Source organism: Nocardia sp. NPDC057668 (assembly GCF_042799795.1).
Lineage (GTDB): Bacteria > Actinomycetota > Actinomycetes > Mycobacteriales > Mycobacteriaceae > Nocardia.
The window spans coordinates 673047-788389 of sequence record NZ_JBHVIC010000001.1 but is presented as its reverse complement, the minus strand read 5'-3'; the positions used below and the strand labels follow the sequence as shown (position 1 = coordinate 788389).

At 69.2% G+C, this 115343-nt stretch carries 103 protein-coding genes and 1 pseudogene (2 of these 104 cut by a window edge); 68 read left to right on the top strand and 36 right to left on the bottom strand.

The annotated features are described in order from the left end of the window. Positions 1 to 1183, top strand: a pseudogene (locus ACFVBH_RS03740) (type I polyketide synthase); its annotated part reaches 325 nt to the left of the window's first position; the annotation flags it as partial. Positions 1184 to 1330: 147 nt separating this feature from the next. Continuing rightward, complete coding sequence (locus ACFVBH_RS03735; RefSeq protein WP_379001573.1) at positions 1331 to 6346, top strand: SDR family NAD(P)-dependent oxidoreductase; 5016 nt, start codon at positions 1331 to 1333, stop codon at positions 6344 to 6346. 57 nt (positions 6347 to 6403) lie between these two features. Here ACFVBH_RS03735 and ACFVBH_RS03730 read toward each other — a convergent pair whose 3' ends face one another. The 7 genes from ACFVBH_RS03730 to ACFVBH_RS03700 all read right to left on the bottom strand — a co-directional run bounded on the left by ACFVBH_RS03730 (position 6404) and on the right by ACFVBH_RS03700 (position 13714). Then, the gene (locus ACFVBH_RS03730) at positions 6404 to 6829 is read right to left on the bottom strand and encodes an ester cyclase (protein WP_378999516.1); all 426 of its coding nucleotides are present in this window, start codon (positions 6827 to 6829) and stop codon (positions 6404 to 6406) included. Positions 6830 to 6878: 49 nt separating this feature from the next. Then, the gene (locus tag ACFVBH_RS03725) at positions 6879 to 7646 is read right to left on the bottom strand and encodes an SDR family NAD(P)-dependent oxidoreductase (RefSeq protein WP_378999514.1); all 768 of its coding nucleotides are present in this window, start codon (positions 7644 to 7646) and stop codon (positions 6879 to 6881) included. Beyond that, positions 7643 to 9469, bottom strand: a complete 1827-nt coding sequence (locus ACFVBH_RS03720) for a dipeptide ABC transporter ATP-binding protein (protein WP_378999512.1) — start codon at positions 9467 to 9469, stop codon at positions 7643 to 7645. Before ACFVBH_RS03720 ends, ACFVBH_RS03725 begins: the two co-directional genes overlap by 4 nt. Then, entirely contained in the window at positions 9466 to 10326 is an 861-nt protein-coding gene (locus tag ACFVBH_RS03715; RefSeq protein ID WP_378999510.1) for an ABC transporter permease, read from the bottom strand. Before ACFVBH_RS03715 ends, ACFVBH_RS03720 begins: the two co-directional genes overlap by 4 nt. 55 nt (positions 10327 to 10381) lie before the next feature. Further along, complete coding sequence (locus tag ACFVBH_RS03710) at positions 10382 to 11371, bottom strand: ABC transporter permease (protein ID WP_378999508.1); 990 nt, start codon at positions 11369 to 11371, stop codon at positions 10382 to 10384. Next, positions 11368 to 13050 (bottom strand): ABC transporter substrate-binding protein, encoded by a 1683-nt coding sequence (locus ACFVBH_RS03705; protein WP_378999506.1) that lies wholly within the window; start codon positions 13048 to 13050, stop codon positions 11368 to 11370. The genes ACFVBH_RS03710 and ACFVBH_RS03705 overlap by 4 nt, the downstream gene beginning before the upstream one ends. 169 nt (positions 13051 to 13219) lie before the next feature. Next, positions 13220 to 13714 carry a cupin domain-containing protein gene (locus ACFVBH_RS03700; RefSeq protein ID WP_378999504.1) on the bottom strand — a complete coding sequence of 165 codons (495 nt, stop codon included), beginning with the start codon at positions 13712 to 13714 and terminating at the stop codon, positions 13220 to 13222. Between the two features lie 145 nt (positions 13715 to 13859). Between ACFVBH_RS03700 and ACFVBH_RS03695 the strand changes: the two genes are divergently transcribed. From ACFVBH_RS03695 to ACFVBH_RS03650, 10 genes are all read left to right on the top strand, one after another. Then, positions 13860 to 15203: an FAD-binding oxidoreductase gene (locus tag ACFVBH_RS03695; protein ID WP_378999501.1), complete on the top strand. Its 1344-nt coding sequence runs from the start codon at positions 13860 to 13862 to the stop codon at positions 15201 to 15203. Positions 15204 to 15441: 238 nt separating this feature from the next. Continuing rightward, a complete protein-coding gene (locus ACFVBH_RS03690) occupies positions 15442 to 16629 on the top strand; it encodes an LLM class flavin-dependent oxidoreductase (RefSeq protein ID WP_378999499.1) in 1188 nt (395 codons plus the stop codon). After that, on the top strand, positions 16626 to 17798 hold the full coding sequence (locus ACFVBH_RS03685; protein WP_378999497.1) for an acyl-CoA dehydrogenase family protein: 1173 nt from the start codon (positions 16626 to 16628) through the stop codon (positions 17796 to 17798). Before ACFVBH_RS03690 ends, ACFVBH_RS03685 begins: the two co-directional genes overlap by 4 nt. 73 nt (positions 17799 to 17871) lie before the next feature. Further along, entirely contained in the window at positions 17872 to 19563 is a 1692-nt protein-coding gene (locus ACFVBH_RS03680) for an ABC transporter substrate-binding protein (RefSeq protein WP_378999495.1), read from the top strand. After that, a complete protein-coding gene (locus tag ACFVBH_RS03675; protein ID WP_378999493.1) occupies positions 19560 to 20516 on the top strand; it encodes an ABC transporter permease in 957 nt (318 codons plus the stop codon). The genes ACFVBH_RS03680 and ACFVBH_RS03675 overlap by 4 nt, the downstream gene beginning before the upstream one ends. A 1-nt stretch (position 20517) precedes the next feature. Continuing rightward, positions 20518 to 21414, top strand: a complete 897-nt coding sequence (locus tag ACFVBH_RS03670) for an ABC transporter permease (RefSeq protein ID WP_378999491.1) — start codon at positions 20518 to 20520, stop codon at positions 21412 to 21414. Beyond that, positions 21411 to 23090: a dipeptide ABC transporter ATP-binding protein gene (locus ACFVBH_RS03665; protein WP_378999489.1), complete on the top strand. Its 1680-nt coding sequence runs from the start codon at positions 21411 to 21413 to the stop codon at positions 23088 to 23090. Before ACFVBH_RS03670 ends, ACFVBH_RS03665 begins: the two co-directional genes overlap by 4 nt. Beyond that, on the top strand, positions 23087 to 23824 hold the full coding sequence (locus tag ACFVBH_RS03660; RefSeq protein WP_378999487.1) for a DUF1684 domain-containing protein: 738 nt from the start codon (positions 23087 to 23089) through the stop codon (positions 23822 to 23824). Before ACFVBH_RS03665 ends, ACFVBH_RS03660 begins: the two co-directional genes overlap by 4 nt. Next, positions 23821 to 24858 (top strand): ketopantoate reductase family protein, encoded by a 1038-nt coding sequence (locus ACFVBH_RS03655; protein ID WP_378999485.1) that lies wholly within the window; start codon positions 23821 to 23823, stop codon positions 24856 to 24858. The genes ACFVBH_RS03660 and ACFVBH_RS03655 overlap by 4 nt, the downstream gene beginning before the upstream one ends. Positions 24859 to 25082: 224 nt before the next feature. Continuing rightward, positions 25083 to 25856 carry an RCC1 domain-containing protein gene (locus ACFVBH_RS03650; protein WP_378999482.1) on the top strand — a complete coding sequence of 258 codons (774 nt, stop codon included), beginning with the start codon at positions 25083 to 25085 and terminating at the stop codon, positions 25854 to 25856. A 110-nt stretch (positions 25857 to 25966) separates the two neighbouring features. Here ACFVBH_RS03650 and fmdA read toward each other — a convergent pair whose 3' ends face one another. The 3 genes from fmdA to ACFVBH_RS03635 form a co-directional block, all read right to left on the bottom strand. Continuing rightward, the gene (fmdA, locus tag ACFVBH_RS03645; RefSeq protein ID WP_354988070.1) at positions 25967 to 27220 is read right to left on the bottom strand and encodes a formamidase; all 1254 of its coding nucleotides are present in this window, start codon (positions 27218 to 27220) and stop codon (positions 25967 to 25969) included. A 33-nt stretch (positions 27221 to 27253) separates the two neighbouring features. Then, on the bottom strand, positions 27254 to 27532 hold the full coding sequence (locus ACFVBH_RS03640; RefSeq protein WP_378999479.1) for a zinc ribbon domain-containing protein: 279 nt from the start codon (positions 27530 to 27532) through the stop codon (positions 27254 to 27256). 150 nt (positions 27533 to 27682) lie between these two features. Then, a complete protein-coding gene (locus ACFVBH_RS03635; protein WP_378999477.1) occupies positions 27683 to 28774 on the bottom strand; it encodes a substrate-binding domain-containing protein in 1092 nt (363 codons plus the stop codon). Positions 28775 to 28825: 51 nt separating this feature from the next. Here ACFVBH_RS03635 and ACFVBH_RS03630 point away from each other — a divergent pair, with 51 nt between their 5' ends. The 7 genes from ACFVBH_RS03630 (at position 28826) to ACFVBH_RS03600 (ending at position 36120) form a co-directional block, all read left to right on the top strand. Then, positions 28826 to 29290: a MarR family winged helix-turn-helix transcriptional regulator gene (locus ACFVBH_RS03630; RefSeq protein WP_378999475.1), complete on the top strand. Its 465-nt coding sequence runs from the start codon at positions 28826 to 28828 to the stop codon at positions 29288 to 29290. A gap of 151 nt (positions 29291 to 29441) precedes the next feature. Beyond that, entirely contained in the window at positions 29442 to 29909 is a 468-nt protein-coding gene (locus tag ACFVBH_RS03625) for a hypothetical protein (protein ID WP_378999472.1), read from the top strand. A 271-nt stretch (positions 29910 to 30180) separates the two neighbouring features. Further along, complete coding sequence (locus ACFVBH_RS03620; RefSeq protein WP_378999470.1) at positions 30181 to 31581, top strand: PucR family transcriptional regulator; 1401 nt, start codon at positions 30181 to 30183, stop codon at positions 31579 to 31581. Positions 31582 to 31674: 93 nt separating this feature from the next. Continuing rightward, positions 31675 to 32226, top strand: a complete 552-nt coding sequence (locus tag ACFVBH_RS03615; protein ID WP_378999467.1) for a nuclear transport factor 2 family protein — start codon at positions 31675 to 31677, stop codon at positions 32224 to 32226. Between the two features lie 37 nt (positions 32227 to 32263). Next, complete coding sequence (locus tag ACFVBH_RS03610; RefSeq protein WP_378999465.1) at positions 32264 to 33943, top strand: AMP-binding protein; 1680 nt, start codon at positions 32264 to 32266, stop codon at positions 33941 to 33943. A 148-nt stretch (positions 33944 to 34091) separates the two neighbouring features. Continuing rightward, on the top strand, positions 34092 to 34463 hold the full coding sequence (locus tag ACFVBH_RS03605) for an STAS domain-containing protein (RefSeq protein ID WP_378999463.1): 372 nt from the start codon (positions 34092 to 34094) through the stop codon (positions 34461 to 34463). Positions 34464 to 34599: 136 nt separating this feature from the next. After that, positions 34600 to 36120, top strand: coding sequence for a catalase (locus ACFVBH_RS03600; RefSeq protein WP_378999460.1), 1521 nt, complete (start codon positions 34600 to 34602; stop codon positions 36118 to 36120). Positions 36121 to 36292: 172 nt separating this feature from the next. Here ACFVBH_RS03600 and ACFVBH_RS03595 read toward each other — a convergent pair whose 3' ends face one another. Together ACFVBH_RS03595 and ACFVBH_RS03590 are read right to left on the bottom strand one after the other, a co-directional pair. Next, the gene (locus tag ACFVBH_RS03595) at positions 36293 to 38125 is read right to left on the bottom strand and encodes an oleate hydratase (protein WP_378999458.1); all 1833 of its coding nucleotides are present in this window, start codon (positions 38123 to 38125) and stop codon (positions 36293 to 36295) included. Positions 38126 to 38495: 370 nt separating this feature from the next. Beyond that, on the bottom strand, positions 38496 to 39323 hold the full coding sequence (locus tag ACFVBH_RS03590; protein ID WP_379001571.1) for a helix-turn-helix transcriptional regulator: 828 nt from the start codon (positions 39321 to 39323) through the stop codon (positions 38496 to 38498). Positions 39324 to 39434: 111 nt separating this feature from the next. On the opposite strand from ACFVBH_RS03590, the gene ACFVBH_RS03585 reads away from it, so the two are divergent. Next, a complete protein-coding gene (locus tag ACFVBH_RS03585) occupies positions 39435 to 40148 on the top strand; it encodes an SDR family oxidoreductase (RefSeq protein ID WP_378999456.1) in 714 nt (237 codons plus the stop codon). A 17-nt stretch (positions 40149 to 40165) separates the two neighbouring features. Here ACFVBH_RS03585 and ACFVBH_RS03580 read toward each other — a convergent pair whose 3' ends face one another. Beyond that, complete coding sequence (locus ACFVBH_RS03580) at positions 40166 to 40684, bottom strand: winged helix-turn-helix transcriptional regulator (protein ID WP_378999453.1); 519 nt, start codon at positions 40682 to 40684, stop codon at positions 40166 to 40168. 57 nt (positions 40685 to 40741) lie between these two features. Between ACFVBH_RS03580 and ACFVBH_RS03575 the strand changes: the two genes are divergently transcribed. Beyond that, positions 40742 to 41389, top strand: coding sequence for a dihydrofolate reductase family protein (locus ACFVBH_RS03575; RefSeq protein WP_378999451.1), 648 nt, complete (start codon positions 40742 to 40744; stop codon positions 41387 to 41389). Positions 41390 to 41461: 72 nt separating this feature from the next. Here the strand turns inward: ACFVBH_RS03575 and ACFVBH_RS03570 are convergent, their stop codons facing one another. Further along, positions 41462 to 42646, bottom strand: a complete 1185-nt coding sequence (locus ACFVBH_RS03570) for an MFS transporter (protein WP_378999448.1) — start codon at positions 42644 to 42646, stop codon at positions 41462 to 41464. 389 nt (positions 42647 to 43035) lie between these two features. Between ACFVBH_RS03570 and ACFVBH_RS03565 the strand changes: the two genes are divergently transcribed. Further along, positions 43036 to 44004 carry a DUF1152 domain-containing protein gene (locus ACFVBH_RS03565; RefSeq protein ID WP_378999446.1) on the top strand — a complete coding sequence of 323 codons (969 nt, stop codon included), beginning with the start codon at positions 43036 to 43038 and terminating at the stop codon, positions 44002 to 44004. 47 nt (positions 44005 to 44051) lie between these two features. On the opposite strand, the gene ACFVBH_RS03560 is transcribed toward ACFVBH_RS03565, so the two are convergent. After that, positions 44052 to 44699: a TetR/AcrR family transcriptional regulator gene (locus tag ACFVBH_RS03560; RefSeq protein WP_378999443.1), complete on the bottom strand. Its 648-nt coding sequence runs from the start codon at positions 44697 to 44699 to the stop codon at positions 44052 to 44054. A 163-nt stretch (positions 44700 to 44862) separates the two neighbouring features. Between ACFVBH_RS03560 and ACFVBH_RS03555 the strand changes: the two genes are divergently transcribed. The 3 genes from ACFVBH_RS03555 to ACFVBH_RS03545 are packed head-to-tail and all read left to right on the top strand — an operon-like array spanning position 44863 to position 47157. Beyond that, positions 44863 to 45717 (top strand): sterol desaturase family protein, encoded by an 855-nt coding sequence (locus tag ACFVBH_RS03555; protein ID WP_378999441.1) that lies wholly within the window; start codon positions 44863 to 44865, stop codon positions 45715 to 45717. Continuing rightward, on the top strand, positions 45714 to 46412 hold the full coding sequence (locus ACFVBH_RS03550) for a hypothetical protein (RefSeq protein WP_378999439.1): 699 nt from the start codon (positions 45714 to 45716) through the stop codon (positions 46410 to 46412). The genes ACFVBH_RS03555 and ACFVBH_RS03550 overlap by 4 nt, the downstream gene beginning before the upstream one ends. Before the next feature lie 19 nt (positions 46413 to 46431). After that, positions 46432 to 47157: a hypothetical protein gene (locus tag ACFVBH_RS03545; RefSeq protein ID WP_378999437.1), complete on the top strand. Its 726-nt coding sequence runs from the start codon at positions 46432 to 46434 to the stop codon at positions 47155 to 47157. A gap of 88 nt (positions 47158 to 47245) precedes the next feature. Here the strand turns inward: ACFVBH_RS03545 and ACFVBH_RS03540 are convergent, their stop codons facing one another. After that, positions 47246 to 47848: a TetR/AcrR family transcriptional regulator gene (locus ACFVBH_RS03540; RefSeq protein ID WP_354988049.1), complete on the bottom strand. Its 603-nt coding sequence runs from the start codon at positions 47846 to 47848 to the stop codon at positions 47246 to 47248. 185 nt (positions 47849 to 48033) lie between these two features. Between ACFVBH_RS03540 and ACFVBH_RS03535 the strand changes: the two genes are divergently transcribed. The 3 genes from ACFVBH_RS03535 to ACFVBH_RS03525 all read left to right on the top strand — a co-directional run bounded on the left by ACFVBH_RS03535 (position 48034) and on the right by ACFVBH_RS03525 (position 49867). Continuing rightward, positions 48034 to 48912, top strand: a complete 879-nt coding sequence (locus ACFVBH_RS03535) for an SDR family NAD(P)-dependent oxidoreductase (RefSeq protein WP_378999434.1) — start codon at positions 48034 to 48036, stop codon at positions 48910 to 48912. 48 nt (positions 48913 to 48960) lie between these two features. Continuing rightward, positions 48961 to 49107 (top strand): hypothetical protein, encoded by a 147-nt coding sequence (locus ACFVBH_RS03530; protein WP_378999432.1) that lies wholly within the window; start codon positions 48961 to 48963, stop codon positions 49105 to 49107. Between the two features lie 184 nt (positions 49108 to 49291). After that, positions 49292 to 49867 (top strand): dihydrofolate reductase family protein, encoded by a 576-nt coding sequence (locus ACFVBH_RS03525; RefSeq protein WP_378999430.1) that lies wholly within the window; start codon positions 49292 to 49294, stop codon positions 49865 to 49867. On the opposite strand, the gene ACFVBH_RS03520 is transcribed toward ACFVBH_RS03525, so the two are convergent. Continuing rightward, positions 49849 to 50271, bottom strand: coding sequence for a Dabb family protein (locus tag ACFVBH_RS03520; RefSeq protein WP_354988045.1), 423 nt, complete (start codon positions 50269 to 50271; stop codon positions 49849 to 49851). The genes ACFVBH_RS03525 and ACFVBH_RS03520 overlap by 19 nt on opposite strands. Before the next feature lie 72 nt (positions 50272 to 50343). Between ACFVBH_RS03520 and ACFVBH_RS03515 the strand changes: the two genes are divergently transcribed. After that, on the top strand, positions 50344 to 50982 hold the full coding sequence (locus ACFVBH_RS03515; protein ID WP_378999427.1) for a TetR/AcrR family transcriptional regulator: 639 nt from the start codon (positions 50344 to 50346) through the stop codon (positions 50980 to 50982). A 55-nt stretch (positions 50983 to 51037) separates the two neighbouring features. Here ACFVBH_RS03515 and ACFVBH_RS03510 read toward each other — a convergent pair whose 3' ends face one another. After that, positions 51038 to 52504, bottom strand: coding sequence for an MFS transporter (locus ACFVBH_RS03510; protein WP_378999425.1), 1467 nt, complete (start codon positions 52502 to 52504; stop codon positions 51038 to 51040). Positions 52505 to 52626: 122 nt separating this feature from the next. Between ACFVBH_RS03510 and ACFVBH_RS03505 the strand changes: the two genes are divergently transcribed. Continuing rightward, positions 52627 to 53079 (top strand): MarR family winged helix-turn-helix transcriptional regulator, encoded by a 453-nt coding sequence (locus tag ACFVBH_RS03505; RefSeq protein WP_378999423.1) that lies wholly within the window; start codon positions 52627 to 52629, stop codon positions 53077 to 53079. A 3-nt stretch (positions 53080 to 53082) separates the two neighbouring features. Here the strand turns inward: ACFVBH_RS03505 and ACFVBH_RS03500 are convergent, their stop codons facing one another. Continuing rightward, complete coding sequence (locus tag ACFVBH_RS03500; protein ID WP_378999421.1) at positions 53083 to 54036, bottom strand: helix-turn-helix transcriptional regulator; 954 nt, start codon at positions 54034 to 54036, stop codon at positions 53083 to 53085. 63 nt (positions 54037 to 54099) lie between these two features. On the opposite strand from ACFVBH_RS03500, the gene ACFVBH_RS03495 reads away from it, so the two are divergent. Further along, positions 54100 to 55266 (top strand): epoxide hydrolase family protein, encoded by a 1167-nt coding sequence (locus ACFVBH_RS03495; RefSeq protein ID WP_378999418.1) that lies wholly within the window; start codon positions 54100 to 54102, stop codon positions 55264 to 55266. 90 nt (positions 55267 to 55356) lie between these two features. Here ACFVBH_RS03495 and ACFVBH_RS03490 read toward each other — a convergent pair whose 3' ends face one another. Continuing rightward, entirely contained in the window at positions 55357 to 56067 is a 711-nt protein-coding gene (locus tag ACFVBH_RS03490; RefSeq protein WP_354988039.1) for an SRPBCC domain-containing protein, read from the bottom strand. 368 nt (positions 56068 to 56435) lie between these two features. Here ACFVBH_RS03490 and ACFVBH_RS03485 point away from each other — a divergent pair, with 368 nt between their 5' ends. After that, positions 56436 to 58406, top strand: coding sequence for a DUF5615 family PIN-like protein (locus tag ACFVBH_RS03485; protein WP_378999415.1), 1971 nt, complete (start codon positions 56436 to 56438; stop codon positions 58404 to 58406). 248 nt (positions 58407 to 58654) lie between these two features. Then, positions 58655 to 59353 carry a hypothetical protein gene (locus ACFVBH_RS03480; RefSeq protein WP_378999413.1) on the top strand — a complete coding sequence of 233 codons (699 nt, stop codon included), beginning with the start codon at positions 58655 to 58657 and terminating at the stop codon, positions 59351 to 59353. Positions 59354 to 59446: 93 nt separating this feature from the next. Here the strand turns inward: ACFVBH_RS03480 and ACFVBH_RS03475 are convergent, their stop codons facing one another. Further along, entirely contained in the window at positions 59447 to 59944 is a 498-nt protein-coding gene (locus ACFVBH_RS03475) for a MarR family transcriptional regulator (protein WP_354986240.1), read from the bottom strand. 67 nt (positions 59945 to 60011) lie between these two features. Between ACFVBH_RS03475 and ACFVBH_RS03470 the strand changes: the two genes are divergently transcribed. Together ACFVBH_RS03470 and ACFVBH_RS03465 are read left to right on the top strand one after the other, a co-directional pair. Beyond that, positions 60012 to 62120 carry an MMPL family transporter gene (locus ACFVBH_RS03470; protein ID WP_378999411.1) on the top strand — a complete coding sequence of 703 codons (2109 nt, stop codon included), beginning with the start codon at positions 60012 to 60014 and terminating at the stop codon, positions 62118 to 62120. A 163-nt stretch (positions 62121 to 62283) separates the two neighbouring features. Beyond that, on the top strand, positions 62284 to 63396 hold the full coding sequence (locus tag ACFVBH_RS03465) for an NAD(P)/FAD-dependent oxidoreductase (RefSeq protein WP_378999408.1): 1113 nt from the start codon (positions 62284 to 62286) through the stop codon (positions 63394 to 63396). On the opposite strand, the gene ACFVBH_RS03460 is transcribed toward ACFVBH_RS03465, so the two are convergent. The 5 genes from ACFVBH_RS03460 to ACFVBH_RS03440 form a co-directional block, all read right to left on the bottom strand. Then, positions 63384 to 63752, bottom strand: a complete 369-nt coding sequence (locus ACFVBH_RS03460; RefSeq protein WP_378999406.1) for a hypothetical protein — start codon at positions 63750 to 63752, stop codon at positions 63384 to 63386. The two genes, ACFVBH_RS03465 and ACFVBH_RS03460, sit on opposite strands and share 13 nt — an antisense overlap. Positions 63753 to 64087: 335 nt before the next feature. Next, positions 64088 to 65686 carry a GMC family oxidoreductase gene (locus tag ACFVBH_RS03455; RefSeq protein WP_378999404.1) on the bottom strand — a complete coding sequence of 533 codons (1599 nt, stop codon included), beginning with the start codon at positions 65684 to 65686 and terminating at the stop codon, positions 64088 to 64090. 132 nt (positions 65687 to 65818) lie between these two features. Further along, positions 65819 to 67150, bottom strand: a complete 1332-nt coding sequence (locus ACFVBH_RS03450) for a flavin monoamine oxidase family protein (protein ID WP_378999403.1) — start codon at positions 67148 to 67150, stop codon at positions 65819 to 65821. Positions 67151 to 67295: 145 nt separating this feature from the next. After that, positions 67296 to 67919: a TetR/AcrR family transcriptional regulator gene (locus ACFVBH_RS03445; RefSeq protein ID WP_378999401.1), complete on the bottom strand. Its 624-nt coding sequence runs from the start codon at positions 67917 to 67919 to the stop codon at positions 67296 to 67298. Positions 67920 to 68101: 182 nt separating this feature from the next. Beyond that, complete coding sequence (locus ACFVBH_RS03440) at positions 68102 to 69343, bottom strand: heparan-alpha-glucosaminide N-acetyltransferase domain-containing protein (RefSeq protein ID WP_378999399.1); 1242 nt, start codon at positions 69341 to 69343, stop codon at positions 68102 to 68104. 390 nt (positions 69344 to 69733) lie between these two features. On the opposite strand from ACFVBH_RS03440, the gene ACFVBH_RS03435 reads away from it, so the two are divergent. From ACFVBH_RS03435 to ACFVBH_RS03420, 4 genes are all read left to right on the top strand, one after another. Beyond that, positions 69734 to 70309, top strand: coding sequence for a TerD family protein (locus ACFVBH_RS03435; protein WP_354986147.1), 576 nt, complete (start codon positions 69734 to 69736; stop codon positions 70307 to 70309). A 255-nt stretch (positions 70310 to 70564) separates the two neighbouring features. Beyond that, positions 70565 to 71926, top strand: a complete 1362-nt coding sequence (locus ACFVBH_RS03430; protein ID WP_378999396.1) for a hemolysin family protein — start codon at positions 70565 to 70567, stop codon at positions 71924 to 71926. Continuing rightward, positions 71919 to 72926, top strand: coding sequence for a CNNM domain-containing protein (locus ACFVBH_RS03425; protein ID WP_378999394.1), 1008 nt, complete (start codon positions 71919 to 71921; stop codon positions 72924 to 72926). Before ACFVBH_RS03430 ends, ACFVBH_RS03425 begins: the two co-directional genes overlap by 8 nt. Positions 72927 to 72994: 68 nt before the next feature. Continuing rightward, positions 72995 to 73576 carry a TerD family protein gene (locus ACFVBH_RS03420; RefSeq protein WP_354986150.1) on the top strand — a complete coding sequence of 194 codons (582 nt, stop codon included), beginning with the start codon at positions 72995 to 72997 and terminating at the stop codon, positions 73574 to 73576. A gap of 88 nt (positions 73577 to 73664) precedes the next feature. On the opposite strand, the gene ACFVBH_RS03415 is transcribed toward ACFVBH_RS03420, so the two are convergent. Further along, positions 73665 to 74375 (bottom strand): VTT domain-containing protein, encoded by a 711-nt coding sequence (locus ACFVBH_RS03415; protein WP_354986151.1) that lies wholly within the window; start codon positions 74373 to 74375, stop codon positions 73665 to 73667. 294 nt (positions 74376 to 74669) lie between these two features. Here ACFVBH_RS03415 and ACFVBH_RS03410 point away from each other — a divergent pair, with 294 nt between their 5' ends. Continuing rightward, a complete protein-coding gene (locus tag ACFVBH_RS03410) occupies positions 74670 to 75080 on the top strand; it encodes a MerR family transcriptional regulator (protein WP_354986152.1) in 411 nt (136 codons plus the stop codon). A gap of 123 nt (positions 75081 to 75203) precedes the next feature. On the opposite strand, the gene ACFVBH_RS03405 is transcribed toward ACFVBH_RS03410, so the two are convergent. Beyond that, positions 75204 to 75473 (bottom strand): metal-sensitive transcriptional regulator, encoded by a 270-nt coding sequence (locus tag ACFVBH_RS03405; protein WP_354986153.1) that lies wholly within the window; start codon positions 75471 to 75473, stop codon positions 75204 to 75206. A 233-nt stretch (positions 75474 to 75706) separates the two neighbouring features. Here ACFVBH_RS03405 and ACFVBH_RS03400 point away from each other — a divergent pair, with 233 nt between their 5' ends. Next, positions 75707 to 77326, top strand: a complete 1620-nt coding sequence (locus ACFVBH_RS03400; RefSeq protein ID WP_378999390.1) for an FAD-dependent oxidoreductase — start codon at positions 75707 to 75709, stop codon at positions 77324 to 77326. 300 nt (positions 77327 to 77626) lie between these two features. Beyond that, positions 77627 to 78367 (top strand): SDR family oxidoreductase, encoded by a 741-nt coding sequence (locus ACFVBH_RS03395; protein ID WP_378999388.1) that lies wholly within the window; start codon positions 77627 to 77629, stop codon positions 78365 to 78367. 157 nt (positions 78368 to 78524) lie between these two features. Here ACFVBH_RS03395 and ACFVBH_RS03390 read toward each other — a convergent pair whose 3' ends face one another. Beyond that, positions 78525 to 80015, bottom strand: a complete 1491-nt coding sequence (locus ACFVBH_RS03390; RefSeq protein WP_378999386.1) for a flavin monoamine oxidase family protein — start codon at positions 80013 to 80015, stop codon at positions 78525 to 78527. On the opposite strand from ACFVBH_RS03390, the gene ACFVBH_RS03385 reads away from it, so the two are divergent. The 14 genes from ACFVBH_RS03385 (at position 79972) to ACFVBH_RS03320 (ending at position 95167) form a co-directional block, all read left to right on the top strand. After that, entirely contained in the window at positions 79972 to 80568 is a 597-nt protein-coding gene (locus ACFVBH_RS03385; RefSeq protein WP_378999384.1) for a TetR/AcrR family transcriptional regulator, read from the top strand. The two genes, ACFVBH_RS03390 and ACFVBH_RS03385, sit on opposite strands and share 44 nt — an antisense overlap. A 169-nt stretch (positions 80569 to 80737) precedes the next feature. Further along, a complete protein-coding gene (locus ACFVBH_RS03380; RefSeq protein ID WP_354986158.1) occupies positions 80738 to 81271 on the top strand; it encodes a dihydrofolate reductase family protein in 534 nt (177 codons plus the stop codon). A gap of 168 nt (positions 81272 to 81439) precedes the next feature. Next, positions 81440 to 83077 carry an ABC transporter substrate-binding protein gene (locus ACFVBH_RS03375; protein WP_378999380.1) on the top strand — a complete coding sequence of 546 codons (1638 nt, stop codon included), beginning with the start codon at positions 81440 to 81442 and terminating at the stop codon, positions 83075 to 83077. A 14-nt stretch (positions 83078 to 83091) separates the two neighbouring features. Then, positions 83092 to 84126: an ABC transporter permease gene (locus ACFVBH_RS03370; protein ID WP_378999378.1), complete on the top strand. Its 1035-nt coding sequence runs from the start codon at positions 83092 to 83094 to the stop codon at positions 84124 to 84126. Then, positions 84123 to 84917, top strand: a complete 795-nt coding sequence (locus ACFVBH_RS03365) for an ABC transporter permease (RefSeq protein ID WP_354986161.1) — start codon at positions 84123 to 84125, stop codon at positions 84915 to 84917. The genes ACFVBH_RS03370 and ACFVBH_RS03365 overlap by 4 nt, the downstream gene beginning before the upstream one ends. Then, the gene (locus tag ACFVBH_RS03360; RefSeq protein ID WP_378999375.1) at positions 84914 to 86572 is read left to right on the top strand and encodes a dipeptide ABC transporter ATP-binding protein; all 1659 of its coding nucleotides are present in this window, start codon (positions 84914 to 84916) and stop codon (positions 86570 to 86572) included. Before ACFVBH_RS03365 ends, ACFVBH_RS03360 begins: the two co-directional genes overlap by 4 nt. Beyond that, on the top strand, positions 86569 to 87828 hold the full coding sequence (locus ACFVBH_RS03355) for an acyl-CoA dehydrogenase family protein (RefSeq protein WP_378999373.1): 1260 nt from the start codon (positions 86569 to 86571) through the stop codon (positions 87826 to 87828). The genes ACFVBH_RS03360 and ACFVBH_RS03355 overlap by 4 nt, the downstream gene beginning before the upstream one ends. Then, positions 87825 to 89069 (top strand): LLM class flavin-dependent oxidoreductase, encoded by a 1245-nt coding sequence (locus ACFVBH_RS03350; RefSeq protein WP_378999371.1) that lies wholly within the window; start codon positions 87825 to 87827, stop codon positions 89067 to 89069. Before ACFVBH_RS03355 ends, ACFVBH_RS03350 begins: the two co-directional genes overlap by 4 nt. A 22-nt stretch (positions 89070 to 89091) precedes the next feature. Further along, positions 89092 to 90018 (top strand): LLM class flavin-dependent oxidoreductase, encoded by a 927-nt coding sequence (locus ACFVBH_RS03345; protein ID WP_378999369.1) that lies wholly within the window; start codon positions 89092 to 89094, stop codon positions 90016 to 90018. Beyond that, positions 90015 to 91229, top strand: a complete 1215-nt coding sequence (locus ACFVBH_RS03340) for an acyl-CoA dehydrogenase family protein (RefSeq protein WP_378999367.1) — start codon at positions 90015 to 90017, stop codon at positions 91227 to 91229. Before ACFVBH_RS03345 ends, ACFVBH_RS03340 begins: the two co-directional genes overlap by 4 nt. A 44-nt stretch (positions 91230 to 91273) precedes the next feature. Beyond that, positions 91274 to 92305 carry an aldo/keto reductase gene (locus ACFVBH_RS03335; RefSeq protein WP_378999365.1) on the top strand — a complete coding sequence of 344 codons (1032 nt, stop codon included), beginning with the start codon at positions 91274 to 91276 and terminating at the stop codon, positions 92303 to 92305. Positions 92306 to 92332: 27 nt separating this feature from the next. Beyond that, a complete protein-coding gene (locus ACFVBH_RS03330; RefSeq protein WP_378999363.1) occupies positions 92333 to 93397 on the top strand; it encodes an LLM class flavin-dependent oxidoreductase in 1065 nt (354 codons plus the stop codon). 28 nt (positions 93398 to 93425) lie between these two features. Beyond that, positions 93426 to 94760 (top strand): NtaA/DmoA family FMN-dependent monooxygenase, encoded by a 1335-nt coding sequence (locus tag ACFVBH_RS03325; RefSeq protein WP_378999360.1) that lies wholly within the window; start codon positions 93426 to 93428, stop codon positions 94758 to 94760. Between the two features lie 41 nt (positions 94761 to 94801). Next, a complete protein-coding gene (locus tag ACFVBH_RS03320; RefSeq protein ID WP_378999357.1) occupies positions 94802 to 95167 on the top strand; it encodes a VOC family protein in 366 nt (121 codons plus the stop codon). Between the two features lie 14 nt (positions 95168 to 95181). Here the strand turns inward: ACFVBH_RS03320 and ACFVBH_RS03315 are convergent, their stop codons facing one another. Next, entirely contained in the window at positions 95182 to 96036 is an 855-nt protein-coding gene (locus tag ACFVBH_RS03315; protein WP_378999355.1) for a hypothetical protein, read from the bottom strand. Positions 96037 to 96336: 300 nt separating this feature from the next. Here ACFVBH_RS03315 and ACFVBH_RS03310 point away from each other — a divergent pair, with 300 nt between their 5' ends. The 4 genes from ACFVBH_RS03310 (at position 96337) to ACFVBH_RS03295 (ending at position 100292) form a co-directional block, all read left to right on the top strand. Further along, positions 96337 to 97446: a metallophosphoesterase gene (locus tag ACFVBH_RS03310; RefSeq protein ID WP_379001568.1), complete on the top strand. Its 1110-nt coding sequence runs from the start codon at positions 96337 to 96339 to the stop codon at positions 97444 to 97446. 381 nt (positions 97447 to 97827) lie between these two features. Then, on the top strand, positions 97828 to 98439 hold the full coding sequence (locus tag ACFVBH_RS03305) for a hypothetical protein (RefSeq protein WP_378999353.1): 612 nt from the start codon (positions 97828 to 97830) through the stop codon (positions 98437 to 98439). 2 nt (positions 98440 to 98441) lie between these two features. Continuing rightward, complete coding sequence (locus tag ACFVBH_RS03300; protein ID WP_378999351.1) at positions 98442 to 99038, top strand: hypothetical protein; 597 nt, start codon at positions 98442 to 98444, stop codon at positions 99036 to 99038. Positions 99039 to 99086: 48 nt separating this feature from the next. After that, positions 99087 to 100292, top strand: coding sequence for an FAD-dependent monooxygenase (locus tag ACFVBH_RS03295; protein ID WP_378999349.1), 1206 nt, complete (start codon positions 99087 to 99089; stop codon positions 100290 to 100292). Positions 100293 to 100344: 52 nt separating this feature from the next. Here the strand turns inward: ACFVBH_RS03295 and ACFVBH_RS03290 are convergent, their stop codons facing one another. Genes ACFVBH_RS03290 through ACFVBH_RS03280 form a run of 3 tightly spaced genes read right to left on the bottom strand, consistent with a single transcriptional unit; the run spans position 100345 to position 103895 of the window. Beyond that, entirely contained in the window at positions 100345 to 101688 is a 1344-nt protein-coding gene (locus ACFVBH_RS03290; protein ID WP_378999347.1) for an MFS transporter, read from the bottom strand. Further along, positions 101685 to 102749, bottom strand: coding sequence for an LLM class flavin-dependent oxidoreductase (locus tag ACFVBH_RS03285; protein ID WP_354986176.1), 1065 nt, complete (start codon positions 102747 to 102749; stop codon positions 101685 to 101687). Before ACFVBH_RS03285 ends, ACFVBH_RS03290 begins: the two co-directional genes overlap by 4 nt. Positions 102750 to 102791: 42 nt before the next feature. After that, positions 102792 to 103895, bottom strand: a complete 1104-nt coding sequence (locus tag ACFVBH_RS03280; protein ID WP_378999344.1) for an acyl-CoA dehydrogenase family protein — start codon at positions 103893 to 103895, stop codon at positions 102792 to 102794. 361 nt (positions 103896 to 104256) lie between these two features. Between ACFVBH_RS03280 and ACFVBH_RS03275 the strand changes: the two genes are divergently transcribed. The 7 genes from ACFVBH_RS03275 to ACFVBH_RS03245 are packed head-to-tail and all read left to right on the top strand — an operon-like array spanning position 104257 to position 112618. Further along, positions 104257 to 105915 carry an ABC transporter substrate-binding protein gene (locus tag ACFVBH_RS03275; protein ID WP_378999342.1) on the top strand — a complete coding sequence of 553 codons (1659 nt, stop codon included), beginning with the start codon at positions 104257 to 104259 and terminating at the stop codon, positions 105913 to 105915. A 4-nt stretch (positions 105916 to 105919) separates the two neighbouring features. After that, positions 105920 to 106873, top strand: coding sequence for an ABC transporter permease (locus ACFVBH_RS03270; RefSeq protein ID WP_354986179.1), 954 nt, complete (start codon positions 105920 to 105922; stop codon positions 106871 to 106873). Next, positions 106870 to 107670 carry an ABC transporter permease gene (locus tag ACFVBH_RS03265; protein WP_354986180.1) on the top strand — a complete coding sequence of 267 codons (801 nt, stop codon included), beginning with the start codon at positions 106870 to 106872 and terminating at the stop codon, positions 107668 to 107670. Before ACFVBH_RS03270 ends, ACFVBH_RS03265 begins: the two co-directional genes overlap by 4 nt. Further along, positions 107670 to 109310 (top strand): dipeptide ABC transporter ATP-binding protein, encoded by a 1641-nt coding sequence (locus ACFVBH_RS03260; protein ID WP_378999339.1) that lies wholly within the window; start codon positions 107670 to 107672, stop codon positions 109308 to 109310. Before ACFVBH_RS03265 ends, ACFVBH_RS03260 begins: the two co-directional genes overlap by 1 nt. Positions 109311 to 109344: 34 nt before the next feature. Continuing rightward, a complete protein-coding gene (locus tag ACFVBH_RS03255; RefSeq protein WP_378999337.1) occupies positions 109345 to 110538 on the top strand; it encodes an acyl-CoA dehydrogenase family protein in 1194 nt (397 codons plus the stop codon). Positions 110539 to 110546: 8 nt separating this feature from the next. Next, on the top strand, positions 110547 to 111590 hold the full coding sequence (locus ACFVBH_RS03250) for an aldo/keto reductase (protein WP_354986183.1): 1044 nt from the start codon (positions 110547 to 110549) through the stop codon (positions 111588 to 111590). Next, the gene (locus ACFVBH_RS03245; protein ID WP_354986184.1) at positions 111587 to 112618 is read left to right on the top strand and encodes an aldo/keto reductase; all 1032 of its coding nucleotides are present in this window, start codon (positions 111587 to 111589) and stop codon (positions 112616 to 112618) included. The genes ACFVBH_RS03250 and ACFVBH_RS03245 overlap by 4 nt, the downstream gene beginning before the upstream one ends. A gap of 66 nt (positions 112619 to 112684) precedes the next feature. Here ACFVBH_RS03245 and ACFVBH_RS03240 read toward each other — a convergent pair whose 3' ends face one another. The 3 genes from ACFVBH_RS03240 to ACFVBH_RS03230 all read right to left on the bottom strand — a co-directional run bounded on the left by ACFVBH_RS03240 (position 112685) and on the right by ACFVBH_RS03230 (position 115007). Further along, the gene (locus tag ACFVBH_RS03240; protein ID WP_378999333.1) at positions 112685 to 113590 is read right to left on the bottom strand and encodes a LysR family transcriptional regulator; all 906 of its coding nucleotides are present in this window, start codon (positions 113588 to 113590) and stop codon (positions 112685 to 112687) included. Between the two features lie 73 nt (positions 113591 to 113663). After that, positions 113664 to 114365, bottom strand: a complete 702-nt coding sequence (locus tag ACFVBH_RS03235; protein WP_378999331.1) for a hypothetical protein — start codon at positions 114363 to 114365, stop codon at positions 113664 to 113666. Positions 114366 to 114374: 9 nt separating this feature from the next. Further along, entirely contained in the window at positions 114375 to 115007 is a 633-nt protein-coding gene (locus ACFVBH_RS03230; protein WP_354986187.1) for a hypothetical protein, read from the bottom strand. A gap of 271 nt (positions 115008 to 115278) precedes the next feature. Here ACFVBH_RS03230 and crcB point away from each other — a divergent pair, with 271 nt between their 5' ends. After that, positions 115279 to 115343, top strand: partial view of a fluoride efflux transporter CrcB gene (crcB, locus tag ACFVBH_RS03225; protein ID WP_378999328.1) — the start only. 415 nt of this gene lie beyond the right edge of the window; only the first 65 of its 480 coding nucleotides appear in the window; its start codon is at positions 115279 to 115281; its stop codon lies off the right edge, out of view.

Sequence of the window (115343 nt, the reverse complement as noted above, 5' to 3'; positions counted from 1 at the left end):
ATTCCTCACCGGTGCGGGCGAATTCGATCCCGAATTCTTCGGCATCTCGCACCGCGAGGCGCTCTCGATGGACCCGCAGCAGCGATTGCTGCTGCGGGTCACCTGGGAGGCGTTCGAACGCGCGGGCCTGGACCCGCACGCGTTCAAGGGCAGCCGCACCGGTGTGTACGCCGGACTCGCCGGCCACGACTACGGTTCGCGCCTGGACCCCGTCCCCGAGGAGCTCGAGGGCTACCTCGCGATCAACAATCTCGGCAGCGTGGTCTCGGGCCGGATCGCCTACACCTTCGGTTTCGCGGGCCCCGCGGTCACCGTCGATACGGCGTGCTCGTCGTCGCTGGTGGCATTGCACCTCGCGGTGCGGGCGCTGCGGGCGGGGGAGGTCGATTTCGCGGTCGCGGGCGGCGCGTCGGTGATGTCGACGCCGATCGGGTTCACCGAGTTCTCCCGCCAGCGCGGACTGGCCACGGACGGGCGCTGCAAGGCGTTCTCCGACGACGCCGACGGCACCGGCTGGTCCGAGGGTGTGGGAATCGTTCTCCTGGAGCGACTGTCGGAAGCCCGCCGCAACGGCCATCAGGTGCTGGCGGTGGTGCGTGGCAGCGCGATCAACCAGGACGGCGCCTCCAACGGCCTGACCGCGCCCAATGGGCCGGCCCAGCAGCGCGTGATCCGCGAGGCGCTCGCCGACGCCGGGCTCGGCGTGGGCGACGTCGACGCGGTCGAGGCGCACGGCACCGGCACCGTGCTCGGGGATCCCATCGAGGCACAGGCCATCCTGGCGACCTACGGCTCACGCACCGGCGGTGAACCACTGTTGCTGGGCTCGCTGAAATCCAACATCGGTCACGCCCAGGCCGCCGCGGGCGTCGCGGGCGTGATCAAACTCGTCGAGGCCCTGCGCCACAGCAGCCTGCCCGAAACCCTGCATCTGGGTACGCCGTCCACACTGGTGGACTGGGATTCGGGCCGCGTCGAACTGCTGTCGCGAGCACGTGACTGGCCCGAGACCGGCCGCGCCAGGCGCGCGGGGGTCTCCGCCTTCGGAGTCTCGGGCACCAACGCACATGTCATCGTGGAGCAGGCCGTCGACGAGCCGCATGACGGCGCGTCCGGCTTGCGGACCGACGAGGATGGGACTGGCCCGGAACCACATCGGGCCTCATCCGCCGCCGGGCCGTTGCCACTCGTTGGTTCGGGTAGCGATGCGCATGTAGCACTCGGGCCGAGCGCGGATGAGCCGCCGGGGGATTCGGATGGGTTGCCGGGGGCTGCGGACGGCACCCCGGAAGCGGATGACACGTCGCTCGGTGCTCGGCCGTTGCCGTTCGTGGTCTCGGGCAGAGGCGTGGACGGCTTGCGCGCGCAGGCGGCACGGCTCGCCGAATTCGTCGCGGGCAACACGGTCGAACCGGCGTCGATCGCTTCGGCGCTGGTCCGGGACCGGGTCGCGCACGACACCCGCGCGGTCATCGTCGCGGCGGAGCGAGGCGAGCTGACCGCCGCCCTGGAGTCGCTGGCGAACGGACACGCGACAGCCTCGGCGGCGCTCACCACGGCCGCCATCGGGGGAGTCGGTGTCGTCTTCGCCGGGCAGGGTAGCCAGCGCGCCGGGGCGGGAGCTGCCCTGTACGAACGGTTTCCGGTGTTCGCGGCGGCCTTCGACGCGGCGGCCGGCGCGCTGGACCGCTATCTCGGTGCGGCCGTCGAGCATTCGGTGCGCGACGTCGCCTTCGGCGCGCCGGGAACCGAGGGTCTCATCGATTCGACCCTCTACACCCAGCCGGTGATCTTCGCGTTCGAGACCGCCCTGTATCGGCTGGTGGTGTCCTGGGGCGTCGAGATTCGCGCTGTCGCCGGGCATTCCATCGGCGGGATCGTGGCCGCGCACGCGGCGGGTGTGCTCTCGCTCGGGGATGCCGCGCGGCTGGTCGCGACTCGCGCGCGATTGATGGGGGCGTTGCCCGCGGGCGGGGCGATGATCGCGATCGAGGCCACCGAGGCCGAGGTGCGTGCGGTCATCGACGCGGTGGCCGCCCGCGCGAGCAGCGTCGCCCACGCCGGCGACGGCGCCGGTGTGGCGCTGGAGGATTCGCCGCGGGTGTCGATCGCCGCGGTGAACGGGCCCGATGCCGTGGTCGTGTCCGGGGTCGAGGACGCGGTGGTGGCGGTCGCCGCCGAGCTCACCGGATCGGGGCGGCGGGTGAAGCGGCTGACGGTCTCGCACGCGTTCCACTCACCGTTGATGGAACCCGTACTCGACGAATTCGCCAGTGTGGTGGCCGAACTGGACTTCGCCGAACCCGACGGGGTCACGCTGATATCGGACAGCACCGGCGCGGTCGCCGGTCGTGAGGAGTTGGCCGATCCCGACTACTGGGTCCGGCATCTGCGCGGCACGGTGCGATTCGCCGACGCGGTGCGCACCGCACGCGCGCAGGGCGCGGGCGTCTTCCTCGAGATCGGGGCCGATTCCGTACTCGCACCGCTGATCTCGGCGACCCTGACCGAAGAAGAGGTCGCGGTGACGGCGCTGGTGCGCCGGGGCCGGCCCGAGGTCGCCACGGTACTGACCGCCGCCGGGGTCGTCCACGCGCACGGCCAACGGGTCGACTGGGCCGAGATCGTTCCCCGGGCTCCCCGTATCACCCTGCCCACCTATGCCTTTCATCAGCAGCTTTTCTGGGCCGAACCCGTTGCCCGGACCCGTATCGGCCACGCGGCCGGAGCGACGGCCCTGGACCATCCGCTCCTGTCGGCGGTGATCACGGCGGCCGAAGGCGATCGACTGCTGCTCACCGGGCAGTTGTCGTTGCGCACCCATCCGTGGCTGGCCGACCACGCGGTCCTGGGCACGGTGATCGTGCCCGGCACCGCACTGCTCGACCTGGTGGCCCGCGCGGGTGAGGAAGCCACACTGCCGTCGATCGAGGAACTGATCGTGGAGTCCCCGCTGGTCCTCGGTGAGAGCGCCGTCGATCTCCAGGTAGCGGTCAGCGCGAACGGGGACGGCACCTCCGCCGTCACGATTCACTCCCGGCCGCTCGGCGGTGCCGCTGATGCCTGGACCAGGCACGCGACCGCCGTGATCGGTCCGGAAAACCCCGCGAGCACCGTGGATCTCGGTATCTGGCCGCCGCCGGGAGCCGAACCCGTCGATGTGACAGACATCTATCCCACGTTGTCGGCGACCGGCCTCGCCTACGGTCCCGCCTTCCAGGGACTGCGCCGCGCCTGGGAGCGCGACGACGAGCTCTTCGTCGAAGTGGAACTGCCCGAATCGGCGGGCACCCGGCCCGAGGGCTTCGCCGTGCACCCGGCACTGCTCGACGCGGCGGTCCATCTCCCCGCACTGCGGGCGCTGGCCGACGTGCCGCCCGGGCAGAACCGCCTGCCCTTCGCCTGGACCGGGGTCCGGATATTCGCCGCCGGCGCGGCGGCACTGCGGGTTCGCATCACATCGACCGGCCCCGACACGGTCGCCATCGACGCCGCAGACCCGTCCGGAGCGCCGGTCCTGAGTATCGACAGCCTGGTGGCACGCCGCGTATCCACCACCCAGTTGCGCTCCTCCCGTGCGGAATTGCGCGACACCCTGTTCGAGGTCGTCTGGACCGACCACGCCGCCACCGCCGGTCCGGCGCACTGGCTGGTCCTCGACGGCGGCACCGATGTGCGGTCGGTGCTCGACGCGCTGCGCGCGAGCGGCCACCGCGCCGAAGCCGACAGCGAGAGTATCGACCGCGGTCTCGCTGACAGCGCACTCGCCGGAAGTAGTTCTGGTGGAGGCGGTCTCAGCGGCGTCGGACATCCCGCAGCAGGTTCCGGCAACCTTCAGAACCCCGCGGGAGACGACGCCGCCGATGGTCCGGCTGGTGGACGCCACCCGATCACCGACACGGCGGCGCTGGGAAGCAATTCCGCCGTCGACGCCGCGATAGTCGCTGTTTCCGACGTCGATGCGTTGCTGCCGGTGCTACAGCGCTGGCTCGCCGATCCCGCGACTCTCACAGTGCCGCTCGTCGTACTCACGCGTGGCGCTGTCGCCATCGGCGAGAGCGAGGTGCCGGACTCGGCCGCCGCCGCGGTGTGGGGACTGGTCAGGTCGGTGCAGGCCGAGCATCCGGATCGGTTGCTGCTCAGCGATATCGATGACGCGCCGGAATCCTGGTCCGCGCTCGCCGCGGCCGTGAACGCGGCGGGCGATGGCGACACCCAGACGGCGTTGCGGACCGGTCGGATCTCGGTACCCCGACTGCGGCGCTGGGATCCGCCCGCCGGGGAGACCTCGAGCTGGGACACCGCGGGCACCACGCTGATCACCGGTGGCCTCGGCGGACTCGGCGCGGAGGTGGCACGCCACCTGGTGCTCACGCACGGGGTCCGGTCGGTGGTACTGGCAGGGCGTCGGGGCGCGGCCACCGAGGGCGCGGCGGAACTGGCCGCGGAACTCGAATCCGCCGGTGCAGCGGTCACTCTCGCGGCTCTCGATGTGACCGATCGCGCCGCGCTGCAGGAGGTCCTGGCGGCCATCCCGCCGGACCGGCCGCTGACCACCGTCATCCATGCCGCCGGCCTGGTCGACGACGGACTGTTCGAAACCCTCACCCCCGAACGAATCACCGCCGTCGCCGCGCCCAAGAGCGGCGGCGCCCGCACCCTGGACGCACTCACTCGCGCACTCCCCACCGTGTCCCGATTCGTGCTCTTCTCTTCGGTATCGGCCCAACTCGGCGGTCCGGGCCAAGCGGCCTACACCGCCGCGAACGCCGAACTCGATGCCATTGCCGCACAGCGACGTGCACTCGGCCTACCGGCGGTCTCCATCTCCTGGGGCCTGTGGGAACGCGCGAGCGGCACGACAGCGGCGCTCTCGGCCACCGACCGTGCGCGCATAGCCAGAAACGGGCTGCGAGCCCTGCCGACGGCGACCGCACTGGCACTGCTCGACGCGGCCGTAGCCGATCCCGCCGAGTCCTCGGCGGCCACCGCTGTGCCGGTGATCGCTGACGACCTCACCGCGGGGGCAGACGGTCACGGGGAAGCAGTCGTGCACAACCCCGCCGTGGTCATCGCGGCCGGATTCGACGGGCGGGCACTGGCTCGGCGGACCGATGCGCTGCCGCCGGTGCTGCGGTCGCTGGTGCCGGTGCGGCGGCGCACCGCCGCCCGGGACGCGGATTCCGGATCGGTGCTGCGGGCGATCGCGGCATTGGACGGGGTGGCTCGGGAGCGTGCCCTGCTCGACCTGGTGCGCGCCGAAGTCGGGGTGGCGCTGGCTCATCCCTCTCCCGATGCCATCGCCGGTGACCGGGCGCTGATCGAACTGGGGCTGGATTCGCTCAGCGCCGTCGAGTTGCGCAACGGGTTGGGGCGGGTGACCGGGCTGCGCCTGCCCGCGACCCTCACCTTCGATTATCCGACGCCGCAGGCCATCGCCGATTTCCTCGGCGGCCAGGTCGGGGAGACTCCGGAACCGGCTGCGGCGGCGGGTGCCGTGAGCGCGGGCCTGTCCGCGATCCACCGTCGAATGCACGACGCCGGAAAGCATTTCGAGGCCGCGCAACTGCTCGTTGCCGCGTCGCACGCACGCACCACGTTCGCCGTGGACGAGCGCGCACGGCACGCGCTGGCTCCGATCCGGCTCGCGCAGGGGCCGGGGGAGACCGTGGTCGTGGCGTTCCCGGCGGTGAGCGCGATCTCCGGTCCGCACGAATACTCCCGTGTGGCACAGGAATTGCGCGGTGAACGCGATGTGTACGTGGTGCCCGCGCCGGGATTCACGGCGGGTAGCGATGACCTGCCCGATTCGGTCGACACCCTGGTACGGCTGGGCGTGGAGGCGCTCGTCGAGGCGGTCGGTGATCGTCCGTTCGTGGTGCTGGGCCGTTCCATGGGCGGCTGTGTCGCGCACGCGGTTACGGCCGCCCTCGAATCGGAGGGTCACGCGCCACGCGGGCTGCTGCTCGTGGACAGCTATCCGGTCGAGGCGGCGCTGGAGCCCGGCATGGAATGGTGGACCGGGGCCATGATCGGCGGCATGCTCGCGCGCGTCGACCGGTTCGATATGGCCGTGCAGGACGAGCGGCTCACCGCCATGGGCACCTACAACCGGCTGTTCCTGGACTGGCGCGCCACCCCGGTGCGCACGCCGATCCACCTGTTGCGCTCGGATACTCCGCTGCCCGGTACCCGCACCGACGGGCCCCGGGACTGGCGGGCCTTCTGGCCGGTGCCGCACGACACCGCCGACATTCCCGGCGACCACTTCACGGTGCTCGAGGAGGACGCGGTCACGACCGCGCTCGCCCTGCGCACCTGGATCGATACCCTGGAACACACGTAACAACCGAACAGCGAAGCCCGGCACGAATGTCCGTGCCGGGCTTCGCTGTTCCCGAAATCAGCGGGCGAGTTGGGCGATGATGCCGTACCGATCCGGCAGCACCCCGTATTCGACGATGCGGCCGTCGCGGAAGCGGATGGTACTGATGCTGACCCCGGTGAACCGGCGGCCCGCGCCCCGGTCCGGCACACCGAAGATCTCACCGCGCTGAATGCCGTCGATGGTCCAGTACACGACCACCCGGTCGTCCTCGGCGATCAGATCGTCGACCGTGGCGGTGACGCCTTCGACGTTCTCACGCAGCCAGGTGATGTGCTCGACGAATCCGGACCGGCCCTTGATGTTCCCGGCCGGGACCGCGCTGTCGCGCCCGTCCTCGGCGATGATCTCGTCGAGCACCTCGAGCTTGCCCTGCGAAACCACCTCGTCGTAGAACCGCCGGGCCGCGGCCTTGTTGGCCTCGATGGCAGAGATCGTGGTCATCCTGTGCTCCTTCGTGCGGGTTGTCGAACTATCGGGAATCGAAAGGGGGTCAGAAGCCCTGGCCGGGCAGCGGCAGGATGCCGAGGTTGGCGTCCAGCCCGCCGTCCACGACCAGGGTGGTGCCGGTGATGTAGGCAGCCGCGGGCGAGGCCAGGAACCAGATGGCTTCGGCCTGCTCGACGGGTTCGGCGAAGCGGCCCAGTGGAATTCGCCGTTCGATGGCGGCCAGCAGCGTGGGATCCTGATGCACATTGGCGGTGATGCCGGTGCGGGTCAAGCCCGGCGCGAGCGCGTTGATCCGCACCCCCTGTGCGGCGTAGTCGATCGCGAACGCGCGCACCAGGTTGATCAGCGCGCCCTTGGACGCGTTGTAGGCCCAGTTGCCCGGATCACCGCGCAGACCCGCCACCGAGGCGGTGAAGATCGCCGAGCCGCCGCTCGCGCGCAGCGCCGGGATCGCGGCTCGCAGACCGTGAATCGGCCCGCGCAGATTGACCCCGAAGATGCGGTCGGCGGCATCGACCGCCCCCGGTGTCTCGAGCGGGGGAGTGCCACCGGTCCCGGCATTGAGGACCACGGTGTCGATGCGGCCGAACCGGTCCAGGGCGATGCGCACCGCCGCCACGTTCACCGCTTCGGTGGAGACGTCACCGCTCAGGGTCACCGGATTCCCGGACAGCCCGGCCAGTCCGCGCTCGTCCACGTCCACGGCGACCACCCGGTATCCGCGCTCGGCGAACAGTTCCGCGGTGGCGCGGCCGATACCGGACGCGGCGCCGGTGACGATCGCGACCCGCGGGTCATCGGTCGATGTCATGCGATTCCTTTCGAGAGTGAATGTTCGGGCGTCGAAAGTGCGAGTTCAGGTGCTGTGGCCGGGACCGGTGGTCGCGGGACGGCCGCGAGCAGTTGCCGGGTATAGGCGTGCTGCGGATGTGCGAAAACCGCTGCCGTATCACCTATCTCGACGATGTTGCCGTCCTGGACGATGGCGACCCGCCGGCAGAGCCTGCGCACCACCGCCAGATCGTGGGAGATGAGGAGCAGCGCGGCTCCGCTGTCCCGCCGGACCCGGTCGAACAGGTCCAGAATCTGGGCCTGGATGGTGATGTCGAGTGCGGAGACCGGCTCATCGGCCACGATCAGATCCGGTGCGGCCGCCAGGGCCCGCGCGATGGCCACCCGCTGGCGCTGCCCGCCGGACAGCCGTGCGGGGCGGGCATCGCGCAGTGTGTGCGAGAGCCCGACGTCGGTGAGCAGTTCGTCGACGCGTTCGGAGCGCGCGGCCCGTGACCAGGTCCGCGGCAGTGCCTCGCCGATGATCGTCGCGACCGCGTGCCGGGGATCGAAGGCGCTCACGGGATCCTGGTCTATGAGCTGGATCCGATGCCGGTGCGGCCGCCGTTCGCGCTCGCGCAGCCGCGACCAGGGCGCGCCGTCGAGCAGCACCTCCCCGCTGTCGGGTGCCAGATGCGCGAGCGCCAACCGGGCCAATGTGCTTTTGCCCGAACCGGATTCGCCGACCACGCCCAAGGCTTCCCCGGGACGTAGCGTGAACGAGGCCGGTTCCAGACCCACGGCGCGGCCGCCGCCGGGCAGGCGATAGAGCTTGGCCGCCGCTCGGAACTCCAGTAGTGGCACGGCATCCAGCGCCGCGGCCGGTTCGGGCGGCGCGGGCGCCACTTCGACCGGGGCCGTGGCCAGGCCCGGGCGCAGACAACGCACCGAGCGCCCATCGGCCAGTGGGACGGGTTCGGGCAGGCTGGTACGGCAGTCATCGCCGGCGAGGGGGCAGCGCGGCGCGAACGGGCATCCGGTCTCGGCCGGTTCGGCCCAACGCGGCGCGGTCGAGACCAGCGTGGGCCCGTCCAGTCGCGGTGCGGCGGAGAGCAACTCGGCGGTATACGGATGGGCGGGCGCGCCCAGCACCACCTCGGCCGGTCCCTGCTCGACGACTACCCCGGCGTACATGACCGCGACCGTGTCCGCCGACTCGGCGACCACCGCCAGATCGTGGCTGATCAGCAGGACCGCGGTCCCGGCCGCCCGCAGTTCCGACAGCAGTGCCAGAATCTGTTGCTGCACCACGACATCGAGCGCGGTGGTGGGTTCGTCCGCGATCAGCAGTTCCGGCCCGGCCGCCAGCGCCGAGGCGATCAGCGCTCGCTGGCGCAGGCCCCCGGACAGCTCGTGCGGATACTGCCGCCAGCGTCGCTCCGGATCGCCGATGCCGGCGCGCCGCAGCAGGCCGAACACCGCGTCGTCGAGGTCGTCGGCGGTGGCGAGCCGGTGGATCTCGAGCGGTTCGGCGACCTCGTAGCCGATCCTGCGTAGTGGATCCAGGGAGGTCAGCGCGTCCTGGAGCACGAAACCCACACGGCGGCCCCGGATTCGCCGCCAGCGCGCGCTGTTCGCGCCGCGCAGGTCGTCCGTGCCGAGGGTCAGTTCGCGGGCACGCACCCGCGCATCGGCTCCCGCCAGCCCGACCAGGGCCCGCGCGGTCACGCTCTTACCGGACCCGGATTCGCCGACCAGGGCCACACACCGGCCCCGCTCGACCTCCAGATCGACCGACCGCACCGCGACCGTGCGGCCGAAGGCCACCGACAGATCCCGTACCGACAACAGCGGTTCGCTCATTGAGTGACTCCGTCCACGCGTTCGCGCAGGGCGCGACCGGCCACACTGATCGACATCACGGTGAGGGTGATCGCCAGCCCGGGGAACAGCGCCAGGGTCCACGCCGCCGACAGATAGTTCCGGGACTGCGCGAGCATCGTGCCCCATTCCGGGACCGCGGTGTCGGGCCCCAGCCCGAGAAAACTCAGCGACGAGCCGATGATGATCGCGGTTCCGATGTTGATCACCACCAGCACACTGAGCGGCAGCAGCACATTGGGCACGATGTGGCGCCAGGTAACCCGCCACGGCGCGATGCCCAGGTCCAGTGCCGCACGCACATAGGCCAATCGGCGTACCTCATGGGTGCGGATCCGGACCAGCCGGGCGAAACCGGGTGTCAGCGCGATGGTGATGGCCAGCACCACGTTGCCGGTTCCCGGACCCAGCACCGCCACCACCAGCAGCGCCATCAGAATGGTCGGAAACGCCAGCAGCACATCGGCGAGCCGCATCCCGATCTGATCGGCGACCGGACCGCCCAGCGCCGAGCCCAGTCCCCAGAGCAGGCCCGCGACGGTCGCGAGCAGCGTCGACCCGACCCCGACCAGCAGCGAGGCCCGCGCGCCGTACACCACGCGCGCGTACTCGTCGCGGCCCAGCCAGTCGGTGCCGAAAAGGTGTGTGCCGTTCGGTGATTGCAGGGCGATGCCGGGATCGATCGACTCCGGCGAGCCGGCCAGCAGTTGCGGTGCGATGACCGCGACAGCGGCCAGCGCCAGCACCGTCGCGGCGACCAGCCGACCGGGTCGCGGCAGGGAATGCCGGTCCCGCAGGCGAATCAGCGTCGCCCGCCCTGCTCCCACGGCCGTAGTCATCGGGTCACCTCGCGAAGTCGGGGGCCGGTCGTGTGGAAGCGCTGGGCCGGTGCGGTCATCGCGCCACCTCCCGAATGCGGGGATCCACCAGCCGGTACAGCTGGTCGAGTGCTATCGAGATCAGCGCGAACGCCGCGGCGGTGAGCACCACCGTGCCGGTCACCACCGGATAGTCGCGGCCGCGAACCGCGCCCACCAGCAATTGGCCCAGGCCCCGGCGCGCGAAGACGGTTTCCACCACGACCACACCGCCGAGCAGGTTGCCCAGCATCCAGCCCGAGAGGGTCAGCACAGGGGCGGACGCGTGCCGCAGCGCGTGCCGCACCCGCACCCGGAACTCGCTCGCTCCGCGCGCCCGCACGGTGACCGCGAACGGCTGCTCCAGCGCGTGCTCGAGCCCGTCTCTGGTGACCTGTGACAGCACCCCGGCCACGGCCACGGCGAGGGTGAGCCACGGCAGTACCAGTCCGCGCAGGCCGGTCTCCCCGACCACCGGGAACACCTGCCAATGAAACGAGAACAGCGCCAGCAGCACGAAACCCACCCAGTAGGTGGGCATGGACAGCGCGGTGAACTCGACCGCGCGGGCCGCCGACCGCGCGCGGGGTCGCTGTGCGGTGAACACCGCGACGGCGACCGATATCGCCAGCCCGAGCACCAGCCCGCCGATCGCGAGTTCGACCGTGGGCCACAGCTGTTCGGCGATGAGCGCGCGCACCGGTCGATGCTGCTGGTAGGAGGTGCCGAGATCGCCGTGGGCCAGGCGGCTGAGGAATCGGGCGTACTGCACATGGATCGGCGAGTCCAGCCCGTATTCGGCCCGGATCTGGGCCAGGACCTGCGGCGAGCTGGTCGCCGCCACTCCGCCCGCGATGGCTCGCGCCGGGTCGCCCGGAATAGCTTGCAGCCCAGCGAAAGTCAGTGTGGCCGCGGCCCAGATCACGAGCACCGCGAGCACGAGGCGGCCGAGCAGCCACCGCAGCGGCTCGGGTAGCCGCCGCAGGGGTGCGGGCGGCCACCTCGGGGACGCGGGCAACCAGCTCACGCCGAGAGCCAGGCGTCGTAGAACCGCGGATAGGTCTGCGCGTCGAAGGTCAGATCGCGCACCGACTTCGCGTATCCGGTCAGGCTGACCGGGGTGTAGATCGGAATGATGTACGCCTGCTTCAGCACCTCGTGCTGAACCGAGGAGTAGTTCCCGGCGGCCTGCTTCGGATCGGTGGTGGCCGCGGCCCCGGTCACCCAGGAGTCGAGCTGCGGTGAATTGACCAGCGCCACATTGCCGCCCGCCTTGGCGTAGGTGTTGGCGGAGAAGAACGCGAAGCGCAGCACATCGGGGGTGGGCCGGGCGAAGCTGACATCCACCAGGTCGTAACCGCCGCCGATCAGATACTTCTCGACATAGGTGCCGGTGTCGACGGTGGGCCGCTGGATATCGATACCCACCGCGCGGGCCTGTGCCCGGATGCCGTCGGCCACCACATCACGCTGCTCGCGGGTGCCGTCGGGCCAGTAGGGCCATACCAGTGACAGCCGTGCGCCGTCCTTGACTCGGAAGCCCTCGGAATCGGTGGCGTTCCACCCGGCCTGATCGAGCAGCCGCTTGGCATTGTCGGGGTCGTAGCGGGTGAGGTCGTCGCGGGCGGAGGCATCGTATCCGGCGGTCACCTCGCTGATCGCGTTGTCCGCCACCGGAAAGTGCCCGAAGTAGATGCTCTTCACCAGCTTGGCCACATCCACCGACGCCGTGAGCGCACGGCGCACCACCGGATCTGTGAGCGGTCCGCGCGACTGGTTGAGGTACACGTTGTAGTTCAGACCCGGCGTCTCATCCGAATGCAGCGTGAAGTCCTCGCGCTTGCCCAGGTCGTCCGCCGAGACCGGTGGCACACCCCCGATGGCCTGCACCTGACCGCTGGTCAGCGCGCCGTACCGGGTGGCGTCCTCGCTGATGAACTGGAACACCAGTTTGCCCAGGTGCGCCGCGCCGGAATGCGCGCTGCCCGGGGCCGGCCAGCGGTAGGCGTCGAATCGGGTCAGCGTCTCGGCCTTGCCCTGCTCCCAGCTCTCGAAGGCGAAGGGCCCGGTGCCCACCGGCCGGTAGGTCGGATCGGCGAGTGCCTTGGGACTCTGGATGCCCAGACTCGGGGTGGACAGCGCTTGGAGGAACGGCGTGAAGGGTTGCTTCAGCACGACTTCCGCCGTGAGCGGATCGATGACCCGGGTCTCCTGATAGGCGCTGATCAATGACGCCGCGTACGCGGACTTGGTCTTCGGATCGACGATGTGATCCAGGCTGGCCCGCACCGCGTCCGCGGTGAACGGTGTGCCGTCGTGGAAGGCCACCCCCTCGCGCAGCGCGAACCGGTAGGTCCGCCCGTCCGGCGAGATCGTCCACGAATCCGCCAGCCATCCGTCGAAGGAATCCGGACCGGTCTGGGCCACCAGCGAATCGAAGATATTGCGATTGACCAGGCTGGTGACCGCGGTCGCCGCGACGGCGGGATCGAGCGAGACCTGGGTACCCGCGACCGCGTACACCAGCGTGCCGTCCTTGGTGATCGTCCCGGTGTCCTCGGCATCGCTGTTCGACAGTCCGGCGACCACACCCGCCGCGAGAGCCACCGCGGCCGCGACTCCCGCGGCGATCCAGATGTTGCGCCGCCGGCGCGAACGGATTCGGGGGCGTGCGGCCGGACGATCGGCCTCTTCGTGAGTAGACATTTCATCCGTTCGTAGAAGTGTGATTTCGGCCGGAACCGACACCCCGCCGACCGATGAAAACTCAACCCGCCGAACGTATTCGGGTCAATCATTTGCGATCACGTGAATTCAATTCGTACGATCGAATTCGGTTATCGACAGTGATCGGAATTTTCGATCGGACCGCGGATCATGGGTGCGGATGAATCGGGTCCACCCAGTGCACGGTTTCGGGCGCTTCGACCGGCTCGATATCGAGATTCACCACCACCGCTTCGCTGTCGCTGCGGACCAGGACACACTCCAGCGGTTCGTCGGTGCTGGCGTTGATCTCCTGATGCGGGACATACGGCGGGACGAAGATGAAGTCGCCCGGTTCGGCCTCGGCGACGAATTCGAGCTGATTTCCCCAGCGCATGCGCGCGCGCCCGCGCACGACGTAGATGACACTCTCCAGCGCACCGTGGTGATGCGCACCGGTTTTCGCGTCCGGGTGGATCGTGACGGTGCCCGCCCAGATGCGCTGCGCACCCACGCGCGCGGCATTGATCGCCGCGGCGCGATCCATGCCCGGAGTCTGCGCGGTGTTGGGATCGAGCTCCCCGGATTTGACGACCCGGACCCCGTGTTCACGCCACTCGGATGCTTCGGAGTCCGAATTCTGTTGCTGCCCCGGTGTTGTCATGTTCTGCCTTCGCTCTCGGACGGGATGGTGATCGGCGATGGTACGCCCGCCCGCGCACGATGCGCAGACGTTGGGATTGCCCTGATTCCAAGGCTTCACCGTGCCCGCGGGGTCGGGTTTGCTCGCCTTCGGAGAGGAGTACCTGATGACCCTCGATCTACCGTCGTTTTCCGGAACCGTGCTGAGCGGGCAGCAGGTCCCCGATACCTATCGCGTCGACAGATCCGGATACGAGCCGCCGGGATCGCCGGAGTTGGTGGTGGTCGCCGCGGATGTCGACGATGTGCGCCGCGCGGTGACCTTCGCGGCCGAGCGGGGACTGTCGGTGGTGGTCCGGGGCGGTGGCAGCGGATTGGCCGGTGGCGCGAGCGCGGGGGCGGGCTCACTGGTCCTCGACGTCAGCGGACTGCGCCGAATTCTCGAGATATCGCCGGTCGATGAGCTGGCGGTGGTGCAGGCCGGGGTCAGTGCGGCCACGCTCGACGCGGCGGCCGCGAAGCACGGTCTGCGGTATGCGCCCGACCCGGCGAGCGTTGCCATCTCCACCATCGGGGGCAATATCGCCACGAACGCCGGCGGACTTCGGTGTGTCAAATACGGCGTGACCCGTGAGGCGGTGCTGGGACTCGGTGTCGTGCTCGCTGACGGCACCCTCGTGCACACCGGGCGTCGCACTGCCAAAGGCGTTGCGGGACTGGATCTCACGAGCCTGTTCACCGGCTCGGAGGGCACCCTGGGGGTCATTGTCGAGGCCGTGGTGCGGTTGCACCCCGCTCCGATCGATACCGTCACCATCGCCGCGTATTTCGACGACGTCGAGCAGGCGGCGGCCGCCGCGACGGAAGTGCTCGCCGCGCGAGTGCGGCCCGCCATGCTGGAGTTGCTCGACGCGGCATCGCTGCGCGAGGCGCAAGACCTGCTCGGTGTGCGCGGGCAGGCGGCGGGCTCGTTCCTCGTGGCGCAGACCGATGGATTCGGTGCCCGCGCGGAAGCCGATCTGATAGTGGATGTGTTGCGGCGGTACACCTCTCGAATCGACGTGGGCAGTGATCGCGAGGCCGCGGACGAACTCCTGGCGATCCGCCGCGCGGCGCTGCCCGCCTTGGAACGGCACGGCCGCGCGCTCATCGAGGACATCGCCGTGCCCCGCTCACGGATCGCCGAGGCGGTGCGCCGCATCACCGCGATCGCCGCCGAACACGACAGCCGGATCTACACGTTCGGCCACGCCGGGGATGGAAATCTGCACCCGATAATCGTGATACCCGACAACGATTCCGCGGCTCGCATCCGGGCCGAGTCGGCCGCGGCGGAAATCTTCGCCGCGGCCCTGGAATTGGGCGGCACCATCACCGGTGAGCACGGTGTGGGCGTGCTCAAACGACAGTGGCTCGAACGGGAGCAGGGAGCGGATTCCCTGCGGGTACAGCACGCCATCCGGCGAGCGCTGGATCCGGCGGGAATATTCAACCCGGGCAAAGCCTACTGATCACGCCTGACAACCAGGTCAGCGGGTTGTGTGACGGCTCGACAGGTGATGTCGGAATAGTCGATACGGCATTTCGGAAACCCTTTCGATCTACCGGATCCGAATGCGTGCAACGTATTTCGACTATCGGTGATGATCGGCTATCCGAATCGAAATACCTGAAGAGAACCCTGGTTTCCGCGGGTGCGGTCTCCCTAGCATGACGATTTATCGATAATTGTTCGCCGAGAGGAATCCCATGACTGCCGATGCGGAATCGAACGCGGTACCGGGCACCGCGGCGACGGAGGTGGAGTTCATCAGCCTCACCCACGCCAACGCCTCGACCGAACTGGAGCCGATACCGACCCGGGGGATCGACCTGCCGTTCGTGCGGCGCTACGTGCGGGCACTGGAAGACGGCGGATTCGACGCCACGCTGCTGCCGTACGGCTCCGCCGGCGCGGACTCGTTCGTGCTCGCCTCCGCGGTGGGACAGCTCAGCGCGCGGCTCAAGCCCATCGTCGCGGTCCGGCCGAACACGGTGTTCCCCACGGTCGCCGCACAGCAACTGGCGACCCTGGATCAGCTGACCGAGGGCCGCGCGGTGGTGCACGTGATCTCCGGGGGCAACGACGCCGAACAGGCTCGGCAGGGCGACTACTCGACCAAGGACGAAAGGTACGCGCGCACCGGTGAATTCATCGATGTCCTGCGGCGTTCGTGGACCGAGACGGCGCCCTTCTCGTATGCGGGTACGCACTATCGATTCGACGATTTCGGGCCGGGTTTCCCGCCCTACGCCACCTCGATTCCGATTTCGATCGGCGGACAGTCCGATGCCGCGTTCGACATCGGCGGCGCCAAGGCCGACATCTTCTCGTTCTGGGGAGAACCACTGGCGGACATCGCATCCCAGATCGAGCGGGTGCACGCCATAGCCGCCGCGGCCGGGCGGGCCGACCGCCCGCGCATCTGGGTGACCTTCCGCCCCATCATCGACCGCACCGACGAGCTGGCATGGGCCAAGGCACACGACTACGCCGACCGCATCGCCCGTACCTTCGAACGCGGCGCGTACCGCACGGTGAGTGGATCCGAACCACAGAATGTCGGCTCCCGGCGGGCATTGGAATTCGCTCGCCGCCAAGAGATCTACGACCGCGCGCTGTGGACCAGGACCGCCGCGGTCACCAATGCCGCGGGTGCGTCCACGGCCCTGGTCGGCAGCCCGGAGACGGTGGCCGCCGCCATCCTGGACTACATCGACCTCGGTGCGAACCTGGTCTCCATCCGTGGGTACGACACCCTCAACGATGTCATCGATTACGGGCGCTACATCCTGCCGCTGGTCCGGCAGGAACTCGAACATCGTAGGCGAACCGGTACGCGCGGCACCCTGCAGGCCGATCATCCGGGCGCGCTGGCCACGGCGGGCCGCTCGTGACCGCCACCACCGGTCCGTTGCTGACCGTCCCCGATACCTCACCGGCCGCGCTGGCCGCTCTGACGGCGGAAATCGCCTCCACGGCAGCGAAATACGATCGCAGCGGTGATGTTCCCGAGGCCGGCTTGCGCGCCGTGCAACGCGGCGGGTACCTCACCGCGACGGTGTCCGCACGCTACGGCGGACCCGAGCTCGATCACAGCGAGGTGGCGCGACTGCTGATCGCGATCGGCGAGGGCGACCCGTCGGTTGCCTTGATCGTCGCGAACACACTGGCGGCTCACCTCGCGCAGACCGCGGCCGGGAACTGGCCGGAAGATCTCTACCGTGAATTGGTGCGTCGCGCGGCCGGACAGTCGGTCCTGATCAACGCGATCCGCGCCGAACCCGAATTGGGTGCGCCCGCACGTGGCGGCCTGCCCGCCACCCTCGCCCGCCGCACCGCCGACGGCTGGGTTCTCAATGGGCACAAGACTTTCGCGACCGGCGGCACCGCGCTGTCCTACCACCTCGTGTGGGTGGTGACCGACGAAACTCCGGTCCGGGTGGGACATCTGATCGTCCCCGCCGACGCGGACGGCATCACCTGGCGCCACACCTGGGATCACCTGGGCCTGCGCGCTTCCAATACCCATGACGTCACCTACGCCGATGTCGCAGTGCCCTACCGGAACTTCTCGGAGATCCCGTTCCAGAACGGCGTCTACCGGGACCCCGCGGCTGCCGCCGGCCCGGCCTCCTTCGGGCATGCGGCGCTGTACGTCGGTGTGGCGCGCGCGGCCCGCGCGGCCTTCGCCGACTACGCCCGCGATCGTGTACCGACCGCACTCGGCAAGCCGATCGCCGATACCGAACGCATCCAATGGGTGGCCGGTGAGATCGAAGCCCAGATCGTGCAGGCCGAGACCCTGCTGTTCGGCGCCCTGCACCGCCTCGCGGCCGGGGAAAGCGACGTGGCGCAGCGATTATCGGTGGTCAAGGTGCTCATCGCGCGATCGGTGATCGCCGCGGTGGAGACCGCGGTCGCCGCTCTCGGTAACGCCGCGCTGACCCGGCACAACCCGCTCGAACGGCATCTGCGCGACGCGCTCTGCGTGCGCGTGCATCCCCCGCAGGAGGACGCCGCCGTGCTCGGCGCCGGGCGTTCGGTGCTACGGCCGGACGCGTAATACGCCACCACCGCACCACCTGTCGACACTCCGGGCCGCGCGCCCACAACCTACTTCGAGGAACAACCCAGCCATGACTATCACCACGCGGCTCGCGCGCAGTCCGCGCAAGGCCGGAAAGCTCGGTGCCGCAGCCTTTGCCGCGACACTGACCCTGCTCGTGAGCGCCTGCGGCGGCAGCGCCGACACCGCCGGTGGGCCCTCGGGCGAAGGGCAGGAACCGGTGCGCGGCGGCACCCTGAATCTGGCGTTCTTTCCGGACAATGTGGCCTTCGCCTGCATCGACCCGTTCCAGACCTATTGGATCGAACACCGTTCGCTGATCCGCAACTTCGCCGATTCGCTCACCGACCAGGACCCGGACACCGGTGCGATCGTGCCGTGGCTGGCGACCGCGTGGCAGATCAGCCCCGACGGGCTCGACTACACCTTCACCCTGCGCGAGGGTGTGACCTTCGCCGACGGCGCACCGCTGGACGCCGCCGCGGTGAAGACCAATTTCGACGGATTCATCGATCTCGCACGCACCTCGAGCGGCACCGCGTTCGGCGCGAGCTACATCGTGGGACTCGAGTCGGCGCAGGTGATCGATCCCAAGACCGTCAAATTCCACTTCGGTAGGCCGAATTCCTCCTTCCTGCAGGCGACCGCGACCACCAACCTGGCGCTGCTGTCGCCGGCCTCCTTCCAGAAGACGCCGCAGCAGCGCTGCCTCGGCGATGTCGTGGGATCAGGACAGTTCACGCTCGACAACTACACCCCGAACCAAGGGGTCACCCTGAGTCGCCGGACCGGCTACCGGTGGCCGTCGCCGTTGAACAAGAACACCGGCGAGGCCTATCTGGACAAGGTGAAGGTCAGTTACGTCGCCGAAGACGGGGTTCGGACCGGCAACCTGGTCAGCGGACAGATCGACATCGCCTGGCCGCGCAATCCGTTCACCGTCGAGGATCAGGCCCTGATCGGCCGATCCGGTGCGTATCTGCGATCGCGTTCGCTCCCGGGCGTCTCCTACACGCTGTACCCGAACGTGTCCGAAGGTCGCCCGCTGGCCGACGACCAGATCCGGCAGGCGCTCTACCACGCCATCGATCTGAAGACGTTCGCCGCGACCACGTTCGGAGCGGACTACCCGGTCGTCGGCGGTCCGTTCGACAACACCACCCCGTATTACGCCAACCAGAGCGCCAAGCTCACCTATGACCCGGCGCAGGCCGGTCGCCTGCTGGACGCGGCGGGGTGGAAGTTCGCGCCCGGTGATCAATACCGTTCCAAGGACGGCAAGCGGCTCACCCTGGTCCAGCCGTTGAGCGCGGCCAGTGTCGGTGCGGAGTTGTTCCAGGATCAGCTGCGCCAGGTGGGAATCGAGCTCCAGCTGAAGTCCGTGACCGCGGCCGAGCGGCCCGCGGTCATCGCCAACGGCCAGTACGACCTCGTCGAGGGTTACTTCACCCGGGCGGAGCCCGGTGCGCTGCAATTCATCCTCGTAGAAGCCCTGGCCAACTCCAAGGCGCTGGCGCGCAATGCCCAGAAACCGGCCGCGGCGGCGCAGATCTCGGATCTGTTCACCCGTGCGGTGCAGTCGACCGATCCCGCGTCGCGCGAGCGGATCTACCACGAACTCCAGGGCGTGCTGATCGACAACGGCATCACCTTCCCGGTGTCCGAACGCGTGCAGTTCGCCGGAATTCGCAATCAGGTCAACGGTTTCCGATTCACCGCCGAGAGCTTCATCGACCTGCACGACGTCTGGATCCAGCCGTGATCGGCTATATCGCCGGGCGGGTGGTACAGGCGGCCGGCGTGCTCTGGGCGGCGTTCACCCTCGCCTTCGCCGTGCTCTACCTGCTTCCCAGTGATCCGGTATCGATCCAGCTCAGTGCCGCCGGAATCGAAACCGATTCCCTCACACCGGCACAGCTCGCGGCCGCCAAGGCGAAGTACGGGCTGGACCGACCGATCCCGGACCAGTACTTCTCCGCGCTGACCGGTGCGCTGCACGGCGACTTCGGCACCTCGATCGCCAAACAGGCGCCGGTGAGCGAGCTGCTGGCCGAAAGACTCGGCGGCACCCTCACACTCAGCCTCATCGCCGGTGCGCTCGCGATCGTGCTGGGTGCGGGGATCGCCTACCTGGCCGCGTTCGTGCGGATCGCACCGTTGCGCGTGCTGCTGGATCGGGCCCCGGCGCTGGGCGTCGCGGTCCCGTCGTTCCTGGTGGGACTCGGGCTCATCCAGTACTTCTCGTTCGAGCTGGGCTGGCTGCCGTCCTCGGGCTCGGGCGGCTGGAAATACCTGGTACTGCCGGTGATCACCATGGCGCTGCCGGGCGCGTCCCAGCTCGCGCAGGTGCTCGGTCGCAGCTTCGCCGACACCCTGCGCGAGCCGTACATCGTGACCGCTCGCGCCAAGGGCCTCTCGCGCGGGGCCGTGCAGTTCCGGCACGCCCTGCGCAACGCCGCCCTGCCCGCGCTCACCATCATCGGCGTCCTGGTGGGCCTCACCGTGACCAGCGCGATCGTGGTGGAAACCGTCTTCAATCGCAACGGTATCGGCCGGCTCGCCCAGGAATCGGTGCTCGCCAAGGATGTTCCGGTGGTGCAGGCGATCGTGGTGGTCGCGGCCGCCGGGTTCGTCTTGATCAACTTGATCGTCGACCTGCTCTATCCGCTGCTGGATCCGCGCATCGCCCACCCTGCGGCCGCCGAGGTGCGGTGACATGGTGCAAACGCTGACTGCCCCGGAGACGACCGCATTCGGCGACGGCCGGGAACTTCCCCCGCGTACACGCGGCGCCCGTGGCCGTTCGCGGCTGCTGCGGCTCGCCCGCCGGCCCGGCTTCGTACTGGCGAGCGTGCTGGTCGCCTTCGTGATCGTCGCCGCCTTCGCGCCCACCCTGTTCACCGACTACGAGCCCTACGCCACCGCACCCGCCGAGCGATTGCGCGCGCCCAGCGGCGCCCACCTGTTCGGCACCGACGATGTCGGTCGCGATCTGTGGACCCGCACGCTCTACGGCGCCGACCTCACGGTCAAGGCGGCCCTGTTGGCGATTGCCATCGGGCTCGGCGCGGGACTCCTGCTGGGCGTGGTGTCCGGGTTTCTCGGTGGCGTACTCGACGCGTTGATCATGCGCGTGGTCGATGTGCAGCTCGCGATTCCGGGCCTGCTGCTGGCGCTGTCGATCGTCACCGCCCTGGGCTTCGGGACCATCCCGGTGGCCATCGCCGTCGGCGTCGGCACCATCCCCGGTTTCGCGCGCACCACCCGTGCCGAGGTGCTCCGGGTGAAGACGCTGCCATATGTGGAAGCCGCGCGATCCGGTGGCGGATCCTGGCCGCGAGTGCTGATCCGGCACGTGCTGCCCAACTCCTGGGGTCCGGTACTGGCGCTGGCGGTAGTGGATTTCGGGGCGGCGATCATCGCGGTGGCGGCACTGAGCTTCCTCGGCTTCGGGGCGGCGCCACCGGAGGCCGAATGGGGGTCGCTCGTGGCCGCCGGACGAAACTTCCTGGTGACCGCGCCGTGGGTGTCGCTGCTGCCGGGCGCGTTGGTCGCGCTGACGGTGCTGGCGCTCAACCACATTGCGCAAACCATGCGTGAGGTGCGGCGGTGACCGCGCCGGAAGCCCGCACGCGGGCCGTCGCGCCGATCGTCGAAATCTCCGGCCTCTCGGCGGGCTACCTGACCGGCGGCAGCGTGGTGGGAGCCGTGGACGATGTCTCGTTGTCGGTGCGCCCGGGCGAAATCGTGGCGCTGGTCGGCGAGTCCGGCTCCGGAAAATCCACCACCGCGCACGCTGTGATCGGCCTGCTGCCCGATAACGCGCGGATCATCGGCGGCTCGATTCGGGTCGGGGGAGTCGAGATCGTCGGAGCCCGCGAGAAGACGGTCCGTTCCCTGCGCGGAGCAACGGTCGGACTGATTCCGCAGGACCCGATGGTCGGCCTCAATCCCACCCGGCCGATCGGAACCCAGGTCGCCGAGGCGGTACGACTGCGCGGAATACGCGGTCCCGCGGTGGATGTCGAAGTACTCGGCATATTGCGCACCGCCGGACTCGACGACCCCGAGCACCATGTGCACCGCTATCCGCACGAGCTCTCCGGCGGACAGCGCCAGCGGGTACTGATCGCGATCGCCCTGGCCGGGCGACCCGATCTGATCATCGCCGACGAACCCACCAGCGCGCTGGACGTGACCGTACAGGCCCGCATCCTCGACCATCTCGAATCGCTGGTGCGCGAGAGCGGTATCGCCCTGCTGATCATTACGCATGATCTCGCCGTGGCGGCGGACCGCGCCGACCGGGTGATCGTGATGCGACAGGGCCGGATCGTCGAATCCGGCACACCCGCACAGATTCTCGTCGCACCCGTGGACGCCTATACCCGTCGGCTGATCGCTGCCGCGCCCGCGCTGGCGAACGGGGGAGTGCCGGCGCCGCACTTCCGGGAAACCGGGGCCGAAGACCTTCCCGCCATTCTCGAGATCGACGCTGTGTCCAAGCAATTCCGGGCCACCCGGCGCGGGCGCCGAGTGGTCGCGCTGGACGAGGTGTCGCTCCGCGTGCCCGCCGGTCGCACCCACGCGGTGGTCGGCGAATCCGGTTCGGGGAAATCCACGCTGCTGCGTCTCGCAATGGGCCTCGAGCCGCCCACCTCCGGTGCGGTGCGCTTCGACGGTACCGATCTGGCGGGTCTGTCGTGGCGGCGGCAGCGCCCGCTGCGTCGGCGCTTCCAGCTGGTACAGCAGAACCCCTACGCCGCTCTGGATCCGCGATTCACGGTGCGCGACAGCGTTATCGAGCCGCTGGTGTCCTACCGAATCGGCAGCCGCGCCGAACGCCGCGCCCGCGCCGGTGAACTCCTGGATGCGGTGGCGCTGCCGCGCACCGCGCTGGACCGGTTGCCCGATGAGTTGTCCGGCGGGCAGCGCCAGCGCGTCGCCATCGCGCGCGCCCTGTCCCTGCGACCGGATCTCGTGCTGCTGGACGAGCCGGTCTCCGCGCTGGATGTCTCGGTGCAGGAGCAGATCCTCGAACTGCTTCTCGACCTGCAACGGCGATTCGGCCTGGCATACCTGTTCGTGTCGCACGACCTCTCGGTGATAGCCAAGATCGCGCACACCGTATCGGTGCTCGACCGGGGCAAAGTCGTCGAAGCGGGTTCGGTCGCGGACGTTTTCGGCGATCCGCAGGACATTCGCACCCAACGGCTGCTCGCCGCCATCCCCGGACGCCGGGCAGTGTCCGGCCGGGAACCCTCCACTCTCGAAAGGGCCGCACAATGACCACGGCAACCGATACCTGGGTATCCCACTGGCAGCAGTGGCACACCGAGCGCGAGACGCTCGCCACCGCGGCGCACGGTCTCGCCGCCGCGATCGGAACATATTGGCTCGGCGACACTCCGCTGCACATCGACGGCGTCCCGGGCGCGTGGGTCGCCGCGGACGGCCGCGCCATCGGCCACGGCACCGGTTTTCATCTCGAGCTCGCGCCCGGGGACCGAGTGCCCAGCGGAGACCTGTTGCTGCAAACCCTGATTCGCGCCGGCGAGGTCGCACTACGGGTATTCGACCCGCAAGCGCCCACCCGTGCCGACTTGGCGGGGATCGACGCCTTCGCCCCGGATCCTTCCTGGGTCTTCGACGGCGTCGCCGAAACCTTCGACGCGCCACTGCGACTCGACCACATCGACGGATTCGTCAGCAGTAACGCCAGGGTTCGCCTGCGTATCGTTATCGACGGCCGAGAACTGGCGCTGTCGGGCGCGGCTGCCCCGAACGGCGACATCCAGCTCACCTTCGCGGACACCACCAACGGCACCGAGACCCAGCGCTTCCGATTCCTCACCGTCCCCGCCCCCGATGCCGAGGGCCGGATCGTCGCGGACTTCAACCGCGCCCACCTGCCGCCCTGCACATTCTCCGACCACTACCTGTGCCCGCTGCCGCCACCGGAGAACCGCCTCGATTTCCCGGTGCGCGCCGGTGAGACCTTCCTGCGCCGGGTCGGCCGATGACCCGATATGTCATCGTCGGCGCGGGGGCGATCGGCGTCAGTCTGGCCGTGGAACTCGGCGATCGCGGACATGACGTGCTGCTCGTGGCACGCGGTGCGACGCTCGAACACCTTGTCACACAACCACTGTCGTACCACACCCACGCCGGGAGCCGGGAGGTTCGGCTCCGGGCCGTCGACCTGGCGGCGGACCTGGGACTGCGGATCGGCGACATCGTCGTGCTCGCGGTGAAGTCCCAGGATCTGCCGACGGTCGCTCCCGCCGTGGCATGGCGCGACGTGACCGACGAGCACGGCGATATCCGGGGCATTGCCGCGGAACTGATTCCGGTGGTGACCGTGCAGAACGGCCTGGACGCCGAACGCGCTGCCACCCGCTGGTTCGACACCGTGCTGGGCGCGGTCTTCCTCATCTCGGCCCAGCACGGTCGCACCGGCGAAGTCCGCGTCGGCGGGCATCCCCACCTCGGCGGTGTCATCGCCGGAATCTCGAGCACGCGCACACCCGAATTCGCCGAGCAGGCTCTGAAAACCTTCGCCACGGACGTCACCGAAGCGAACTTCCTGATCACCCTGGTCTCCGATATCCGCTCCTACAAGGCAGCGAAGATCGTCCACAGTGTCCGCAACGGACTCGAAGTACTGGCCGGAGACCGCCGCACGAAAGACACGATCGGCCTGGCCCTCAGCGCCGAAGCCCGCACGGTCCTCGCCGCCGCGGGCCTCACCCCCCGAGACCTCGCCGACCTCGTCCTTGACCCAGCCCAAACCCACTTCGACGAACAGTCCGGGGTGACCCCCGGCCGCCAATCCACCTGGCAGAGCTTCGCTCGGGCCACCCCCACCAACGAAGTCGACTACCTCAACGGTGAGATAGCCCTCCTGTCCCGGCTCCACGCGGTCCCCGCCCCCCTCAATACCCGCCTGCAGCAACTGCTCTCCCGAGCGACCCACACCGGCGGCGGTCTCGACCTCCCGGGCCTGGAGACCCTCACCGAACTCCTCGCCACAGCGTCGTCGCAGCAGCAGCACTGACGCCACCCGATCTGCCCTCCCACCACCGGCGCCGGCATCAACCGAACACCGCTCCGCCATCCGGCCCGACGGCTCGGAGTGGAGTTTCGCCGATCCGGCGTCACCGGATCACTAGGATTTGTCGGCGGACATCAGATGGTCGGGGACAGGGGTTTATCGTGGCGCCAATCGCGGCGGGCAGGCGGCATTCGGTTGTCTGTCGTGCTGACGGCACTGTGGTTGCGGTGGGCAACGGTGCCGCCGGGGAGTGTGACGTGGAGCAGTGGCGGCATATCGTCGCTGTGGCGGCGGGCAATGTGCACTCCGCGCGGAACACCGGCAAGTCACATTCGGTCGGGCTGCGTGCGGATGGCACCGTGGTGGCCGCCGGGGGGAACGGTGATGGGCAGTGTGACGTGCGGGAATGGAGTGGTGTCACGGCCGTCGCGGCTGGTTGGCGGCGCACGCTCGGCTTGTATACGGATGGCAGCGTGGTGGCGGTCGGCCGAAACGCGGAGGGGCAGTGTGAGATCGGGGAGTGGCGCGAGGTCGTGGCGCTCGGATGTGGTGATTGGCACTCGGTTGGGGTGCGCGCGGATGGGACCGCTGTCGCAGTCGGCAACAACCGTGGCGGGCAGTGCGATGTCGGAGGGTGGCGGGCACTGGCCGGCATCGCGGCGGGATACCTCCATACGGTCGGGCTCGGGAGGGACGGCCGGGTGGTCGCTGCGGGGCGCCGGGGAGCAGCCGAGTGTGCTGTCGATGGATGGACCGACATCGTCGCGGTGAGCGCGGGGAGCTATCACACGGTCGGGCTGACGGCGGGTGGCGGAGTTCTCGCCGTCGGCGACAACGGGTACGGGCAATGCGATGTTCGAGGGTGGCGAGATGTCGTGGCCATCGCGGCGGGATCGACCCACACGCTCGGACTCCGCGCCGATGGCACGGTGCTGGCGGCGGGAAACGATGCCGACGGCCAGTGCGATGTCGGCGCGTTGTCGCCGGACCGGTCCACGTAGCGGGCGACACAACGCGGTCTGCTCGACGCGCACGCCACTCGACGTGCGCGATCCGCCAGCAGAGGAGCCGATTCACTCGCGAATTCGACTCCTCCCGAGCCGGTTTCGAGTCAGCGAGTGGCGCGCGGCGCCCCCATTCCCGGGTCGATGGCAACCGGACCGGATGCGCTCGGGGTGATCGGGAAGTCGAAGATCGCCGTCGGGATGTACACGGTGGCACAAGAATTCGGAATATCCACCACGCCGGAGAAACGTCCCTCGATGGGAGCCGCGCCGAGCAGCAGGTAGGCCTGTTCGGGGCTGTAGCCGAACTTGGTGAGGTAGTCGATGGCGTGCAGGCAGGCGCGTTCGAAGGACAGTTGCGAGTCCAGGTAGCGCTGCTCGCCGGACAGGGTGACCGAGGTGCCCGAGAAGGCCAGGTACTCGGTGTAATTGGGGCCTTCGTTGCCGGGCATGAAGATGGCGTTCTCCGAGACGCCGTACAGTTCCATGCCGTTCTTGATCAGGTCCACCCGCAGGTCGATGAAGCCGCCCATCTCGATCGCGCCGCAGAAGGTGATCTCGCCGTCGCCCTGGGAGAAGTGCAGATCGCCGACCGACAGCTTCGCGCCGTCCACGAAGACCGGGTAGAAGACGCGGCTGCCGCGGGTGAGGTTCTTGATGTCCTGATTGCCGCCGTTCTCGCGCGGCGGCGCGGTGCGGGCGGCCTCGGCCGCGGCGGCGTCGAACGCGCCGCCGCTCAGCGATCCGAGAATGGCGTCGCGGGGTTCGGGCGGCAGCGCCAGCGGCGGGACGCGCTGCGGATCGGTGGCGATCAGCGCACCCTCGCGGGCGTTCCACTTGGACAGCAGCGCCGCCGAGGGGGCGGTGCCCATCAGTCCGGGATGCATGATGCCGGTGAACTTCACGTGCGGCACATGGCGTGAGGTCGCGGTATGGCCGCTGAAATCCCAGATCGCCTTGTACGCGTCGGGGAAGTGCTCGGTGAGGAAGCCGCCGCCGTTGTCGGTGGGGAAGATGCCGGTGTAGCCCCAGCCCTGGCCGGCCAGCGGGCCGGAGTCCTCCTGCGGAATCGGGCCGATATCGAGGATGTCCACGATCAGCAGGTCGCCGGGCTTCGCACCCTCCACCGCGAAGGGGCCGGACAGACAGTGCACGGTGCTCAAGGGTGCGTTGAGCACGTCCTCGGCGGAGTCGTCGTTGTGGATGGCGCCGTCGAACCATTCGCGCACGTGCACGCGGAACTCGTCACCGGGTTTGACCGTGACCGGGGCCGGGATATCCGGATGCCAGCGGTTGTGGCCGACGTACTTCTGCTCGGTGAACTTCTTGCGGGAATCCAGGGGAAAGAGCAGTTCTGGCAAGGCGTCCTTCTCTCGGTGTCGGGTATCGCGGGATCAGGGGCGGGGAAGCTTGCGGTGCAGGGGATTCCGGGTGATGCGACCCGGACCCCGGCCGGCCGGCGCGCCGACCACCCCCGGCTCGCTCGCGGTGCGCTGGGTCGCGTCGATGAGCCGCGCGGCAGCGGACCCCGGATGGATCAGCGGGGCGCCCCCGAAGCGGCGGCGACACGCGCTCGCGCACACCGGGCAGGCGGTGGCGGCCGGAACCTCGGCCATCGAGAAGGTGCGATCGAAGCTTCCGCAGGTGTGGCAGTCGAACTGATAAGAGGGCACGATCCTCCTCATTTATTTTCATTCGAACATATTCCGTACGGAGACGATACAAAGCCGTGCGGGTCTCCGTGGTGAATCCGCCACGTGAAGTTCTGATTACGGCGCCGGGCTAGCCGACATCGGACCGTGATGGCTTGGGGGAGAGGGGATTCAGGAATTCAGCTCGGCCAGCACGCTGAACTCCAGCGCGTCGGCTCCGGCCAGGTACACCGGCTGGGTGGTGTGCGCGCCGCGCACCCGCACCTCACCGCGCGGACCGTCGTAGCTCACCCGCCCGGCATTGCGTTCGATCGCCCGCAGGTCCAGACTGCGAGCGCCTTCGGCCAAGGAGGCGAACAGCAGCAGGCCCTCGTAGCAGGATTCACCGATATTGTTGAGCGCGGGCGCTATCGGCCCGAATTCGCGGAGATACCGGGCGCCGAAATCCATTCCGGCGGGCGAGATGAGACTTTCGAAATATCCGCTGGCGGTGTGCAATCCGCGGGTGCTGTCCGCGCCGCCCGCGTACAGCACATCCTCGCCGATCATCATGCTCAGCCGGATTCGGCTCTCGTCCAGACCTGCCCGGGCGAACGCGCGGTTGAACGCCGCACAGTCCGCGCCCACCATGAAGATCAGCACGCCCTGCGCCGAGGAGCGCCGGATCAGGTCGATGGCGTGCCGGAAGTCGCGGCCGCCGAGCGGAACGTACGCCTCGCCGACGATATCGAGATCGGTGGTGTCGACGAATTCCCTGGCGGCCCGCGCGGTTTCACGCGGCCAGACGTAGTCGTTCCCGATCACGCACCATTGTCGGATGCCCTGTTCGGCGCGCAGCCAGCGCATGGCCGGGAAGAGTTGGTGATCGGGGGTTTCGCCGACCATGTAGACACCGTCGGAATCCTCGCCGCCCTCGTAGAAGGTGGTGTAGACGTACGGCACCCGCCCGGCCGTCTGCGGCGTGATCACCTTGCGGGCGTTGGACAGATGCCAGCCCACTACGCCGTCGACACGGCCCTGCCCGACCATTCTGTCGATGCGCGCGGCCAGTTCGGGCAGAGGCGCACCAGCGTCGACCGGATGCAGCCGGACCTCGCGCTCCAGAATTCCGCCCGCCGCGTTGATATCCGCGACGGCGAGGGTGGCGCAGGCCTCACACGAAGGGCCGAACATTCCCGCCGGCCCACTGAGCGGTACCACCAGCGCGATATCCACCGTGCTGCGTTCGGTGCGAGAATTCCTGTGCGGCAACGGAATCACCACCGAATATTTCCGATCGAATCAATACCGTACGGCGTTGTATATAGTGCTCCGGTGGACGATAGCACTGCCCGCTCGACCCGGGAAACCGCGGCGCTGGAACGGCTGGCGCGCCTGGTGCGCCGGGCGTCGCAGGATCTGGACCGGTCGATCGCGGCCTGTCTCGGCGAGTCCGCGGTCGCGCGCTGGCATGTGCTCACCACCGTCACCGGCGGCGCCGGGGTCCCGATGTCGCAGCTGGGCGACGCCACCCTGCTCTCAGGCGCCAGCTTGACCAGGCTCATCGATGCGATGATCGCGGACAATCTGGTGCATCGCAAGGTGGACGACACCGACCGTCGCCGCGTATTGGTCTTCCCCACCCGCCGGGGACAGGTCGCCTATCGGGGGATGTGCGAGGCGATTTCCAGCAGTGGATTGGGCGCTCTGGCAACCGACGCCCGCCTGGACCGCTCGCTCACCGCACTGGTCGACCGGCTGCACGAGGTCGACGCACCGGGGTCGATCGTCGCGCGCTGAGCAACCGGCATCCTGCCGCCCACCGGGGGTTCACTCGCTCGCTGCTCGAAGCGCCGGGGTAACGCCGGCAATCCGTTAGCCGATGGAACAATGAATCCGAAGTCCTCTCATGCAAACGCCCGTGCAGCAATCGACAGTCGAAAGGCTGAAAATGCCCCACCGGAAACTTGCCAAGGTCTCACTCGCCGCCGGCGCGGCAGCAGCCGCGCTGATCGCCACCAGCACGCCAGCCGCGGCCTCGAATTACATTCCGGTCGACCTCCCCATGACCACCACGGGCGCATACGGGCTGGGCTGCTCCGGCGACGTCTGGGCGGTGGGCAATGTCTACCCCGACGGTGACGTGCCCGGCACGGTAGACCTCCAACTCAAGGGCTGGCTGAAGGTCTTCGGGGTCCCGGCCCCCTGGTGCACCCTGGCCCCCACGGTCCAGTGGCGGAACCTCGACACCGGCGCCACCGGGCAGGCCTCCACCCCCCTGGGCGCCTGGCAACCGTTCTTCTGGTCGGCCCCCGTGGTGGGCAATCTCCGCCTCGTAACCGGCCCCGGCCAAGTCGAATTCACCCTCACCACCGATCTCCCGCATTCCCCCAGCGTCACCAGCTTCCGGGTGTACTGACTTCTAATGGGTCATCTGCCACTGCATCTGTGCGTACCCGGTGGCGGCAGGACTTCTGCGAAGCAGGAGCCGAGGACCGGCCCGAAATTACGCACAGTCGCACCGGGGCGGGCAAGGTGTGGTTTCAGTCGGCACACCGGGTAAGAGGCTGTCCGCTAGGCACCCCCGCAACCCGAGTCCCATCCAGTCGAACGGTTCGGTCGATTGCCGGTGATTTCGTATATCGGCGCGTAAGGCTGAGCGGACGATCCATCGATGTGGAGGGAGCGGTGTGTCCGAGCCTGCGCCGACCTCGAACGTGCCCCGGCTGTCCGAGCTGACCGGCGGCGCGGACGCCGTGTTGCGGATCGTCGACTACTTCGACGGCTTCGACGAATCGGCTGCCAACGCCGACACCGTCATTCGCGCGGCCGCGCTGCTGGCCGAATGCCCGGTGGGCGCGAGCTGGCCCGGCGGTCCGGTGATCCGCTACGACGCGGCGGGCAGACTGCTTCCGGCCGCGGGAACCGGATCCGATGCGGCGGGGATGGACCCCGCGGTCTGGCTCGAGCGCGCGGGGTGGGACGCATCGTCCGAGCGTGTGCCACGCGCGACCGGTCGACCCGCGCGGTCCGAGCCGATCGGCGCGCGATCCTGGTCCGCGCCCGCGCATCCGCTCGATGACGTGGTGCTGGATCGGCTGCGGCACTGCCTGCGGGTGGTGGCCACCCGGGAGCTGGCGAACCCGCTGCGGATGGATGATCCGGCGCTGCTGGAAGTGGTGCTGTCGGAGAAGGAGCGACGTGAGGACCGGGTCCGGGCGATGCGGCTGCTCGGGCTGGATCCGGGGCGGTCGACCCGTGTGCTCGCGCTGGCCGGGCCGGGGACCGCGGTGGCCGTGCGGATCATCGGCGAGCATGTCCCCGTGCTGCGGCAGGCGGTGATCGGTTCTATCACCGCGGTACTGGTCCAAGACCCGGGACGGTCGAGCGTACCGTCCGGCGGCAGCGTGGTCGCCGGGCAGCGTGGGCGTGACTCGGTGCCGGCGAACGGCGGAACGCGTTCCGGCGTAGGCGTTTCCGGTTCGGGCGAGGCAGGGGGAGAGGCTCCCGTGGGACCGGGGCGGCTCTCCTTCGTGGACCTTGGTCTCTCGGACACATTGAACGCCGCTGTGGTGCGGGCATTTCCGGCCTCCCAATCCGGTGCGGACGGGCCGTGGATCGGGGTGGGCGAATCGTTGCCCGCATATGCGGCCGCCACATCGTGGGAGCAGGCGCGGCGTGCGCTGCGGTTCGCCTCATCCACCTGGCACGGGCGCCGGGTGATCGCGTTCGAACGGCTGGGAGCGCTTGAACTGCTCGCGGATCTACCCGTGCAGCGGCTGCTGGGGGTCGCGGACGTGACGCGCGTCAACGAGTTCGCGGCGACCGAGGCGGGTGCGCTGGCGGTCGACACCCTCGAGGCGTTCTGCGTCTTCGGCACGCTGCGGCGCACCGCGACCGAGTTGCACCTGCATCACTCCACGGTGGCCGCTCGAATCGCGCAGGTGGAGGCCGTGATGGGCTGGGACGTCGACGACGCGCTGGACCGGTTCACCGCGACGCTGGCGTTGTTCGTGCGCCGGATGGCGCTGTCGTGCGCGCAGTTGTCGGTCCCGGCGGCGGAACCGACGGGTGTCGGGCCGGGGCGGTGATTCTCGCGACGGGCGGCGGGTGACCCGGATCACGCCACTCGGAGACGATCGACGGGCCCGGCACAGCCGGTGCGGGAGAAGGAGATTCACACCATGGCCATCGTCGAACCCACCAGCACCTGGAAACTGCTCGAGGAGCGGCTCGCCGTCACCGTCAACGAGCGGCATCGCCAGGTTCTCGAGATCGTCATCGCGCATATGAAGGCCGAAGCCGTGCCGGACCTGGATGGTTTGATGAAAACGCTGGTGCCGGAGCCGAACTACCACTTCTGGCAGTTCGGCCAGGATGTCGGCCCCAAGGGCTGGGACGGCGTACGGGACTACTACGCGGCGTTCGTGGCGAGCAAGTCCAACATTCTCGAGTTCGACCTGGACCGCCTGCTGGTAGACGACAACTGCGTCGTCACCGAGGGGTACCTGCGGCAGATCTACCCCGGCGCGTACGCCGCGCAGATCGGCCTGCCGGTAGAGGACCCAGCGGCCGACTACCTGATCTCCTTCCGTCAACTGCTGCTGTGGCCGGTGGACGAGGCGGGTCTGATCGTCGGCGAGGACTCGTACCACTCGGGGCCGGTCGAGATCCGCAAGCTCTCGTTCGATGAATTGCCCAGGGAGTACGTCGAACTCGTGTACCCGGGCGTGTGAAAAGCGCGAAACTCGGCGGATGGAAGGCGAATCGGAGATGACGGACCTATCAGTGTCGCGGCCCCCAGGCGCGCGGCGCGCGGACATCGCGAGCCTGCTGCTCGACCGGCTCGGTGACGAGCGGCTCGGCCTGCGCACCCGCGAGCGGGACTGGACCTGGGACGCGGTGGTGCGGGAATCGGCGGCGCGCGCCGAACTGGCCCGCGCACTGCGGCGCGACGGTCCGTTCCACATCGGCGTTCTGCTGGACAATGTGCCCGATTTCGTCTTCTGGCTGGGCGCGGCCGCCCTGGCGGGCGCGACCGTCGTCGGCATCAATCCCACCCGCGGCAACGCCCAACTGGAAGCCGACATCCGTTATGTCGATTGCCAATTGATCGTCACCGACGCGCCCGGCATGGCCCGCCTGGAGGCTCTCGACCTGGGACTGGATCCGGACCGGTTCCTGCTGGTGGACGACCCGGCCTACACCGAATCGTTGATCGCGCACGCAACCGAGCCGGTCGCGCACGCGGGCGCGGAGGCCCTGCTGCTGTTGCTGTTCACCTCGGGCACGACCGGCGCCTCGAAGGCGGTCAAGTGCACCCAGCGCCGACTGGCCATGCTCGGCTACGCCGCCAGCGACAAGTTCGGCCATATCCGCGAGGACGTGGACTACTGCTGCATGCCGCTGTTCCACGGCAACGCGATCATGGCGCTGTGGGCGCCGGCGCTGGTGAACGGCGCGACCGTATGCCTGACCCCGAAGTTCTCAGCGACCGGATTCCTCTCCGACATACGGTATTTCGGCGCGACGTTCTTCACCTACGTGGGCAAGGCCCTGGGCTATCTGCTCGCCACCCCGGCGACGCCGCAGGACGCCGGCACCACCCTGGTCCGCGGTTTCGGCACCGAGGCGTCGGTGGCCGACCAGGCCGAGTTCCGCCGCCGATTCGGCGCCGAGTTGTTCGAGGGCTACGGATCGAGCGAAGGCCCGGCCCTGGCCGCGCTCGATCCGGCTGCCCCGGCCGCCGCCCTGGGCCGTCCGGCGCATCCGGGTGTGGCGGTCGTGAACGCGGATACGCTCGAGGATTGTCCGCGCGCGATATTGGACGGATACGGCCGTGTCCTGAATCCGGATGAGGCGGTCGGCGAGATGGTCGACAAGGCCGGCGCGATGGTGTTCGAGGGCTACTACAAGAACGATGCCGCGGATGCCGAACGACTGCGAAACGGCTGGTATTGGACCGGAGACCTCGGCTACGTCGACGAAGCCGGGTTCCTGTATTTCGGTGGCCGCAAAGGCGATTGGCTCCGCGTGGACGGGGAGAACACCTCGACGCTGTCGATCGAACAGGTGATCCGCCGACATCCGGCGGTCATCGCCGCCGCGGTCTACGGCGTGCCGGACCCCCGCTCGGGCGACCGGGTGATGGCGGCGATCGAGGTCGCGGATCCCGATGCCTTCGATGTCGCCGAGTTCGCCGAGTTCCTCACGGCTCAAGACGATCTCGGCTCCAAGGGTGCCCCCCGCTTACTACGCGTCTCCGCAGGCTTGCCGGTCACCGGCTCGAACAAGGTACTCAAACGCGAACTCCAGGAACAGCGCTGGCACACCGACGAGGCCCTGTACAGCTGGTTCGGGCGCGGCAAGCCCGAATACGAGGCCCTGACCGACGGCGGCAAGTCCGATCTCGAAGCCGAGTTCGCCTCGTTCGGCCGGAAGCATCTGTTCTGACGTCGGGCCTGGTCCGGTCGCTGCGGTGCCATGCCCCAGCTTCTCGGGGGCTCGAGCGTGTGTAGAACCGGGCGGGGGTGGGCAAGCCACTGAGAGAACACAGGCGAATCCGACTCCGGTAGCGCGCTGCCGAGGCAGGACGTGCACGATGATCCCCAGCCAGAACCGGCTCGACATCCACCTCGACCACGGTCATGATTACGGACCGATCCTGGTGGTGAACGGAGACGTCGACTCCCACACCGTCCCGGTGCTCGCCCGTGCGGTGGGTCGTGCCGCGGACCTGCGGCCGCGTCGGCTGCTGCTGGATCTGACCGGGGTGTCGCATCTCGGTTCGGCGGGGATCGAGGTCCTGCTCGACGTGTACGCCGCCGGCGAGCAGACCTTGCTCGCGGTCATCGCCACGGGCCCGACCGCGCGCGTCCTGCACACCGCCGGGGTCGACACGGTGATCGCGGTGTACCCGTACCGGGCCATGGCGCTGGTGTGCACCGCCGCCGCGGTCGCCCCGCCCGGTTAGCTCGGGCAGCACGCTGTCGCGTACCCCCGATACCGTGCCGACACCCATCGCTCGGCGTAGCCGAAAAATAGCTGTGGCAGGATGGGTGCGGTTGGCACGCCACTCGACCCGGTCTCTTCGCAGAGGAGTTCCCACGATGAGCGAGGCACAGTTCACCACCGACGACGCCGGTATTCCGGTACCCAGCGATGAGCATTCGCTCACCGTCGGCCCCGACGGACCCATCCTGCTGCACGACGCCTATCTCATCGAGAAGATGGCGCAGTTCAACCGGGAGCGCGTCCCCGAACGCCAGCCGCACGCCAAAGGCGGCGGCGCGTTCGGCGAATTCGAGACCACCGAAGACCTCAGCGCCTACACCTGCGCCGATGTCTTCCAGCCCGGCGTCAAAACCGAAGTGCTGGCCCGATTCTCGACCGTGGCGGGGGAGCGCGGCAGCCCGGACACCTGGCGCGACCCGCGCGGTTTCGCGCTGAAGTTCTACACCCGCGAGGGCAACTTCGACATGGTCGGCAACAACACCCCGGTGTTCTTCGTGCGCGATCCCATGAAGTTCCAGGACTTCATCCGCTCCCAGAAACGCCGCGCCGACAACAACCTGCGCGACCACGACATGCAGTGGGACTTCTGGACGCTCTCACCCGAATCCGCCCACCAGGTCACCTGGCTGATGGGTGATCGCGGCGTTCCGCGCACCTGGCGGCACATGAACGGCTACTCCAGCCACACCTACCTGTGGAACAACGCCGCCGGTGACCGCTTCTGGGTGAAGTACCACTTCAAGACCGACCAGGGCGTGGAGTTCTTCACCCAGGACGAAGCCGACCAGATGGCCGCCATCGACACCGACTATCACACCCGCGACCTGTTCGAGCACATCGCCGACGGCGCATTCCCGAGCTGGACCCTGCACATGCAGATCATGCCGTTCGAGGACGCCAAGACCTACCGCTTCAACCCCTTCGACCTGACCAAGGTCTGGCCGCACGCCGACTACCCGCTCCGGCGGCTGGGCCGGCTCACCCTCAACCGCAACCCGGTCGACTACCACACCGAGATCGAGCAGTCGGCCTTCGAACCCAGCAACTCCGTGCGTGGCACCGGCCCCAGCCCCGACAAGATGCTGCTCGGTCGCTGGTTCTCCTACCCGGACGCGCACCGGCACCGCATCGGCGCCAATTACAAACTGCTGCCGGTCAATTCACCGCACGCCGCGCCGGTGCACTCCTATTCCAAGGACGGCGCCATGCGCTACACCAACGTCACCGACCCGGTGTACGTACCCAACTCCAAGGGCGGCCCGCACGCGGACCCGTCCGTCTCGGGCCCGCCCGTCGGCTGGCACACCGACGGCGAGATGGTGCGCACCGCCTACACCCTGCGCGCCGAGGACGACGACTGGGGCCAAGCCGGAACGATGGTCCGCGAGGTCCTCGACGACGCCGCCCGCACCCGCCTGGTCGACAACATCGCCGGGCATCTGCTCAACGCCGTCACCGAACCGGTGCTGGTGCGCGCCTTCGAGTACTGGCGCAACGTCGACGCCGAGATCGGCCGCAGGGTCGAGGAAACCGTGCGCGCCAAGCAGAACGAGACCGATCCCAAGGCCGAGAAGCAGTCCAACCCGGCCCGCAGTTCGGCCCAACGTAAGGCCTGACCCCCGGTCAACCGTGCCGGTATCTCCGACCGCGCCGACCGGCATCGGCCGGTGCGGTCGGGATGCGGGTGAGTGCAGCTCAACCCGGATGTCTTGCGCGAGCATCGCAGAGCACCCCGCGCCCGGCGGGATCGATCGACGGTACGCGTCGCCGATCCCGCCGGGCGTCTTCTCACAGCAGCCGGGCGTCCTGCAGCAACTCTTCGAGATAGGTGCCCTTGATCTTCTTCAACGCCGCCTTCTCGATCAGCTTGCCGCCCAGGGGCAAGGGGATCTCGGCGAGCGGCTTGCGGTCGTTGAGGTAGTACAACGCCTGTAGGAGCGTCCTGACGTCGAACGAGGACGCGAACACCTCCGGCACGGCCCGGTCCACGTCCAGCAGCGTGTAGACGGCCTCCATGGCGGTTCGAACCGAGTATTCGGTCGTGAAGACGGTGTCGCGCTCGGTCTCGGCGAAGTTTCCGATGAATGCCAGGTTCCGGGATCCCTTGGGAACCACCTGCGGACGGTCACCGAGTGCCCGGGGCATGAAGTAGGAGGAGATGTAGGGCATGTTGCACGGCACCGTGCGTGCGGAGGTGCGGGCAAGCTCATCGATCTCGTCGATCGGGACTCCGAGGTGGTACAGCCACTCGGCGGTCAGTTCGGCGCCGGTGCACTCTCGGATGGTCTTGTTCACGTAGTTGCCCGGCTTGTCCGAGAACAGGCCGTACAGCCAGACGACGAGTTCCTGTTTCGGATCCTGTGCGGCGAAGTGCGGCTGCCGGCTCATGGTGTATCCGTAGAGCCAGTTCGAGTCCTTGATGGTGCAGGGCCCGCCGGTGACGATCCGGCCGTCGCGCGGATCGCGGCCCGAGATCTTCTGGAGGTAGGGCGCGATCCGGTCGTCGGTCAGGGTCACCGTGGCCGAGATGGTCCAGTTCGCCTCGGGGATGTTCTCGCAGAACTTCTCCGGCCGGCCGAAGGCACGGTCACGTTCGGCCATGGTCTTCCACAGTTTCCAGGCGCCGCCCCGGTCGGTGACCACCGGAGCCGGGGTGTCGTTGTCGCCGAAGGTCGAGCTCTCGGTGATCGACCCGTTGGTGATGAGCACCAGGTCGTCAGGTCCGACAGCGATCTTCTCGGTGGTTCCCCGGTTGCCCAGCCCCGCAGATCCGGCGGCCACGCCAGTGGTGTCGCCGGTGGTCGCGCCGACGAGCAGTTCGATCTCGGTGACCGTCTTGCTCCCGCCCGCATCGGTCACCAGCACGTCGAGAACCTGGGTCGCGGAGCGGAATACGACCCCGTGGGACTCCAGATGAGCCACGAGCGGCTTGATGAGCGACTCGTACTGGTTGTATCGCGCGAACCGCAGTGAGCTGAGGTCGGCCAGCGTCGCGATGTGGTGCACGAAACGCAGCAGGTAGCGGCGCATCTCCATCGCCGAGGCCCACGGCTCGAAGGCGAACATGGTGGCCCAGTAGAGCCAGAAATTCGACGCGAAGAATTCCTCGCCGAAGAACTCATCGATCCGTTTGTCGTCGAGATCCTGTTCGCGGGTGAGCGCGAGGTTCAAGATCTCCTGGATCGCGCCCGGAGTAAGGGTGAGCTCGTTCATCTCCTCGATGCGCTTGCCCCGGTTGTGGATCGCCCGGTTGGGATTGGTCGAGGGATCGGACTTGTGCGCCCAGTACATATCGTCCAGCACCGAAGCGTCCGGGGTATCGAGCGAGGGGACCGAGCGGAACAGGTCCCACAGGGTCTCGAAGTGGGCTTCCATCTCGCGCCCACCGCGGATGATGAAACCCTTGTGCTCGTCGAAGAGGCCGTCACAACTACCGCCCGGGATCTGCAGCTCCTCGTACACGGTGATCGAATCACCGGGCACTCCACCATCCCGGATGAGGAACACGGCCGCCGCGAGGCCGGCCAGACCGCCGCCGACCAGATGCACCTTGCGATCGGGTCCGGCGTCACGCTTCGGGGGGCGGGCGAAAGCCTCGAAATTTCCGTTGGATCTGTACACACTGCCTCCTGACGATGTCGACGGGCACGTGCCTGACTGTTCTGCCTAGGTCGCTTCGCAGGCGTCATGGCACGCCGGATCGAGCTGAACAGGTCACTCAACGAACGGCCGCCACACCCGGCACGGTGACCGGGTCGCACACGAGCGAGCACGGTGGTGGCCTCTGATCAGCCTATAGCGTTCGACGCCCGCGTTCGGGAGCCGCTCGTGCGCGCCACGGCGGCGCCGGAGCGCCGGGGCCGGGGCGGCGGGCCGGACGCGTCGATCATCGACGCCCGGGAACCGAAGTCGTTCCAGCCCAACGGCTCCGGTGAGCGCACGGCTGGGCAATGCGCACCGGGGGTATGCGAAGGTGCCCGATACGGGGGTGTCAGCGGGTGTTCGTGGCCTGGGCGGTCATGGCCAGCAGTGTCAGGGCGTCGTGTTCGGAGGTGCCGGGTGCGGCCTGGTAGATCAGCATCCGCTGTCCGTCGCCGGCGTGCTCGAGCACCTCGTTGGCGAGGGTGACACGCCCGATCACCGGGTGCTGGAACGCCGTGTCGCCGCCGCGTTTGACCCGGACCTCGTGTCGCCGCCACAGCGCGGCGAATTCGGTGCTGGCCGACGACAGTTCGTCGACCAGCTCGGCGGTGCGCTCGGGGGCGGTCAGTTCCGCGGTGTGCAGGTTCGCGACGCAGTTCCCGGCTACGCGGTCCCAGTCGGCGAACAGCGTCCGGGCCGCGGGATGCAGGAAGGTGTAGCGGATGGTGTTGCGTGCCGCGGGAGGCCAATCGTCCAGTCCCGGCATCAGGGCCAGGCCCTCCGGATTCGCGGCCAGCAGATCGTTGACCTCGCTCAGCACGTAGGCCGGGCTGGGCCGGACGGAATTCAGCAGCAGAGCCAAGCCGGGACGAACCGGTTGGGGATCGGCGCGGTGGCGTCGTGGCGTGCGGCCCGCGGTTCGGTCGGCGAGGGCGAGCAGGTGCGAGTGCTCGTCGTCGGTCAGGCGCAATGCCCTTGCCAGCGCACCGAGTACCGCGTCGCTGGGCGCGGTTTCCCTGCCCTGTTCGATGCGGGTGTAGTAGTCGACGCTGACACCGGCCAGCGCCGCGATCTCTTCACGGCGCAGCCCGGGCGTGCGCCGGCTGCCCGGTCCGGTCGGCAGGCCGACGTCGGCGGGACCGATCGATCCGCGTCGTATCCGGAGGAACTCGGCCATCGCGTTCACGGGTCGAGTGTGCCATCGGACGGTGCACTCCCGGGTGGCCGTATCGCACCCGGGAACGACGCGGCCTTCCTCGCTCGGGCGTCGACGCGAACCCTGGAATCCATGACTGAGGCAATGATTATCGGCGGTGGTTCCGGGATGGGGTTCGCCCTGGCCCGGGTCCTGGTGGCCGACGGCAAGGATGTGACCATCGTCGGCCGCTCCACCGAGCGGTTGACCGCCGCCCGCGCGGAGTTGATGCGGGCCGGCGACGGCGCGGTACAGGTGATGCGAGCGGACATCGGCCGAGAGGACGACGTCGCCGAACTGTTCGCCGGGACAGGGCAGGTCGGCCACGTGGTCGTGACCGCGGCGGACGCCACGGGTGTATACGGTCCGACCACGCGGGTATCGGTCGACACGGCCCGCGATGTCGTGAACACCAAACTGCTGGGCGCCTGGCTGGTCGGCAAGCATGCCGCCGGGAAAGTGACGGGATCGCTGACCTTCACCTCCGGCATCAACGCGTATCGGCCCAACGGATCGAACACGATCATGGCCGCGGCCAACGGCGCGTTGGCCTCCCTGGCCTACGGGCTGGCGATCGAAATGGCGCCCGTGCGGGTCAACGTGATCTCTCCCGGCTGGGTCGACACCCCCATCTGGAACCAACTCGGCATGGACACGCAGGCGGTGTTCGCCGAGCTGGCCGAGAAGCTGCCCGCTCGGCGCATCGGCGCACCCGGCGACATCGCCGACGCCTTCCTGTCCGTGATGCGCAACCGGTTCATCACCGCGACCGTGCTGCACGTCGACGGGGGCCACCGCCTCACCTGATCGGTCGGGCGGGGACGCTATGTTCCCCGCGCCGCGAGGTAGGCCGCCGTGAGTTCGGCCAGGACGCCGTCGTCCGGACTCGGCGCACCGTGCAGGTGGGTAGCGCGGAGCTCGGCCATGAACCGCTCCCACAGGGGCGGCCCGCCCGCGGCCAGCAGTTCGGCGCGCACGGTCAGTTCCGGCTCGGTGTCGAGCCAGGCCGCGCCCCACGCGCCGAGTTGCGCCAGGACCGGGACGAGTTGGATGGCCGGCTCGGTGAGGCGGTAGGCGATCTTCTGCCGGTGCGAGGGATCGTCGTGGCGGGTGAGCAGGCCCGCGTCGACGAGTTTGGCCAGGCGCGCGGCCAGAATGTTGGAGGCGATCCCCTCGCGGGATCCGGCCAGCAGTTCCCGGAAGTGCGTGTGAGCACCGAACATCATGTCGCGCAGCACGATCAGGCTCCAGCGGTCGCCGAGCAGCTCCATCGTCATATTGATCGGGCAGCCCGATCTGCCCCGCGGCACGGGGAGTTTCTTCGGCGAATCCGGTTGCAACACGCAACCAGTCTAGGTTAGATTGACACCGCTTGCACATTGCAATCAGAAGGAGTTTCGGTGACACAACTGGTCCGCGTGCAGAACTTCATGGTGTCCAACGACGGCTACGGGTCCGGGGAAGGGCAGAGTGCTGAACGACCTTTCGGCCACGCCGATCCGGCCGCGCTCGCCTCGTGGGCCGGTGCCACCGCGCACTGGCCGAACCGGACCGACCCGGGCGGCAGCTACGGCCTGGACGACTACTTCACCCGCGACTTCGCCAACAACATCGGCGCGGAGATCATGGGGCGCAACAAGTTCGGGCCGGTGCGGGGGCCCTGGGAAAACGAGGACTGGCAGGGCTGGTGGGGCGACGAGCCGCCCTTTCACACGCCGGTCTTCGTGCTCACTCACTACCCGCGCCCGTCGTTCACACTGGGCGAGACCACATTCCACTTCATCGACGCCGCGCCGAAAGACGCGCTGGCGCAAGCCTTCGAGGCCGCGGACGGCAAGGACGTGCGCATCGGCGGCGGCGTGGCTACCGTGCGGGCGTTCCTGGACGCCGACCTGATCGACACGCTGCACATGGCCGTGGTGCCGTCGGTCGAACTCGGCCGCGGCGAACGGCTGTGGTCGAGCCCCGAAGACCTGACCGATCGCTTCCACCACGAAGCGGTCCCCAGCGCCAGCGGGGTTGTGCACCACCTCTTCTGGCGGAAGTGACGCGGGTCGGTCCGGTGGCGGGATGTCCCGGCCGTGCCCCCAGCTAGGACAGCAAGGTGGCCCGTAGGCCGGTCACGACTCCCGTGACGATGCTGTGAGCACCGCCGCGGCGAGGATGGCCGCCGCGGCGAGTAGGGCCGTGGCCTGCCAGCCGTACCGGTCGGCCGCCGCCGCGCCGAAGGCCGTGCCGAGGCTGCCGCCGACGAAGTAGACCAGCATGTACGCGCTGTTGAAGCGTGCGGGTGCCGCCGGGTCGATCGCCAGCACCGTGCTCTGATTGGCCACCTGGGCGGCGAACAGGCCCGCGTCGAACACCGCCAGGCAGGTCAGGGTGAGGGCGGTGTTCGCGAGGCCGAAGCTCGCGACGACCGTGGCGGAGCCGGCCAGTGCGAGACCGGCGAGGATGACTCGGCGGGGGCCGTCGCGGTCGGTCCGCGCGCCCGCGACGCGCGTCGCGAGAACGCCCGACAGACCTGCCAGCGCATACAGGCCGATCCGTTCGGCCGAGTACGAGTAGGGCGGTTGCGACAGCGCCACGGCGATGCCCGCCCATACCGCGCAGAATGCGAAGAACCAGAGAAAGCCGCGGGCCGCGGCAACGCGCAGTTCCGCGTGGTGGACGAAAAGTAGTGGGAGAGAACGCAGCGTGGCCAGGTAGCCGCGATCCGCCGCGCCCGGCGCGGTAGGAAGCAGCACCGCGCAGCACACCGCGACCAGCCCGCAGACGGCGGCGAATACCAGGAGCATCGCGCGCCAGCCGAGTGCGTCGGTGAGCCATCCGCCCACGATCCGCCCCGCGAGGATCCCGACCGAGATGCCCGCGGTCACCGTCCCCAAAACCGATGCCCGACGGTGCGTTTCCGCCAGGCGACCGGCCACCGAACTGAACCCGGCGCCGACAACCGAACACGCTCCCGCCAGACCGACCGTCAGCCCCAGCAGCGCGACGGAGTTTGCCGCCGCGCCCATCGCGAGGGCAATCGCGAGAGCCCCGAACTGCGCCGCGAGCACCCGCCCCGGCATGAAGCGATCGACCAGCGGCACAAGCAGGCCGAGGCCGAGCAGGTAACCCACGGGCCCGCACGCCAGCGCGATGCCGACCGCGGCGACGGACGTTCCCAGTGCGGCGGCCACGTCCGCGATCGCGGGCTGCAACGGGTAGATGGTCGACGTTCCGGTCGCGGCCGCGACCGCCATGAACACGATGACGGGACCGCTCAGCCGAGGCGTGGCTTCGGCACTGGTATCTGTCTGCACCCGACCGACCGTATGGACGCTGGGGCCGAGTTACCGGCGGCAATCCGCCATGACCGTCCTGTCGGTGGACTGCCATAGAGGTTCGGCCGCTACATCATTGGAGCCGGCAACCCCTGCCTGCCGACGTGGCCGAGCGGCATGCCCCTCGCCTCGCCACAGCCGCGATTCTGCTCGCTGCGCTCTACGGGGCAGATTCTGCTGGAACAGCCAGCGCCGAGCCGGTTTGCCGCGGTTGCTCACCCGATCCCGGTGCGGTGGGGCGGCACCCGTGGGCGCGGCGGCGCGGCCGATCGCGCCGGCGGCGGGACCCCGTGCGTGTCGGCAGCAAACGGTACGAAGTCAGCGAATTCCCAGCGACGCCTACCGTCGGTCGGCTTATCCTCGAAAGCATGGCTGCGCCCTCGTTGTTCGACACACCGATGTTGCATCAATTGCGGAACTGTGAACGCGTCATGGTCGTGGGAGCGGGCGGGGGCTGTGATTTCCTCAGCGGCCTGCCCATCGCTTTCGCACTGCACGAGCAGGGGAAGACCGTCTTCCTGGCGAACCTCACCTTCACCGCCGTCGCGCGCACCACCGCCCGGCCGCTGGCCCCGGGGGTGTTCGAGGCGCGCGCCGACAGCACGGGGCCGCGTGCCTACTTCCCGGAGAAGCACCTCTCGCAGTGGTTGCAACAGCACGGCTATCCGGACGACCGGGTGTTCCTGATCCAGAAGGGCGGCACGCGGCAGGTGAAGGCCGCATACGCCTGGCTGGCAGCGGAATTGAACATCGACGGACTCGTGCTCATCGACGGCGGGACCGACCTGCTCATGACCGGGGACGAGGCGGGGCTGGGTACCCCGGTCGAAGACATCACCAGCCTGCTGGCCGCACGCGCCCTGGACGTTCCGGTCAAACTCGCGGCCTGCGTGGGATTCGGCGTCGACACCACGCACGGGGTCTGTCATGCCCATTTCCTGGAAAACGTTGCCGCCCTTGCCCGCACCGGCGATTACCACGGGGTCAGCGCGCTGATTCCCGGGATCGCCGCCGTCGACTCCTGGCTCGACGCCGTCGCCTGGGTGCAACAGCACACCCCGGCGCGCGAGAGCGTGGTCTGCGCCTCGATCACCGACGCCGCCCGCGGGGAGTTCGGCAACCACCATTCGCTCGAACGCACCCGTGACACGGGCGCCGAACTGTTCATCAACCCGCTGATGTCCATGCTGTGGGGGTTCAACCTCGACGCGGTGGCGGATCGCGTGCTCTACCGCAACCACATCGAACAGGCCGTCACCCCGTTCGAGGTCGCCGCCGCGATCGAAGCCTTCCGCGACCACAATCCACTACGCCCGCGGCGATCGATCCCGGCCTGAGGAACGGAAGTTCGCGGGCGTCCGACCGCGTTCTCCCGCAGCAGGTTTCAGCGATACCACTGAGATTCGTAGGCTTCCCACGTGGGCGCCGGCCCGGCGATCGAGGTGCCCGAAGGCCGCAGCCCGTCCGCCGCCAGCGCCAGGAGCCGTTGGCGTGCCCGCACGTCCTCCTCGGTCCGCTGCGGATATCCGCTGAACATCTCGATCAGCCGGGTGATGTCGACCGCGTAGACGTCCGTACGGACCGAACCGTCGGCCTGGCCTTTCGCCAGTAGCTGTTCGAGCAGTTCCTTGGCTCGGGCATTGCCTGCCACCACCTCCGGCGGGATGGGCAGCGAGCCCGCCAGGGGCGCGAAGGCTCCCACCCGGGCCGCCACGCATCGTTCGAGGAAGGTGAACAGCCCCTTCCATCCGCTGCCGTCCAGATCGAGTGCCGCGCGCAGCGCCTCGGCCGTGTCCCCGATGGCGATCAGGCACAACCGTTGCAGCAGTTGCTCTTTGCTGCCGTAGCGGCGATAGAGCGTGCCCATTCCCACGCCCGCGCGCTCGGCGATGGCGGAGACCGGCGCGTCGTTGCCCTGCTCGGCGAACACCGCGCGGGCGGCGGCGAGCACGAGTTGGTCGTTGCGTTCGGCCTCGGTTTGGCGGCCGAGCTTTCCTCCGGTGCGGTGGCGATCGGGGACTGCGGTACTCACGTCATCAGCCTATTGCCTGTGAACGCCGGCACCGCGGCGCGACCCGGCGGCTGAGACATGCGAACGGCCGTCCGAATGTGGCCCGGGTCGCATTTACCCCTTGCCTACCGGAGCGATTCGCTCCTAAACTCCGTCCGGAGCGAATCGCTCCGATTGGAGGACAATGAACAACCAGCATCTGCTCATCTGGTCGGTCCCGGCATTCCTGCTGCTCATGGCGATCGAAATGATCTACTACCGCCTGCACCCCGACGAGAACGCGGGCGGCTACAGCCTGCGCGACACCGCGACCAGCCTCACCGTGGGCGTGGGGGCGGGCATCGCCGACATCGCCTACAAGGCGATCGCGCTGGCCGGATTCATCGTGCTCTACGAGCTGACCCCGCTGCGCATCGAGGTCACCTGGCTGACCTTCCCGCTCATCCTGCTCGCCCAGGACTTCTGCTACTACTGGATGCACCGCGAACACCATCTGGTGCGCATTCTCTGGGCCGCGCACGTCGTGCATCACTCGAGCCTGAAATACAACTTCTCCACCTCGATGCGTCAGCCGTGGACCGGCCTGACCTCGCAGCTGTTCTACATTCCGCTGATCCTGGCCGGCGTACCGCCGTGGGCGGTGTTCCTGTGCGGCGGAATCAATATGCTCACCCAGTTCTGGTTGCACACCGAACGCATCGGCAAGCTCTGGCGACCGATCGAACTGCTGATCAACACCCCCGCGAACCACCGCGTCCACCACGCCTCCCAGGGCGACTATCTGGACCGGAATTTCGGCGGCATCCTCATGATCTGGGACCGCGTGTTCGGCACCTATTCCGAGGAGATCGATCGTCCGGTCTACGGGCTCACCAAGAACATCGAGACGCACAACCCGCTGCGGGTGGCCACCCACGAATACGTCGCCATCGGACGGGATCTGGCGAGCGCTCGCGGCTGGCGGGATCGCATCGGCATCCTGCTGAACCGGCCGGGCTGGCAACCCGAATCCGTCGACCGAACGAGGGAAAACGCATGAGGCGCAACCGGACAACCTTCATCGTGGCGGCGACGGCTCTGACCGTCGCGGGCGGCGTCGCCACCGCGAGTGCCGAGCCCGCCGCGGCCTCCGATCCGATCGGCTACCGGGTGAACCTGGAGACCGACACCGTGGTGACCGTGCTCGACCGCGGCACTTTCGCGACGGCCGCGGACGCCGCGAGCATCACGGTCCGCGACGACGCCGGTCGGGTTCGCGAGTCGCTTCCGCTCGCGGTCACCCTCGACGGCCGGAGATTGCCGCTGCGGCAGGAGATCTCGGTCGACGGCCGGACATTGCGACTCACCCCGGACCTCGCGGACCTGGATCGAACCGCGCTGCGGCCGGTCGCCTCGCCCCTGGAAAACCAGCTCGCCATGAACGATCTGATCAACGCAGTCAGCCTCGGCACCTCGATCGGCAGCCTCGTCGGCACCGCGATCGGAACGGTCGCGGGGGTCGGTGTCGGCATCGCCCTGGCAGGCGCGTCCTGCCTGGTCCTGAGTCTGGGCTGCGTGGTCACCGTCCTGCCGATCGTCAGCATGGTCGCCGCGGCGGGCGGCCTGGCCGGCCTGATCCTCGCCGGTGGACCGACGGCGGCAGCCGCGGCCTTCGGCTACTGGAGCACACTGCGCGCCGAACCCGGCACGAGTCCGTACGCGCCGCATGTACAGGGCGCCCCCGCCGTCGGCTGACCAGCTCCCAGGACCCGTGATGAATTTGCGCACAACAACATTCGCCGCCCTCGCGGCCGCTGCTGCCCTGACCGTCGCCGCCGCGCCGGCGGGAGCCGAACCCGCCCCCGAATACCGGTCCGAGATCGTGAACGGCACCGTGGTCACGACCCTGCGGGGCGCGAGCTTCACTCTCGCCCCCGACGGCCGATCGGTCCGGGTGCATGATGACGCGGGCCGGCCGGTGCTCTCCCTGCCGCTCGCCATCGAGCTCGACGGCGCCACGCGTCCGATCGGCGGGCACATCGCCGATCAAGGCCGCACGCTGACCCTGACTCCCCGTCCCGTCGCGTCCCCTCTCGAAAACCAGTTGGCGCTAACCGAATTCGCCGGAAGTCTGACCAGGGCCTCCCTAACGGCCACGATCGGCGGATTCGTCATCGGCGCCCTGGTCGGTGCGGCGATGGGCCTCGGTTCCTGTCTGCTGGTCGGCCCCGCCTGCCTGGCCACCACCCCAGCCGCCATCATGGCGTTCGCGGCGGGCGGTGGTGTGGCCGCCACGCTCACCCTCGGCGGAGCCGCACTGGCACAGGGTCTCTGGAAGTACGTGACGACCCTCCAGGCCCCACCCGGCGCCAGTGAGTACGCACTCCAGGACGGACTCCTGGACCCGAACGGCACCGGTGCCCCCGACGCGACCCTACGTCTCCCGCCGCTCCCGCTGCGCCCCCTGATCACCGGCTCCGCGAGCAGATCCGCAGGCTGACCCGACGCACCGAATCATCGCCGCACCGAGTCAGCGGTGCGGCGATGAGAGCGCGGAGCTCTTGCCGGGCAGCCACTTTCGATCCCGATCAGGCGCTCGGCGCGAAGCCGTGCAGTACCCCGTCGACCAGCGCGTCCGCGAAAGCGTCGTCCAAAGTGTGTGAGTGCAGCAGCCAGCGCTGGGTCAGGGGAGCGTAGAGCAGGTCGATGACCAGCGGGAGGTCGGCGTCGGGACGGAGTTGGCCCGCGTCGACGGCTGAGCGCAGGCGGGTCAGGACCGCGTCGTGGGTGGGTTGCTGGAGCTTCTCCCGGTAGAGGGCAGCCAGGGCGGGGTCCGCGATGATCTCGATCATGAGGGCGCGGATGGGTGCGGTGAAGGCCGCGTCGGTGAACTCGGCCGCGGTCGCGCGCAGGACGACCTTCAGATCGCGGGACAGGTCGCCGGTGTCGGGTAGCTCGAGCCCGGTGCCGTCGGTGTTCTCGCTCGCGGCGAGCAGGGCGTCCAACACCACCGCGCCTTTGGATTCCCACCAGCGGTAGATGGTCTGCTTGCCGACCCCGGCACGGGCCGCGATCGATTCGATGGTGAGTTTGGCGTAGGGAACCTCGCCGAGGAGTTCGCGGGTGGCGTCCAGGATCGCCACGCGAGAGCTTTCACGGCGGCGGGTCCGGGCGGGTGGTTGGGCTGCCATGACCGAATCTTAACAAGACGGAACGTCTCGTCTTGACAATCGCGCGGAAGCGGGTCAAAGTAGCGTTCAACAACGAGACGCAACGTCTCGTCTCGATCGAGGGAGTGTGCATGACCCGCGCAGACACCGGCCCGGTCCACCCGGCCTCGGCCCCCGCTCACCCCGCACAGATCAGGAGCGCACCCATGACCACTGCCCCTTCCTCGACCACCCGAACCTGGTTCATCACCGGGGCGAACCGCGGCCTCGGGCGCGCGTTCACCATCGCGGCGCTCGCCGCCGGGGACACCGTCGTCGCCACCGCCCGTGACCCGCGCACCATGGCCGACATCGACGACGCGCGACTCACGGTGTTGCCGCTGGATGTTCGGGACCGCGTGCAGGTTTTCGCCACGGTCGCCGCGGCTTTCGGGGTGACCGGGCGGCTCGATGTGATCGTCAACAACGCGGGATACGGGCTGGTCGGCGCGCTCGAAGAGCTGACCGAGAGTCAGATCCGCGACCAGATGGACACCAATTTCTACGGGGCCCTGTGGGTTTCGCAGTCCGCGCTGCCGTTCCTGCGGGCCCAGGGCTCCGGCCACATCGTGCAGATCTCCACCGTGGGCGCGGTCGGTTCGCTGCCGCTGTTCAGCATGTACAACGCGAGCAAATGGGCGCTGGAAGGCTTCAGCGCCTCCCTCGCCGACGAGCTGCGCCCCTTCGGCGTCAAGGTCACCCTCGCCCAGATGGGCGGGTTCGACACCGACTGGGCGAAGTCGAGCATGCGGTTCGGGACGGCGGTGCCCGCGTATTCCGGTGTCCGCGAAGCGATTCTCGGCATGACCGGCTACCCGGACCCCTCGGCGGTCTCCCCGGCCGAAGCAACAGCACCGGCCGCCGGGAACGAATGGGCCGAGCCCGCACCGGAAGTCGCGGCGGCCGGGCTGCTGGCCCTGGTGAACGAGACCGACCCGCCGCTGCGCCGGATCATCGGCCCGGGTGCGCACCAGATGGTCGCCCTGGCCCTGGACGCCCGCCGCAAGGACTACGTCACCGACCCGGAGTTCACCTGGCCCGCCTGATCGGGTTCGGCCCCGCCTGGGCGGGTCACCCACGTCAGGGCTGTGCCCGTGCGACTGCTGTTCGATCGCGACGACCTGTTCGTCCCGTTCCGCGACGCGCCCCCGATCGACTACGGCCTGCTCTGGCCGAAGGCCGGAAGCAACCCGCTCGTGCGACCGTTCGCGGAGATGGTCACCGAACTCGCGTCGACGTAGTAGCGCCCCCGGTGAGCGTTGAGTTCGGCTAAGCGCTGCGTTGCCGGAATCGCGCTTGTTGACGGGCTTTCGGGTGGAGATGCTGATTGGGCCCGGCCGGTCCGATTCTCCGGCACGACTTTCCGGCCGCATCCTGCCCGGAACACCACAGGCGGTCTCCGCCATCGAATCTCAGGAGGAATCTGTGTCACGTGAACTGGTCTACACGGGCTTCATGTCGCTCGACGGAGTCGTCGACTCCCCGGGCGGCAAGGAAGAAGGCCATCGGGGCGGGGGATGGGTGATGGACACCGAATTCGTTCCCGAGGCCTATTCGCTCAAGGGCGAGGAACTCGCCGACCACACCGCATTGCTGTTCGGGCGGCGCAGTTACGAGGCGTTCGCACCGTACTGGCGCGAGTCCGACGACCACGTCGCCTACCGGGACCTGCCCAAGTACGTGCTCTCCACCGGCCTCGCCGAGCAGGATCTGCTCGACGGCTGGGGTCCGACCACTATCCTGCGGACGGTCGAGGATGTGGTGCGGCTCAAGGAATCCGAGGGCGGCGCCATCTTCATCCATGGCAGCGCCGAACTGGCCCGCCGCCTCGCCGACGCCGACCTCATCGACCGGTACAACCTGCTGGTGTTCCCGGTGCTGCTCGGCGCCGGCAAGGGCCTGTTCAGCCGTGAGGATCGCGACAAAACGCAACTGCGGCTGCGGGAGTCGGCGACCTACTCCAACGGCGTCGCCAAGCTCGTCTACGACGTCGTGCGCTGAGCGGCGGCCGTCGCACCGGCGGCGTACAGCGCCTCCACCCGGCGGCCCCATTCCGGATCGGCGTCGACCCGGCGCCGGTAGATCTCGTAGATCCGTTCTCCCAGTGCCGGATCGGGGTCGTCGGTGAAGCGGACCGCGGACTGCCTGGCCAGGCGCGGCAGGATGAAATCGTCACCCGCGATGTGCACGGGGTCCCGCATGTAGCGCTCGACGGCGTCCAGGTCGGGAAGCGCGGTGACGAAGGCGTGGGTGAAGCCCTCTGCCGGATCGCCGAGGTCGGGGCCGAGGCTCGAGAACACCGAGGACTCGACCGAGATGGTCCGGCGGATCGCGTCCAGTACCTCTGCGCGCTCCGCGTCTCCGACCGCGTCGTCGAAACTGAAGCGCTGCACGAAAACAATCATTGAAACCTCCCCTAATTGCACTGACTAGTGCAGATTAATACACCAGTCGGTACTGCCGCTAGGGTTGGCTTCGTGCAGCGAACCGATGCGGAGCGCCCGAAGGGGCGGATCGACAAGCGCCAGGCGATTCTGGGCGCGGCCTTCGAGGCCTTCGCCGAGGACGGCTATCACCGGGCGAGCGTCGACTCGATCGCGCTCGCGGCCGGGGTCGCCAAGCACACGATCTACAACCACTTCGGCGACAAGGAAACGCTGCTGCGGGCGGTGGTCGCCGACCTCGCCGAGCAGGCCCTGGTCCGCAACCTCGCCGCCGTCGAATTGCTCGACCGCGGCGAGGATCTCACCGAGACACTGACCGCGACCGGCCTCCGGCTGGCCGAGTGCTACTGCGACGAGCGCACCGTCGCGCTGCGCCGCATCCTGCACTCCCAGCTGCCGGCCATGCCGGATCTGCTGGACCTGATCCGGGACACGGCCACCGATCGGGTCACCGACGCCCTGGCGGCCAGGCTCGCCCGGCTGGCCCTGGCCGGGCGACTCGACGTGCACGGCGACCCGGCCATCGCCGCCGAGCATTTCGGCGCGCTGCTGACCGCCCCGCTCGAAGCCCGCACGCGCATGGGCACCGGCGCGATCTCGAAATCCGAACTGCGACAGGTCACCCGGAACGCGGTGGCGACCTTCCTTCGGGCGTTCGGCCCCACGGCGTAGCGGCTGCGAGGACGGTTGCTCGCGCCCCGGGCTCACCGCCCGCCGCGGGCCGGTATCAGCTCGCGGCGACCGCGGGCTGCTCCTCGCGCACCGGCCCCTGTCTAATAACGCTGCGGCGATAGGGAATCGCCGCGGCGATCACCGCCGCCAGGATCGACACACCGCCGCCGATGAGGAAGGCGACCCGGAACCCGGCCTCGCTGGGGACCGCGTGCCCACCGGCGGAGATGGTCAGCTGAGCCAGGACCGCACCGATCACGGCGGCTGAGATCGAGGTGCCGATCGAGCGCATCAGCGTGTTGAAGCTGTTGGCGGCGGCGGTTTCCGACTGCGGCACCGCGCCCATGATGAGCGCGGGCATCGCGCCGTAGGCGAACGCCACGCCCGAGGTGCAGATGATCGTGACCATGAGCAGGCCCCAGGTCGAGCCCATCAGGACCAGCGCCGAGCAGTAGCCCGCGGCCATGATCACCGCGCCGGTCACCAGCGTGACCTTGGGTCCGCGCGCCGCCGACAGCTTCGCGCCGACGGGAGACAGCAGCATCATCATGATGCCGCCGGGCGCCATCCACAGCCCCATGGCCAGCATCGACTGCCCCAGCCCGTAGCCGAGCGAGGTCGGCAACTGCAGCAGCTGCGGAACGCTGAGCTGCAGCGAGTACATGCCCACGCCGATCGCCGCACTCGCGATATTGGTGACGAGCACCTGCGGTCGCGCGGTGACGCGCAGATCGACCAGCGGCTCGCCCGCGCGCAGCTCCCACCAGCCCCAGATCAGCAGCAGCGCCGCGGAACTGGCGAACAACCCCAGCGTGAGCGCGGAATCCCAGCCCCAGGCAGCGCCTTTGGACACCGGCAGCAACAGCGAGATCAGGCCCGCGCCCAGCAGGATCGCACCCGGCACGTCGAAGCGGCCCGAGGGTCCCTCGGCGCTGCCCTCGGGCACCACGATCACGATGAGCACCGTGGCGATGGCGACCAATGCCGCCGCGGCCCAGAACATCACGCGCCAGTTGCTGTATTCGGTGACCGCCGATGCCAGCGGCAGCCCGAGCGCGCCGCCGATGCCCAGCGACGAGGAGATCAGGGCGATGGCGGTGCCCAGGCGCTCGGGCGGCATCACGTCGCGCAGCAGGGCTATGCCCAGCGGGATGACGCCGACGCCCAGCCCCTGCAGCCCGCGTCCGATGATCATCGGCACGAGCGACCCGGCCAGCGCGCAGGTGATCGAGCCCAGGAACAGCGGCACCGTGGAGGCGATCATCATGCGGCGTTTGCCGTACATATCGCCCAGGCGTCCCGCGACCGGCGTGGCCACGGCGGCGGCGAGCAGCGTGATGGTGACGACCCAGGTGGTGTCACCCGGGTCGGCGTTCAGTATGCGCGGCAGTCCACCCAGCAGCGGCACCACGAGGGTCTGCATGAGGGACGCGGTGATTCCGGTATAGGCCAGCACCGCCAGGATGGCGGTGGTACTGCGGGGGACGGGGTCGGGCTGGGTCACGGCTTCTCCTGCGCTCATCGGTATATGCATAATACATACGATGTGCATTATGCATACTCAATGTGCCGCGCACAGGACGGTAGGGTGAGCGGGCAAGCAGTGGAAACCGCAGGTCGACGCGGATCGGCGGAAGGAGCAGGGTGAGCAATCCCATCGATGCGCTCGAATTCGAGGCCATGCTCTTCGGCCGGTACAGCCTGATCTCCCGCCGGGGCGACGGGCGGCTGGACCGCAGCGCCTACGTCCTGCTGCACCGGTTGCACGGTGGGGGACCGATGTCCATCGGACAGCTCAGCGAGGCGCTGGGCCTGGACGTGTCCACCCTCAATCGCCAGACCACCGCGATGCTGAAAGCCGGTCTCCTGGAACGCATTCCCGACCCCGACGGCGGAATCGCCCGCAAGTTCCGGGTCACCGCCGAGGGCCTGGAGAAGATGGAGTTCGAGCGCGCCTCGAGCATTCAGCACCTCGAGGTCATCCTGGAGGACTGGGCGGCGGCCGACGTCGCGGCGCTCGCGGACTATCTGACGCGGTTCAACGCGGCCATCGAGGACTACCAGGGTCGGCCGTGGCCGCGGCCCGAGCGTTCGTGAGCCTCATTCCGAAGTAGCCGCCGCACACCGTCTTCCGATCTCGCGCAGCGCAGCCAGCACCTCGGGCGGCCCGTCGAGTTCGAAGTCCGCGTCCAGGAACGTGAGGTGCGCGGCCAGGATGTACGCGGTGTCGCCGCCCGCGTGCACGATGCAGGACTCGTCGTCGACGGGTTCGACGGCGATCCCGTCGGGCAGCCAGTCCACCAGTTCGGTCGCGGAACGACGCACCAGCACCTTCGCGCGATACCGGAACCGGGCGATGCGGCGGCCCGCCGCGACGAACGTGATGAGATCGCCCCGCGGCGGCTCGCGCGGGTCGAACCGCGGCCCGGTCGGGATGCGCGGACTGATGCGGTCGACCCGGAAGGTGCGCCAATCGGAGCGGTCCAGATCCCAGGCGACCAGATACCAGCGGTGCCCGAGATAGACGAGCCGGTGCGGCTCGGTGGTGCGGTACTGTGCGTCGCCGTCGTGATTGCGGTAGTCGAAGCGCAGTCGATGCCGGTCCCGGACCGTGCCCGCGATCGCGGCCAGCACCTGCGGATCCGCTTCCGCCCCCGCGTGATTCGGAATCACGGTGGACGTCTGCAGCGAGTCGATGCGGTGGCGTACCCGCGAGGGCAGGACCTGCTCGATCTTGGCGCGGGCCCGGGCCGAGGCGGTCTCGAAACCCGACACCGATCCCGGCGCCGCACCGCCGAGTCCGAGCACCACCGCCGCGGCCTCGTCCTCGTCCAGCAGCAGCGGCGGCAGCTTCGCGCCCGGTCCGAGCCGGTAGCCGCCGGCCGCGCCGGGCGTGGAACTCACCGGGTAGCCCAGCTCGCGCAGCTTGTCCATGTCCCCGCGGACAGTGCGCGCGCTGACGCCGAGTTCGGCCACCAGTTGCGGTCCGGTCCACTGCGGGCGGGTTTGCAACAGCGACAACAGATGCAGGAGCCGGGCCGAAGTCGTGATCACAAATTTCTACTCTAATCGCCAATGCGGCAAGTAGTTTGCCGCATTGGTTGGTTGACTAGAGGTATGAGCAACTCGAACACCGAGATCCGCCCCTTCCACATCAGCATCCCCCAGGACGAGCTGGACTACCTGAACGCGCGCCTGGATCACTATCGGCTGCCGAACGAGCTGCCCGGCTCGGGATGGCGGCTCGGCGTACCGGGTGACTACCTGAGCGAGCTGATCACGTACTGGCGCAACGACTTCGACTGGCGCGCCCAGGAGAAGACGCTCAACGAGCTGCCGCAGTTCACCACCGAGATCGACGGCCAGAACGTGCATTTCGTGCATGTGCGCTCGCCCGAGGCCGATGCGACCCCGCTCATCCTGACCCACGGCTGGCCGGGATCGTTCGTCGAATTCCTGGATGTGATCGGCCCGCTGACCGATCCGCGTGCCCACGGGGGCGACCCCGCCGACGCATTCCACCTCGTGCTGCCCTCGATTCCGGGCTACGGCTTCTCCGGTCCGACCACCGAGGCCGGCTGGAACGTCAACCGGACGGCGCGAGCCTGGGCCGAACTCATGGATCGGCTGGGCTACGAGCGATTCGGCGCGCAGGGCGGTGACTGGGGTTCGGGCATCTCCCTCGAACTGGGCCGGGTCGCCCCGGATCGAGTGCTCGGGGTGCACGTGAACTTCCTGATGACCTTCCCCTCCGGCCGGCCGGGTGAGCTCGATGATTTCGAGCCGGCCGACTACGCGAGACTCGGCCTGCTGGAACGGTTCCAGGGCGATTTCGGCGGTTACATGTCCATCCAGTCGACGCGCCCGCAGACCCTCGCCTACGGCCTCACCGATTCCCCGGTGGGTCAGTTGGCGTGGATCGTCGAGAAGTTCAAGGAATGGACCGACAGCGTGGACCGCCCCGAGGAGGCCGTGGACCGCGACCGGATGCTGACCAATGTCATGCTCTACTGGCTGACCGGCACCGCGGCGTCCTCGGCCCGGTTCTACGCGGAATTCGCGCAGTCCATGGCGCAGGGTGACTACCCGGCCCGGGTCGAGCGCCCCGTCGGCGTCTCGGTCTTCCCGAAGGACGTGATCCTGCCGATCCGCAAACTCGCCTCCCGCGACGCGAATGTCGTGGCCTGGCGCGAGCACGATCGCGGCGGCCACTTCGCCGCTCTCGAACAGCCCGCCCTGCTGGTCGAGGACATCCGCGCGTTCTTCGCCGGCCTGCCCGGGTAGCGGAAGCCGTTGCGGGCGGAGCTGTTTCGCTCCGTCCGCAACGGTCTTGTTCCCGGTGTGCGGTCGTCATCGCCGCGGGGGCCGTGCCGTCTAGGCGGTGACGGTTCCCGCGGCGATGGCCTGTGCCCGCTCGGCCAGGGCGGTGGTTTCGGCGGCGAGGCCGCGGATCAGGGAGTTGCCGAACACCGCGTGCGCCAGGAATGCCAGGGGACCGGTCAGGGCCAGGCGCACGACCAGGCGGGTGCGGTCGCCCTCGGTCTGCAGGACGCGCAGGCGGTTGCCGCCGCCCAGGACGGTGACCCAGCCCTTGTCCCGCCAGCCGAATCGGCGGCCGGGATCGACCACGGTGACCTCGTGCATGGCGTGCCGGGTGTTGTCGTTGAGGATGACCTGGGCGGCGACCGACGCGCCGGGTTCGGGTGCGCCCGTCGCGGCGGTCAGCCACGGGTTCCATTCGGGATAGCGCTCGAAGTCGGTGATGACCCGGTAGGTCACCTCGGGTGAGGCGTCGATGAGCGCTTCGCTGTAGTAGCGGGGAGCCAGGCGCTCCCAGCGGGCGACCACCCCGGCGAACAGCACGGGCAGGATGCGGCTGCGGGCGGTTCGGGTGTCGCCGGTGCGGCGGGCCACGTCGAGTTCGAGCCGGTGGATCTCGCTGTGGATCCGAGGATCGTCGTGCGCGAACCAGTGCAGATCGGTCAGCCGTGCGCGCGCCGCCGCGTAGTCCTGCGCCCGGACGGCGTCCCGGCAGAGTTCCAGTTCCGCGTTGTTCGCCTGTGCGAATCGCTCCGCCGCTGTCATCGGTACCTCCAGATCCCGTGGGGCCCGCACCCCGGGGGAAGCATTGCGGACGCGTGAATCCCAGTCAAGCATTTGCTTGGTCGCGAAACCGGGGACCGACCGGCGGGATCGGGCCGGCGGTGGAATCGAGGAAGAATGCGGCGACCGGGATCGATTTCCATTTGATCGATTCCGGACCACGCGGCCGAAAAGCTCTATACGATAACTCAAAATTTGCTAGACGTGCCCATGTCGCGGCATGGACGCGTACCGATCGTTCCTGCTCCCAAAGACTAGGGGATCGCGTGCAAAAGTCATTGTTCGGACCGGCGGCCGGAGTCCGGCGCCTGATATTCATCGGATGTGCGGCCGGTATCGGCATATCCCTCGTGGTGGCTCCGGCGGGCGCCGATGTGCCCGGTGCCACGGAAATAACTCAGAAGTACGACCAGGCCGGCGGTTCGTCGTCGCCGCTGGGCAATCCCGTCGGCGAGGCCGTGGAAGTAGCGGGCGGTGCGAGCCGCGATTATCAGGGCGGCGCCATCTTCTACTCCGAACCCAATGGCGCGCATGTGATGTACGGCGTCATTCTGAACGAGTTCCGGGAACTCGGCGGTCCCGCAAGCGATCTCGGATTCCCCACCAATGACGAATCCGACACCTCCGGTGTCGCCGGTCGGTTCAACAACTTCGCCGCACCCGACGGCGCCGCCATGTACTGGACGCCGCAGCAGGGCGCCTGGGTGGTGCGCGGCCCGATCCTGGCGGCCTACCGGCAGCTCGACGGCCCAGCAGGTCAGCTCGGTTTTCCGACGGCGGCCGCCGCGGTCAACGGGGACGGCGCCACCGTCCAGAAATTCAGCGGCGACAACGGCGCCGCGGAGATCACCTGGAGCGCCGAGCGCGGATTCTCCACTGTGCCGGGAAGTTTGGCGGCCGGCCTGGCCGGTCTGCAGCTCCCCACGATGACCGGTGTCCTGCCCGAGGGCTCGGTGCAGCTGCCCGACGGCCGTGTCCAGCTGCCCGACGGGTCGATCAAGATGCCCGACGGCAGTTACCAATTGCCGAACGGCAATGTCGTCATGCCGGACGGCTCCGTCAAACTGCCCGATGGGTCCATCAATTTGCCGGAGGGCGCGGTACGGCTCGGTGACGGTGCGCTGCAATACGCGAACGGTTTGATTCGTATGCCCGACGGTTCGTTCAAACTCCCCGATGGCGCGGTGCAATTGCCCGACGGCACCGTGCGCATGGCCGACGGGTCGATCGTATTCCCCAGCGGCGGCGTGAAAATGCCGGATGGATCCTTCGATTTCCCGGGCATGGCCTTCTCCTCCGCCGAGAAATCCACCGGATGGTGGGATCGGCTGCGGGACAACATGGGCGGCTGGTGGTGGATCGTTCCGGTCCTGATCGCCCTGTTGGTCCTGGCCGCGCTGGCCGGGCTGTACCGCTGGTTCCGTGACCGCCGCGGTGGCGGTAGCACCGGTGGCACCACCGGTGGCCCCTCGGGTCCCGCTGGTGGCGGCGTCGGCTGGGACGACCGCGCATCCGGCAGCGGCGCCGCGCAGGCCGATACGACCGGACGCGGTGTCACCCCCGGTGGCATGGTCAAGGGCGCTGCCGCCACCGGTGCGGCGGGCGCGGCCGGGCTGGGCGGCCGGGCGCGCGAGATGGTCGGCGACGCGAGCTCCGGAATGGCGGGCGCTGGTCGCCATGCCGCGGACCGGATGGGCGATATGGCCGGCGGGGTGACCGATACCGGCCGGCGGGTCGGCGAATCCGTCGGCTCGGTGGGCAAGCACGCCGGTGCGGCCGCGGCCGGTGTGGCCGCCGCGGGCGCGGGTGCGGTGGCCGGAGCGCGCCGGAGCATGTCGGGCGCGGTCGCGGGCGCGGAGGTGAACGCGCTGTTCGACGAACTGGAGGGCGCCGACGCCATCAACACCGCCTATGCCGGAGCGGCGCAGGGTCTTTCCGGCGGCGTCGTGCACACCAGGCTGCTCATCGACGAGAACATGAGCCCGCGCCTGGTGGAGATCCTCGACGCGGCGGGCTACGACGCCGTGCACGCTCGTGACGTCGGTCTGGGCGGCGGCGCGAACCGCGCGACCCTGGAGAAGGCGAAGCAGATGGGCCGCACGCTGGTCACCTGCGAGCGTTCCTACGCCCGCGACATGATCGGCAACCCGGTCACCGGCAGCGTGGTCATCCTCGACAACGCCGAGGGCACGATCGACGACCACATCTCGGTGCTGCGCCGGGCACTGCCCGTGCTGGACCGGGTACTGTCCACCGGCGCACTCGCGGTCGCCTCCGATCAGGGCGTCAGGGCGCGCCAACTCCCGCTCAACCACCGGTAGTCCACACCGAGCGCTCCGCCACGCATGCCGTGGCGGAGCGTTCGTGTGTCCGCACCTGGGACCGGAATATATTGCCGTGGTGGACATTGCGGGCGACGGGGATATCCGCGGCTGCTCACGGTTAACCCATCGCCATCAATTAGCGCTGTGAGCCAACGCAATTCGGCGGATTCGGCCGCAGCCCCGGAACTGCGCGTCTGTTATCTTCAGTCGACATCGAGATCGACAGAGGAATAGGGCAGTACACGATGACGCTCACCGGGGGATCAACCGAACCCGATATCCAGAACAAGAAGACCACCGTCGGTCGTCGCGTACCCGCCGCACCCGCGCCCTCCTCCTCGCGCGGGCCGTGGATCGCCGGGGTCGCCGCGCTGGCCCTGGTGGTCATCGGCGTCGGCGTCGCGGTGGCAACCGGCACGAGTTCGGATTCGGACAAGAGCCCGGTGCTCAGCAAGACCTTCCTCGCGGTCGACAAGGAATGCGAACTGGTCACCAAGGCGATGCTGGACGTCTACGTGCCCGGGGCCAGCTGCGCCTCGCAGGCGTTCAGCGGTATGAACAACAAGGACGGGGTCAGCACCTATGCCCCCTCCTGGGCGGTCGAATCCGCGACGCGCCCGCCGACCCAGATCGAACTCGGGCTCACCCTGACCCCGGCCGCGGAGAAGCTCTTCACCGACAGCTATGACGACGCCGTCCGCAGTTTCGAAGCCAGTCATCACGACCCGCAGATCGGTGAGATCACTCTGCCACAGTTCGACAAGGCGTATCTGATGTCGGGCTCGTACGCCTACGCGGTGATCCCGCAGGCGGATGCGCGCGTCGCGGCCCGTAAGGGCAATGCCGTGGTGATTCTGACCTTCAAGGGGTTCGGTAGCATCGACGACTCCGTCGGTGCGGTGAAAGCCATTGCCGCGGACATCATCACGCACCTTCCCAGCTGATTTCCCGCGCACCGCAGCCCTCCGTCATCGCGCGACGGAGGGCTGTTTCGTGTCCGGATACCTCGGCGACGCGGTGGCCGGGCGCTGCGGCGGCTACTCGCCGACCTCGTCGAGGTGCTCGTGCAGAGCCGCGGTGATCGCGGTGAGCACGCGGTGGGCGGTGTGCAACTCGGCGTCGGAGAACTCGGTCATGGCGGCGCGGTTGCGATGGCCCAGGGGCAGGAAGAAGTCCTCGGCGGCGGCCCGCCCGGGCGCGTCGTGGTAGAGCAGGACCCGCCGGCGATCGTTGGGGTCCGTGGCGCGGCGCAGGTGGCCGGATTCGATCATCCGCTCCACGAGATAGGTCATGGCGGCCGAGGACATTCCCATGAGCTTGCCCAGCTGCCCCGAGGTGAGCGGGCGGCCGGCGAACTCGGCGGTGGCGATATGAAGCAGCGCGCGGAAGTCATTGGCGCGCAGATTGTTCGACCGGGCGAACACGTGCCCGAGCTGCTCGGACACCGCTGTCAGGGCGCGCAGATCCGCACCGATCTCGGTTTCGAGCACAAAGCGCTGCCGAGTGGCCTCCGCGTCAGCGCCGTCGTTCTCGATCACCGCAACAGCCTAGCCCGCTAATCTCTCATTTGCTTAATAATTAAATACATGAAAGATTTTCCGGGTGAGCTTCTGGAATCGGTACGCAAGTCTGGTCAGCCACCGGAGGTCGTGGCTGCTGCTGGTCGCCCTGTTTCTGCTGGCCGGAGCGCTGATCGGCGGAATAGGCAAGAACGACGCCGCCGGGCAGGCCCCGCGCTCGGTGCCCGATTCGGCGCAGTCCGCGCGCATCACCGAGATCCTGAAACAGTTCCCGGACGCGGACCGGTCGGTGGCCATCGCGGTGGTCACCCGCACCGATGACGCGCCGCTGACCGAGGCCGATCTCACCGCGGCCCGCGCCGTCGTCGAGCGCGCCACCCGGGCCGCGGGCGGTACCCCCGACCCCGCGGCCCCCCTGCAGACCGCACCGGGCGGGCAGGCCGCGATCGGGCAGGTGCCCGTCTCCGGCGCCCTCGACGGATCCGCGCTCACCGAACACATCACCGAGGTTCGCGAGGCCGCGCGCCGGGACCTGCCCGCGGACCTGACGGTCGAGATCACCGGCGGGCCCGCGTTCGCCGGTGACATCGCCGACGCCTTCGCCGGCGCCGACGTCACCCTGCTGGCGGTCACCGCCATAGTCGTTGCGGCACTGCTGATCCTGACCTACCGCTCGCCGGTGCTGTGGCTGATCCCGCTGGTGATCATCGGCCTGGCGGACCGGGTCGTGGTCAGCGTGGGCACGGGCCTGTCCCAGCTGACCGGGCTCTCCTTCGACGGATCGACCTCCGGCATCACCAGCGTGCTGGTCTTCGGCGCGGGCACCAACTACGCGCTGCTGCTCATCTCCCGCTATCGCGACGAGTTGCACCGCACGCCCGATCACCGCCGTGCGCTGTGGCACGCGGTGCGCCGGGCCGGGCCTGCCATTCTGGCCAGCAATCTGACCGTGGTCCTGGCTCTGCTGGTCCTGCTGCTCGCCTCGGTGCCCAGCACCCGCAGCCTCGGGCTCTTCGCCGCGACCGGACTGCTGGTGGCCCTGTTGTTCGTGCTGCTCGGCCTGCCCGCCGTGCTGGCGCTGTGCGGTCGAAACGTCTTCTGGCCCTACGTTCCGCGCCCCGACGATCGGGACCGTGTCGAAGAGGGAATCTGGCATCGGGTCGCGACCCGGGTGGTGGCGAAGCCGGTGCCCATCGCCGCGGCCACCCTGGCGCTGCTGAGCGTGTGCACCCTGGGACTGTTCACCGTCGACGTCGGCCTGTCCCAGACCGAGCAGTTCCGCACCCGCACCGAGTCGGTCAGCGGATTCGACACCCTCGCACAGTATTTCCCGTCCGGTGCGGCCGACCCGACCCAGGTCGTCGCGCGGACCTCGGCCGCACCGGCGGTCGGCGAACTGCTCGCCGGGACGCCCGGGGTGGTGCGCGCGGCCGCGACCGGAACATCGGAGTCCGGCTGGTCCCGCTGGACCGTGCTCATCTCCGGCGCACCCGGTTCGCACGACGCCTTCGACACCGTGCAGGCCCTGCGCGATCGGCTGGGCGCGGTGCCCGGGGCCGATGCCCTGGTGGGCGGAAACGACGCGCGCGCACTGGATTCCAGCGATGCCGCCGCGCGCGATCGCATGGTGATCATCCCGCTGATCCTGCTCGTCGTCTGCGTGGTGCTGCTCGGTCTGCTGCGCGCGGTGCCCGCGGCGCTGCTGCTGGTCGCGGTCACCGTACTCGGCGCGCTGGCCGCGCTGGGTCTGGGCAGCTGGGTGAGCGTGCACCTGTTCGGATTCCCGGCCATGGACACCGCCGTACCGCTGTTCGCGTTCCTGTTCCTGGTCGCCCTGGGCGTGGACTACACGATCTTCCTGGTCACCCGGGCGCGCGAGGAGACCCCCGAGTACGGCACCCGGCACGGCATGGTGCGCGCGGTGTCCTCCACCGGCGCGGTCATCACCAGCGCGGGTCTGGTCCTGGCCGCGGTGTTCTGCGTCCTGGGTGTACTGCCGCTGATCACGCTGACCCAGCTCGGCATCGTGGTGGGCATCGGCATTCTGCTCGACACCTTCGTGGTCCGCACGGTGGTCATTCCGGCCCTGTTCGCGCTGATCGGCTCTCGCGTCTGGTGGCCGAGCCCGCTGGCGGCCGAGTCCACCGGAAAGGAAGCCGCGCACGATGATTCGGTCGCGGTGAGCGGCTGACCGGCAAGGCTCCCGGTTCGGGAGAGTGCTCGGCCCGGATGCGACCGGGACCCGGGGCGGCCTCCCGCTCCGGGGCCGGTGACACGCAGAACCCCACGAACTAGAACGCGTTGCAGTACGGTCGGCGAATGGGTACGACCGAACCGCGATCGGGGACGGCGGCGTGAGCCGGCCGCGCGTCGTGATCGCCGGGCTGGGGGACACCGGCCTCCTCACCGCGATCCACCTCGCGAAACATGTGGACGTGGTGGGTATTTCGAGCAAGCCCGGCCTGGTCAGCGGGCAGGAGCTCGGCCTGCGACTGGCGCGCCCGCGCGAGTGGGCGCGCGACTACCGGGTGTCCTTCGACCGCTACCGCCGGCTGGACGGGGTGCGGATCGTGCACGGGACGGTGTCCGGCGTGGATTTCGGCGCACGCCGCCTCGAGCTCACCGATTCCGCCGGAGCCGCGCGGTCGGAGTCGTACGACGCGCTGGTGATCTCGACCGGGGTGAGTAACGGCTTCTGGCGCACACCCGGCCTGCAGACCGAGGACGAGGTCGAGGCCGGGATCACCGCCGCCCACGAACGGCTGGCGGCCGCGGACTCGGTGCTGGTGCTCGGTGGCGGCGCGGCGGCGGTCAGTAGCGCGCTGAACGCGGCGACCGCCTGGCCGGACAAGCGCGTGGATCTGTACTTCCCCGGCGAACACGCACTGCCGCAGCATCATCGCCGGGTCTGGCGCACCCTGCGCGGGCGGCTCGAGCGCCTCGGCGTCGGCCTGCACCCGCACCACCGTGCGCGGGTCCCCGAGGGATTCGGCTGCGACGAGATCACCACCGGCCCGGTCGAGTGGAGCACCGGCCAGCCCGCGAGCGCCGCGGACGCCGTGCTCTGGACCATCGGGCGGGTCCGGCCGAACACGGACTGGCTGCCCGGCAAGGTGCTGGACGATGGCGGTTTCGTCGCGGTCGACGACTATCTGCGGGTTCCCGACGCCCCCGGGGTGTACGCGATCGGCGATGTCGCCGCCACCGATCCGCTGCGCAACTCGGCGCGCAGCCGGGCGGACGGCCTACTGGCGCACAACATTCGGGCCGAATTGACGGGTGGATCGTTGAAACCGTTCGTTCCGGCGGCCCGGCGCTGGGGATCGGTGGTCGGGCCGCAGCGCAACGTGCTCGAGATCTTCGACCCGGCCGGCCGGGGCTACCCGATTCCCGCCTGGTCCGCGCTACAGCCGTTCATCGTGTGGCGCGGGATCTACGGCGGGGTTCGGAAACCTCACTCCCGGTAGACCCGCACGTACGCGTTCGTCACGCCGCCGACGCTCGCCGGCCCGAGGCAGGAGGACGCACCCTGTCCGGCCGGTCCGAACGACCCGCCCCAGCTGCCGCGGTACGGGCCGATGCCCATGAGCGGCCAGGCATTGGGAATACCGGCCAGCCCCCAGCACTCGACGACCACGGTGTACTCGCGCCCGGGCGGCGCGTCGACATCACTGCAGGTCGCTGAGGCGCTGATGAGATCCCGCGTGATGACGCAGTCTTCCGGCGCGGCCTGCGCCGTTCCGGAACCGAAGACCGCGGCGAGTCCGAGAACCGGAACCGCGGCGGCCGTGACTCGTGCGGCAGCGACCATGCGCTTCTTCATTCGAAATCCTCCCAAAAGGCCGTGTGGCCATCGTTTACGGATACCGAGCTGATCGAGCCGGGGCACCGCTGTGCCCCGGAGTGCGCTGTCCACTCCAGGGTTTGATCGTCAACGCCGCGAGAAGTGTTGCACGGGGCCGTCCGGCCGCGGGGGATCCGCGCTGGGCCAGGCAGCGCGGTGACGCCCCGGCGCGCTCCGCGTATCCGGGCCGAAGCCGCGGTTGGACACGCGGCAGCGCCCGGCAGCGCGAATCGGCGAACCCCCTCGCCCCGGCAGTGTGTGAGGGGGTGGCAGGAGCGTGACCGCGTGAATCCACCCCCGGTGCCGGCATGGCGTCAGCCCAGGATCAGCGCCGCCGCGTGTTCGCCGATCATCATGGTGGACGCGTTGGTGTTGCCGCCGACGATGCTGGGCATGATCGAGGCGTCGGCCACCCGCAGGCTCTGGATGCCGCGCACGCGAAGCATCGGGTCCACGACCGCCCGCTCGTCCACGCCCATGCGGCAGGTGCCGACCGGGTGGTAGACGGTGGTGGCTCGATTGGGCACCTCGGCCGCCAGTTCGGCGCGGCCGGGATGCCGTGTGCCGGGCTCGATTTCGGCGTCCACCGCCGGGCCGATGGCCGGGGCCGCCATGATCTCGCGGGTCAGCTCCATCCCGTGCACCAGGGTGTCCAGGTCGCGTTGTTCGGCGAGATAGTTGGGGTCGATCGCCGGCGCGGCGGTGGGATCGGCGGAGGTCAGGCGCAGGGTGCCCCGGCTCTGCGGGTAGATCATCGTGACCATGACGGTGAGCGCGCGGCGCGGATCGGGGGTGTGCCGGACCGGCGCGTCCTGGTTCGGCCCGGGGTAGCTCCACGGCAGCACGTGCAATTGCAGGTCCGGGGTGCCGGTGGAGTACGGGGTGCGCAGGAACGCCAGGACCTCGAAGACGCTGCGCGCCAGCCAGGTGCTGTTCTTGCGCAGCGTCTCCCGCATCAGGGCGCGGGCGAAGTAGCCCGCCGCCGATCGGTGCACGGCGCTGGGCATGGCGAAGCTCATCGGCACGAACAGGTGGTCGTGCAGGTTGTCGCCCACCGGGAGATCGGCGGCGACCTCGATGTCGAAGGCCCGCAGGTGATCGGCCGGTCCGATGCCCGAGAGCATGAGCAACTGCGCGGAGCCGAAAGTGCCCGCGCTGACGATGATCTCGCGGTCGGCCCGCAGGGTCTGGGTGCCGCGCGCGGTGCGGTACTGCACCCCGGTGGCCCGGCCGTTCTCGATCACGATGCGGGTGACCTGGGTGTTGGGCAGCACCGTGAGGTTCTTCGGCCGCGTGTCGAGATATCCGACCGAGCTGCTGTATCGCAGGCCTTCGCTGTTGCTCTGCTGTAGCAGCGACACCCCGTCCTGTTCCGCGCCGTTGTAGTCGGGATTCAGTGCGACGCCGGTGGTTTCGGTCAGCGCCGACATGAACGAGGTCGAAGCGTCGGTCAGCTCGCGCTGGCGAATCACCTTGATCGGCCCGGCGTCGCCGCGGAATTCGCTGGCACCGTCCTCGAAGGATTCGAACTTCTTGAAACTCGGCAGCACGTCCGCGTAGGACCAGCCGGTATTGCCCGCGGCCGCCCAATCGTCGAAATTGCGCTGATTGCCGCGTACGAACACCATGCCGTTGATCGAACTCGAGCCGCCCACGACCTTGCCGTGCGTCTGCGGCACCTTGCGGCCCAGCGCGTGTTTCTGCTCGACGGTGTAGTGCCCCCAGTCGATCGTCTTCTTCAGCTGCGGTACCGCGTGCATGGGGCCGATCAGGCCGGGCGTGCGCACCAGCCGGGTGTTGTCCCGGCGTCCCGCCTCGATGAGTGTGACGGCCGCGCCGGAATCGGCCAGCCTGCGCGCGATAATGGCTCCGGCACTGCCGGAACCGATGACGATGTAGTCCGTAACCGACATGGTCGGCCCCTCTCCCCAGACGGTGTCGCCGCGAGTCACCGGCAAACTAGAACCTGTTGCCGAACGTACTCGAAAAGCGCCGCGCGGGAGTCCGATTCACCGTGACCCGTGAATTCGAATGGGGAGTGCGCGCTATTGCCGGGACAGCGCCCGCAATACTTCTGCGGCCGCGCGCGTTCCCGATTCGAGGGCGCCCTCGATATAACCCGGATGATCGCCCGCGGTTTCGGTGCCTGCCCAATGGATGTCACCGGTGGGCTCGGCCGTGACCGGCGGGAATCCGACGGTGGTTCCGGGCAGGGGGACCGCGAAGTAGCCGCCGCCGACGAATTCGTCTCGATGCCAGGACTTTTCGTGCCAGCTCACGGGTTCGAGCAGTTCGGGTCCGAGATGCAGCGCCAGCGGGCGCAGGACGGCGTCGCGGCGCGCTCGGTCATCCAGGTCGTCGAGCCGATGCGCTTCCGGGCCGGGGACCAGGATGCACAGGTGGCCGGGCCCGCCCGGCGGGGTCGTGTCGAAAGCCGCCCGTCCGGGGGTGTCGAGCACCAGGAACTCCCCGCCCGGGCCGGTGCGCCAGAACGGCCGGTCGTACACCGCGATTGCCTTGTACACCGATCCCATGTAGGTGTTCCGGGCGAGGTCGGTGTGCGCGGCGGGCAGCGCGGGGTCGAAATCGATGCGCTCGAGCATGGGCGGCGGCACGGTGACGATGGCCTTCTCGGCCCGAATCTCGCCGCGCGCCGTGCGCAAGAGCACACCGTCGCCGTCGGCGACGATCGATTCGACGCCGTGGCCCAGGCGAACTCGATCGCCGAGCTCGGCGGCCAGGGCATCGGCCAGCGAACCCATGCCCTCGACCAGCAGGGAGTCCTGTGCGCCACCTCGGGTGGACAGCATGGTCCGGAGTCCGCCCTGCGAGCGGATCATCCTGGCCATGGCGTCGACCGAGAACCGGTCGAGATCGGCCGTCCACGACGTCGTGGCGATCACCTCGAGCAGCCGCCGGATGGTGCGCCCGGGCACGTGGCGCAGCCACTCGGACACGGTGACGTCGTTCCGTTTGCGTGGTAACGCGGTGCGGGACAACGCTTCCAGTGCGACGAGGGCGGCCACGGCGCCGAGCATGGCGGGCCCGCCGACCGTGATTCGGCGTGCGCCCTCGACGATGACGGGCAGTCGCCCGGTGTGCATCGGGAACTTGGTGAGGCCGAGTTCGGCGGCCAGCGAGGTCACCCGGTGATGGTCGTGCCCGATCCACTGGCCGCCGAGGTCCACGCGCGATCCCAGCGCCGTGGTCTCGCTCATCGCGCGCCCGCCCGGCCGGTCGGCGGCCTCGAGCACGATCACCTCGACACCGTGGCGTCGAAGTTCGCGGGCGGCGCGCAGGCCCGCGAATCCGGCCCCGACCACCGCCACCGTCGTGCGGGGGATCGCGTCGTGCTCCTGTGCCGGCTGCTGCTGCATCGGGCGTCCCTTCGGTATCGCTTGTTCGGAAGGCCACGCTCGGAGGGTGAGGACGACCGCTGGCGCTCTAAGTCGTACAACCGACCGACTTTTTTCAGTAAGCCACAACGGGCCGGTGAACGCAAGGGTCGCGGCGTTGCCGGTGTCAGTCGGCGGCGGCCGCGATCGGCCGCGGATCGGCGAAGCGAACGATCATGTCGACGGCGTGGTCGAGATCGCGCCGTGCGCGCTCGGGATCGGGGTTCGTCACGTACTGGATGATGAGCCCGTCCATCATCGCCAGGGACAGGCGGCCGAGGGTGTCGTAGTCGACCGCGCAGCGTTCGCCCGCCGCGGTCGCCGCGCGCTCGTAGGACTCGGCGATGAGCGCGGTGTAGCCCTGAAACTGGAGTCGCCCGAGCCCGCCGGAGCCGCCGTCGTCGCGCGCGGAATACATGGCCAGTTCGTACTGCATCACCTGCAGACCGATCTCGTTCTCGACCAGCGAGCTCCAGAAATTGTCCACGGCCTGCCGAATAGCCTGCGCCACGCCGTGATCGGAGTCCACCCGGACGTGCAGCGCGGCGGCGACGTCGCGCTCGACGGCCGCGATGACCGCCCGCAGCAGCTTGTCCTTGGACGGGAACACGTAGTGCATGGTGCCCAGGGGGAGTCCGGCTTCGGTGGCGACCGCCCGCAGGGTCGTGCCCGCCACGCCCACCGCGCCCAGGACCCGGATCGCCGCGGCGACGATCTGCTCTTCCCGCTCGGCGGCTTTGACGTAGGCCAACCCATTCCTCCTCTTCGGCCCCACGAGTCTCGCACGCCGCACCCGCCGGCCTCGCCCGCAACCCGCCCGTCCCGCCGGACTCCGGGGAGTGTTCGCGCCGGGCTGCGGAGTGATGAACTGCGGCCCGGCCGCCGCCGCGCCCGCGCCGGGGCCTGCACGACGCCGGGGAACGTCGAGGGTGCTCAGCGCGGATCGGCGGGTACGAGCGCGTCGGTGATGCCCATGGTGACCCGGTGCAGCAGCCATTCCGCCGGTCCGCGGCGGAACATGCTGCGCCACAGGGTCGCCAGGACCAGCGAGCCGATGACCAGCAGCGCCAGGAGCTGCCAGGACGGGCCGTGGATCGCGCCGGCCGGGGGAGTGTCGGCATCCAGCGGCACCAGTACCGCGACCGCGACGACCTGCGCGATATAGAGACTCAGCGCGCACGAGCCCGCGCAGATCAAGGGGTACAGGGGAATTCGGGCCGCGGGCAGTACCGCCGTCAGCGCGCCGATCACCAGGAACGCGACGCCGACGGACCCGAAGATCTCGAACGGGGTTCCGCTGTGGGCGTTGTCGATGGTGAGCCACCACCAGCTGTTGGTGCCGACGGTGCCCAGACCCGCCAGATCGATGATCACCGCCGGATCGATGTCGGTGACCCCGAGGCCGGTCAACAGATCCACCAGGTGGGCGCGCCCGCCGAACGGATGTTGCAGCAGCCAGGATCCGCCGTAACCGATGAGCGCCAGCAGCGCGCCGATGCCCAGCAGCGGCAGGGCACGGAGTTCCCGGATGCCCCAGCGGCCCAGCGCCATTCCGGCCAGCACGAACGGCATCCAGGTGATGGCCGGGTACGCGCCGGTGAACATCAGCATCGTGGCCGCCTCGCCGAGTCCGGACCACGAGGTGAGCATGTCGGCGCTGGGATGACCACCGGCGGTGGACTGATCCAGGTGCTCGCGAATCAGGAACGACGCGATCGGCCCCGCGATCGCCCACCCCGCCGCGAGCACGGTCAGCGCTCGCGCGCCCAGGCGCACCAGTGGCAGCGCGAGCAGGAAGTAGAGCCCGTAGTACGTCAGGATGATCATGATCCCGATGCCCGAGTGCAGTTGCGCCAGTGCGAGTCCCAGTGCCGCGATGAGCACCGCCCGCGCGGCGATGCGGACCAGGTCCCGCCGGCCCGCGCGCCCGGTACGCGGGGTGCGACCCCCGGACATCAGGGTCAGCGAGACCCCCGCCAGCACCGCGAACAACGCGGCCGACCGTCCCGCGAAAACCGAGAGCCAGCCGGAACCGAACACCTGCTCGGGCGGCCCGGTGTGCACCGCGAACATGCCCAGCACGGCGATGCCGCGTGCCGCGTCCAGTGCCAGCACCCGCGGCAGACCGGGTTGGGTGGCAGAGCGTTCCGATACGACCGTTCGCGCCGACGTCACAGCCCGGCCTCCTTCGCAGTTCCCGTACTTCAGTTATTGGCAGGCTAATTCAAAGGATTGCGGGAAAGACAACCGTCACGGTGTGATCTGGAAAAGATCAGCCTTCAGATGTACTTCTCAGCAAATGCCATGGGCCGCTGGTCTGACGGTCACCGCCGGGCACCGGGGGTGCGTACCCCGTACCCGCGCCCGGCCAACCATCCAGTGGCACGTGTTAGTGTGCGTTTGGCTTCGGGGGCCGCGCGGGGAACCACTTTCGCGTCCCGAATGTTGACGTTCTGACCCACTCGGGCAACGCGCCCCTCGCGGGCGCGGTTCCCGGTAGGTTCCGAAACGCGACGGCGGGCTCGGTAGAGCCCGCCGCACAACGATCGACAGGAGATGGTTGGCATGGGTGTGAGTTTGTCCAAGGGCGGCAACGTGTCGTTGACCAAGGCGGCGCCGGGCCTGACCGCGGTAGCGGTCGGCCTGGGCTGGGACCTGCGGACCACCACGGGAACCGATTTCGATCTCGATGCCAGTGCCATCGGTGTCGACGCGAGCAAGAAGGTCGTGTCCCCCGGGCACTTCGTCTTCTTCAACAACCTCAAGTCCCCCGAGGGCGCGATCGAGCACGCCGGTGACAACCGCACCGGTGAGGGCGAGGGCGACGACGAGGTCATCAACGTCGATCTCGCGACCACCCCGGCGAGCATCGAGTCCATCGTGTTCCCGGTCTCGATCTACGACGCCGTCTCGCGCAGCCAGAGCTTCGGCCAGGTCCGCAACGCCTACATTCGCGTCGTCGACCGGTCCAACGGCACCGAGCTGGCCCGCTACGACCTGAGCGAGGACGCCTCGACCGAGACCGCCATGGTCTTCGGCGAGCTGTACCGCAACGGCGCCGAGTGGAAGTTCCGCGCCATCGGCCAGGGCTACGCCTCGGGCCTCGAGGGCATCGCCCGCGACTTCGGCGTCGGGCTCTGAGACCCGAGTTCTGAAACCGGCCGGTGGCGAGCGCGTTCATCCCGCGTGGCGCTCGCCGCTCGGCCGGTGCGGAAATGGGGCGTGACAAGCGGTTTCATGTCCCGAACAGTTCGATCGTCCGTGTTAGCGTCGAATGCACCCGACAAAACGGACACCTCACAGAAGCGAGCAGATGAGACGCGCGAAGCGCAAATACCGATTACCCAACCCGCCCCGAACTGATCGCGGCCGCGTTCCCGCCCCGGGGGTGACGCCGTGCTCACCGCGCTGAGTGTTGGACTCGGTGTTCTCGTCGTCCTGGCGATCACCGCGCTGACCGGGTACTTCGTTGCCCAGGAATTCGCGTACATGGCCGTGGACCGCTCGCGGCTCAAGGCCCGGGCCGAAGCCGGGGACACGGCCGCCGGCCGGGCCCTGGCCGTGACCCGGCGCACCTCGTTCATGCTGTCCGGCGCGCAACTCGGCATCACGGTGACCGGCCTGCTGGTCGGCTACGTGGCCGAACCGCTCATCGGCCGCGGCCTGGGCGAACTGCTCGGCGGGGTGGGGGTGCCCACCGGCGTCGGCATCGCGGTGGGTGCGGTACTGGCCGTGCTCTTCTCGACCGTGGTCCAGATGGTGTTCGGGGAGCTGTTCCCGAAGAATCTGGCCATCGCCCGGCCCGAACCGGTGGCTCGCAGGCTGGCGTTCTCGACGACCCTGTACCTGAAGGTCTTCGGCTGGCTCATCAAGCTTTTCGACCAGTCCGCGAACGTGCTGCTGCGCGCACTACGCATCGAACCGGTCCACGATGTCGAGCATTCGGCGACACCGCGCGACCTCGAGCACATCGTGGCCGCCTCCCGCAACGCCGGGGAGTTGCCCCCCGAGTTGTCGACGCTGCTGGATCGCATCCTCGACTTCCCCACGCGTACGGCCGAACACGCCATGATCCCGCGGGCAAGGGTGGACGTCGTCGCGGCTTCGGAGACGGTGGGGGCGGTGCGCGATCGCATGAGCACCGGCCACACTCGCTACCCGGTGGTCGGGGAGACCAGCGACGATCTGCGCGGCATCATCCATCTGCACGATCTGCTCGACGTCGATCCGGACGAGCTCGCCGGGCAGCACTTCCGCGAGGCGGTCATGGTGCCCGAATCGCTGTCGCTGCCCGACGTCGTCACGGCCGTGACCGCCGCCGGGCAGGAAATGGCCTTGGTCATCGACGAATACGGCGGATTCGCCGGCGTGGTCACCATCGAGGACATCGCCGAGGAACTGGTCGGCGAGATCGACGACGAACACGATCCCGAGATCAACGACGATGTGGTGCCCGTCGACGGCGGCTGGCTGGTCGCCGGTGACCTGCATCTGGACGAGGTGTCGAGACTGTTGAATCTCGAACTCCCCGAAGGGGATTACGAGACCCTGGCCGGATTGGTGATCACGCGGTTCGGCGGCCTGCCCGAGGTCGGCGACTCCGTCGCGATCGACCTCGAACCCGAACCGTCCGAACTGCTCGCCGAACATCCGCGGCGGCGCTCGGTGCTGGCTCAGGTTCGCCAGGTGCACAAGCGGGTGCCGTCGCGAGTGTTGATCACCCCGCAGGCCGACTCGGAGGTGCGCGGCGATGAGTAATCCCTGGGTCGTGGTGGCCATCACCATCGGATTGATCACCGCCAGCGCGTTTTTCGTCGCGGTGGAATTCGCGCTCATCGCGGCGCGCAAGCACCGGCTCGAGGACGCGGCCGCGACCAGCGCCCCGGCGCGGGCCGCACTGCGCAGCGCCTCGGAACTGTCGGTGCTGCTGGCCGGGTCGCAGCTGGGTATCACGGTGTGCACGCTGGCGCTCGGCGCCATCACCAAACCCGCTGTGCACCACTGGATCACCCCGCTCATCGAGACGCTGGGCGCTCCGCTGTGGCTGGCCGACGTCGCCGGTTTCGTGCTGGCCCTGATCGTGGTGACCTTCCTGCACCTGGTGGTGGGGGAGATGGCGCCCAAGTCGTGGGCGATCGCGCATCCGGAGCGATCGGCCATTCTGCTGGCGCTGCCGATGCGCGCGTTCATGTGGCTGACCCGGCCGCTGCTGTCCGTGCTCAACCGGCTGGCCAACTGGTGCCTGGTGCGGGTGGGCGTCACCCCGGTCGACGAGGTCGACGCGGGCCAGGATCCCGCCGCGCTGCGGCATCTGATCGAGCATTCCGCCACCGCGGGCACGCTCGACGAGCGCTACCGCGGGAACCTGACCGCGGCACTCGAACTCGAAGCGCTGACCGTCGGCGACATCGTGCGCCCGAACATCGGCCCGAGCGCGGTCGCGCCGGCCGCGGACGCGCGCACGATTCAACGGGTCTCGCGCTCGACCGGGCACCTGCGCCTGTTCGTGCGCGAGGGCGCCGAACTGATCGGCGTGCTGCACGTGCGCGACAGTCTGGGCGTGCCGGACACGACCGTGGCGCGCGATCTCATGCGCCCGGTGCTGCGTTTCGAGGCGACGCTGCCGGTCTACGAGGCCCTGGGCGTCATGCGTGAGACGCGCGGCCACATCGGCGTGGTCACGGGCCCCGCCGGTGTGATCGGGTTCGTCACCCTCACCGACGTGCTCGAGCGGCTTCTGCCCGCGGCCGCGGTGTGAGCGCGGCCGGACAAGTTCATAACTGCTGTTCCACAACATGTTTCGACGAGTAGACAGAGGTTGAGTTCGTGATCACGCTCAGAAAAGAAGACGGTGCCGCCGATCTCGCGGGCATCAGCAAGATGAGTGTCGGGGTCAGCTGGGACCCCTCGGCCGGGGCCAGCGGCGGCCTGCTCGGCATCGCCCGCCGCAAGAAGGGCGTGGATCTGGATCTGATCGCGATCCTCATGCAGGGCGCGGAGCCGGTGCGGTTCGCGGGCCTGGATTCGCTCGATCCGCTCGGCAACGGGTCGGTGCTGCACTCGGGTGACGAGCAGACCGGTGCGGCCGCCGGTGACGACGAGACCGTGCACGTGACCTTCGCCGACGTGCCCGGCGGCATCGACTCCATCGTGTTCGTCGCGGCCGCGTTCAAGAAGGGCTCGAGCTTCGAGAAGGCGAACAACGTCTCGTTCAAGATCTACGACGCGACCGGCGGCGGCACCCAGCAGGTGGCCGACATCTGGCCGTCGCTGCTGGGCGGGGACAACGCCAACGCGATCGCCCGCGCGTTCCGCAACGGGCCTGCCTGGCAGCTCGAGGTCGTCGACCGCAAGGGCAAGATCAAGCAGGGTGACATGCAGGCCCTGCTGCGCTTCGCACTGCAGTAGCCCGGAAACGCGAAAGGCCCTGCCCGCCGATAACGCTCGCGGGCAGGGCCTTTCGGGGTCGGTCGTCAGTGCGCTCGCGGGTCGATCGTCAGTGCACCGATTCGGATTCGGCCGCCGCCCGGGCCTTGCGGGTGGCGATCGCGCGCTTGGCGACCTCGTACACGATCGGCAGCACCGATACGGCCACGATCACCAGGAAGATCAGGTCGATGTTGTCGCGCACCGCGGCGATCTGGCCGAGCAGGTAGCCCAGGTAGGTCAGGCCCGAGCCCCACAGCACGCCGCCGATGATGTTGTAGGTCACGAAGACCCGGTACTTCATCTTGGCCGCGCCGGCCACGACCGGCGCGAAGGTGCGCACGATGGGCACGAAGCGCGCCAGCACGATGGTGATCGGCCCGTGTTTGACGAAGAACGCGTGCGATTCGTCGATGTAGGACTTCTTGAAGAAGCGGGCGTCGTCGCTCTTGAACAGCGCGGTGCCGCCGCGCGCGCCGATGAGATATCCGACCTGGTCGCCGGCGATGGCGGCGAGCGGAATCAGGATGAGCAGCACCTCGATCGGCGCGAAGGGCTCGATCTCGGTCGATTTGGAGGCCGCGATCAGACCGGCGGTGAACAGCAGCGAGTCACCGGGCAGCAGCGGGAACAGCAGGCCGGATTCGATGAAGACGACCGCGAGCAGGCCGACCAGCATCCAGGTGCCGAAGGAGTTGAGCAGGTTCACCGGGTCCAGAAAGCCCGGTAGCAGTGCGAGATTCGTGGTGGTCGAATCCATCGCGGTGGTAATCGTCGTCATCTGCTCCGCCGTTCGGTGCTCGTCGATCGGGCGGGCCGGGTGTGGTCGATTGCCACGTGCTTGGTCTCCTTCGGATGGTTCATAACGCCGAGAACAGGGTCGATGCCCTGCCGGTGAGACCCCCGCGCGGCGACCACGTAGGCCGATCGGACATGCCGCGCCCCACCTGCAGGCCACAGTAGCACGCGGCACTGTAAGGTTGTCCGGGTGCGAACGGCGCCCGTGCGGGCCCGTGATCGGGGTTCGGGCGGCGGACCGTGACCCGGATCGCTGTATGGTTGAGATCTTTCGAGGATGGAGGTGCTGATGCCGGAGGGCCTGGTCAGAATCGGAGAACTCGCCTCCCGTGCCGAGGTCAGCTCCCGCACCATCGACTACTACACCAGCCTGGGACTGCTCGTCCCCGCCGAGCGCACCGCCGGCAATTACCGGATGTACGATCCGGCCGACGTCGAGCGCATCCACCTCATCCAGACGCTGGAGGCCCAGGGCATCTCGCTCGAGGAGATCGCCAAGGCGCTCAACTCCCAGCCCGGCGACGTCGCCGAGATGCTGGCCCGCATAGACACCGACCTCAAGTCGCTGCAAACCGCCGCCGAGGTCGCCCCCGGTGAAATGAACGGGCTGCTCAGCATTATCGCCGCCCGGGTGCAGTCGCTGCTCACCGTCGCCCTGCAACTCCCGCCCGACCTGCCGATGCTCTGATCGGCCGGCGGGTGTGACGGCTCGCTGATGGCCGCGCCGGCGCACGCGGATCCTCTTGCCGTGCACTGACTTCGGCCCGGGGCCGGCCGAGTCCGTCTCCGGCCGTTGCCGATCCGCGCCGTGCTAGGCCAGTGCGAGGAAGAGCTTCTCCAATTCGGCCTCGGTCAGCGGCTCGCGCCCCTCGGCTCCTTCGCCCGTGAGGCATTCGCGCAGGCCGCTGGCCACGATCTTGAACCCCGCGCGGTCCAGGGCGCGCGAGACCGCCGCGAGCTGGGTGACCACGTCCTTGCAGTCGCGGCCCTGTTCGATCATGGTGATCACGCCCGCGAGCTGGCCCTGGGCGCGGCGCAACCGGTTCAGGACCGCCGCGGTGGCCTGTTCGTCGCCGACCATGTCTGCCTCCTGAGCAGTTGATCCGGGTCGGTCCGCCCGGCCCGTCTACCGAATGAAGATACCCCTGGGGGTATGGCACCGACAGCCTCCGTGTTGGAACTCACCGGCCGGGTATGGCTCGGGGGAGGCGGGGATCACGTACTCGAAGCATACCCCCGGGGGTATGGTCGGTATCGAGTCGGATACCCCAGGGGGTATGGAACCGCGGGTCGTCACCCGCGAGGAGGTGCGAGATGAAGGTTGTGATCGTCGGTGGCGTGGCCGGTGGCATGTCGGCCGCGACCCGATTGCGGCGGCTGGACGAGTCCGCGGAGATCGTGGTGCTCGAGCGCGGCGCACACGTGTCGTTCGCCAACTGCGGGCTGCCGTACTACGTGGGCGGAGTGATCGAGGAGCGCGAGGCGCTGCTGTTGCAGACCCCCGAATCGCTCGCCGCTCGCTTCCGCCTCGACGTGCGGGTACGGCACGAAGCCGTCGAGATCGATCCGGCCGCGCGGACCGTGCTGGTGCGGGATCTGACCTCGGGCACGCAATCTCTGGAGTCCTACGACGAACTGGTGCTCAGCACCGGCGCGTCGGCCATCGTGCCGCCGCTGCCCGGCGCCGAACGCGCCCTGGTGCTGCGCGATGTGGCCGATGTGGATCGCCTGGCCGACGCGGTCGGCCGGGTGCGTACCGCGGTCGTGGTCGGCGCGGGCTTCATCGGCGTCGAAATGGCCGAGAACCTCACCCGCCGTGGCATTTCGACCACCGTGGTCGAGCGCGGCGATCAGGTGCTCGGCCCGCTGGACCCGGAGATGGCGGCCCCGGTCGCGGCCGAGATGCGCGGGCACGGAATACGTTTGGAGACCGGAGTCGAACTCGAGCGGATCGACACCGAGAGCGTGACGCTGTCCGATCAGCGCGTGGTGCCCGCCGAATTGGTCGTCATGGCGATCGGCGTGCGCCCCGAGAGCTCCCTGGCCCGGGCCGCGGGGCTGGACATCGGTTCCGGCGGTGGCATCGTCGTGGACGAGCAGCTGCGCACCTCCGCCCCGCACATCTACGCGGTCGGCGACGTGGTGCAGAAGCGGGACGCGGTGAGCGGCCAGGGCGCGCTGGTCCCGCTGGCCAACGCGGCCAACCGCCAGGGTCGCTCGGTCGCCGATGTGATCGCCGGGCTGCCCGTGGTGGATCCGCCCGCACAGGGCACCGCGATCGTCGGCGTCTTCGAGCTCACTGCCGCCATGACGGGGTGGAGCGAGAAGCGCCTGCTGGCCGCCGGGCGTCCGTTCCGCGCGCTGCACGCTCACCCGATGGCGCACGCGGGGTACTACCCGGGCGCTCGTGCGCTCTCGATCAAGCTGCTGGTCGATCCGGAGACCGATGAGATCCTGGGCGCGCAGGCGGTCGGCGGCGACGGTGTCGACAAGCGCATCGACGTGCTGGCCACCGCGATGGCGGGCGGCATCCGCGCCTCGCGCCTGCTCGATCTCGAACTCGCGTACGCGCCGCAGTTCGGCTCGGCCAAGGATCCGGTGAACATGCTCGGGTACATGGCCGACAACCTGCGCACCGGCGGCCTGCGCACCGCGCAGTGGCACGAGGTCGACAAGGCCGTCGCGAACGGTGCGCAGCTGGTCGATGTCCGTTCGCCGGGTGAGTTCGCCGGCGGTTCGGTCCCCGGCGCGCGCAACATCCCCCTCGATGAGCTGCGAGCGCGCGCCGATGAGATCCCGGCCGGTCCCATCCTGGCGTTCTGCCAGGTCGGCCAGCGCGGCAACAGCGCCACCCGGCTGCTGACCCAGCTGGGCCGCGACGCGGTGAATCTCGACGGCGGCTATCGCACCTGGCATGCCGCCACGACCGGCTGATCCGAAACCCCCGCACCGAAAAGGAAATACGAACGATGTGTCAGCGAATCACCTGTCGTACCTGTGGCAAGCCGGGATTCACCGGATGCGGCAACCACGTCGAACAGGTCCTGGGCGATGTGCCGAAGTCGGGCCGGTGCGCGTGCGCCGCCGAGCGTCCGGTGCGCAAGCTGTGGCCGTTCGGGCGCTGAGCGCGCCAACCCGTTCAATCAATGATTGAACTGTCGATTGAAACGTGTTCTACTTCTGTCCGATCGGGAAGCCGCCGTTGGCATCTCGACGTCGAAGGAGAACTGAACGATGACCGGACGACTGAGCGGACGGGTGGCCCTGATCAGCGGGGCCGCGTCGGGGATGGGCGCTTCGCACGCCCGCGCCTTCATCGCCGAGGGCGCCGCGGTGATGCTGGGCGACATCGCCGATGACGCCGCCGCCCGCCTGGCCGCCGAACTCGGCGACCGGGCCGCGTCGGTGCACCTGGATGTCACCCGGCTCGCCGACTGGGAGGCGGCGGTCGCCGCGACCGTCGACCGCTTCGGCGTACTGAACGTACTGGTCAACAATGCGGGCATCCTCGACGGGGGCCCTATTGGCACGTACACCGAAAAGCAGTGGAACAACATCATCGCCATCAATCTGACCGGCCCGTTCCTGGGCCTGACCGCCGCGCGGGACGCCCTGGTCGCCGCCCGTCCCGCCGCGGTCGTGAACATCTCCTCGGCCGCCGGGATCCAGGGCGTGCCCGGCGTGCACGGTTACACCGCGTCGAAGTTCGGCGTGCGCGGCCTCACCAAATCGGCCGCCCTGGAACTGGCCCCGCACGGCGTCCGCGTGAACTCCGTGCACCCCGGCGGCATCCTGACCCCGATGCTCGGCGCACCCGAGGACACCTCTGTCGACCGCGCCGCGAATCCCCTCGCCCGCTTGGGTTCTCCCGCCGAGGTCACCTCGATGGTGGTCTTCCTGGCGAGCGAGGAGTCGAGCTACTGCAACGGGGCGGAGTTCGTCGTGGACGGCGGAATGACCGCCGGCCGCGCCTGAGTTCGACTGCGCCGCAGCCCAACCGGCACCGAGGCCGTGCACGCTGATATGCCGAGCCGGTCCCTGCCGCAGGTCGCGGTGAGCCGGCGAACCGGCCGGGTCGGCGGACCTCCGTCGCGCGGGAGTGCGACCCCGCGCGGCGGGCGCGGCGAGCCGCTCAGTGTGTGACCGGCAGTCCCGCGCTCGTCGCGGCCAGAACCTCCGCGGCCGCGCGCTGTCCGGCCTCGATCGCGCCGTCGATGTAGCCGGTCCAGGTCACCGCGGTCTCCGCGCCGGCCCAGTGCACCGGGCCGACCGGTTCGCGTAGCGCGCGGCCGAAGCTGGTCAGGGCCTGCGGGGTGGTGAACGCCCCGTAGCAGCCTCGCGTGTATTCCTCTGCGGCCCAGTCCTGTTCGATGTAGGCCAGGGGTTCGGCGGCGGCCGGGCCGAAGTAGCCGACGAGATCGGCCACAACCCGGCGCTGCCGCTCGGCCGGTGTCATGCGCGCGGCGGCATCGGCGGCGCGGCCCTCGAAGAAGCCCACCAGGACGCCGGGTGCGCCCTCCGGCGGCGAGTTGTCGAACACGGTGCTGATCAGCCGGAGGTCGCTGTTGGCCTGTCCGCTGAAGCCGTCCGCGCGCCAGAACGGCGTCTCGTACACGGTATTGGTCTTGATCACGCGACCGGCGGGCATGCGCTGCATGAGCATCACCCGGTCCGCGGGCAGGGCGGGGACGTGGTGAACGCGGTCGTTGAGCGCCTGCGGTATCGCGACGACGGCGTGCCGGGCACGCACCTCGAGTCCGTCGGCGTGCACCCGCACGCCGTCGTCGTCCCGCTCGATCCGGGTGACCGGCGCCGACAGCCGCACCCGCGCACCCAACCGCGCGGCGAGTTCGGTGGCGAGCAGTTCGGTGCCGCCGGCGATCCGATCTTGCTGTGCGCCGCCGCGGGTTTCGATGAGGGTGTCGAGCCCGCCCGCGGCCGAGATGTAGGACAGCGCCCACAGCGCCGACAGATCCTCGGGTTCGGTGGCGAAGACCGCCAGGGTGAGGATGCGCATGAACGCCCGCCCGCGCACGGTGCGGAAATGGTCGTGGATCCAGCCCCCGAAGGTCTGGGCGTCGAGGCGCTCGGCAGCGGCGGCGTCCCACGGCCGGCCCGGGTCGATGGCGGTGGCGGCCCGTTCGATCAGTCGCTGTCCGAGTGCCAGATCCGCCAGGGTGAGCGGCCCGAGCCGGGGGATGCGGCCGGTGTATGTGGTTCGCGCCCCGCGCAATTCGACGATGTTGCGACCCTCGTCGTAGGTCGGGTACAGGGTCAGTCCCAGTTCTTCGGTCAGCGCCCGTGCTCGGTGCTGGGTCGGTCCGATCCACTGACCGCCCACCTCGATCGACGCTCCGCCGGGTAGCCGGGCATTGAGCAGGCGCCCGCCGACCCGGTCCCGCGCCTCCAGCACCGCGACCTCATGACCGGCCGCGACCAGATCCCGGGCCGCGACCAGCCCGGATATCCCGGCGCCGACGATCACGACGTCGGTTTCGATCACCTGTGCGTTCATGGCGGACCACCTCTCACATACACCGTGTATCTCGCATACACACTGTATGTGATATTCCTGGGGGATGAGCGCTGTCAAGAGCCGTCGCGAGGAATACGCGCAGAACACCAGGGAAGCGCTGGTGCGCTCGGGGGCCGCGCTGTTCGCCGATCGCGCCTTCGCCGAGGTGTCCGCCGAGGAGCTGGTCGCGGCCGCGGGCCTGAGCCGGGGCGCGCTCTATCACCACTTCGGCGGCAAACAGGGCCTGTTCGCCGCGGTGTTCGAGGACCTGGAGAACACGGCCGCAGAACGCATCGCCGCCGCGATGAGCGAACCGGCGGGCCTGCGTGAGAAGACGATCGCGGGTATGAACGCGTTCCTCGACATCTGCACCGATCACGCCTACCGCCAGATCGTGCTGCTGCAGGGTCCCCTGGTGCTGGGCTGGGAACGCTGGCGCGAGCTCGACCGCCGCTCCCTGGCCGGCCTGATGGTGACCCAGACCAAACTCCTGAAAGAGCAGGGCCTGACCCGCTTCTCACCCGAACTGGTGGCCGCGATGTTCTACGGCGGCCTCACCGACATGTCCTTCGTCCTGGCCGCGTCCCCCGACCCCGCCCCCATCCGCGCCGAAGCCGCCCGGATGCTCGAGGACCTGCTGGACAGCCTCCGTCCGGCTTGACCGCCGTCGCCTCGAAATGCCCTGTGGACCAAGCGCTCCAGGAGAGAGTGCCGCGCCTTGACGTGATAGTTGCTGAATAATTGCTAGCCTGGCTGGGGTTGGCTCGACTCGGCAACGGCGCGATTCGAGCCGGCCCTTCCCGCGCTCACCGCACCGCAGAGAGGCCGACATGGGGTTCGCCAGTTACTACACCGGTTCCAGCGCCGACGGTTTTCTGGCCGACGACAACAGTTCCCTGGACTGGCTCGAATCGCGTGACACCGACCCGGACGGCCCCCTGGGCTACAACGCCTTCATCGCGGACGTCGGCGCGATCGTCATGGGAGCCAACACCTATCAGTGGGTGATCGACCACGATCCGGCCGCCTGGCCCTACGACGTGCCGGCCTGGATCATCACCCATCAGCGCTTCGCCACCCGCTCGGACCGCGACATCCGGTTCGGCAGCGGGCCCATTCCGGAGATCTACGCCGAACTCGAGCAGGCCGCCGGCGACCGCAAGATCTGGGTGGTCGGGGGCGGCAACCTGGCCGCCCAGTTCGCCGCGCACAATCTGCTGGACGAGATCATCGTGTCGTATGCCCCGGTCACCCTCGGCGCCGGAATCCCGCTGCTGCCCTGGCGGGTCGAGCTCGAGACCGTCGAGGCCACCCAGAACGGCGACCTGGTCAGCGTGCGCTACGCGGTCGTCCGGGAGACGTAGCGGCGGGTCCCGCCGGTCCCGTATTTTCCTCACCGTGAATGCAATGCACTCAAGAGAAACTTCAGTATTCGTGTAGGGACTCTTGGCGATTGGAAATCGCGGAATGTCGCCCCGTCGCGCCTAGCCTCCATGGAGATACACCGGACGGCAGAAGGACGCGACATCGCGATGAGGATAAAACGATTCGGCAAGCTCATGGCAACGGGCACGGTGGCCATTGCCCTCGCAACCGCGCTCACCGCGTGTGGCGGCTCGGGGTCGTCCGGAAATGGCCCGGTGGGTGACCCGGTTTTCGGTGGCACGCTGAAGTTCTACGATCCCATCGAGTACACGGCCTGGTTGCCGACGAATTCGATCTGGTCCAACAGTCAGGTCGCGAACAATCTGGCCGAGCGCCTGACCTGGCAGGACCCCAAGACCGGTGAGATCAAGCCGTGGCTGGCGAAGTCGTGGAAGATCAGCGACGACAAATTGACCTACACCTTCACATTGCGCGAGGGCGTGACCTTCAGCAATGGCGATCCGGTCGACGCCGCGGTGGTGAAGGCGAATTACGATCAGCACGGCCTGGGCGACAAGGCGCTGGGAATTCCGCCGGATCGCTTCTTCTCCGATTACAAGTCGGCCGAAGTGATCGATCCGCTCACCGTGCAGGTCTCGTTCACGAAGCCGAATGTCGGCTTCCTGCAGGTGGCTTCGTTCTATCGCGCGGGCTCGATTCTGGCCAAGCCTTTCCTGGCACAGGATCTGAACGGCCAAGGGCAGGCCAAGAATTGGATCGGCTCGGGCCCGTTCGTGGTCGAATCGGTGCAGGGCACCACCGGCATCACCCTGAAGCGCCGCGACGACTACAACTGGGCCCCGGAGGGTTCGGGCCACCAGGGCAAGGCGTACCTCGAGAAGGTCGTGTTCAAGACCGTGCCCGAGGCGGGCACCCGGGTCGGCGCGCTCAAGTCCGGCGAGGCGCACATCGCCCGCAACATCGCGCCCTACGACGAGGAGACGGTGACCGCAGGCGGCGGCGTCATCGAGGCGTTCCCGGTCCAGGGGCAGACCAACAAACTCTCGTTCCAGCTGGATTCGGTCACCCCGATTTTGGACAAGAACGTGCGCCTGGCCCTGCAGGCGGCCACCAACCGTCAGGAGATCAACGAGACGGTGCTCTCGCCCAGCTACCCGGTGCCGAAAAGCATTCTGGTGCAGGGCACCCCGAACCGGGGCGACTCCTCCCGCTTCCTCGGCTACGACCTGAACAAGGCGAAATCCCTGCTGGACGCTGCCGGTTGGCAGCCCGGCGGCGACGGCATCCGGGTGAAGGACGGCAAGCGCCTGCAACTCGACATCTGGGTCGCCCCCTACTACCAGGTCGCCCAGCCCGTGCAGGAACTGCTGCAGTCGCAGTGGCGCAAGGCCGGCGTCGAACTGAAGATCAACGCCACCTCGCTCACCGACTACGAGGCGACACAGCTTGCGCGCCCGGACAATTGGGCGCTGGTGCAGGGACAGACCTCGCGCGCGGAAGCCGACGTGCTGCGCACCGCCTTCGACAGCGCCGCGACCAACGAACTGCACGCCAACACCCCCGACGAGAAGCTGAACGAACTCGTCCGGGCGCAGGCCTTCGTCTTCGACCCCGCCAAGCGGACCGCCGCGGTGCAGGCCATCGAGGATCACCTGTTCGGTGAGGGCTACGTGATTCCGCTGTACGACGAGACCCAGGTCTTCGGCCTGGCTCCCTCTGTACACGGCTTCAGCACCGAATCCACCGCCCGCACCTGGTTGTACGACACCTGGATCGCCGAGTAGGCCGGGGAGCGAGAATGCACATCTATGCCGCGAAGCGCCTGGGACAGGCGACGGTGGTGCTGCTGGCCGCCTACACCCTGTCCTTCGTGCTGCTGAGTGCCCTGCCGGGCGACTCGGTCAATAATCGGATCCAGAATCCCGAAGCCCAGATCACCCCCGAGGCGGGGCGGATCATGCTCGAGTACTACGGCCTGGACCGCCCGGTCTGGCAGCAGTACCTGCACAGTCTGGCGGCGTTGTGGCGCGGCGATTTCGGCTTCTCGCTCACCAACGGCAAACCCGTCGAGGAACTCATCGGCGAGGCGCTGCCGGGCACCGTGCAACTCGCCGGGCTCGGGCTGGCCTTCGGGCTGGCGTTCACCGCCGTGGTCGCGATACTCGCCAATTACGCGCCGTGGGCGTGGCTGCGCTCGCTGGTCGGCACGGCACCGGCGCTGTTCGCCTCGGTCCCCACGTTCGTGGTCGGCATCCTTGCCCTGCAGTACCTTTCGTTCCGATTCGGCCTGATCCCGTCGGTCGACGACGGCAGTTTCCGGGCGCTGCTGGCTCCGGCGGCGACCCTGGGCCTGTTGATCGCCGCACCGCTGTCGCAGGTGTTCACCGGCTCGATTCGGACCACCCGCCGGCAGCCCTTCGTGCACGTGCTGCACGCCAAGGGCGCGGGGGAGGGCTTCGCCTTCCGCAAGGACGTGCTGCGCAATTCCGCGCTGCCGGTGCTGACCCTGCTGGGCCTGGCGTTCGGCGAGCTCATCGCCGGCGCGGTGGTGACCGAATCGGTCTTCGCCCGGGACGGCATCGGGCAGCTCACCGTGGGCGCGGTCAACACCCAGGATCTGCCGGTGGTGCAGGGCGTGGTGCTGCTGTCCACGGCGGTCTACGTGTTGATCAACCTGGCCGTGGACCTGGCCTACCCGCTGATCGACCCGCGAGTGCTCGTCGACGGCAAGGCCCGCCGGTCCGCGAAAGCCGGTGTGGTGCGGCGTAAGCCGGCCGTCGCCACCGTGCTGCCCGCACCGCGTCCGCTGCCGGTGGAAGCGGCCATGCCATGAAGCGCTGGTCTCTGATCCCGGCCGTGGGCGTGGTCCTGCTGGTGGTGCTCTGGGCGACGGTGCCGCACCTGTTCACCGCGGTCGATCCGCTGGCGGTGAATCCGGCCCAGAAGCTGCGACCGCCGTCGGGCGAGCACTGGTTCGGCACCGATCAACTCGGCCGCGACCTGTACGCGCGGGTCGTCTACGGTGCTCGCGCCTCGCTCACCGGTTCGGCCATCGCGGTGGCGGTCGGGGTCGCGGTCGGCTCGCTGCTCGGGGTGACCGCGGGCTGGTTCGCCGGATTCACCGACAACGTGGTCATGCGCGTCATCGACATCCTGCTGTCGATTCCCGGATTCCTGCTGGCCATCACCTTCGTGGTGCTGCTGGGCTTCGGGGTGCTGCAGGCGGGAGTCGCGGTCGGGCTGACCAGTGCGGCGACCTTCGCCCGCCTGATTCGCTCGGAAGTCCTGGAGGCGCGCACGAGCAACTACGTCGAGGCCGCGATCACCAGCGGGGCAACCACTTTCGCGGTGCTGCGCCGGCACGTGGTGCCCAATTCGATCGCCTCGACCGTCTCCCTGATCACCGTGCAGTTCGGCATCGCCATCATCTGGATCGCCTCGCTGAGCTTCCTGGGCCTGGGCGCGCAACCGCCGGACCCCGAATGGGGCCGCCTGGTCTCGGACGGCCGCAACTACATCGCCACCCGCGGCTGGCTCACGCTGTGGCCGGGTCTGACGGTGGTGGCCGTGGTGCTGGCGACCAATCACATTTCCCACCATCTCACCAGGAGGGCGTCGTCATGACCGTCGTCCAGTCGGCGAGCCGGCTCGAGAAGCCGACCGCCGCACCGTTGCTGGCGGTGCGGGACCTGACCGTCGGCTACCGCGTGCGCCGCCGCTTCGAACCGGTGGTGCACGAGGTCTCCTTCGAACTGCCGCCCGGCGAGGTCCTGGCCCTGGTCGGAGAGTCCGGTTCGGGCAAGACCACCACGGCGCACGCGATCCTGGGCCTGCTTCCGGAGAACGGCTCGGTCTCCGGCGGCGGCATCACCTTCCGCGGGCAGGAGCTGACCGAGCTCTCGCCCAAGGGCTGGCGTGATATTCGCGGCCGGGCGGTGAGCCTCATCCCGCAGGATCCGGGGTCCTCCCTGGACCCGGTGCGCCGGGTGGGACATCAGGTCGAGGATGTGCTGCTGCTGCACACCGGCCTGGACGCCGAGGCCCGCCGGCGGCGGGTGTACGAACTGTTCGACCTGGTCGGGTTCACCGAGGTCGAGCGCCGCTATCGCCAGTACCCGCACGAGCTTTCGGGCGGTATGCGCCAGCGCGTGCTGATCGCGGCCGCCGTGGCCGCCGAGCCGGATCTGATCATCGCCGACGAGCCGACCTCGGCGCTGGACGCCACCGTGCAGCGGCAGGTGCTCGATCTGATCGACGACATTCGCCGCCGCACCGGGACCGGGGTGGTGCTGGTGACTCACGACCTGGGCGTCGCCGCCGATCGCTCCGATCGCATCGGGGTCATGCGCCAGGGCCGCCTGGTCGAGTTCGGGCCGACGAAAGAGGTTGTCGCCCAGCCGCAGCACGAATACACCCGGCACCTGTTGAACAGCGTGCCCGCCCGCGCCGGCGCGATCCTCGATCGGAAGCCGGCCCCGGCGCCCGCCCGGGAAACGATCATCGAGGTGAGCGGCCTGGTCAAGCGTTACGGCGACGCGGCCGCGGTGGACGACATCACCTTCCGGGTCGGTCGCGGCGAAACCTTCTCCATCGTCGGCGAATCCGGCAGCGGCAAGTCCACGACCGCGCGCGTGCTGACCGGGCTGACCACGGCCACCTCCGGCCGGGTGGAACTGCTCGGCACCGACATCACCGGGCTGAGCGCGCGCGCATTCCGCCCGCTGCGTCGCGAGGTGCAGATCGTCTACCAGAATCCCTTCTCCTCCTTCGATCCGCGCTTCGACGTCTACGACGTGGTCGACGAGCCGCTGCGCTCGTTCCAGCCGCGCCGGGGGCCGCGCCAGCGCAAACGCCCCAACGAGGAGCGGGTGGTGGCCGCACTCGAAGCCGCCGCCCTCCCGGCCGATTTCGTCAACCGGCACCCGCGCGAGCTGTCCGGCGGCCAGCGCCAGCGGGTCGCCATCGCCCGCGCCCTGATCCTGGAACCCACCGTGCTGGTACTGGACGAGCCCATCTCGGCGCTGGACGTCTCGGTGGCCGCGCAGATCCTGGAACTGCTGCGCACGCTGCAGGCCGAGCGTGACCTCACCTATCTGTTCATTTCCCACGACCTGGCCGTGGTCCGAGCGATCTCGGACCGGGTGGCCGTCATGCGGCAGGGCCGCATCGTCGAACAGGGCACGGTGCACGAGGTGTTCACCAACCCCGTCGAGGACTACACGGTCCGCCTGCTCGAGGCGATCGCCGGTCGCCGCTCACTCCCCGGAGGTTTGTCATGACCACCGCACAACCGGCCACGCTGGCCGAGGCGCTCCCTCGTATTCGCGCGGTGCTCGCCGAGTTCCCCAAGGGCGTCGGCGAACGCGATCTCGCCTTCGAACACCCCGACACGCTGATCCGGGCGCTGGCCGAGGCGGGATTCGGCCGCCTGCGGGTGCCGGTGGAGTTCGGTGGCTTCGGCGTCGGCCTGCCCGCGCTGTTCGAGCTGCTGGCCGAGGCCGGGCAGGCCGACTCCAACATCCCGCAGATCTGGCGCGGACACTTCACCACCACCGAGGTGTTGCGCGCCGAGACCGATCCCGTGGTCCGTGAGCACTGGCTGCGCGTGGCGGGACAGGGCGCGGTGTTCGGCAACGCCCAGTCCGAGCCGTCAGCCATCGTCGCCGAAGCGGTTGCGGCGCAAGGCGAATCAACCACCGGCTGGGGCGTCACCACCACCCGGGTCCGCACCGATGAGAACGGTGATCGATTCGTCTCGGGCACCAAGTTCTATTCCACGGGCTCGCGCTTCGCGGATTACATCCGGGCCGCCGTCGCGAGCGAGGACGGCGTCCGAAGCTTCGTGGTGATTCCGGCGCGGCACCCGGGCGTCACCCACGTCGACGACTGGGACGGAGTCGGGCAGCGCCAAACCGGCAGCGGCACCACCCTTTTCGCGGACGTGCCGGTCGAGCCACACGGTGACATCGGCCGCTATCGCGAATCGCTGCGCGGGCTGGACTCGTTCGTACAGATCGTGCACCTGGCCAACCTGGCGGGCATCGCCCGCAGCCTGGTCGCCGAAACCACCGACATCGTGCGGGCGCGCACCCGCACCAGCCTGCACGCCCTGACCCAGAACGCCGCCGCCGACCCCGAGGTGCTCGGCGTGATCGGCCTGCTCGAGGCGCGCCGGCTCACCGCCGAAACGCTGCTGCGCCATGCCGCCCAACGGCTCGAGGCCGCGCACGCCTCGGGCGAGGAATCCGATTACACCGCCGCCTATCTCGACACCTCCGCGGCGCAGATCGCGGTGATCGAAGCCGTGCTGGACGCCGCGACCCGGGCCTTCGACGCCGGGGGCTCGTCCGCGGTGCGCAACAGCGTGCACCTGGACCGGCACTGGCGCAACGCGCGCACCCTGGCCTCGCACAACCCGGTGGTCTACAAGCCGCGGGTGATCGGCGATTTCGTGGTCAACGGCGTGGCCCCGGTGCCCGGCTACTACACCAACCGCCCGTCGGCCGCCGACGCCGAGGAAAGGACCGCGCAGTGAGCAGACTGCTGCACCTCAATGTCAACATCCTCAACGCCGGTGTCTTCGGCGGCTCCTGGCGTTTCCCGGGTACCGACGGCGCGGCCTCCTACTCGATCGAGCACTACACCTCGATCGCGAAGAAGGCCGAGGAGGCCAAGCTGGACGCGGTCTTCCTGGCGGACGGCCCGGTGCTGGACCCGGGCATCGAACACCGCACCGGGAACAACCTCGAGCCCACGACGGTGCTGGCCCGGGTGGCGGCGCAGACCGAGCGGGTCGGGCTGATCGCCACCCTGTCCTCCTCCTACAACGATCCGGCCGAATTGGCCCGCAGGCTGGGCGATCTGGACCATGTCAGCGGCGGGCGCTTCGGCTGGAACGTCGTCACCACGGCGGGCCCGATCGCGGCGGCCAACTTCGGGCGGGACGGGGAACCCCAGCACGGCCTGCGCTACCGGCGAGCCGCGGAGTTCGTGGAACAGGTGGTCGCGGCCTGGGCCGAGCGCACCGATTTCGTCTCACCCCAGGGCCGCCCGGTCGTGGTGCAGGCGGGCGGTTCCAGCGACGGCAAGCGCCTGGCCTCGCGGGTCGGCGAAGTGATCTTCTCCGCCGAACAGGACATCGACCGGGCCCGGGCCTTCCGCGACGAATTGCGCGCCGGCGCGGCCGAATTCGGCCGGAACCCGGACGAGATCGTGGTGCTGCCCGGGCTGTCGACGGTGCTGGGCAGCACCGAGGCCGAGGCCCGCGAACGCCGCGAACTGCTGGACGAGCTGCTGCCGGACGCCTACGCCCGCTCCCGGCTCGCCGGGCAGCTCGGCTTCTCCCTGGACGGACTGGACGACGACGCCCCCATTCCGCCGGAGCTGCTCGTGGAACCCGACGCCGCCGGTGGGTCGCAGACCTTCTACCGCGTCGTGCGCAATCTCATCGACAGCGAGAACCCGACCCTGCGCCAGCTGCTCAAGAAGTTGTCGGGCGGCGGCGGGCATCGCATCGTGGTCGGCACCCCCGAACAGATCGCCGACGACGTCGAGCGCTGGTTCCGGGCGGGTGCGGCCGACGGCTTCAACGTCATGCCGGACGTCCTGCCCTCGGGCTTCGACGATTTCGCCGATCACCTGGTGCCCGAACTGCGCCGGCGCGGCCTGTTCCGCACCGACTACGACGGCACCACGCTGCGCGATCACCTCGGTCTCGGGCTGCCGCCGGTGCCCACAGGCGTGTGGGAACGCGGCCCGCTCGAAGCCGCGCGCTGAGTCCGAGAGAAGAGACAGGACAATGAGTTTTCCGATTCTGATCGATATCGCGGTGCGCGATCTGCCCGGCGCGGTCGCCATCGCCGCGGCCGCCCGGTCCTCGGGCGCGGCGGGAGTGCGGGTGCACGACACCGCCGGGGACGGGCCCGCGCTGGATCCCAGCGTCGTGGCCTCGTACCTGGCCGGAACCATCGGGGACATCGGCTATCTGGTGGATGTGCCGACCACGGGCAACGCCCCGTACAACGCGGCCCGGCGCATTCTGTCCTTCGACCGCGCCACCGCCGGACGGGCGGGCGTGGTGTTGCGGCCCGGCGCGGACGACGAGGTGAGCCGGGCGACCACGCCCGATCCGGCGGCCTCCGATCCGGCGCGCCGCTGGGCCGAATATGCCATCGTGCTCACCCGGCTCTGGGAATCGTTCCCGCGTGCGGCGCTGATCGCCGATCAGGAACGCGCGCTCGTGGTGGACCGCGCGCTGATCTCGGCCATCGACCACGAAGGGTCCTACTACCGGGTCGCGGGGCCGCTCGACGGACCGTCCTCGGTGCAGGGCAGGCCGGTGCTGGCGGCCGCCGAACCGCACGAGCTGGGCTGGGACGTGGTGGCGCACATCGCCGATGTGGTCGTCGTGGACCGAGACCGCGCGGCCGGGGCGAACGCCGCGCTGACCGCCGCGCTGGCCGGGACCGGGCGGCAGCGCTCGGAGATCGTCCTGCTCGGCCGGGCGCGGGTGGCCGCGCCCGCGGATCCGCGCGCGGTCGCGGACGAGCTGGCCGCCTGGGTCGCCGCGGACGGCCTCGACGGACTGTCACTCGCTCCGGTGGGTGACACCATCGAGATCGTGGCGGCGATCGAGGCGCTGACACCGCTGCTCGCCACCCCGGTCACCGGACCGACGCTGCGCGAAGCGCTCGGGCTGCGCACCCCGGCGGGAGCGCTGCGATGACCGCCGTGCGCGACGGTCAGCCCACCACGCTGCTCACCGTCGCCGGCATACGCGCCGCCATCCAACCGGCGCTCGATCGCCTGGCCGCGTCCGCGAGACACCGTGAGACCGTGCGGGATTACGCGATCGAGGATGTCCGTGAGCTGGCCGCGGCAGGCATCGCGTTGACGGGCATCGCGCCGTCCGAAGGCGGTGCGGGCGGCACCGTGCGCGATGTCACCGAGGTGATCATCGAGCTGGCGCGCGCGGATTCCAATGTGGCGCAGGCCCTGCGCAGCACGTTCCTCATCGCGCACCAGGTCGCCAATCGACCGGATCTGCCGCAGCGCGACCTGGTGCTCGAGCGCCTGCGCAACCGAGAACTGTTCGCGGGCACCGCCAACGAGCGCACCGGCGGCGCCAGCGGGCAGACCTACGCCACCGCGCGCGCCGACGGCGCGGACTGGATCGTCGACGGTGAGAAGTACTACTCCACCGGCGCGGTGTACGCGCACTGGTTCTCGACCCAGGCGATCACCGAAGACGGCACGCTGCTGCGGTTCACCGTGCCCACCGATCGCGCCGGGCTGGAGATCCTGGACGACTTCGATGCCGTCGGACAGCGCCTGACCGCCAGCGGGACAACGCGATTCAGCGGCGTCCGGGTCGCCGGCGCGGAGGTCACCACCGGCGGGCTGATCGACAACGTGTCGGACAATCCGTGGGCGGGATCGTTCGCGCAGTTGTACCTGGCCGCCGTACAGGCCGGTATCGCGGCCCGTGCGCTGGACGACGCGGTGCTGTACGTGCGCGAGAAGGCCCGTCCCATCAAGCACAGCTCGGCCGCCGCGAGCGTGGACGACCCCTACGTGCGCCAGACGGTCGGCGAGATCGCCGCGCGCGCCCAGGCCGCGCGTGCGGTGGTGCTGCTGGCCGCCGAACAGCTCCAGGCGAATCGGGGCCTGATCGGCGAGGCCGCGCGCACCGCCGGGGCCGCCGCGGCCGTGCACGTGGCCCAGGCCGGCGTCATCGCCATCGAATCCGCCCTGCGCGCCGCGGAACTGCTGTTCGACGTGGGCGGCGGTTCCATCACCGACCGCGGGCTCGGCTTCGACCGGCACTGGCGCAACGCCCGCACCGCGGCCAATCACAATCCGCGCCAATGGAAACAGGCGGTCGCGGGCGCCTACCACCTCACCGGTGAGGACCCGCCCACCACCGGTCTGTTCTGACCACCGCAATTTCGTCCCCGCACAACGGAAAGAGAACGACACCGATGAACTACGGCCCCTTCGAGACCACCTACACCGCGGCGGAGAGCCGCTACGAGCAGGTGCCCTACCGGCGCACCGGCGCCTCGGGTCTCGACCTGCCCGCCTTCTCCTTCGGCCTGTGGCAGAAGTTCGGCACCGACTACCCGTTCGCCACCCAGCGCGACATCATCCTGCACGCCTTCGATCTCGGCATCACCCACTTCGACAACGCCGACCGCTACGGGCCGCCGCATCGCGCCGCGCAGCAGAACTTCGGCAAAGTGCTGGGCCGCGACCTCGCGCCCTACCGGGACGAGCTCATCCTGTCCACCAAGGCGGGCAACGCGATCGGCCCGAGCCCGTACCTGCGCGGCGGCTCGCGCAAGTCGCTGCTGACCTCGCTCGAGCACAGCCTGCGCGATCTGGGCACCGATTACGTCGACATCTTCTACCACCACTCGCCCGACCACGGGACGCCCCTGGAGGAGACCGTCGGGGCGCTGGTGAGCGCGGTACAGCAGGGCAAGGCGCTGTACATCGGCATCTCCAACTATCAGTCCGAACGCACCCACGAGATCGCCGAGCAGCTGCGCGCCGCCGGCGTGCCGCTGCTGATCCACCAGGCCCGGTACTCGATCTACGATCGCCGGCCCGAGCGCGAGGGCCTGCTCGCGACCGCGGAGCAGGACGGCTTCGGCGTCATCGTGTATTCGCCGCTGGCACAGGGACTTCTGACCGACAAGTACCTGGAGACGATCCCCGCCGGGGCCCGCGCGGTGAACAGCACCTTCCTGTCGCCGGACGTCATCGACGAGACCTACCGGCAGCGCACCGCCGAACTGAACAAGATCGCCGCCGCGCGCGGGCAGTCCCTGGCCCAGCTGGCCCTGCAGTGGGTGCTGCGCCGCCCCGAGGTCACCTCCGCCCTCATCGGGGCCAGCTCCACCGCGCAGCTCGATCACAACATCGCCGCCGTGAGCTTCCCCGACTTCACCGATGAGGAGCTCGCGCTCATCGACGAACACGGTGTGCACGGCACCGGACTTCGACTCTGACCTCCGGCTGATTCTCGGGAGAACACCATGACAGCGGTCCGGCACACCACCCTCGGCGCGGGCGTCGAGGACGGCAGGAACTTCCGGCTCGGCTTCCTGCTCCACCTCGATCGCGATATCGCGCCCGCCGACGCGTACCGGGAGGCGATCGATGTCTTCCAGGCCGCGGAGGAGCTGGGTTACGACTCGGGCTGGGTGATCCAGCGGCACTTCCGCCAAGGGCGCGAACATGTTTCGTCGCCGCTGGTGGTGCTGGCCGCCATCGCCGCGCACACCTCCCGTATCCGGCTGGGCACCGGTGTGCTGGTGCTGCCGCTGGAGGATCCGCTGCGGGTCGCCGAGGACGCCGCCACCCTCGACGAGATCAGCGGCGGCCGACTCGAACTCGGGGTCGGTTCCGGACCCTTCCCGGGCGCGTGGGAAGCCTTCGGGAAAGACCTCGATCGTAAACACGAGGAGTTCGACACGGCCGTCGCCCGGTTGCACGCGGTCCTGGGCGGCGGGCCGGTGAACAGTCTGGGTGAGGTGCTGCATCCGCCGGGCGCCGGTGTCCGGCAGCGGCTCTGGCAGGCCACGACCGGCGAGCCGGACCGCGCGCACGCCGCCGCCGCGGCCGCCGCGCGGGCGGGTGACGGACTGCAGCTGTCCCGGGCGACGGCGTGGCGAGACGGGAGTATCGAAGCGGCGCAGCGCAATCAGGCGGCGTGGATCGAGTCCTACCGCGCGGCCTGGACCAGAACCGATGCCGCGCCGCGCATTCAGGCGTCCCGCGCGGTCTATCCGCATCCGGATCGCGAGGCGGCGCTGCGGCTGGTCGAACCGGGCGTGCGGCGCTGGCAGAGCTGGGCGCCCGCCGATCGGGGCGTGGACAAGCTGAGCGTCGCGGACTACCTCGACGCCGATCACGCCCTGGTCGGTCCCGCGCCGGAGTTGGCGGGGGAGCTGGCCGCGGACCCGTCGCTGGCCGGGATCACCGATCTGCTGCTGAGTTTCGTGCCCGGGGTGCCCGAACCCGACGAGCACGTGCGGCTGCTCGCAGCCGGCGCTCGCGAACTCGCCCCCGCACTGGGCTGGACCCCGGCCGCGTCCTGACACACTTTCGCTTCACGAGAGGCTTTCCATGCCTGGATTCCATCTGAACCTGTCGCTCATGACGCCGGGGCACTTCCGGCACGCGTGGCGCGCCGAGCACGCAGATCCGCTGGCGTATCTCGACATCGACTACTTCCAGCGGCTCGCCCGCATCGCCGAGGCTGCCAAGATCGACGCCGTCTTCCTGGGCGACGGTCCCGCCCTGCGCGCGGAGATCGAGGAAGCGCCCGGCACCGGCATCGATCCGCTGGTCCTGCTGGGCAATCTGGCCGCGGTGACCGAACGGCTCGGCGTGGTCATCACCGCCTCGACCACCTACAACTCGCCCTACAACCTGGCCCGCCGCTTCCAGGCGCTGGACCACGTCACCAAGGGGCGGGCCGCGGTGAACATCGTGACGACCGGAACCCCGGCCGCGGCGGCGAATTTCGGCCTGGACGAACACCCGGACAAGACCACCCGCTATCGGCGGGCCTGGGAATTCCTGGATGTGGTGACCCGGCTGTGGGACAGCTGGGAGCCCGATTGGCTGGTCGCGGACAAGGGCAGCGGGCGCTACGCGGACGCGGGCAAGATCCACCGGATCGACCACGAGGGCGAATTCTTCTCGGTGGCAGGGCCTTTGCCCGTCGCGCCGGGACCGCAGGGCCGGCCGGTGGTGGTGCAGGCGGGCGGCTCCGAAGGCGGGCTGCGCCTGGCGGGCGACTTCGCGGACGTGGTCTTCACCGTCGCCCAGACGCGCGCCAAGGCGGTCGCGTTCCGCGAGGACATCCGCCGCCGGGCCGCGGCAGCGGGCAGGCATCCGGACTCGGTGAAGATCTCCCTGGGCGTGGTGGTCCTGGTCGCCGCCACCGAGGCGGAGGCCCGCGAGAGGGAGCGGGAGCTCTACGCGCACCTGCCGATCGAGCGCCTGACCGCCAACCTCCTGAACGATCTCGGCCTCCCGCCGGGCAGTTTCGGCCCCGACGACGAGATCACCGCCGACGATCTGCCCGAGGCCATCCCCGCGGGCGCGTTCTCCACCGGTTTCGCGATCTCCACCCGCGCCCTCATCGCCGAAAGCCCCCGTACCCCACGCCAACTCATCCAGGGTGGTGCGGGCGGGTCGGGCCACCGCCTGCTGGTCGGTTCCGCCGAGCAGATCGCCGACGACCTGGCCGACTGGTACGCCGCGGGCGCGGCCGACGGTTTCACGATCATGCCCGCCGAAACCGCCGTCGACCTCCAGGCGTTCACCGGCCTGGTGGTGCCGCTGCTGCAGTCCCGCGGCCTGTTCCAGCGCGAGTACTCCGCGCCGACCCTGCGTGAACGGTTCGGCCTCCCGCTCCCGGCCAGGCAGTCCGCGGCCGCGGTCCCGGCCTGAGCCCGCTCGGCCCGGAGCTGCGACGCGGTTAGGTTGGACCGATGACATCGATCAGGCAGATTCAGGTCACCTTCGACTGCGCCGAGCCCGAGCGCGTCGCTGAATTCTGGTCCGCGGTACTGGGTTACGAGCATCGGGGCCGATCGTGCGCCGATCCGGCGGGAGTGGGACCGCGGCTGTATTTCCAGGCGGTTCCGGAGGGCAAGATCGTCAAGAATCGGGTGCACATCGACGTGCGGGTCGGAACCGGTCTGGCGGGTCAGGAGCGGGTGGACGTGCTCGAGGCCGAATGCGCCAGGCTGGTCGCGCTCGGGGCGACCCGGCTGCACCTGCTGCGCGCGGACGGCGTCAACGAGTCCTGCCTGGTGATGCAGGACATCGAGGGCAACGAGTTCTGTCTGGACTGAGTGTCGAGTCGCAATCAGAGGGCGGCTTGGACGGCGGCGAACAGGTCGTTGGCCGGCTGGGTGAGCGGTCCCAGGGCGTCCGGGCCGAGTTTGGGCATCGACTTGACGGCGGTGCGCAGCGAGGTGACCGCGGCCTCGGCGTCCGGGCCGGCCGCGGCGATGGCGTCGGCGACCGGTGCGACCGCGAGCGGCTCCGGTGTGCCCGCCCGGGTCTCGATCGAAACGGGCTGGGCCGCTGCGGCATCGGCGCCCGGTGCCGCGGCGGGATCGGCCGCGGTCGCGGCGCCGAGCGCACCCCCGACGAATTCGCCGATGGCCCCGCCGCCCACCAGCCCGGCGATGTCGACGGGTATGGCGACCGCGAGCCCACCCAGTAGACAGCCCGCCACCCCGCCCACGGCGGCCCCCACGGGCACGCCCGCTCCCACGGTCGGCAGTCCGCCGATGACCCCGCCCGCGACCGCCCCGATCGTCGCCCCCACCCCACACCCGACGATCTCCAGGGGGAAGACGACGACCTTGCCGATGACCGCACCGATGACCCGGCCGGCTTCGGCCCCGGCGGCCCGTCGTTCGGGTTCGCTGCGGGGGCGGCCGAGCCGATCGAATGTCGCGCCGACCTGTGCCTGGACCCCGTCGACATAGCTCTGGGCCTGCGCGAGTGCCTGGGCGTCGATCGCCACCGGCAGCTGGACGGTTTCCGACCCCACGCGCAGGGTGCCGGAGGCCGCCACGGGTTGCGCGGCGGGTTCGCCGCGCCCCTGATCGAGGGGAACGCTTTCCCCGGGTTGCGCTGCCGCGGTTCCGGATCCGAACGCGAGCAGCGCCGGTACCGCCGTCAACACCGCACAGGCACGCAGGTAGGACATCGCCGAACTCCTCGCTCCGCCGAGCCATCGTCGAGCCCCCGGGAGCGGCCCCGAATCTCCGATGGCGACGCTGCCCGCCGATCCTACTCCGAACTTCTTGCTCGACAGCATGATTCGGGTGGCGGTCGACGGTGTACCGGTTCGCGGCCGCTCGGCCCGCGGCCGGCGCGACGCCGACCGGACGGGGATCCGCCGAGCCCGGGATTACGCTCGGTGCCATCGATCGTTGTGCGATGCGCGCGGGTGGCGTGCGGAACCGCTGCGGAGTTCTGGATATCGAGAGGGCGGCACGTGCTGCGAATGGTTATCGGCGGGCTGGTGTTCGCCCTGGTGCACTGGGTGCTGTATCGACGGTTACTGCGGGCCACGGGCGTGCCCAAGGCCGCGAAGGTGGCGGGGGCGGGCGTGCTCGCGGTGCTGTGGGCCGGTGTGTTCGTCGCGTTCGGGGCGGGAAGCCTGTACTCGCCCGAGCCCGTCCGGGGCATCGTCTGGGTGGGGCTGGTGTGGACGGCGGTGCTGTTCTACCTGGTGCTCGGCCTGCTGCTGATCGGGCTCGTGCTGGCGATCGCGCGCGGCGCGGGGATGACGGATCGCCTGCCGCTGCTGCGGGTGCTCTCGGGTGTACTCGTGGTGGCCGCGGTGGGCGCGGTCGTCTACGGGGTGGGGGAGGCGAACGATCCGCGCGTGCTCGAGGTGGAGGTCAGTTCGGCGAAACTGCCCGCGGAACTCGACGGCCTCCGGGTCGCGGTGGTCGCCGACATCCACGTGGGCGCGGCCCGCGGCGCCGCCTTCACCGAGCGGGTCGTGGACCTGGTCAACGCCCAGCGGCCCGATGTCATCGTGCTCCCCGGGGATCTCATCGACGGATCGGTCGAACTCGTCGGGCCCGATATCGCGCCGATCGCGGGGCTCACCGCGAAATACGGGAAGTTCGCGGTCGCGGGCAATCACGAGGGCTACGTGGACGGTGTCGCCGACTGGATGGACTACTGGGATCGTCTGGGGTTGAAGACACTGCGCAACGCACGGGCCGAGGTCCAGGTCAACGGCGCGACCCTCGAGATCGCGGGCGTCTACGACTTCGCGGCGCCCGATCCGTACGGACCCGACATCGATGCGGCCCTGGCCGGGCATCGCGACGACCGCTTCGTCATGCTGCTCGCGCACCAGCCGCGCCAGGCGCCCGAGGCAGCCGCGCACGGGGTCGACCTCCAGGTGTCCGGTCACACCCACGGCGGCCAGATCTGGCCGCTGAACTACGTCGTGGGCTGGGTCAACGGCACGGTGGCCGGACTGGATCACGAAGCCGATATGCAGCTCTACACCACGCGCGGCGTCGGCGCCTGGGGCCCGCCGGTCCGCATCGGCGCGCGCCCCGACATCTCGATCCTGACCCTGCGGCGCGGCTGAGCCCGCTGGTAACCCCGTGCGGGAAGGGAAGTTTGGACGACGCTGGGGAACTCAACTCGCCCCCAGCTATAGATCCAGGAGCTTCCCCGCGTCGCGGCGACAACGATAACGACCGATGCCGGTTGCCGCCAGCGAATAAAACTCGAACCTTGGCGGGGCGTGCCGGTCGGTCGAGCGGGTGTCTATCGGTTCCGGTTCGCCGATCCTCCGGTCTGTTCAATGACATTCCATGCCAACAGATCTCGTGTTCGTGCCAACTGTTCCACGCGGCTTCAGCCAAGCATGCGAACCCGCTGTGGGGCTAGAGCCCAACGGCCTCGAATTCGTGAGAGTGGTTGAGGCCCAATAGAAGTGAGGTGTCTCACGGAAGGGGCAGGGATCATGGCGGATGACGTGTCGGACGAAGTCGTACGGGCCAAGGCCGGAGAGTTGGAAGGTGCGCTGAGCCGGTGGAAACTCGAGGGCTTCGATCCGGTGGCGGGATTGGATCTGGCGGCGGCGGCCCGTCTGACGGCAGGACTCGAGCCGCGCGTGGATTCCGAGGGGACTCCGCTGATCATCGTGGATATGGACGGGGAGTACAGCTATTCGGTGCATCTGAGCACGCAGGCGGTCGCCGCGCTCGGCAGATCGGATTTCGGCGCGATGCTGGGCGCGGCCGTGGCCGCCTTCCCGGATGTCGCGGCCATCGTGCAGCCGCTGTCGGACTTCATCGCCACCCATGCCGGTGAGATCGAGGGGCAGGCGGCGGGCGGCCCGGTGCGGCTCGAGGGGACCGTGCCCTCGCCGTTCGTGGTACCGGTGCCCGAGTCGCCCGTGTATTGGGAGGTCGAGCACCAGATCGCTGAGGAGGAGTCCGGATCCGGGCGGCAGTCGGACGACAGTGACCTCGACAAACAGCTGAAGGACCAGCTCGGTGACGGCAACGGCGGCTGGGAAGGCAACCCGAACAAGGACCCGCTGCATCGCAAGCACCGGGGGAGTGGGATCTGATCATGTCCAACATCACCGAACAGCAAGTCCGGGACAAGGTTTCGGAGTTCGAAGCCACCCTGGCGAACCATCGGCTCGACGGGTTGGAGCTGAACCGCGTCTTCGATCTGGACGCGACGGCCCGGCGGGTGCTGCAGGCCGCGCAGGACCCGGACAGCGATCAGCTGGTGCGCGTCGACACGCACGGCTTCCTGCATCTGCGCTACACCGTCCATCTCAGTCCGCTGGCGGTGCAGATGTTCACTACCGCGGCCGACGCGATCGGCAGTGCACTGCGGGACGTGGTGGTCGAGATCCCCGAACTCGCCATCATCTCGATTCCGCTGGTGGCCTTCATCATGACCGAATCCGGGTCCATCGAGGCAGTCGCGAACGCCTCGGAATCCGGCGCCGTCGCGCTGGAAGGCGTCTTCCCGTCTCCGTTCGCCATGCCCTTCCCTGAGGACGCCGGCTTCTGGCCCGACGATCAGCCGGACGATCACGGCGGCTCGAATTCGGGCGGCGGTGGCGGAAACAGCGGCGACGACGATCCGTGGCATCTGAACGACGACGGCGGGAGCAAGGGCCCCGGCGACATCTGGGATGGCGACGACGTCTGATCGCACTATCGTGTCCTTGGGTAACCATCTCACCAAGGAGAGCGGGCCATGGCACGAGTGCTCATCGTCGGAGGCGGCATCGCGGGGGACACGCTCGCGGTGTACTTGGAGCGGGACGGGTGGGAGGTGGTCGTCGCCGAGATCGCGCCCGCGCTGCGGGCCGGTGGCCAGACCGTCGATCTGCGCGGGGACAGCGCCGAGGTGCTCGATGAGCTGGGGCTGCTCGAACAGGCGCGCAAGCGCCTTATTCCCCAGCGCGGTGCGGCGTGGATCGTGGCGGACGGGCGGCGGCTCGCGGAGATGCCGGTGACGGCGTTCGACGGCCAGGGGCTGGTGTCCAGCGAGGAATTGCTGCGCACCGACCTCGCCCGGCTGATCCACGACTCCGCCGGCCCCGGTGTCATCCGGCGCTTCGGCGAAACGGTGACGGCACTGCGGGACTCGGGCTCCCGGGTCACCGCGGAGTTCCGCTCCGGCGACGCCGAGGACTTCGATCTGGTCGTGGGCGCGGACGGCGCACACTCCCGGGTCCGCGCACTGCGCTTCGGACCGGAGGAGAACTACCGCCGCCCGCTCGGCCTGGCCCACGCCTGGTTCACCCTGGAGGAGGAGCCGGCGACCCCGAAGCTCGACGGCTGGTTCCTGCTCTGCAACGTCCCCGGCCGCCGCGCGCTCGAGGCCCGCCCCGGCCATCCGGGTCAGCAGGAGATCGGGCTGACCTTCGCCGCCGACACGCTCCCGCCCCGCGACGATCGCGAAGCCCAATTCACGCTGCTGGAACAGATTTTCGCGGACGCGGGCTGGCGCGCCCGCGAATTCCTGGACGCCGCGCGCAAGGCCCCCGACTTCGCCCTGGACACCTACGACCAAGTGCACATGCCCGCCTGGCACGACGACCGCGTTGTCCTGGTCGGCGACAGCGCGTGGTGCGCGAGCCCGCTCAGCGGCCTCGGCACCGCCCTGGCCCTGCGCGGAGCCGCGGAACTGACGACCGCCCTGCGCGCAGCGAACGCGCCCGCCGATCCGGCCGGAATCCCTGCCGCCCTGGCGGCTTTCGAGTCGGCCATGCGCCCGCGCATCACCTCGGCGCAGCAACTGCCCCCGGGCCGCGTCGCCGCGGTGGCCCCCGAGTCCATGCTCGGTATCCGCGTGAACGCCTGGATCATGCGCGCGGTCCAAACCCGGCTGGCCCGCCCCCTGGTCGCGCGCGCCATGGCCGGCACCGAACACCACCGGCCCGCGCAAACCCCGTAACCCGTACCGCCGCATCCGGATTCGGGCACTGCTCCGGACCGGGTGTCCAGTGTCAGCGCACGCCGCTCGTCGGCTCGGGTGCGCAGGCCGCGGCTGTTTCGTCCTGGGCCGCGAGGCCGGTCGATCCGATGATGAAGACGGGTGTCGTTCCGGTGGCGGGAGATTCGGGTGCGGCGAGGGGGAGTTCCGCGACGGCCGGGCGGCGGCGGGACAGGGGGAGCAGGGCCAGGGCCGCGATCAGCGCGGCGGCGCCCATGATCACCAGGAACCGCCAGTCGCGCAGCCAGGCGGCCGCCAGCGGCGCGCCCGCGCGGGACAGGGCGATGGGCACCGTCATCAGCGCCGCGATGCCCGCGAACCGGGCAACGCCGAACGAGTCGGCGACGATCGAAGGCCGGGCCACCACGCTAGTGCCGTAGCCGAGCCCGAAGGATATGACGCACACCAGGGTCCACGGCAGCGAGGTCCCGGCCAGCGGCAGCGCCAGCAGGCCCGCGCCCTGGAACGCGAAGGACACCGCGGTCACGCCCGTCATCCCGTACCGACGGGCCAGCGGCGCGAGCGCCAGCCGCGAACCGATCTGCGCGACCCCGATGGTGATGGGCAGGGTGGCCGCGGTCGTGGCCGCGAAGCCCGCGTCCCGGAAATAGGTGACCATCATGGTGAGAAAGGCCGACGTGGACGCGGATTGGGCGACGAACGCCAGCACCAGCAGCCAGAACCGGTGATCGCGCAGGGCCCCGCCCTCGGAGACGCCCGGCTGCGTGGCGATGCGGCCCAGATGCGCGGCCCGCCCGGGCACCGCCCACAGGTGCGCCGGGACGGCGATCACCGCCAGCTCCACCGCGAGCAGTACGAGTGTTGTGCGCCAGCCGAAGCGAGCGTCCAGGTGCCCGACCAGGAAGTAGTAGAAGCTGGTGGCCAGCCCGCAGATCATGGTGACGGCGATGATCGCGTTGTCGCGATGGCGTGGGTCGGCGGCCACCACCAGCACGGCGAAGGCCGCTTCGTAGGTCGACATCGCCAGCGACACCCCGATGAGGGCGAACGCCACGTACAGCTGGGCCAGGTTCTGCACCTGCGACCACAGCAGCACCGCGATGACGCCCACCCCCGAGCCGGCCGCCATCAGCACCCGCCCGCCGTAGCGATCGAGCAGCCTTCCGACCGGCACCGCCGCCAGCGCCCCCACCAGCGTGGAAATCGTTGCGGCGGCGGCGATCGCGGTGCGCGAGGCCCCGAGCGCGTCCGACATGGGCAGCAGCAGGACCGTGAAGGCCTGGATCATCGCGCCATAGCTGACGGTCTGGGTGATCGCGAAGACCACGATCAACCGCAGCGGGCCGCGGTCCCGCGACAGCGCGGCGCGGGCGGTGGTGAGACTGCCCGCGCTCATTCGGCGAGCAGCGGCAGCAGCTGATCGCCCTGGCGTTCGATTTCCCGCAGGTAGGGGGTATCGGAGAGTACGAAGTGGGTGATGCCGAGATCGCGGTACTTGCGCAGGGATTTGGCCACGTCATCGGCGGAACCGACCAGCCACGTGGTCGCCGCGCCGCCCCCGCCGTAGCGGCCGGGCGTGGTGTACAGGTTGTCGTCGAGCACCTCGCCGCGTGCGGCCAGATCGAGCAGGCGCTGCTGTCCGACGGCGGTGCGGCGATGCGGATTCTGCCCGGGATCGCCGTGCTGCGCCGCCATCTCCGCCACCTTCGCCTCCGCCTCGGCCCATGCCTGCTCGGTAGTGTCACGCACGAAAGTCGTGATGCGCAAACCGAATTCGAGTGGGGCGTGCTCGCGGCCGAGTTCGGCGCTGAGGGTCTTCAGGCGTTCGATGCGCTCGCGCACCCCTTCCAGGGGCTCGCCCCAGAACAATTGCACGTCGGCCTCGGCAGCGGCGACCCGCTCGGCGGCCTCGGACGCCCCGCCGAAGTACAGCTTCGGGTGCGGACGGCCCTCGCGCGCCACCACGCGCGGCTGCACGGTGGAATCGGTGACCTGAAAGTGCTCACCCCGGTAGGTGACCCGCTCCTGCGTCCACAGCTTGCGGGTCAGCTGCAGGAATTCCAGGGTGCGCGAGTAGCGATCGGCCTGCTCGCCGTCGCTGTCCCCGTACGCGGCCAGATCGTCCTTGCCGGACACGATGTTGACCCGGACCCGGCCTTCGGTCAGGTGATCCAGGGTGGCCGCGGCGGCGGCGAAGTTCGCGGGCCGCCAGTAGCCGGGCCGGATCGCGATGAGCGGTTCGAAGGTGCTGGTGCGCGCGGCCAGCGCGGTGGCGGTGGTGAAGGTGTCCGGGCGACCCCAGCCGGTGCCGAGCAACGCGCCCTGCCAGCCGTGCCGCTCCAGCGCCAGCGCGTGGGTGGTGAGGGTGTCCAGGCTGTTGTGCGCGGCGGTCACGGGTTCACCGCGATGCCCGGGGGTGACCTGATTCGGGATGTACCAGAGGAATTCGAGACTCATCGGAGGACGGCTCCTGTTCGTGGAGAAGGGTGGTTGTCCGGCTCAGCGGGCGAGCCGGGCCAGCTGGGCCCGGCGAACGTCGGTGGTCTGCCCCTGGACCAGGACGAAAAGCGCCGAGCGCGCGTGCAATTGGGCTGTGTCGTCGGTGCCGAGCCCGCGCCCGGCGCGAGCGATGAGCAGTGCGCGGGTGAGTACCGAGAGCGCCTCGCCGCTGGCGACCTTGGCGGCGAGCCGTTCGGCCAGTCGATGATCGCCGCCGCCGCGCGCCACCGACTCGTCGGCGAGCGCGTAGGCGGTGGAACGGATCTCGGCGACCCGCGGCCGCCAGGCCCGGGCCACCTCGCGTGCGGACTCGGTGTGCTCCAGCTCGGTGAGCACGGTCTCGGCCAGTCCGAAGTGATGCCCGCGCGCGTCGCTGGCCACCCCGATATCGAGATGGCGGGAACGCTCGAGCGAATGCGTGAGCAGCACGTGCGAGTCCGGCACGAAGACCTGATCGATGCGCACCCGCGCGGTCCGGCTGCCGGTGACCGCGCTCAGCGGCAGCGGTCCCGCGCTGGTGATCCGCTCGCCGACCGGGACGAGTGCTGTCACCACGGTCTCGGTCTCCGGATCCACCGCGGCCAGCGCCAGCGCGGCGTGCAGCCCCCAGCCGCTGACCCAGGAGATGGTTCCGTCGAAGGTCCACCCGCCCACGGACCTGCGCGCACGCAGGTAGTGCTCGGGGTAGCGGCGCACATCGCTCACCCCGGCGCCCAGCAGCACCTCACCGCGCAGCACGCGCTCGGCCAGCTCGGGCAGAACCGTGTCCGGCGTGCGGGATTCGGCGATGCGCCCGGCCATGGGCGCGTGCTGTGCCCAGATCAGCCAGGTGTTGAAGCAGGCCCCCGAGATGATCTCGTGCAACCGCCGATCGGTATTGCGGTCGATGCCCGCTCCGCCGAACTCGACCGGCGCGGTGTGATTGAGCAGTCCGAGCGCGGCGAGTTCGCTGATCCGCCGGGCCGGGACGCCGTCGCGGTCGGTCCGCAGCGCGGCGGGTCGCAGCACGGTCTCCGCGTACTCCCGCACCCGGACAACCAGTGGATGGCCGTCGGCCGCGGTGACGGCGGCCGCCGGGTCGGTTGCGGTAGTACCCGCTGTCATCGGACACCTTTCGTTCAGTTCAGCTGAAGAATGCGGCCGGGCGCGTACCGTCGGCGGCATATCGATATCCGGATTATCAACCCGTAAATCGGGCGCGATCCGAATAGTGATTGCGCCGATTACTCGCGCACGGCGCCTGATCTGCGCGAAGTGCCGACAGGACAAATAAATTCGCCGCGATTCCAGTTGTTTCGAACAGCTCGTCGCGGGTGCGCGCAGGTAAAACCGCAGGTCCGAAGCGCGGTATCCGCCTGAACCTTTCACGAAAACTGAACGAATCCGGTAGATCAGCTTGGTTGTTCCACCCGGGCCGCCTATGCACACTTGCGGGCAGATTCGATTCATTCAGGAGTTCTCTCACATGCCCTCAGGCAAATTCGCGAAGGCGAGCGCGCTCGCCGTGGCCACTGCACTCGTCGCGGCGGTATTGACCGGATGCGCGGCATCCGGGAACAAGGTCTCCGGCGGCGACGACAGCGGTCCACCGGTGTCCGGTGGGACATTGCGATTCGCGGTGCTGGACGCTCCGGCGAATCTCGACCCGCATTCGGGCAGTTCCTATCCGGAGTCGTTGATCACCAGCAATATCACCGACAAACTGACCTATCAGAATCCCGATACCGGGGCCATCGAACCCTGGTTGGCCAAGTCCTGGGACATCGATCCGGCGCTGAAGGAGTTCACCTTCCACCTGCGCGACGATGTCACCTTCAGCGACGGCAGCAAGTTCACCGCCGACTCGGTCAAGGAGAACTTCGACCTGCTCGGGCGCGGTGACAAGGCGCTGGGCATCGTTCCGGTGACCGCCTACTGGGTCGGCTACGCCGAGACCACCGTGATCGACCCGGTGACCGTCAAGGTGCGCTTCGAACGCCCCAATGCCGGTTTCCCGCAGGCGCTTTCGCTGTACTTCTCCGGCATCGTCGGTCATTCCACCCTGCAGTTGCCCAAGGAGCAGCGGGCGCTGGCCAAGAACATCGTGGCCACCGGCCCGTTCACCGTCGCCGAGCACGTCTACCAGCAGAAGACCGTGCTGAAGAAGCGCCCGGGCTACAACTGGGCGCCGCAGTCGCGCAAGCACCAGGGTGAGGCGTACCTCGACACGGTCGAGATCTCGGTCATCCCGGAGGCAGGCGTGCGCACCGGCGCACTGCGCGCGGGCACCGTGGACGCCATCCTGGATGTGAACAACACCGACGAGGCGCCGTTGCAGGCCGAAGGCTATCGCCTGGTGCCGCAGCTCATTCCGGGCCGCGACATCTCCCTCGACCTCAAGACCGATCGCTTCCCGACCGATGATCGCGCGGTCCGCGAGGCCGTCAAACTCGGCTGGAACAGGGACGCGCTGGCCAAGACCGTGCTCACCCCCAGCTACACCGTGTCGAGCTCGGTGGTGTCCAAGCGGGTGCCCGGCTGGGTCGACTTCTCCGCGAGCCTGAAGCAGGACCAGAAGCGCGCCGAGCAGATCCTGGACGCCGCGGGCTGGACCAAGGGTTCGGACGGCATCCGGGTGGACCGCCAGGGCCGCCGGCTCGAACTCGACCTGCTCGGGATCAACAACCTGGTCAACAACAAGCCCGCCTACGAGCTGATCCAGCAGGACCTGCGCAAGATCGGCATCGAGGTGAAGCTGAACGTGCTGCCCATCCCGGACTACACCGCCGCCGCGACCCAGCAGCAGCGCTGGAACATCCAGGTGGCCAACCAGAGTCGCGCCGACATCGCGGTGCTGGAACAGGTCTACTCCCCGCAGTACACGAACATGACGAAGCTGGCCCCGGAGAACCCGGCCTACCAGCAGGCGATCGACGTCCTGAGCGCGCTGAGCAAGACCCTCGAGGCCGGCCCGCGAGCCAAGGCGGCCGAGGCGGCCCAGCGCTTCCTGCTCGAGGATCAGATCCTCACCGTCCCGGTCTACAACCCGGCCCAGGTCACCGCGGCGAACCCGCGCGTGCACAACGTGGGCTACGAGGCGCAGTCCCGGAACGTCTTCTACGACACCTGGATCGAGGCGAAGTAGGGCGATGACCCGATATGTGCTCGCCAAGGCGGGGCAGGCGGTGTTCGTGGTGTGGGGCGCGTACACGGTGACCTTCCTGCTGCTGTACGTCCTGCCGTACGACACGGTGGACATGCTGTTCAACCCCACCGAGGGCGAGATGATGACCGCCCAGGACAAGCACGACGCGCGGGTGTACTACGGCCTCGATCACAACCTGGCCGGCCAGTACCTGAACCGCCTGTTCGACGCCGCGCGTGGTGATTTCGGCATCTCCACCCGCACCGGCGAGCAGGTGTGGCCGCTCATCCTGTCGGTGTTGCCGCAGACGGCGCTGCTGGCCGGGGTCGCCCTGGTACTGGCGGTGGCACTGGCGTTCACGGTGGCCCTGGCCGCGGCCTACACCCGCAGCCGATGGCTGGCGGATCTGCTGGCCACCGTTCCGGCGGCGGGGGTGTCGGTTCCGGTGTTCCTGGTGGGATTGGCCGTGCTGCAAGTGTTCTCGTTCCAGCTCGGCTGGTTCCCGCCGATCGGCAACGAGGGCGCGGCCGCGCTGGTGCTGCCCGCGGTGACCCTGGCGATCCCCGTATCCGCGCCGATCGCGCAACTGCTGATCAAGAACCTGGATCTGGGATTGCGCGCGGGCTACGTGACGGTCTCGGTCGCCAAGGGCGCCACCCGTTTCCAGGTCCTGGTGCGCGATGTGCTCAAGAACGCGGGCCTGCCCGCGCTCACCATCGCCGGGGTGACCCTGGGGCAGTTGCTCGCGGGCGCGGTGATCGTGGAGACGATCTTCTCGCGCTCGGGGCTGGGCCGGCTCACCGAAACCGCGGTCCGCACCCAGGACGTTCCGGTGGTGCAGGCCGTGGTGGTCTTCGCCGCGCTGGTGTTCGTCACCGTCAATTTCGCGGTCGATCTCATCTATCCGGTGCTCGACCCCCGGCTGCGTTCGCGGCTGCGGGCCGGGAGCGCGTCGTGACCGCGCTGCGGCGGGTGCCGCTGGGACTGGCGATTTCCTGGGCCGTGATCGGGGTCGTGGTGCTGTGGGCACTGCTGCCGTCCTGGTTCACCGGGTACGACCCCAACGAGGGCGACTCGGACGCCAGCTTCAGCGCGCCGAGCCTGGACCACCTGTTCGGCACCGACCGACTGGGCCGGGATCTGCTCTCGCGCACCATTCACGGCACCGCGACCACGGTCAGCGCCACGCTGCTGGCGGTGGCGCTCGGATTCGTGATCGGTGCGGCGATCGGCCTGTTCAGCGGATTCATCGGCGGCCGGGTGGATGCGGTGGTCATGCGATTCGTCGATGTGCTGCTGGCGATTCCGAGTCTGCTGCTGGCCATGACCGTGGTCACCGCCCTCGGCTACGGCACGATCAATATCGCGGTCGCGGTGGGCATCTCGGCGGTGGCCGCGTTCGCGCGGGTGATGCGCTCGGAAGTGCTCAAGGTCGCGGGCAGCGATTACGTGGAGGCCGCGTACGGGTCCGGAGCCGGTTTCGGCCGGGTGGTGTGGCGGCACGTGCTGCCCAATTCCGTTGCCGCCGTGCTGGCTCTGGCCGCCCTGGAATGCGGTTCGGCGGTGCTGGCCGTGGCCGCGCTGGGTTTCCTCGGCTACGGTGCGCCGCCGCCGCAACCGGAATGGGGTCTGGCCGTGGCCGAGGGCCGCGACTTCCTGGCCACCTACCCGTGGATCTCGATCCTGCCCGGCGTGCTCATCGCCGTGGTCGTGCTGTCCACCAACCGCATCGGACGATCGCTGGGAGGCTCCTGATGAGCGAACAACCATTGCTGCGCATCGACAATCTGCGCGTGCGCTATCGAACCCGCCGCGGAGCGAGCGCGGCGCCCGCCGTGGACGGGGTGTCGCTCGCGGTGCGACCGGGCGAATTCGTCTCGGTGGTGGGCGAATCCGGCTCCGGCAAGAGCACCACCGTGCACGCGGCCCTGCATCTGCTGCCGCCCGAGGCCCAGGTTCGCGCCGACGCGCTCGAACTGGACGGTCAGGACACCCGCGGCTGGCGCGACCGCAAACTCGCGCGGGTGCGCGGGCCCTTCGTCGGCTTCGTCCCACAGGATCCAGGCACCTCGCTCAATCCCGTGAAACGGGTCGGCGCGCAGATCCTGGAGGCGGTACGCCTGCACCGCCGCGTCGATTCGGAAACCGGCCGCGCACTGGTGCTGGCCAAACTCGACCTGGCGGGACTCGCCGATCCCGAACGGGTCGCCCGGCAGTACCCGCACGAGCTGTCCGGCGGGATGAAACAGCGCGTGCTGATCGCCATCGCGCTGGCCAGCGATCCCGCGCTGCTGGTCGCCGACGAGCCGACCTCGGCGCTGGACGTGACCGTGCAGAAGGTCATCCTGGACCGGCTGGCCGAACTGCGGGTCACGCTCGGACTGGGCGTGCTGCTGATCACCCACGATCTCGGCGTGGCGGCCGAGCGATCGGATCGGCTGATCGTGATGCAACACGGGCGCATCGTGGAGCAGGGGCCGACGGCCGAGCTCCTGTCCGACCCACGCCAGGAGTACACCCGCCGATTGATCGCGGCGGCACCGTCCGCGCACGCGGACCGGCTCGCCCCCTCGGTCGCGACACCGAAGAAGGCTGTCGGCGACCAGGAGTCACCGCGGGTGATCCTGCGCCTGCACGAGTTGAGCAAGTCGTTCGGGGGCGTGCGCGCGGTGGACGACGTCTCCATCGACGTCACCGCGGGCACCACCCACGCCCTGGTGGGGGAGTCGGGTGCGGGCAAATCCACCGTGGCCCGCATCGCGGTCGGTTTCGCCGCCGCCGACTCCGGGGACATCTGGGTCGAGGACCAGCGCGTCACGGGCCTGTCCCGGCGGCGATTCCGCCCGGTGCGCACCCGTATCCAGTTCGTGCACCAGAACCCGTATTCGTCGCTGGATCCCCGATTCGACGTCGGGCAGATCATCGCCGAACCGCTGGCGGCGCTGGGACTGGCCACCGGCGCCGATCGCAAGGCTCGGGTGCGCGAACTCCTCGACGCGGTGGCTCTGGACCGGAAGTTCCTGGACCGCAAGCCCGCCGAACTCTCCGGCGGGCAACGCCAGCGCGTGGCGATCGCCCGCGCGCTGGCCGCGTCGCCGCGGATTCTGGTCCTGGACGAGGCGGTCTCGGCCCTGGATGTCTCGGTGCAGGCCCAGATCCTGCAACTGCTCGTCGATCTCCAGCACGAACAGGGCCTGACCTATCTGTTCATCACCCACGACCTGGGCGTGGTCCGGCTCATCGCCGACGAGGTGACGGTCCTGCGCGCGGGCCGGGTCGTCGAAACCGGCACGGTCGCCGACGTTTTCACCGACCCGCGCGCCGACTACACCCGCGAGCTGCTGGCCGCGGTGCCCGGCGTCGACACCGCCGTGCCGCAACTGGTCCGGGCCTGATACCCCACGCTACGAGAAGGAAGGTGACCCGCCCATGACCGCGGTAGCCGAAAGAACCACCCCCGCCACCGGATTGGACGAAGACGCCTTCGCGGCCGCCCTCGCGGTGGTCGCCGGCAACGCCGAACGCTACGACCGCGCCGCGGTGTTCCCGGCCGATTCGTTCGCCGCACTGCGCGAGGCCGGCGTGCCGGGCCTGACCGTCCCCGTCGAATTCGGCGGACGGGGCGCGGGTCTGGCCGAAGCAGTCGAGGTGATCGAGCGCATCGGCGCGGCCGATCCCTCGGTCGGGCTGATCCTGCAGTGGAACTTCGTGAACCATCTCGGCTTGATTCGCGAGGACTGTCCGTGGCCCGAGGATCTCAAGGAAGCGGTACTGCGCTCGGCCGCGGCCGAGGGCGCGCTCTTCAACGGTTTCGCGGTGGAACGCGAGCTGGGCAGTCTGGCCCGCGGCGGCCTGCCCGCCACCACCGCCACCCGTCTGCCCTCGGGTGACTGGCGCATCGACGGCGAGAAGGCGTACGCCACCGGTGTTTCCGGGCTCACCTGGTTCACCGTCACCACCCGCACCGCCGATCCCGAACCCCGCATCGCGATGTTCCTGCTCGACCGGACCGCCACCGACTGGCGCATCGAGCCCACCTGGAATCACCTCGGCCTGCGCGCCTCGGACACCCAATCGGTGATCTTCGACGGCACCGTCGTGCCCAACTCCCGGCTGCTCGAACTGCGCGAGCCGGGCGCGCCCGGGCCGCGTCCCGCGCGGCAGGCGCTGCCGATACTGCTGGCGGCCAACTACAACGGCGTCGCCATCGCCGCCCGGGACTGGCTCACCGCGTACCTGCACACCCGGGTGCCGACCGCGCTCGGGGCATCCCTGGCGACGGTGCCGCGCTTCCACGATCGCGTCGGCGAGATCGAAGCCGCCGTCCTCACCAGCCGTGCGCTGCTGCGCCGGGCCGTGACCGAACTGGCCGCCGACGAGAACACCCCGCTACCCGGGCTGGCCAAGCACGTTGCCACCGGCACCGCGATCCGGGTCACCGAATCCGCCCTGGACCTCACCGGCAATCCCGGACTGGACCGGCGGCATCCGCTCGAACGGCACCACCGCGACGCCATGGTCGGCCGAATCCATTCCCCGCAGAGCGATCTCGTCATCACCGGTCTGGGCAGGGCGGCCATCGCCCGATCCGCCCCCGTCGCGCCGGACTCCGGCAGAAAGTGAATTCCCCCATGACATTGCGCTATCTCGGCCACACCGGCGTGCTGGTCAGCCCACTCGCGCTGGGCGCCATGAACTTCGGCGCCTGGGCCAATCGCGACCACGACGACGCCGTGCGCATCGTGCACCGCGCGCTGGACGCCGGAATCAACGTCGTCGACACCGCCGATGTGTATTCGCAGGGCGAGAACGAGGCCATCGTCGGCAAGGCCCTGGCGGGCCGGCGTGACGATGTGTTCCTGGCCAGCAAGTTCCACGGGCAGATCGGCAACGACCCCAACAGCCGTGGCAACTCGCGGCGCTGGATCGTGCGCGCGGTCGAGGACAGCCTGCGCCGACTGAACACCGACCACCTCGACCTCTACCAGGTGCACCGGCCCGATCCCGATGTGCCGCTGGAGGAAACACTGCGCGCACTGCACGACCTGGTCACCGCGGGCAAGATCCGGTACTACGGCACCACCACGTTCGAGCCGCATCAGCTGGTCACCGCGCAATGGGTGGCCGACGACCGCAATCTGCAACCGCCGGTCACCGAACAGCCGCCGTACTCGATCCTGGCGCGCGGCGCCGAGCGCGCCACCCTGCCGATCGCCCGGAAATACGGTCTGGGCGTGCTGACCTGGAGCCCGCTCGCCGGCGGCTGGCTCTCGGGCCGCTACCGCCCGGGTGCGGAAGCCGCCGAATCCAGCCGCCTGACCCGCCAGCCGCACCGGCACGATCCGGCGCTGGCGGCCAATCAGCGCAAGCGGGCCGCCGCCGAGCAGCTGGCCGTGCTCGCCGACGACGCCGGGCTCACCCTGGTGCAGCTCGCGCTGGCGTTCGTACTCCAGCACCCCGCGGTCAGCAGCGTGCTCATCGGCCCGCGCACCCTGGAACAGCTCGAAACCCAGCTCGACGCGGTGCAGGTGAAGCTCAGCGCCGACGTCTTGGACCGCATCGATGAGATCGTCGCGCCCGGGGTCACCATCAGCCCCGCCGACGAGGGCTATCTGCCGCCCTCGCTCACCGATTCCCGCACCCGCCGCCGCACCCTGTCTGGAGCCGTCCGATGAGCCTTTCCGACCTGCGCACCCTGGGCCGCACCGGCGTGCGCGTGAGCCCGTTCACCCTGGGCGCCATGAACTTCGGCGCGCGCGCCAAGACCACCCATGAGGAATCGATCGCCCTGATCCACCGGGCACTCGATGCCGGAATCAATATCATCGACACCGCCGACACCTATTCGCGCGGGGAATCGGAGATCATCGTCGGCAAGGCGCTGCGCGGGCGGCGCGATCAGATCATCCTGGCCAGCAAATTCCACGGGATCGTGGACGACGACCTCACCCACCGCGGCAACTCCCGCCGCTGGATCGTGCGCGCGGTGGAGGATTCGCTGCGCCGCCTCGACGTCGACCACCTGGACCTGTACCAGGTGCATCGCCCCGAAACCGTGACCGCGGTGGACGAAACCATCGGCGCGCTCGATGATCTCGTGCGCGCGGGCAAGATCCGGTACTACGGCACCTCGGTGTTCTCGCCCGGTGAGCTGATCGAAGCGCAGTGGGTGGCCGACCGCCGCAAACTCAATCGCCCGGCCACCGAACAGGTTCCGTACTCCCCGCTCGTGCGCGGCATCGAGCGCGAGACCCTGCCCATCGCCCGTGAATACGGACTGGGCGTCATCACCTTCGGCCCCCTCGCCGCGGGCTGGCTCTCGGGCAACTACCGGGTGGGCGCCGAGCAGCCCGAATCCTTCCGCGCCGATCTCATCCCCGGCCGCTTCGACATCGCATCGGAGCACAATGCCGCCAAACTGGCTGCCGCCGAGGCACTGTCGGTGCTCGCCGAGGAATCCGGGCTCTCGCTCATCGAATTGTCCATCGGATTCGTCCTGGCACACCCGGACGTCACCTCCGCCATCATCGGACCGCGCACCGAAGCCCACCTGACCGCGTATCTGAAGGCATCCGAAGTCGTGCTCGGTGACGACATCCTGGATCGCATCGACGACATCGTTCCGCCGGGAACGCTGTTCCACGAGCGCGACAGCGGCAAGATCCCGGACGCGCTGGCCGACCCCGCCCTGCGCCGCAGCTGATCGGCGTACGGCGCGATCTCGCCTCGCGCCGCCCGTCCGACGGCAGCGCAATCGCTCGGCCCCTGCTCAGCCGGCCAGTTGCAGGGGCTGGGCGATCGCGCGCAGCGCGTGAATGGCCGCCGCCACCGCGGGGCGTTCCAGGGAAGCACGCCGGTAGGTCACCCCGATCTGCCGGCTGCCCCCGGCCACCGGGCAGGCGATGAGATGGTGATGCTCGGGCGCGACCGACATCTGCGGCACGATGGTCACGCCCAAGCCGTAATCCACCATCTCGGCCATGGCTTCGAAACTGGCACTGCGATGTTCGATGCGCGGCGCGAAGCCCGACTCCCGGCACGCGTAGAGCACCGACGCGATCGAGGGCGCGCCATCGCGAGCGGTGATCCAGTCCGCATCCCGCACGGCCGCCAGACCGTGCTGAAGCACGCGTTCGCGCAACACTTCCGGGGCGAGCAGCACCAGCGGATCGCTGAACAGGAACTCCGAGGCCATGCCCAGCGGCAGATCCCGTGTGCGGAACGAATACGAATAGGTGATCGCCAGATCCACTTCCTGCTGGCGCACCGCGGGCACCGAATCCACCGGCATCAGATCCACCACGCGCACACGCAAGCGCGGATATGCCTCGCGCAGCTGCACCACCACCGGCAGCGCCAATCCGACCTGAGCGGTGCGGAAGGTGGCCAGGGTGAGTACACCGCTGATCTGCTCGGCGGTCGCCGCCACCGCGCTCTCGGCTTCCTCGAGCGCGGCCAGCACCCGGGACGTGTGATCGACCAGCACCCGCCCGGCCGGAGTCAAGCGCAGCACCCGGCCCTCGCGACGGGTGAGAACCGTCCCGACCTCTTCCTCCAGGATCCGCAACTGCTGGGACACCGCCGAGGTGGTGATGCCGTGCAGCTCCGAGACCGCGGTCATGGTGGTGTGTTCGGCCAGGTCCCGCAACAGGATGAGACGTCGGATGTCGTACACGTCTGCCTCGCTTTCGCCCCCGTGCTGGAACCCTGATCTTCGGCGCGAGCGAGCGCGCGGGACATGCTTTGGATCAGTGCGATTCTGTGTCGTCGCCGAACCACCAGGCTTCGATCGGGTCATCCTCGTAATACGCCGGCGTCGGGCGATATCCGCTCGCGAGCTCGAAGGTCGTGGCCCCGGTGCGGAGTGCGATATCGCGAATAGCGGCCAGCGCCGGATCATCTCGGGGATGATCGAGCCAGGCGTCCTCGGTGATGCCGTGCCACCCGAGCGCGTGCCACAGGGCAATGGTTTCGACGTCGCCGGCATCCTCTGCGGCACGCACGACCTCGTGCACGACCTCGGCCAGGGGTGCCGGAGCGAGCGGCTCGGCAGCGGAGCCCGTGATCTGCCCGGCCTGGATCATTGTGCGCCACAGCGCGGTTCCCGCATCGCAGTACAGGTGGGGCGGATCGACGTAGCCGTCTTCGAGCCAGCCCGAGGGATCTTCCTCCGGGTCGATCTCGGCCAGCGCGGTGAATTCGGTGAGCTGCTCGAAGTAGTCTGCGCGGCCGCTGTATTCGGGGTGCTGTCGTAGCTCGAAACGATGGGTGAAGCCGCGCTCGAGCAGGATGTCCAGCAGCCGGAAGTGCGTGAAGGAGCAATCGTAGACATCCTGGTAGCGATACAGCGTGGCTATCCGTTCGCGTACGCGGCGATCATCTTTCGGGGAGGCGGCGTGGAGCAGGCGGATCGACTGTTCGATCAGGTCCTCGACGACGTGCAGTGACATGCGCGTGCCTCAGCCCCGAGCGAGGACGGCAGCATCCACGTACCGCGGATCCCGGGCGATCGCGGTGCTGCTCGACTCGCCCGTCGATTCCTCGGCCTCGGCCAGCCGCACGAGCAGATCGAAATAGCTGCCCTCGGCCACCCGCAGATCCGCGATCGTGCGCGTGAGATCGAGATCAGCCGCGAACCGCGCCCCAGCGGTTCCCACGGACAGCGTGGCCAGCCACCCGGTGGAGTCGGCCGCGAACATCGAACCGCTGGTCTCGGCCCAGAACAGCACCGTACTCGGTGCGTCCGAGGCGCTCATCCGTCCCGCAGCGGCGAGCATGAGCAGCGCGGTGTAGATATTCGACTCACAGAATCCGAAGTGCATGAGATACGCCTCGAGGGCCCCGTCCCGATAGGTCAGCACATAGGTGAGCCCGCCGGTGTCCTCCCCGAAACAATCCGCGAAGTACTCGCGCGGCGTGACTCCCACCTCGGCCTGCCCCCAATCGGCCGCCTTCCCATCCCAGAACCAGCCGTCGAACATGGCGCCGGCATTCTCGATCACCGCCGGCTCCGGTGCGGGTGTTTCCAGCCAGCGCTCGAAAGCATCCCGCCCCATGGGAATTCGCGCGGCAACCACGAACGTGTCCGACACAATCGGCTCCTCATCGATCTCTCCGAACCCATCGTCTCGGGCCCTGGGCAATCGTAGATCCCGCGCCCGACACGATCTCGGCATCGGATTCGATCCGAGCGCAACGCCCGGCCTCGAGGGCCGTGCGCAGCGTCCGGCAGCACCCGGTCTAGGATCGATCTCGCGGCGGTGGGGCTCGCCGCTCCGAACCTGGATTCGGAACAACCGCGGGAATCTCCGCCAACAGTCCCTACCCCACATCCGCGTGCGCGGCCATGGAGTAGGAGACGTCATGCCCGGCGAACCATTGCCCATCGATCCCGATTTCGACGCGACCGATGCAGGTCAGAAGCGTGA

Bases quoted from the DNA above. Each gene is read 5' to 3' on its own strand.
- ACFVBH_RS03280 (WP_378999344.1), bottom strand. From the start codon at position 103,895: ATGACAGCGGGTACTACCGCAACCGACCCGGCGGCCGCCGTCACCGCG.
- ACFVBH_RS03260 (WP_378999339.1), top strand. From the start codon at position 107,670: ATGAGCGAACAACCATTGCTGCGCATCGACAATCTGCGCGTGCGCTAT.
- ACFVBH_RS03490 (WP_354988039.1), bottom strand. From the start codon at position 56,067: ATGACAGCGGCGGAGCGATTCGCACAGGCGAACAACGCGGAACTGGAA.
- ACFVBH_RS03345 (WP_378999369.1), top strand. From the start codon at position 89,092: ATGAGTTTTCCGATTCTGATCGATATCGCGGTGCGCGATCTGCCCGGC.
- ACFVBH_RS03615 (WP_378999467.1), top strand. From the start codon at position 31,675: ATGGCCATCGTCGAACCCACCAGCACCTGGAAACTGCTCGAGGAGCGG.
- ACFVBH_RS03380 (WP_354986158.1), top strand. From the start codon at position 80,738: ATGGGGTTCGCCAGTTACTACACCGGTTCCAGCGCCGACGGTTTTCTG.
- ACFVBH_RS03425 (WP_378999394.1), top strand. From the start codon at position 71,919: ATGAGTAATCCCTGGGTCGTGGTGGCCATCACCATCGGATTGATCACC.
- ACFVBH_RS03335 (WP_378999365.1), top strand. From the start codon at position 91,274: ATGAACTACGGCCCCTTCGAGACCACCTACACCGCGGCGGAGAGCCGC.
- ACFVBH_RS03255 (WP_378999337.1), top strand. From the start codon at position 109,345: ATGACCGCGGTAGCCGAAAGAACCACCCCCGCCACCGGATTGGACGAA.
- ACFVBH_RS03370 (WP_378999378.1), top strand. From the start codon at position 83,092: ATGCACATCTATGCCGCGAAGCGCCTGGGACAGGCGACGGTGGTGCTG.
- ACFVBH_RS03605 (WP_378999463.1), top strand. From the start codon at position 34,092: ATGATCCCCAGCCAGAACCGGCTCGACATCCACCTCGACCACGGTCAT.
- ACFVBH_RS03435 (WP_354986147.1), top strand. From the start codon at position 69,734: ATGGGTGTGAGTTTGTCCAAGGGCGGCAACGTGTCGTTGACCAAGGCG.
- ACFVBH_RS03585 (WP_378999456.1), top strand. From the start codon at position 39,435: ATGACTGAGGCAATGATTATCGGCGGTGGTTCCGGGATGGGGTTCGCC.
- ACFVBH_RS03695 (WP_378999501.1), top strand. From the start codon at position 13,860: ATGACCCTCGATCTACCGTCGTTTTCCGGAACCGTGCTGAGCGGGCAG.
- ACFVBH_RS03315 (WP_378999355.1), bottom strand. From the start codon at position 96,036: ATGTCCTACCTGCGTGCCTGTGCGGTGTTGACGGCGGTACCGGCGCTG.
- ACFVBH_RS03400 (WP_378999390.1), top strand. From the start codon at position 75,707: ATGAAGGTTGTGATCGTCGGTGGCGTGGCCGGTGGCATGTCGGCCGCG.
- ACFVBH_RS03365 (WP_354986161.1), top strand. From the start codon at position 84,123: ATGAAGCGCTGGTCTCTGATCCCGGCCGTGGGCGTGGTCCTGCTGGTG.
- ACFVBH_RS03680 (WP_378999495.1), top strand. From the start codon at position 17,872: ATGACTATCACCACGCGGCTCGCGCGCAGTCCGCGCAAGGCCGGAAAG.
- ACFVBH_RS03690 (WP_378999499.1), top strand. From the start codon at position 15,442: ATGACTGCCGATGCGGAATCGAACGCGGTACCGGGCACCGCGGCGACG.
- ACFVBH_RS03495 (WP_378999418.1), top strand. From the start codon at position 54,100: ATGAGCAACTCGAACACCGAGATCCGCCCCTTCCACATCAGCATCCCC.
- ACFVBH_RS03340 (WP_378999367.1), top strand. From the start codon at position 90,015: ATGACCGCCGTGCGCGACGGTCAGCCCACCACGCTGCTCACCGTCGCC.
- ACFVBH_RS03535 (WP_378999434.1), top strand. From the start codon at position 48,034: ATGACCACTGCCCCTTCCTCGACCACCCGAACCTGGTTCATCACCGGG.
- ACFVBH_RS03730 (WP_378999516.1), bottom strand. From the start codon at position 6,829: ATGACCACGATCTCTGCCATCGAGGCCAACAAGGCCGCGGCCCGGCGG.
- ACFVBH_RS03610 (WP_378999465.1), top strand. From the start codon at position 32,264: ATGACGGACCTATCAGTGTCGCGGCCCCCAGGCGCGCGGCGCGCGGAC.
- ACFVBH_RS03385 (WP_378999384.1), top strand. From the start codon at position 79,972: ATGAGCGCTGTCAAGAGCCGTCGCGAGGAATACGCGCAGAACACCAGG.
- ACFVBH_RS03545 (WP_378999437.1), top strand. From the start codon at position 46,432: ATGAATTTGCGCACAACAACATTCGCCGCCCTCGCGGCCGCTGCTGCC.
- ACFVBH_RS03275 (WP_378999342.1), top strand. From the start codon at position 104,257: ATGCCCTCAGGCAAATTCGCGAAGGCGAGCGCGCTCGCCGTGGCCACT.
- ACFVBH_RS03550 (WP_378999439.1), top strand. From the start codon at position 45,714: ATGAGGCGCAACCGGACAACCTTCATCGTGGCGGCGACGGCTCTGACC.
- ACFVBH_RS03700 (WP_378999504.1), bottom strand. From the start codon at position 13,714: ATGACAACACCGGGGCAGCAACAGAATTCGGACTCCGAAGCATCCGAG.
- ACFVBH_RS03725 (WP_378999514.1), bottom strand. From the start codon at position 7,646: ATGACATCGACCGATGACCCGCGGGTCGCGATCGTCACCGGCGCCGCG.
- ACFVBH_RS03705 (WP_378999506.1), bottom strand. From the start codon at position 13,050: ATGTCTACTCACGAAGAGGCCGATCGTCCGGCCGCACGCCCCCGAATC.
- ACFVBH_RS03355 (WP_378999373.1), top strand. From the start codon at position 86,569: ATGACCACCGCACAACCGGCCACGCTGGCCGAGGCGCTCCCTCGTATT.
- ACFVBH_RS03480 (WP_378999413.1), top strand. From the start codon at position 58,655: ATGACGCTCACCGGGGGATCAACCGAACCCGATATCCAGAACAAGAAG.
- ACFVBH_RS03660 (WP_378999487.1), top strand. From the start codon at position 23,087: ATGACCACGGCAACCGATACCTGGGTATCCCACTGGCAGCAGTGGCAC.
- ACFVBH_RS03540 (WP_354988049.1), bottom strand. From the start codon at position 47,848: ATGGCAGCCCAACCACCCGCCCGGACCCGCCGCCGTGAAAGCTCTCGC.
- ACFVBH_RS03285 (WP_354986176.1), bottom strand. From the start codon at position 102,749: ATGAGTCTCGAATTCCTCTGGTACATCCCGAATCAGGTCACCCCCGGG.
- ACFVBH_RS03555 (WP_378999441.1), top strand. From the start codon at position 44,863: ATGAACAACCAGCATCTGCTCATCTGGTCGGTCCCGGCATTCCTGCTG.
- ACFVBH_RS03590 (WP_379001571.1), bottom strand. From the start codon at position 39,323: ATGGCCGAGTTCCTCCGGATACGACGCGGATCGATCGGTCCCGCCGAC.
- ACFVBH_RS03720 (WP_378999512.1), bottom strand. From the start codon at position 9,469: ATGAGCGAACCGCTGTTGTCGGTACGGGATCTGTCGGTGGCCTTCGGC.
- ACFVBH_RS03360 (WP_378999375.1), top strand. From the start codon at position 84,914: ATGACCGTCGTCCAGTCGGCGAGCCGGCTCGAGAAGCCGACCGCCGCA.
- ACFVBH_RS03305 (WP_378999353.1), top strand. From the start codon at position 97,828: ATGGCGGATGACGTGTCGGACGAAGTCGTACGGGCCAAGGCCGGAGAG.
- ACFVBH_RS03460 (WP_378999406.1), bottom strand. From the start codon at position 63,752: ATGAAGAAGCGCATGGTCGCTGCCGCACGAGTCACGGCCGCCGCGGTT.
- ACFVBH_RS03655 (WP_378999485.1), top strand. From the start codon at position 23,821: ATGACCCGATATGTCATCGTCGGCGCGGGGGCGATCGGCGTCAGTCTG.
- ACFVBH_RS03715 (WP_378999510.1), bottom strand. From the start codon at position 10,326: ATGACTACGGCCGTGGGAGCAGGGCGGGCGACGCTGATTCGCCTGCGG.
- ACFVBH_RS03670 (WP_378999491.1), top strand. From the start codon at position 20,518: ATGGTGCAAACGCTGACTGCCCCGGAGACGACCGCATTCGGCGACGGC.
- ACFVBH_RS03455 (WP_378999404.1), bottom strand. From the start codon at position 65,686: ATGTCGGTTACGGACTACATCGTCATCGGTTCCGGCAGTGCCGGAGCC.
- ACFVBH_RS03320 (WP_378999357.1), top strand. From the start codon at position 94,802: ATGACATCGATCAGGCAGATTCAGGTCACCTTCGACTGCGCCGAGCCC.
- ACFVBH_RS03410 (WP_354986152.1), top strand. From the start codon at position 74,670: ATGGAGGTGCTGATGCCGGAGGGCCTGGTCAGAATCGGAGAACTCGCC.
- ACFVBH_RS03325 (WP_378999360.1), top strand. From the start codon at position 93,426: ATGCCTGGATTCCATCTGAACCTGTCGCTCATGACGCCGGGGCACTTC.
- ACFVBH_RS03600 (WP_378999460.1), top strand. From the start codon at position 34,600: ATGAGCGAGGCACAGTTCACCACCGACGACGCCGGTATTCCGGTACCC.
- ACFVBH_RS03245 (WP_354986184.1), top strand. From the start codon at position 111,587: ATGAGCCTTTCCGACCTGCGCACCCTGGGCCGCACCGGCGTGCGCGTG.
- ACFVBH_RS03270 (WP_354986179.1), top strand. From the start codon at position 105,920: ATGACCCGATATGTGCTCGCCAAGGCGGGGCAGGCGGTGTTCGTGGTG.
- ACFVBH_RS03450 (WP_378999403.1), bottom strand. From the start codon at position 67,150: ATGCAGCAGCAGCCGGCACAGGAGCACGACGCGATCCCCCGCACGACG.
- ACFVBH_RS03375 (WP_378999380.1), top strand. From the start codon at position 81,440: ATGAGGATAAAACGATTCGGCAAGCTCATGGCAACGGGCACGGTGGCC.
- ACFVBH_RS03235 (WP_378999331.1), bottom strand. From the start codon at position 114,365: ATGTCACTGCACGTCGTCGAGGACCTGATCGAACAGTCGATCCGCCTG.
- ACFVBH_RS03565 (WP_378999446.1), top strand. From the start codon at position 43,036: ATGGCTGCGCCCTCGTTGTTCGACACACCGATGTTGCATCAATTGCGG.
- ACFVBH_RS03295 (WP_378999349.1), top strand. From the start codon at position 99,087: ATGGCACGAGTGCTCATCGTCGGAGGCGGCATCGCGGGGGACACGCTC.
- ACFVBH_RS03250 (WP_354986183.1), top strand. From the start codon at position 110,547: ATGACATTGCGCTATCTCGGCCACACCGGCGTGCTGGTCAGCCCACTC.
- ACFVBH_RS03415 (WP_354986151.1), bottom strand. From the start codon at position 74,375: ATGACGACGATTACCACCGCGATGGATTCGACCACCACGAATCTCGCA.
- ACFVBH_RS03330 (WP_378999363.1), top strand. From the start codon at position 92,333: ATGACAGCGGTCCGGCACACCACCCTCGGCGCGGGCGTCGAGGACGGC.
- ACFVBH_RS03510 (WP_378999425.1), bottom strand. From the start codon at position 52,504: ATGAGCGCAGGAGAAGCCGTGACCCAGCCCGACCCCGTCCCCCGCAGT.
- ACFVBH_RS03395 (WP_378999388.1), top strand. From the start codon at position 77,627: ATGACCGGACGACTGAGCGGACGGGTGGCCCTGATCAGCGGGGCCGCG.
- ACFVBH_RS03625 (WP_378999472.1), top strand. From the start codon at position 29,442: ATGCCCCACCGGAAACTTGCCAAGGTCTCACTCGCCGCCGGCGCGGCA.
- ACFVBH_RS03405 (WP_354986153.1), bottom strand. From the start codon at position 75,473: ATGGTCGGCGACGAACAGGCCACCGCGGCGGTCCTGAACCGGTTGCGC.
- ACFVBH_RS03290 (WP_378999347.1), bottom strand. From the start codon at position 101,688: ATGAGCGCGGGCAGTCTCACCACCGCCCGCGCCGCGCTGTCGCGGGAC.
- ACFVBH_RS03300 (WP_378999351.1), top strand. From the start codon at position 98,442: ATGTCCAACATCACCGAACAGCAAGTCCGGGACAAGGTTTCGGAGTTC.
- ACFVBH_RS03520 (WP_354988045.1), bottom strand. From the start codon at position 50,271: ATGATTGTTTTCGTGCAGCGCTTCAGTTTCGACGACGCGGTCGGAGAC.
- ACFVBH_RS03310 (WP_379001568.1), top strand. From the start codon at position 96,337: ATGGTTATCGGCGGGCTGGTGTTCGCCCTGGTGCACTGGGTGCTGTAT.